Annotated in this window: 72 protein-coding genes and 2 tRNA genes (1 of these 74 running past the window's edge); 50 read left to right on the top strand and 24 right to left on the bottom strand. The window is 60.3% G+C overall.

Annotation, left to right across the window (positions count from 1 at the left end):
- On the bottom strand, positions 1 to 276 hold the start of the coding sequence (locus tag H567_RS0101650) for a phosphoribosylaminoimidazolesuccinocarboxamide synthase (RefSeq protein ID WP_028320061.1). It extends 636 nt beyond the left edge of the window; the window shows 276 of its 912 coding nt (coding positions 1-276); it begins with the start codon at positions 274 to 276; its stop codon lies off the left edge, out of view.
- Between the two features lie 408 nt (positions 277 to 684).
- Here H567_RS0101650 and H567_RS29760 point away from each other — a divergent pair, with 408 nt between their 5' ends.
- Complete coding sequence (locus H567_RS29760) at positions 685 to 807, top strand: hypothetical protein (protein WP_279614960.1); 123 nt, start codon at positions 685 to 687, stop codon at positions 805 to 807.
- Here the strand turns inward: H567_RS29760 and H567_RS26830 are convergent.
- Positions 800 to 2,173 carry a lytic transglycosylase domain-containing protein gene (locus H567_RS26830; protein WP_028320062.1) on the bottom strand — a complete coding sequence of 458 codons (1,374 nt, stop codon included), beginning with the start codon at positions 2,171 to 2,173 and terminating at the stop codon, positions 800 to 802. The two genes, H567_RS29760 and H567_RS26830, sit on opposite strands and share 8 nt — an antisense overlap.
- 645 nt (positions 2,174 to 2,818) lie before the next feature.
- On the opposite strand from H567_RS26830, the gene H567_RS22495 reads away from it, so the two are divergent.
- The gene (locus tag H567_RS22495; protein WP_051184383.1) at positions 2,819 to 4,288 is read left to right on the top strand and encodes an acetate--CoA ligase family protein; all 1,470 of its coding nucleotides are present in this window, start codon (positions 2,819 to 2,821) and stop codon (positions 4,286 to 4,288) included.
- A 15-nt stretch (positions 4,289 to 4,303) separates the two neighbouring features.
- On the opposite strand, the gene H567_RS0101675 is transcribed toward H567_RS22495, so the two are convergent.
- Entirely contained in the window at positions 4,304 to 7,300 is a 2,997-nt protein-coding gene (locus H567_RS0101675) for a hypothetical protein (RefSeq protein WP_028320063.1), read from the bottom strand.
- A 151-nt stretch (positions 7,301 to 7,451) separates the two neighbouring features.
- Positions 7,452 to 8,279 (bottom strand): enoyl-CoA hydratase/isomerase family protein, encoded by an 828-nt coding sequence (locus H567_RS22500; RefSeq protein ID WP_051184384.1) that lies wholly within the window; start codon positions 8,277 to 8,279, stop codon positions 7,452 to 7,454.
- 311 nt (positions 8,280 to 8,590) lie between these two features.
- On the opposite strand from H567_RS22500, the gene hrpA reads away from it, so the two are divergent.
- Positions 8,591 to 12,514, top strand: a complete 3,924-nt coding sequence (hrpA, locus tag H567_RS0101685) for an ATP-dependent RNA helicase HrpA (protein ID WP_028320064.1) — start codon at positions 8,591 to 8,593, stop codon at positions 12,512 to 12,514.
- A gap of 53 nt (positions 12,515 to 12,567) precedes the next feature.
- Here the strand turns inward: hrpA and H567_RS0101690 are convergent, their stop codons facing one another.
- Both H567_RS0101690 and H567_RS0101695 read right to left on the bottom strand, forming a co-directional pair.
- Complete coding sequence (locus H567_RS0101690; protein WP_028320065.1) at positions 12,568 to 14,685, bottom strand: ABC transporter ATP-binding protein; 2,118 nt, start codon at positions 14,683 to 14,685, stop codon at positions 12,568 to 12,570.
- Positions 14,682 to 16,505: an ABC transporter ATP-binding protein gene (locus tag H567_RS0101695; RefSeq protein WP_051184385.1), complete on the bottom strand. Its 1,824-nt coding sequence runs from the start codon at positions 16,503 to 16,505 to the stop codon at positions 14,682 to 14,684. The genes H567_RS0101690 and H567_RS0101695 overlap by 4 nt, the downstream gene beginning before the upstream one ends.
- A 326-nt stretch (positions 16,506 to 16,831) precedes the next feature.
- Here H567_RS0101695 and H567_RS0101700 point away from each other — a divergent pair, with 326 nt between their 5' ends.
- From H567_RS0101700 to H567_RS22520, 5 genes are read left to right on the top strand one after another with little or no spacing between them, the layout of a single operon-like run.
- Positions 16,832 to 18,907: a hydantoinase/oxoprolinase family protein gene (locus H567_RS0101700; protein WP_161626539.1), complete on the top strand. Its 2,076-nt coding sequence runs from the start codon at positions 16,832 to 16,834 to the stop codon at positions 18,905 to 18,907.
- Positions 18,888 to 19,214 carry an acetone carboxylase subunit gamma gene (locus H567_RS22505; RefSeq protein ID WP_035253008.1) on the top strand — a complete coding sequence of 109 codons (327 nt, stop codon included), beginning with the start codon at positions 18,888 to 18,890 and terminating at the stop codon, positions 19,212 to 19,214. The genes H567_RS0101700 and H567_RS22505 overlap by 20 nt, the downstream gene beginning before the upstream one ends.
- An 11-nt stretch (positions 19,215 to 19,225) precedes the next feature.
- Positions 19,226 to 21,436 carry a hydantoinase/oxoprolinase family protein gene (locus H567_RS22510; RefSeq protein ID WP_084516735.1) on the top strand — a complete coding sequence of 737 codons (2,211 nt, stop codon included), beginning with the start codon at positions 19,226 to 19,228 and terminating at the stop codon, positions 21,434 to 21,436.
- 9 nt (positions 21,437 to 21,445) lie between these two features.
- Positions 21,446 to 23,497: a hydantoinase B/oxoprolinase family protein gene (locus H567_RS22515; protein WP_051184386.1), complete on the top strand. Its 2,052-nt coding sequence runs from the start codon at positions 21,446 to 21,448 to the stop codon at positions 23,495 to 23,497.
- Positions 23,497 to 25,038: a sigma-54-dependent transcriptional regulator gene (locus H567_RS22520; RefSeq protein WP_051184387.1), complete on the top strand. Its 1,542-nt coding sequence runs from the start codon at positions 23,497 to 23,499 to the stop codon at positions 25,036 to 25,038. The genes H567_RS22515 and H567_RS22520 overlap by 1 nt, the downstream gene beginning before the upstream one ends.
- A gap of 59 nt (positions 25,039 to 25,097) precedes the next feature.
- Here H567_RS22520 and H567_RS28325 read toward each other — a convergent pair whose 3' ends face one another.
- Entirely contained in the window at positions 25,098 to 25,244 is a 147-nt protein-coding gene (locus H567_RS28325; RefSeq protein ID WP_153306007.1) for a hypothetical protein, read from the bottom strand.
- Between the two features lie 399 nt (positions 25,245 to 25,643).
- Here H567_RS28325 and H567_RS0101730 point away from each other — a divergent pair, with 399 nt between their 5' ends.
- From H567_RS0101730 to H567_RS0101765, 8 genes are all read left to right on the top strand, one after another.
- The gene (locus tag H567_RS0101730) at positions 25,644 to 27,635 is read left to right on the top strand and encodes a hydantoinase/oxoprolinase family protein (protein ID WP_028320069.1); all 1,992 of its coding nucleotides are present in this window, start codon (positions 25,644 to 25,646) and stop codon (positions 27,633 to 27,635) included.
- A gap of 5 nt (positions 27,636 to 27,640) precedes the next feature.
- Positions 27,641 to 28,015 carry an acetone carboxylase subunit gamma gene (locus H567_RS0101735; protein WP_028320070.1) on the top strand — a complete coding sequence of 125 codons (375 nt, stop codon included), beginning with the start codon at positions 27,641 to 27,643 and terminating at the stop codon, positions 28,013 to 28,015.
- Entirely contained in the window at positions 28,012 to 30,132 is a 2,121-nt protein-coding gene (locus H567_RS0101740) for a hydantoinase/oxoprolinase family protein (RefSeq protein WP_028320071.1), read from the top strand. The genes H567_RS0101735 and H567_RS0101740 overlap by 4 nt, the downstream gene beginning before the upstream one ends.
- A gap of 21 nt (positions 30,133 to 30,153) precedes the next feature.
- Complete coding sequence (locus H567_RS0101745; RefSeq protein WP_028320072.1) at positions 30,154 to 32,217, top strand: hydantoinase B/oxoprolinase family protein; 2,064 nt, start codon at positions 30,154 to 30,156, stop codon at positions 32,215 to 32,217.
- A gap of 189 nt (positions 32,218 to 32,406) precedes the next feature.
- Positions 32,407 to 33,345 carry a uroporphyrinogen decarboxylase/cobalamine-independent methonine synthase family protein gene (locus H567_RS0101750; protein WP_028320073.1) on the top strand — a complete coding sequence of 313 codons (939 nt, stop codon included), beginning with the start codon at positions 32,407 to 32,409 and terminating at the stop codon, positions 33,343 to 33,345.
- Positions 33,346 to 33,665: 320 nt separating this feature from the next.
- Entirely contained in the window at positions 33,666 to 34,988 is a 1,323-nt protein-coding gene (locus tag H567_RS22525; protein ID WP_051184388.1) for a phenylacetate--CoA ligase family protein, read from the top strand.
- Between the two features lie 348 nt (positions 34,989 to 35,336).
- Positions 35,337 to 36,215 carry a 2-phosphosulfolactate phosphatase gene (locus H567_RS22530; RefSeq protein WP_161626541.1) on the top strand — a complete coding sequence of 293 codons (879 nt, stop codon included), beginning with the start codon at positions 35,337 to 35,339 and terminating at the stop codon, positions 36,213 to 36,215.
- Between the two features lies 1 nt (position 36,216).
- Complete coding sequence (locus tag H567_RS0101765) at positions 36,217 to 37,359, top strand: CaiB/BaiF CoA transferase family protein (RefSeq protein ID WP_028320074.1); 1,143 nt, start codon at positions 36,217 to 36,219, stop codon at positions 37,357 to 37,359.
- A gap of 18 nt (positions 37,360 to 37,377) precedes the next feature.
- Here H567_RS0101765 and H567_RS0101770 read toward each other — a convergent pair whose 3' ends face one another.
- From H567_RS0101770 to fusA, 3 genes are all read right to left on the bottom strand, one after another.
- Entirely contained in the window at positions 37,378 to 39,003 is a 1,626-nt protein-coding gene (locus tag H567_RS0101770) for a BamA/TamA family outer membrane protein (RefSeq protein ID WP_028320075.1), read from the bottom strand.
- 196 nt (positions 39,004 to 39,199) lie between these two features.
- On the bottom strand, positions 39,200 to 39,700 hold the full coding sequence (locus H567_RS0101775; protein ID WP_028320076.1) for a MogA/MoaB family molybdenum cofactor biosynthesis protein: 501 nt from the start codon (positions 39,698 to 39,700) through the stop codon (positions 39,200 to 39,202).
- On the bottom strand, positions 39,701 to 41,779 hold the full coding sequence (fusA, locus tag H567_RS0101780) for an elongation factor G (protein WP_028320077.1): 2,079 nt from the start codon (positions 41,777 to 41,779) through the stop codon (positions 39,701 to 39,703). It lies immediately after the preceding gene.
- A 483-nt stretch (positions 41,780 to 42,262) separates the two neighbouring features.
- Here fusA and xerC point away from each other — a divergent pair, with 483 nt between their 5' ends.
- The 21 genes from xerC to H567_RS0101885 all read left to right on the top strand — a co-directional run bounded on the left by xerC (position 42,263) and on the right by H567_RS0101885 (position 60,519).
- A complete protein-coding gene (gene xerC / locus H567_RS0101785) occupies positions 42,263 to 43,195 on the top strand; it encodes a tyrosine recombinase XerC (protein WP_208598309.1) in 933 nt (310 codons plus the stop codon).
- 93 nt (positions 43,196 to 43,288) lie between these two features.
- On the top strand, positions 43,289 to 43,828 hold the full coding sequence (gene hslV / locus H567_RS0101790) for an ATP-dependent protease subunit HslV (RefSeq protein WP_028320079.1): 540 nt from the start codon (positions 43,289 to 43,291) through the stop codon (positions 43,826 to 43,828).
- A 131-nt stretch (positions 43,829 to 43,959) separates the two neighbouring features.
- A complete protein-coding gene (gene hslU / locus H567_RS0101795) occupies positions 43,960 to 45,330 on the top strand; it encodes an ATP-dependent protease ATPase subunit HslU (protein ID WP_028320080.1) in 1,371 nt (456 codons plus the stop codon).
- Complete coding sequence (argB, locus tag H567_RS0101800) at positions 45,327 to 46,208, top strand: acetylglutamate kinase (RefSeq protein WP_028320081.1); 882 nt, start codon at positions 45,327 to 45,329, stop codon at positions 46,206 to 46,208. The genes hslU and argB overlap by 4 nt, the downstream gene beginning before the upstream one ends.
- 52 nt (positions 46,209 to 46,260) lie before the next feature.
- Complete coding sequence (locus H567_RS0101805; RefSeq protein ID WP_035253180.1) at positions 46,261 to 47,484, top strand: aspartate aminotransferase family protein; 1,224 nt, start codon at positions 46,261 to 46,263, stop codon at positions 47,482 to 47,484.
- Between the two features lie 30 nt (positions 47,485 to 47,514).
- On the top strand, positions 47,515 to 48,417 hold the full coding sequence (gene argF / locus H567_RS0101810) for an ornithine carbamoyltransferase (RefSeq protein WP_035253011.1): 903 nt from the start codon (positions 47,515 to 47,517) through the stop codon (positions 48,415 to 48,417).
- Between the two features lie 205 nt (positions 48,418 to 48,622).
- Positions 48,623 to 49,828 carry an argininosuccinate synthase gene (locus H567_RS0101815; RefSeq protein ID WP_028320084.1) on the top strand — a complete coding sequence of 402 codons (1,206 nt, stop codon included), beginning with the start codon at positions 48,623 to 48,625 and terminating at the stop codon, positions 49,826 to 49,828.
- A gap of 72 nt (positions 49,829 to 49,900) precedes the next feature.
- The gene (gene argH / locus H567_RS0101820) at positions 49,901 to 51,280 is read left to right on the top strand and encodes an argininosuccinate lyase (protein ID WP_028320085.1); all 1,380 of its coding nucleotides are present in this window, start codon (positions 49,901 to 49,903) and stop codon (positions 51,278 to 51,280) included.
- The gene (locus tag H567_RS0101825; protein WP_028320086.1) at positions 51,277 to 51,732 is read left to right on the top strand and encodes a hypothetical protein; all 456 of its coding nucleotides are present in this window, start codon (positions 51,277 to 51,279) and stop codon (positions 51,730 to 51,732) included. Before argH ends, H567_RS0101825 begins: the two co-directional genes overlap by 4 nt.
- 194 nt (positions 51,733 to 51,926) lie before the next feature.
- Complete coding sequence (gene lysA, locus H567_RS0101830; RefSeq protein WP_028320087.1) at positions 51,927 to 53,183, top strand: diaminopimelate decarboxylase; 1,257 nt, start codon at positions 51,927 to 51,929, stop codon at positions 53,181 to 53,183.
- A 42-nt stretch (positions 53,184 to 53,225) separates the two neighbouring features.
- Positions 53,226 to 54,047 carry a diaminopimelate epimerase gene (dapF, locus tag H567_RS0101835; RefSeq protein WP_028320088.1) on the top strand — a complete coding sequence of 274 codons (822 nt, stop codon included), beginning with the start codon at positions 53,226 to 53,228 and terminating at the stop codon, positions 54,045 to 54,047.
- 128 nt (positions 54,048 to 54,175) lie between these two features.
- A complete protein-coding gene (dapA, locus tag H567_RS0101840) occupies positions 54,176 to 55,048 on the top strand; it encodes a 4-hydroxy-tetrahydrodipicolinate synthase (RefSeq protein ID WP_028320089.1) in 873 nt (290 codons plus the stop codon).
- Between the two features lie 151 nt (positions 55,049 to 55,199).
- The gene (gene dapB / locus H567_RS0101845; RefSeq protein WP_028320090.1) at positions 55,200 to 56,009 is read left to right on the top strand and encodes a 4-hydroxy-tetrahydrodipicolinate reductase; all 810 of its coding nucleotides are present in this window, start codon (positions 55,200 to 55,202) and stop codon (positions 56,007 to 56,009) included.
- A 28-nt stretch (positions 56,010 to 56,037) separates the two neighbouring features.
- Positions 56,038 to 57,207 carry an LL-diaminopimelate aminotransferase gene (locus tag H567_RS0101850; RefSeq protein WP_028320091.1) on the top strand — a complete coding sequence of 390 codons (1,170 nt, stop codon included), beginning with the start codon at positions 56,038 to 56,040 and terminating at the stop codon, positions 57,205 to 57,207.
- Between the two features lie 188 nt (positions 57,208 to 57,395).
- Positions 57,396 to 57,896 (top strand): 2-amino-4-hydroxy-6-hydroxymethyldihydropteridine diphosphokinase, encoded by a 501-nt coding sequence (gene folK, locus H567_RS22535; RefSeq protein WP_035253013.1) that lies wholly within the window; start codon positions 57,396 to 57,398, stop codon positions 57,894 to 57,896.
- Positions 57,897 to 57,900: 4 nt separating this feature from the next.
- On the top strand, positions 57,901 to 58,167 hold the full coding sequence (locus tag H567_RS22540; RefSeq protein ID WP_035253017.1) for a PP0621 family protein: 267 nt from the start codon (positions 57,901 to 57,903) through the stop codon (positions 58,165 to 58,167).
- 214 nt (positions 58,168 to 58,381) lie between these two features.
- Positions 58,382 to 59,023, top strand: a complete 642-nt coding sequence (gene fsa, locus H567_RS0101865; protein WP_028320092.1) for a fructose-6-phosphate aldolase — start codon at positions 58,382 to 58,384, stop codon at positions 59,021 to 59,023.
- A gap of 4 nt (positions 59,024 to 59,027) precedes the next feature.
- Positions 59,028 to 59,615: a lytic transglycosylase domain-containing protein gene (locus tag H567_RS0101870; protein ID WP_035253020.1), complete on the top strand. Its 588-nt coding sequence runs from the start codon at positions 59,028 to 59,030 to the stop codon at positions 59,613 to 59,615.
- Between the two features lie 57 nt (positions 59,616 to 59,672).
- A complete protein-coding gene (gene pgsA / locus H567_RS0101875) occupies positions 59,673 to 60,245 on the top strand; it encodes a CDP-diacylglycerol--glycerol-3-phosphate 3-phosphatidyltransferase (protein WP_028320094.1) in 573 nt (190 codons plus the stop codon).
- Positions 60,246 to 60,318: 73 nt separating this feature from the next.
- A tRNA-Gly gene (locus H567_RS0101880) sits at positions 60,319 to 60,394 on the top strand.
- Positions 60,395 to 60,443: 49 nt separating this feature from the next.
- Positions 60,444 to 60,519, top strand: a tRNA-Cys gene (locus tag H567_RS0101885).
- Positions 60,520 to 60,848: 329 nt separating this feature from the next.
- Here H567_RS0101885 and H567_RS0101890 read toward each other — a convergent pair.
- The 4 genes from H567_RS0101890 to H567_RS0101905 are packed head-to-tail and all read right to left on the bottom strand — an operon-like array spanning position 60,849 to position 64,989.
- Complete coding sequence (locus H567_RS0101890; RefSeq protein ID WP_028320095.1) at positions 60,849 to 63,275, bottom strand: glycosyltransferase; 2,427 nt, start codon at positions 63,273 to 63,275, stop codon at positions 60,849 to 60,851.
- A 1-nt stretch (position 63,276) separates the two neighbouring features.
- Entirely contained in the window at positions 63,277 to 63,564 is a 288-nt protein-coding gene (locus H567_RS28330; RefSeq protein WP_153306008.1) for a hypothetical protein, read from the bottom strand.
- 49 nt (positions 63,565 to 63,613) lie between these two features.
- On the bottom strand, positions 63,614 to 64,318 hold the full coding sequence (locus H567_RS0101900) for a phosphatidylserine decarboxylase (RefSeq protein WP_035253025.1): 705 nt from the start codon (positions 64,316 to 64,318) through the stop codon (positions 63,614 to 63,616).
- A complete protein-coding gene (locus H567_RS0101905) occupies positions 64,297 to 64,989 on the bottom strand; it encodes a class I SAM-dependent methyltransferase (RefSeq protein ID WP_208598310.1) in 693 nt (230 codons plus the stop codon). Before H567_RS0101905 ends, H567_RS0101900 begins: the two co-directional genes overlap by 22 nt.
- A gap of 278 nt (positions 64,990 to 65,267) precedes the next feature.
- On the opposite strand from H567_RS0101905, the gene H567_RS29245 reads away from it, so the two are divergent.
- The 7 genes from H567_RS29245 (at position 65,268) to H567_RS0101940 (ending at position 71,824) form a co-directional block, all read left to right on the top strand.
- Positions 65,268 to 65,435, top strand: a complete 168-nt coding sequence (locus H567_RS29245) for a hypothetical protein (protein WP_208598311.1) — start codon at positions 65,268 to 65,270, stop codon at positions 65,433 to 65,435.
- 210 nt (positions 65,436 to 65,645) lie between these two features.
- Positions 65,646 to 67,034, top strand: coding sequence for a phosphate ABC transporter permease subunit PstC (gene pstC / locus H567_RS0101915; RefSeq protein ID WP_028320098.1), 1,389 nt, complete (start codon positions 65,646 to 65,648; stop codon positions 67,032 to 67,034).
- Positions 67,031 to 68,302, top strand: coding sequence for a phosphate ABC transporter permease PstA (gene pstA, locus H567_RS0101920; RefSeq protein WP_028320099.1), 1,272 nt, complete (start codon positions 67,031 to 67,033; stop codon positions 68,300 to 68,302). Before pstC ends, pstA begins: the two co-directional genes overlap by 4 nt.
- Before the next feature lie 57 nt (positions 68,303 to 68,359).
- The gene (locus H567_RS0101925; RefSeq protein WP_028320100.1) at positions 68,360 to 69,412 is read left to right on the top strand and encodes a PstS family phosphate ABC transporter substrate-binding protein; all 1,053 of its coding nucleotides are present in this window, start codon (positions 68,360 to 68,362) and stop codon (positions 69,410 to 69,412) included.
- 174 nt (positions 69,413 to 69,586) lie between these two features.
- Positions 69,587 to 70,456, top strand: coding sequence for a phosphate ABC transporter ATP-binding protein PstB (gene pstB, locus H567_RS0101930; RefSeq protein ID WP_051184390.1), 870 nt, complete (start codon positions 69,587 to 69,589; stop codon positions 70,454 to 70,456).
- 186 nt (positions 70,457 to 70,642) lie between these two features.
- The gene (gene phoU / locus H567_RS22545; protein ID WP_035253028.1) at positions 70,643 to 71,317 is read left to right on the top strand and encodes a phosphate signaling complex protein PhoU; all 675 of its coding nucleotides are present in this window, start codon (positions 70,643 to 70,645) and stop codon (positions 71,315 to 71,317) included.
- Between the two features lie 219 nt (positions 71,318 to 71,536).
- A complete protein-coding gene (locus tag H567_RS0101940; RefSeq protein WP_028320102.1) occupies positions 71,537 to 71,824 on the top strand; it encodes a hypothetical protein in 288 nt (95 codons plus the stop codon).
- Positions 71,825 to 71,928: 104 nt separating this feature from the next.
- On the opposite strand, the gene H567_RS0101945 is transcribed toward H567_RS0101940, so the two are convergent.
- On the bottom strand, positions 71,929 to 74,580 hold the full coding sequence (locus H567_RS0101945) for a cation-translocating P-type ATPase (protein WP_161626542.1): 2,652 nt from the start codon (positions 74,578 to 74,580) through the stop codon (positions 71,929 to 71,931).
- A gap of 667 nt (positions 74,581 to 75,247) precedes the next feature.
- Here H567_RS0101945 and H567_RS30000 point away from each other — a divergent pair.
- Positions 75,248 to 75,547 (top strand): IS1/IS1595 family N-terminal zinc-binding domain-containing protein, encoded by a 300-nt coding sequence (locus H567_RS30000; protein WP_084516743.1) that lies wholly within the window; start codon positions 75,248 to 75,250, stop codon positions 75,545 to 75,547.
- 225 nt (positions 75,548 to 75,772) lie between these two features.
- Here H567_RS30000 and metK read toward each other — a convergent pair whose 3' ends face one another.
- From metK to H567_RS0101965, 4 genes are all read right to left on the bottom strand, one after another.
- Complete coding sequence (metK, locus tag H567_RS0101950) at positions 75,773 to 76,966, bottom strand: methionine adenosyltransferase (protein ID WP_028320104.1); 1,194 nt, start codon at positions 76,964 to 76,966, stop codon at positions 75,773 to 75,775.
- A complete protein-coding gene (locus H567_RS22550) occupies positions 76,963 to 80,022 on the bottom strand; it encodes a cation-translocating P-type ATPase (protein WP_084516745.1) in 3,060 nt (1,019 codons plus the stop codon). The genes metK and H567_RS22550 overlap by 4 nt, the downstream gene beginning before the upstream one ends.
- Before the next feature lie 122 nt (positions 80,023 to 80,144).
- Positions 80,145 to 80,651, bottom strand: coding sequence for an HMA2 domain-containing protein (locus H567_RS0101960; protein ID WP_153306010.1), 507 nt, complete (start codon positions 80,649 to 80,651; stop codon positions 80,145 to 80,147).
- Positions 80,652 to 80,662: 11 nt separating this feature from the next.
- Positions 80,663 to 80,950 carry a DUF5132 domain-containing protein gene (locus H567_RS0101965; protein ID WP_051184391.1) on the bottom strand — a complete coding sequence of 96 codons (288 nt, stop codon included), beginning with the start codon at positions 80,948 to 80,950 and terminating at the stop codon, positions 80,663 to 80,665.
- Between the two features lie 757 nt (positions 80,951 to 81,707).
- Here H567_RS0101965 and H567_RS0101970 point away from each other — a divergent pair.
- Positions 81,708 to 83,903, top strand: a complete 2,196-nt coding sequence (locus H567_RS0101970) for a heavy metal translocating P-type ATPase (RefSeq protein WP_028320107.1) — start codon at positions 81,708 to 81,710, stop codon at positions 83,901 to 83,903.
- Positions 83,904 to 84,399: 496 nt separating this feature from the next.
- Here the strand turns inward: H567_RS0101970 and H567_RS22555 are convergent, their stop codons facing one another.
- The 5 genes from H567_RS22555 to H567_RS0102000 all read right to left on the bottom strand — a co-directional run bounded on the left by H567_RS22555 (position 84,400) and on the right by H567_RS0102000 (position 90,981).
- Positions 84,400 to 86,247, bottom strand: coding sequence for a bifunctional lysophospholipid acyltransferase family protein/GNAT family N-acetyltransferase (locus H567_RS22555; protein ID WP_035253031.1), 1,848 nt, complete (start codon positions 86,245 to 86,247; stop codon positions 84,400 to 84,402).
- An 11-nt stretch (positions 86,248 to 86,258) separates the two neighbouring features.
- Positions 86,259 to 86,633: a TraR/DksA C4-type zinc finger protein gene (locus tag H567_RS22560; RefSeq protein WP_035253034.1), complete on the bottom strand. Its 375-nt coding sequence runs from the start codon at positions 86,631 to 86,633 to the stop codon at positions 86,259 to 86,261.
- Positions 86,634 to 87,008: 375 nt separating this feature from the next.
- Entirely contained in the window at positions 87,009 to 87,380 is a 372-nt protein-coding gene (locus H567_RS0101985) for an HMA2 domain-containing protein (protein ID WP_028320108.1), read from the bottom strand.
- 547 nt (positions 87,381 to 87,927) lie between these two features.
- A complete protein-coding gene (locus H567_RS22565) occupies positions 87,928 to 89,148 on the bottom strand; it encodes a YibE/F family protein (protein WP_084516749.1) in 1,221 nt (406 codons plus the stop codon).
- A 249-nt stretch (positions 89,149 to 89,397) separates the two neighbouring features.
- Positions 89,398 to 90,981 carry an alkaline phosphatase gene (locus H567_RS0102000; protein WP_028320110.1) on the bottom strand — a complete coding sequence of 528 codons (1,584 nt, stop codon included), beginning with the start codon at positions 90,979 to 90,981 and terminating at the stop codon, positions 89,398 to 89,400.
- A gap of 973 nt (positions 90,982 to 91,954) precedes the next feature.
- Here H567_RS0102000 and H567_RS0102010 point away from each other — a divergent pair.
- From H567_RS0102010 to H567_RS0102030, 4 genes are all read left to right on the top strand, one after another.
- Entirely contained in the window at positions 91,955 to 93,751 is a 1,797-nt protein-coding gene (locus H567_RS0102010; protein WP_051184392.1) for an adenine deaminase C-terminal domain-containing protein, read from the top strand.
- A gap of 642 nt (positions 93,752 to 94,393) precedes the next feature.
- Positions 94,394 to 96,400 carry an aldehyde ferredoxin oxidoreductase N-terminal domain-containing protein gene (locus H567_RS0102020; protein ID WP_028320112.1) on the top strand — a complete coding sequence of 669 codons (2,007 nt, stop codon included), beginning with the start codon at positions 94,394 to 94,396 and terminating at the stop codon, positions 96,398 to 96,400.
- Between the two features lie 17 nt (positions 96,401 to 96,417).
- Positions 96,418 to 96,966, top strand: coding sequence for a 4Fe-4S dicluster domain-containing protein (locus tag H567_RS0102025; RefSeq protein ID WP_028320113.1), 549 nt, complete (start codon positions 96,418 to 96,420; stop codon positions 96,964 to 96,966).
- A gap of 35 nt (positions 96,967 to 97,001) precedes the next feature.
- Positions 97,002 to 97,486, top strand: a 485-nt coding sequence (locus H567_RS0102030; RefSeq protein ID WP_028320114.1) for a 4Fe-4S dicluster domain-containing protein, incomplete at its 3' end; no start/stop codon positions are given.

Consider the following 97,486-nt stretch of genomic DNA (forward strand, 5'->3'; position numbering starts at 1 on the left):
GTAGGGCCGGCAGACCTCCGGGTAGAGGGAGGCGTCGGCGGTGATGAGGTGATGCTCGACCAGCGGTTCCAACTGCTTGAACCAAAAAAGGGAGAGGGCTGTGAGGATCTTCCCCTTGTCCGGGATAGGATCGGCCATAACGACGTCATAGGCCGAAATGCGGTCGCTGGCTACGATCAGCAGTTGGTCTTCGATTTCATAGACGTCCCGGACCTTGCCTCTCCGGAGAAGTTTGAGGTTGGGGAAGTCGCTTTCACGCACGATTTGGTCAGCCATCGGACAGGTCCCTCGTGTGGTTGGTTCGTTCGACAGGGCCGAAAAACCTTTCGGCCGTTTGTACCTTGGAAGCCGGCGTCCGGCATTTTTCGAAGCGCTACCTTTATGTTCAAATCGCTGCGGTGTCAAGCAACTTTTGAACAACAACCGGCCCCCCCCTGGCAGGAGAGACGCTTCTCCGGTTCGGAAGCCGTCCGGAAACCAGCTGTCGTCCATCCGCAAATAAAGCTTTGAAAACGAAACGGTGTCCATCCGGAAATGATTTCCCTGTAGAACCCGGTTTCCAATCCGGAAATGAGGATTTTTCTTCACACGTTACGCGTGCTCAGATCCACCGCTTCGCGGCGGGTCCCGGTTTCTTCACACCCTTCGGGTGCTCAGTCCCACCCCTGCGGGGCGGGTCCCGGTTTGGCCAATATCAAGGAAATCAAGCGTTTGTGCGGAGGCGACCTAGTGGTCGCCGCACAAGCAAACGTGCAGGTTGACGCCGAGATAGGCCAAAAGACCATTTCCGGGTTGGAAACTATCTGACGTTCCGAAACCTCTGGATATATTCGCGATAGAAAGACAGGACACGGTTCCGGAAGGTTACGGTTTCGGAGTACGGGGGTATCCCTGCATACTGCCGCACACGGTGCGGCCCTGCGTTGTACGCCGACAGCGCAAGGCTCATGTCGCCGTCGAAGTCCTTCAGGATCCCGCAGAAGTATTTCACGCCTTTGGCGATCGCCTTTTCGGGGTCCAGACGGTCATCCCTGCCGTGTTCGAGCAGTTCGTCCCGGTAACGCTCCAGCAGGACCGTGCGCTTTTTCTTCGCAGCCAGGGATTCCTGCATGAGAGCGCGGGCGCGGCGGGCGGCCGATAAATCGCCTTCGTCTTTGATTCGCTCCAGGATGTCCATGGCTTGACGACGCAAGCGTCTTTCTTCCGAAAGAAGGCGGGTAGCCTCATCGAAATAATCGGGCCTGAAAATGGTCTGCATCCCAAGACCCTCGCCGGTGGCGGGCATGATCTGTGTGAGGCCGGCTGCGCCGACATAGGAGACAGCGGATGGATTGAAGCTGGATTCACGCCGCATCAAGGCCATGAACAAGAGCGGATCGACGCATGGATCCTCCTTGGCAGTCAACTCGAAAAGCGGGCGCAGGCAGTTCGGGGCGGCATCCTGCACCCGCGCAAGAGTTGCCTGATGTGTGAGTGGATCCATGTCGCGGGAGGGGCGGTAAAGATCCAGATCCAGCTCTTTCTGCAAGGCATCCGGCGCCTTGGCGCGAAAGGCGTTGAAGACGGCGTTGACAAAGCGGACGTTCTCCGGTTTGAGGGGATCGCCGGCGTTCTTGAGGCCCCGGCAGCGGTTATAGACGTGGGCGAGGGAGTCCCGGAGGTTGCGGCCGTTCGTGTCCAGGGCTTGGCGGAGCAGATTCTCGAGCAGGTTCAGGACGAGGGGCTCTTTCAGACGGTCATCGTTTTCAAGAGTCAAGCGCGCCCGATAGGTCATCAAATGATTCCAGGCCGTGGATTTTTTCTGGTTGTAGGCTGCAGCTGCCCGGGCGGCCGCCCGGGCATGGCCATCCGGCTGGCCCTCCGTCTGATTCGTGAGGAGGCTCCGGCGTGCCTCCTGAAGGTCCTCCGCAGCCTCTTTCTGCAAGGCCACGGCGTTTTCGTAGAGGGGATGGACCAGGACCGTAAGCCCCAGGGAGCGGGCTGCCTCAGGAGTCAGGCAGAGCGGTCCTTCCTCGCCTTTGTAGGTGCCGTCGAGGAGGCTGGCCTGATGCTCTTTCAGGTTGAATGCGACGATATCCGTCTTCAGGATTTCGATGATTTCTGCAGCATTCGGCGCGCGGCCTGGTGAAAACAGAAAGAGGATGCATAGAAACAGCAAGATCCGGCAAATCATGGCACTCCCCCATCATCGGGGCAAGGGCCCCTCGATGAAAGCGTGATCGAGGCATCCAAAGGCGCCCGTTCTGATGGAAGCCTTCGGGCGCCCGATCACATGGTTCCAGTATCCATCCGGGTATGATTTCCAGGTAGAAACCGGTTTCCAATCCGGAAAAGAGGATTTTTCTTCACACCCTTCGGGTGCGCAGTCCCACCCCTGCGGGGCGGGTTCCGGTTTGGGCAATATCAAGGAAACTTAAGCCGTTGCGCAGAGGCTGCTTGCGCATCGCTGCACAAGCAGCCGTGCAGATTGACGCCGAAATTGGCCCAAAAGACCATTTCCGAATGGAAACCATTCTAGCAGAGCGTGCGGTTGGATCAAGGTTTTTCAGGCGTCCTATCGGACAGCCGGCGGCTTTTCCTCCCCGCCGGCGCCGGGGCGCTCTTGACGGTTGTTTCACGCTTCTCGATGTCAGATGATGCTTGCAGTAGATGGGCAGATAGGCAAAAATGAAAAATTACGGGAACGATTGTGTCCGTTCGCCTGTGACGGCCCGATCGTCCTGAGGTTGCGGTCCTCCGCAGGAGTGGCTTGCTGGTGCGTGGAGTTCCAGCCGCAAGATGGCCTGCGGTCTCATGAAATGGCATAAGGTTGTGAATCATGGTTGATATCGGTTCGGATCTGGCGCGTGTCTTTCACCCCCGTTCGGTCGCGGTGGTAGGCGCTTCTGCATCCTTCGGCAAGTGGGGTCAGATGATTTTCAGCAATATCGTAGCCGGGAAATTTCCTGGACGGATCTTTCCCGTGAATCCGAAGGAGACCTCCTTGTATGGTTTGAAGGTCTACCCGCGGATGCAGGATATTGCCGAGGAGATCGATCTGGCGATCGTCACCACGCCGGCTGCGACGGTACCGGGTGTGCTGGCCGCGTGCGGGGAAAAGGGCGTCAAGGGCGTTGTGTTGATCACTTCCGGGTTCGGGGAGACGGACCAGGCAGGTAAGCAGCTGGAAAGAGAGATCGTGGCGCTTTGCCGCGCGAAGCGGATCCGTTTGATCGGCCCCAACACCATGGGCATCCTGAGCCCTCATTCCAGCCTTTTTGCCACAGGGACGCATTCCCGCCCCCGTACAGGAGAGGTGGCCTTTGTCTCACAGTCCGGGAATCTCGGCAATCAGCTGATCCATTGGGCGGAGAACCAGAATATCGGGATATCGCTGTTCGCGGGTTCGGGGAACGAGGCGATGATCTCTTGTGTGGATTACCTGCGCTATCTGGAGGAGGATCCCCGTTCCCGTCTGATCACTCTCTATCTCGAGAACATTGCAGACGGGAGGGCCTTTCTCGAAACGGCGGTCCGGGTCAATCGGAGCAAACCCATCGTTGTGTTGAAAGGCGGGCGAACCGAGGCCGGTATGCGGGCCGCGGCCTCCCACACCGGGTCGATGGGCGGCCGGGACGCCATTTTCCGTGCCGCTTGCCGGCAGGCCGGGGTGGCGCTTGTCAATGAGCCTCTGGAACTGCTCGAGCTGTCCGCGGGGTTTTCTTCTCTCCCCTTGCCGAAAGGGAATCGCGTAGGGATCGTGACCCTCGGGGGCGGATGGGGTGTAGTCACCGCAGATGCCTGCAATGAAAGGGGCTTGCAGGTTCCCTCGTTGCCGGACGGGATGGTAGCCGAAATCGGACGTCTCCTGCCTGATTTCTGGAGCCGCGGCAATCCGGTCGATCTGGTTGGGACGCGCGACCTGGAGGTGCCGCTTGTTGCGGTCGAGTCCCTGCTGAAATGGGATGGCGTCGATTCCGTGATCAGCCTCGGCATCGTTGGGCGCGTCGAGATGGTCAGGCTACTGCTTCAGTCGACGCGCGAGGTGGATCCACAGGCGCAGCCCGCTGTGCTCGATGAACTCGAGGCGATGGCCGAGGCCTATGAGGTCAAATATGTCCAGCGGATCGTCGAACTGATGGAGCGCTACGAAAAGCCAGTTCTGGGGGTGTCCCTCGCGAGGAGCGACAAAGGGGTCGTTCGCAGCGTCCCCGGCGGGAAGTACAGCGGCGTCTTCTACCAAAGCCCGGAAAGCGCTGTGCAGACGTTGGCCTCTATGGCGGCTTACGCGCGGTTCCTCGAGAGGTAGTTTCCGCTCTGGAATTCAAAGAGATCGCTTGAGCGCTGCGAGGTACTCGGTGGAACGATCCAGGTAGAACGCGAGCGCCCGTGAGAAATTCTTCCCGACCAGGCCGTCGACGAAGAGCAGACTGATCTGCCGCTGATTCTGGAGAACGAACTGGGTATTGAGCAGGATCGCGCGTTCCTCCGGAGGCATATTTTCGAGGATCGCCTTGAACGCGGTTCGAGCTCTCGGTTGGTACATCCAGAAGTAGAGCAAATCCAGGGAATTGATGACGATGATCCTGTGAAGGTCGGCAACCTCGCCTTTGAGCTGTTCACCCGATTCTTCAGAGGCGCGCAGCAGGTCGAGCGCGTCCTTTTCCGGCAGCAGCAGTTCGAGTTGCGCATAAACATCGAACATCTGCGTGATCTTGGTCCGATAGTCGCGCCAGCGCATCTGAATGTTCTGGTAGCGGTCGACGGTGCCCTCGATCACGCCGGCTACCAGGTCCGAGGCCAGTTTGGAAATGATCGCGGCCCATTTCTGGAGGATGAGGTCGACCGCTGTGTAACCGAAGAGGGTAAGCAGCCTGCCTGCTGTGGCATTCACTGCGACGGCGATGGGGATGGAGAGCAGGGTCCGGAAAAAGTTGCCGAAGACGGCGCTCTTGGGCAGGCCGCGAAAGAGGTTGTGGCTGGTGAGATAAAGCCCGTTGGCCAATGCGATGCAGGCATAGAGGGCGATAGGGTTCGTGGTGGTGTTGATGCCGAATGCCCGGTCCAGAACAAGAGTCTTCACGATATAATCGAGGAGCGGAACCGAGAAACCCGTGTAGAGCAAAGAGTCGGTGATCCGCTCCCAGCTGAGATAATCGTTCCACCGGAGGAGGGGCGAGCGGCGGATGCCGCCGCCTCCGAGAACCGACTGGAGCACATTGCGCAGGCCCGTGATGCCGAACCAGATCACGGCGCCGAAATAAGCGAGCAGCCACCATTCCTTGGTCAGGTAGAACGTGAGAAACGCGGGGATGAAACCGATCAGCACCTTCAGGGCGTTCTTGACGCCCGTATTGAGGTAGCGCCAGGAGAGCCTCGGCCGGCCCTGCATCTTCTCCGGCGGGTTCAACGTGAGGCCGTTGTCCCCGGCCTTCTGGATGCCGCCGAGCGTTACGATATTGCCGGGGGATTCCATGTGGATGGACTGCTCCTGAATGACCCAGTCGTTCAGGCGTTTTTCGAATAGGAGGCTCAAGCCCGGCAAGGTGCGCATCAGCCTGAACATGATCCGTTCTCTTGTCGAGAGGTTCCCGCGCGGGATGAAGGTGCTGCGCCTGAAAACCTCGACCCGGATCGGAATCATCATCCGGGTTGCGGCCGATGGACGGGTGATTTCTCTTCGCGCCCGCAGGGGCAGCGTTTGTTCTATGGCCAGCCCCATGCCATGGACGCGGGGGGCGCGCCCCGTGGAGTCGCTTCCGATCCGGGCTTTGAGCGGCGTTCCTCGATAGGCGTCTTTGAGCGCCGAGATGTCGTGAAGGATCATGGTCAGTTTTTCGATTCGTTCCCGATTGCCGCTTCCGGCCTTCAAACGACCGATCATCGCGCGGATCATGCCCTTCAGGTGCATCACGTTGCCATCGTTGACGGCCTGCTGAAGCTCATGAATCTGAGGGATGTGGGCGGTTTTGCCCTCGGAGTAATCCTTCAGGTTGAAGATCTCCAGACGGGTGATTGCCCCTTCGCAGTCGTACAGCAGCTCCAAAACATCCTCCACCCTGAGGTTGCTGAGATTGAGGGTCACGCGGTAGGCGGAATGGAGCCTGGCGAGGCGGTTGATCAATTCATGGGCAGGCAGTTTGAGGAGGGGGGGGAGATCAGAGCTGTCCATGGGGATGGCTGGATCGGGGATTTCCGGGTTCTTGGACGGCTGCAGGTATTTTTCGATCAGGGCCTCTGAATCCAGGCGGTTCATTTCGTCGACCAGACCCTCCATTTCGAGGCGCCGCGTAGGGTCGGATGATGGGTAGCGCTCCCGCATCGAGGCGACGCAGTCCTTCAAGGTGTCGAGCATCTTTTTGTGGATGAATTCCCCCAGGTGAACGATGGAGGGCTGCCCGGCGCCCACAAAGGCGGCGAATTCATCCGGGTCGATCGGCTGAAGATCACAGCCGTAGGCCTTCCGCAGGGCGTGGCGGTGACGCTCGTTGAATACCTTGAGCACCTCCCAGACGTATCGCTGCTGGTAGCGCGAGACGGCTTTGCCCTCCGACATGAAGGCCGCCACCTGGTCGTCCGCCAGGAAGCAAAGAAAGGACTGGGTATCGGGAAACCCCCGAGGCACCCAGATCAGCTGCGCATAACGGTTATGGATCCGCGTGTAGAACTCGATCCCGATCCGGACGGTGATCCCCATGATCGAGGCCGCTTCGAGCAACTCCACCGCGAATTTGGCTTCGACATAATTGTAGTAGATGACTCTGAGACGCCGAATTCCTTTGATCCAGGCGTCCATGATGAGGTGACTGGAGGTCTTGCGGCCTTTCGTGTTAACGTCATGAACGTGGTCGTCGAAGGTCGCCTGGTTCCATCCTTCGGGCATCTCCAAGAGATGGTAACGGCGGAGCTGGCTGCGGATGATGCGGGGGTTTCCTGTGGCAGCGGTTCTGAAATCGTGGGCGAGTTCAAGTTGACGCCGCTCGTTCCCGTGGGCGCGGACCAGTTCCTTCATGATCGTCAGCAGGACCCTCGCCGTGTTGATCGGCAGGGAGCCCCCCGCGGCGCCCAGGATCTCTTCCCTCAGGGAGCGCAGTGCGCTCAGACGGTCATCCACGCCGCCGGCCTCGAGGGATTCGAGCAGGTGGATGACGGCGAAGGCGATCCGCAGGCCCTTCGATTCCGCCATCTCCTTGATGCCGTGGGGGTGGAGGTAGGGCAGGACCAGATTCCGCACCCCTTTGCGCGATTTGTCGCGGGTGAGGACATCGTTGACGATGTTCAGCAGGTAGTCGTCCCGTTTGTCGAAAAGCAGTCTGGCCATGAGGTCAACGGCGCGTCAGGGCGCGGAAAGGGATGATCGTCGCTCTTTTTGCCGAAGCGGCCTCATTCGGGGATCCGCCTTTTCCGGATGGCATGGGTAACGCCAGAGGCCGCTTCAGGCTGTCCTGCAATCTTCTGCCTGCTGTGGTCGTTCAATCCATTGTTTTTTTCGAGGAATCCACAGTGTCGAATACCTCGTCCACAAACCGGGGGGGCCGGTTTTCACGCAGGGCCTCGATCCCTTCGACGACGTTGGGCCCCTGAAAAAAGCGGCTCTGCCGATCGGATTCCATCCGAAGGACATCACGGAGTTCGATGTGCGGCGCTGCGTGGACGATCTCCTTGATCGTCCGAATCGGCGCCGCGGGTTGGGCGGCGATTGTGGCAGCCAGATCCATGACGGCATCGTTCAGGGATGTTCCGGCGGTCACCTGATTCAATAGGCCCAGGGTAAGCGCCTTTTCCGCCGAAAGAATCTCTCCTGTCATGAGAAGCTGCAGGGCTCTGCCGGGTCCGGCGGTGCGGGAAAGCCAGTACTCGGCCCCCATGCCGGGATTGAGCCCCAGTTTGATGAAGGTGAAACCGATGATCGCCTCCGCCGCTGCGACGCGAAGATCGCAGGCCATCGCCAGGCAGGCGCCGGCGCCGATCGCCGGGCCGTTGACGGCCGCGATGGTTGGAATGGCCAGTTCGGTCAGGGACAGAAATCGGCTGTAAAAGGCGCTCAACGTATCCTGCACTACAGCAGCGTCTTTCCGTGTCCACTCGGAGAGCATGGCGAGATCGGCTCCCGCACAGAAGGCGCTGCCGGCCCCTGTCAGAACCAGCACCTTGATCGCCGGGTTCGAGGCGACGGCTGTTACGGCTGCCTGGAAATCGTGGGACATCTGCACGGTCATGGCATTTCGTTCTTCAGGGCGATTGAGTGTCAGGATCCCGACCCGGTCTTCGATCTTCATGTGGATGGTCTGAAAGTTCAAAAGGACCTCCGTCAAAGCGCTGCATCAAGGGAGAAAAGGGGGTTTGGCAGGTTAAGATACCATGATCTCAATGTTTTTCGAAACATTAAATTCGTTTCCGTCCCAAAATGGACCTTTTGCCCAATCTCTGAGTGAATCTGTGCGCTTGCTTGCGCGGAGGCGACCTGCAGGTCGCCGCACAAGTAAACGTGCAGATTGACGCCGAGATTGGCTAAAAAGACCATTCCCGGATGAAAACCATCGATGATAAGGAAGCATGGCTGGCATAGGAAATGAACCGGACAAACATACAAAAATCCAGGGATGAACGGATGCGCCGCATCCGGCAGGACATGGCCGGCGCCATGCTGCTAGACCAGGCGGCACTGGCGAAAGGGCTCAAGTCGCTGCTGGCCTCGCTGAAGAAAGGCCATGTTCCGGAGGAAGAGGTCGATAGGCAGTTCGGGCGGCTGGAAAAAAGGCTTTCCGCCTCGGTGTTCGAATGCGAGCGGCGGCGGAGAGAGCTTCCCCGGCTCGATTTTCCGGAGAATCTTCCCATCACCTCAAGGAAGGACGACCTGATTCGGGCCATTCAGGGGCATCGGGTGGTGATCGTCGCGGGGGAGACCGGCTCCGGCAAGAGCACCCAACTCCCGAAGATGTGCCTCGCGGCGGGCCGCGGCATTGCGGGGCGGGTCGGCTGCACCCAGCCGCGGCGCATCGCCGCCGCCACGATCGCCAGGCGGGTCGCCGAGGAACTCGGGGAGGAACTGGGCCGATCGGTGGGTTACAAGGTGCGCTTCAAGGACCGCACGGACCCGCGGGCCTACATCAAGGTCGTGACCGACGGAATGCTCCTGGCCGAGACGCAGGGGGATCGCCATCTGTTTGAATACGACACCCTGATCATCGACGAGGCCCACGAGCGCAGCCTCAACATCGATTTTCTCCTCGGGATCCTGCGAAACCTGCTCGAGGTGCGGCCGGAGCTGAAGGTGATCGTCACCTCGGCCACGCTCGACACCGCCAAGTTCTCCGCCTTCTTCGGCGATGCGCCGGTGATCGAGGTGAGCGGCCGGATGTACCCGGTCGAGGTCGTCTATAGGCCGCTCGACCCCGAGAGGGAAAGCGAGGGGGATCTCACCTACGTGGACCTGGCCGTGGAGGCCGTCGACAGCCTGCGAAAGGCCCGCCTGCCGGGGGACGTCCTGATCTTCATGCCGACCGAGCAGGATATCCTCGAGACGTGCGAACGGCTGGAAGGGAGGCATTTCCCCGGCGTGACGGTTCTTCGCCTCTTCGCCCGTCTGCCGGCCTCCGAGCAGGGCCGGGTCTATGCGGTCAGCGGGCCCAAGATCGTGGTGGCGACGAATGTCGCCGAGACCTCCCTGACGATCCCGGGCATCCGGTATGTCATCGACACGGGCCTGGCGCGGATCTCCCGCTATGTCCCGCGGACGCGGACGACCAGCCTGCCGATCAGCCCCATCTCGATAAGCAGCGCCGACCAGCGCAAGGGGCGATGCGGCCGCGTGCAGAACGGTGTGTGCATCCGTCTGTATTCGGAGGAGGACTACGCATCGCGGGCTCCTTTCACGCCCCCGGAGGTGCTGCGCTCGAACCTGGCGGAGGTGATCCTCCGGATGATCGCGCTGGGGCTCGGGGACATCGCGGCCTTTCCCTTCGTGGACCGGCCCAACCCGCGGAGCGTCAAGGACGGCTTCGATCTCCTGGAGGAGCTGGGGGCGATCCGGCGCAGGGGCCGGAAGGTCCTCCTGACGGAAAAGGGCCGCCTCATGGCGCGCATGCCCCTGGACCCGAAGATCGCGCGGATGATGCTGGAGGCGGTCCATGAGGGCTGCGTCGATGAAACGGCGGTGATCGCCGCGGCGCTGAGCGTCCAGGACCCCCGCGAGCGGCCCCTGGACAAGGCCGCCCAGGCCGATCAGATGCACGCCCCGTTCAAGGATCCGGACTCGGATTTCGTGACCCTCCTGAACATCTGGAACCGCTACCACGGCCACTGGGCCGGGCTCAAGACCCAGAACCAGATGCGCCGCTTCTGCAGGACGCAGTTCCTGTCCTTTCCCCGCATGCGGGAGTGGATGTACATCCATGAGCAGATCGTCTCGATCCTGAACGAGCGGCGGCTGAAAGGACCGGCTGAACCGGCCGCAGCCGGTCTTGACCCGCTCTACGACCGGCTTCATCGGGCGGTCCTGAGCGGCTTCCTTTCCAACATCGCGCTCAGAAAAGAAAAGAACCTCTACCAGGCGGCGCGGGGTCGCGAGGTCATGGTCCATCCGGGATCGAGCCTTTTCAACAAAGGCCGACCCTGGATCGTCGCGGCTGAGATCGTCAAGACCTCGCGGCTGTTCGCCCGCACTGTGGCCCGCATCGATCCGGGCTGGCTCGAGGCCCTTGGCGGGGACCTGTGCCGGCGGAGCTATGCGGAGCCTCATTGGGAGAAATCGCGCGGTGAGGTGAGGGCCTATGAGCAGGTCACCCTTTACGGCCTCCCGATCGTGGCGAGGCGGCCGGTATCCTACGGGCCCATCCGCCCGGAGGAGGCCCACCGGATCTTTGTCCAGTCGGGCCTGGTCGAAGGGAGCATCAGGGAGCCCCTGGGGTTTTTGAAGCACAATCGGGCCTTGATGGAGGCCATCGGCGCCATGGAGGAGAAGATCCGCCGCCGCGGCCTGATGGTGAACGAGGAGGCCGTGGCTGAATTCTACTCGTCCAGGCTCGCCGGCATGTGCGATGTCAGAACCCTCAAAAGGGTGATCCGCGAAAGGGCCGGGGACGCCTTTCTGCGCATGCGGGAGGAAGACCTGGTGCAGGAGCTTCCGGATCGGGCGGAGCTGGAGCGGTACCCGGACCGGATGGTGCTCGGGAACAAGATTTTTAGCTGTTCCTACCGGTTTTCCCCCGGTGCGGAGGAGGACGGCGTGACGATCCGCATACCGGCGGGGGCCCTTTCGGAGGTGCCGGCCGAACGGCTCGAATGGGGGGTGCCGGGCCTTTACCGTGAGAAGATCGCGGCCTTGATCAAAGGCCTTCCCAAGCGTTACCGAAAGCAGTTGGTCCCGGCTTCCGCCACAGTGGATATCATTGTGGCGGAGATGGAACAGGGGAGTCGCCCGCTTATCAGCTCCCTGGCCCGGTTCGTCTACGAGCGGTTCGGAGTGGAGATCCCCGCGGCCGAATGGGCGGCGGTGGAGCTGCCCGAATACCTCAAGATGCGGGTGGCGGTCGTGGACGAGCAGGGGAAGGAACTGGAGGCGGGCCGCGATATCCACCTCCTCGAATACCCCGGGGGGACGGCGGCGCACGCGGTGAACACCCTGCCTCAGTGGAAGGACGCGCAGGCGCAGTGGGAAGAGGAAGACGTCAGAGACTGGACCGTGGGCGAACTCCCGGAGCGCATCCCTCTCGACGACTGCCTCGACGCGTACCCGGCCCTGGCGGCCGACGACGGCGGCCGCGTGAACCTGCGCCTGTTTCCGGACCGCGATCAGGCCGCCGCGGTGCACCGGGAGGGGATCAAGCGCCTGCTCGAGCTCCGTCTCGCAAAGGATCTGAAGTATCTCAAGCGCTCCGTGTCGCTTGCGAAAGAGGCCTCGCCCGGCGCCGTCTATTTCGGCGGAGCACGCAGGGTGGAAGAGCAGATCTACGAGGCCGTCCTCGAAGGCTCCCTCGCGTTGGACCTTCGGAGCCGGGAGGCATTCGACCGGCATGCGGCGGTCCTCCGGGAAGGCATATTCGAGGAGGCGGCCGTGCTGCGCGAGCAGGCCGAAAAGGTCTTGAAGTCTTTCGAAGAGACCCGCGGAGCGCTCTATGACCTCGAGCGGGCCAATGCGACGAACGAAGAGGTCCTGGCCCTTTGCGCCGGCCTTCGCCGCGAACTCGATGCCCTCCTGCCGCCGGATTTCATTCGGCGGTACGCCCCCGATCAGCTTTCCAACATGCCCCGCTACCTGAAGGCGATCCAGTTGAGGGTTGAACGCGGAGCCTACGACCCCGCCAAGGACCGGCGGAAGCAGGCCGATGTCGATCCCTTCGTCGAGGCCCTCCAGACGATGACCGGTGCCCTTTCCCCGCGCACCTCCCGGGAGAAGAGGGAGGCGCTCGAAGCCTTTCGCTGGATGGTGGAGGAGTTCAAGGTGTCGCTCTTCGCCCAGGAGCTGAAGACCCCCTACCCCGTTTCCCCCAAACGCCTGGAAGAAAAGCGGAAAGAGCTCGAGCGGATGATCTGAGCACGATGCCTGTATGACCGAAGGGCGCAAGATATCCACCCGCCCGAGCCGTATCAGGCACCGGAACGGAGGCGGCTCAGCTTGTAATAGATCCCCTTGCGGGCCATGAGGGCATCGTGGTCGCCCTGTTCGCAGATCCTGCCATGGTGCATCACGAGGATGCGGTTCGCATGCCGGATGGTCGAAAGCCGGTGGGCCACGATCAGGGTGGTCCGGCGCGAGGCCATGCGCGTGATGGCCTCCTGGATCAGTCTTTCGGTCTCCGGGTCGACGCTCGAGGTGGCCTCGTCGAGGATCAGGACGGGCGGGTCGGCGGCCAAGGCCCTCGCAAACGAAAGAAGCTGGCGCTCACCGGCCGAGAGCGTTGCGCCGCCTTCGCCGATCGTCTGGTTCAGCCCGCCCGGCAGCCGCTCGATGAACGAAAGGGCGTTGGCCTTCGAAGCGGCCTCGCGGACGGCCTCCCGCCCCAGATCCTCACGCCCCAAGGTGATATTCTCGGCCAGGGTGCCGGCAAAGATGAAGACGTCCTGCATGCAGAGGCTCATGCGCCGGTGCAGGGCGGATGGGGACCATTCCCGCAGATCTCTTCCGTCCAGAAATACAGCCCCTTGATCAGGATCGTAGAAGCGTTCGAGGAGATTGATGATCGTCGTTTTGCCGGACCCCGTGGCCCCGACGATCGCCAGGGTCTCACCCGGGTCGACCTCGAAGGAGATGTGTCTGAGGACCGGCTGACCCTCTTCGTAGGCGAAGGAGACGTCCCGGAAGGCCACCTCGCCGCGCAGGGTCTCCGGGGCATAAGGCGCGGGGTGTTCGGGGATGGTTTCATCCTGGTCCATGAACTCGAAGATCCGCTCCGTCGAGGCCATCGCCGACTGCATGATGTTGTATTTTTCGGAGATGTCCCGGATCGGCTTGAAGAACATCTGCATGTAGCCGATGAAGGCCACCAGGGCCCCCAGGGTCAACTCGTCCTGGACGACCTTTCCGCCTCCATACCAGATGAGGATGGCCACCGCCAGCGAGGAAAAGAGCTCCATGAGGGGCATGAACAGGGCGAAGACCTTGATCTGCCGCATGCCGGCCAGGTAATTGGCCTGGTTGATCTCCCGGAAGGTCTCCATCTGCCGCCCTTCCTGTACGAAGAGCTGGATGACGCGCATGCCGCTGATGCGCTCCTGCAGAAAGGCGTTGATCTTTGCCACGGTCGCGCGCAGGTCGCGGAAGGCCTCGCGGGCCAGGCGGCTGAAGAGCAGGGTGATCCCGAAGATGAACGGGAGAAAGATGAAGGCCACCAGGGCCAGGCGCCAGTTGAGGCTCAGCAGGATGATGAGGATCCCCGTCAGCAGAAAGAGGTCCTTGAAGACCGTGATGACCACGGATTTGAACATTTCGTTCAGATTGTCGACATCGTTGGTCATGCGGGTGACGAGGCGTCCGAGCGGGTGCCGGTCGAAAAAGCGCACGGCCTGGGCCGTCATGGTCTCGAAGAGCTCGACGCGGATGTCCTGCATGACATGCTGGCCCACGTATTCCAGGAGGACGTATTCGAGGTAGCTCAATCCGAACGAGAGGAGCAGCAGGATGAAGAAAAAGGCGGCGATCCGAAGGACTCCCGTGAGGTCTCTCGAACGGATCCGCTCGACCGTTTCAGGCGGGAGTCGCTCCAGGGATGAATAAGGGAGGATAGCGGCGCCGTCGGTGAGCGGCACGCCGTCCCTGGCCGGTGCCTGGGATGCGATCTCTTTCCAGACGGCCGCGTCGACCCGGTAAAAACGGCTGGTCTTCATCGCACCGCGCGACTCGAGCGCGTGGCGCAGAGCCGGATCCATTCCCTTTGCGGCTTCGTGGCTCAGCACCCACAGGGCCCCGTCGCGGCTTTCTTCCAGCACCCCGGCGAACCGGTCTTCCAGGGCCTTACGTTCAGCCGGCGCAAGGCTTTCGACGTCCAGGGTGTACCACGCGGCCAGGATGTAGCGGTCGATGGCGATCTTGGTCAGATAGGGGACTGTGAGGTCGATCAAGGTGATGAACAGCGTCAGGCAGAGGGCCAGGGCGGCGGTCTTCCTGTACGGCAGGGTGTAGCGGGCCAGGCGCCTCAGAAGCTTGAGATCGTAGGGCTTGCCGAGGTGCCCCTCCTCCATGTAGCCGTATTCCCCGAAAGCGGTCATGCGTCGGCCTCCGTTTCGAGGGATCGGGAGAGAAGCTCCTTCTCGTAAAGGGCGGCATAGAGCCCGCGGCGGCGCAAAAGGGACGTGTGATCGCCCTCCTCCACCAGCCGCCCCTCGTCGAGTACGAGGATGCGGTCGGCCCGCCGGATGGTGGAGACACGGTGCGACACGATCAGGTTGGTTCTGCCACGCCGCATGCTGAAGAGGCTGTTCAGGATGGCCTCCTCGGTGCGGGTGTCCACCATGGCGAGGGCGTCGTCGAGGATGAGGATCGGGGCGTCGAGGATGAGGGCCCGGGCGATGGTGAGCCGCTGGCGCTGTCCGCCGGAAAGCGTGATGCCGCGTTCGCCGAGGATGGTGTCGATGCCTCTGTCGAACTGGTCGACCTCCTCGAGGATGCCGGCGGCGGCGAGGGCGTCCAGGACCTGCTCCTCCGTGAGCCCCCGGCGGCCGAAGAGGACGTTGTTGCGGATGGTGTCGGAGAACACGAAGGGCTCCTGGGTCACGAAGGCGATCTGCCGCCTGAGCGTCGCGATCGGCAGGGCCTCGACGGCGTATCCATCCAGGAAGACCGTCCCCGGCGGCGGGGGCATCAGGCGGGGGATGATCTGAAGCAGGGTGCTTTTCCCCGATCCCACGCGGCCGACGAGGGCCACGGTTTCCCCGGGTTCGATCCGGAGGCGGATCTCCCGGAGGGCCGGCCGGTCCTGGGATGGGTAAGTGAAGGTCAGATTCTCCATGCGGATTTCGCCGCGGAAGGCTTCGACGGCGGCCGGTGCCTTCGGCTCTTCGATCTCCGGCTGTTCGTCCAGGACGCCGTTAATGCGCCGCATCGAGGCCGAACCGCGCTGGATGAGGTTCGTCACCCAGCCCATGGCCATCATCGGCCAGGTGAGGAGGTTCAGGTAGCTCGTGAAGGCGACGAAGTCGCCCGTGGTGATGTCGCCGAGGATGGCCAGCCGGCCGCCAAGCCCGATCACGACGGCGAGGCCGGCGTTGGTGAAAATGGCCATCAGCGGAAAGAAGAGGCCCAGGGTTTTCGCGAGGCGCAGGTTTACGCCGATATACTCCTCGCCCTCCCGCTGCACCCGCTCGTGCGCCCATCGTTCACGGTGATAGGCCTTGAGGACCCGGATGCCCGCAAAGCTTTCCCGCACTCTCTCCGTCACCTCCGAAAAAGAGTGCTGGACGGCATCGAAGCCGGCCGACATGCGCCGGGTGAGGATGCGGGTCAGGACCACGATCAGCGGGGCCGGTATCAAGGAGATGACGGCCAGCTTGACATCGATGGCCAGCATGAAGCCCACTGCGGCCAGGCCCAGCACGAAGCCGTCGGTGAAGGCCACCAGGCCCATCCCTGTAGCCATGCGCACGGCATTGAGATCGTTGATGGCCCGCGCCATGAGATCCCCTGTCCTTGTGCGGTGATAGAAGGCGGGGCTCAGCTGCTGCATCTTGGCGTAGAGGCGCATCCGGAGTTCCCGTTCGACCCTCCGCGAGTGCCCCATGATGAGGAGGCGCCAGACGTACCGGAACAGCCCGATGGCCAGGGCGAGGCCCAAGATCAGGGCCGCCTGCCGCAGGAGGATGATCCCGGTGGCGGTCCGGTGGGTCAGATCGTCGACGGCGCTCCGGATCACGAGCGGGATGAGGAGTTGCAGCGCGTCGACGATCAGCAGGCTCGTCAGCCCCATGGCGATCGCCCACCGGTTTTCGTAAAAGATCGGTTTGAGCGGCGCGAACGGCCGCAGGGCCCTTGAAAGGGTTTGAGGCATAGCGTGCATACCGACGAGATACCCGAGGCGAGCAGAGGCTGTCAACGCTTTCTTTGTGCGGGGGCGTCAGGCGGGACAGCTCCGTTTCGAGCAGTCCATGATCGAGGGCCGAGCGTTCAGCGGGACGGAAAGGATAGGCGGCTGCCGGATGCAAACCGGCTTGTGATTTTGACAGGAGCAGGTATCATGGTGCAGGATCCTACTCTTCAGGATTTTTTGCAGCTCGAGGCAAGTGGGGAAAACCCTTCGGATGTCAGGGAATAAAGAAACGGTGGCCGTTTTGCCGATGCGGCCCTGCGCACGGCCTTTTCAGAGCGACTATGGCGATCAGGACAGGCAGATATCCATTCGACCAGCCCGGCCCAGGCGGCTTGGCCGAGAGATACTCCGTCGACATGGACATCGGGGGGACTTTCACCGACGCGATCTTCTCGAGCAGACGCTCGATGACGTTGATCAAGGTGGATACGACGCGTCATGATTTGAGCGTCTGCTTCAGAAAGGCGCTCGAAAGGGCGCGGGAAACCTTGGGCTTCGAGTCTGTCCGCCAATGTCTTTCGTCTGTCCGGGTGATCCGTCTTTCGACGAGTCTGTCAACCAATCTGATCTTGGAGCGAAAGGGACTCTGTATAGGATTGATCCTGGCGGCGGGATGGAAAGAGGCCTTTCTTGGGAAAGGAATTTTTCCCGACGGTTCAGGGGTGCTTGTGGAGCCGGAGATGGTGATCGAGGTAGGGGCTGAATCCGAAGAATCGGAGGTCCGGGAAGCGGCTTACCGGCTGATTCTGAGGGGTGCCGACATACTGGTCATCAGTCTGGATGGAGGGAAGGAGGGCTTTCTGCAGGCCGAAGAGCGCGCCAGGGCCGTTATCCACCGGTACTACGCCAACCACTTCATCGGATCGATCCCCGTGGTCAGCGGCGGGCAACTGAGCCGGATCCGGGAGTATCTGCCGCGCACCAGCCGGATCGTTTTCAACACCTATGCCCACCATGCGGTCTCAGGACCCTTCCTGGCCATCGAAGACTATCTGCGGGAAAACGGGTATCCGCATCCGCTGCTGCTTGTGCACGCGGATGGAGGTACTTCGCGGGTATCGAAGTCCACGGCGGAGCGGACCATCAGCTCAGGGGCCGCTGCGGGGGTGTTCGGCGCGCTGAGATTCTCCCGGATCTATGGGGTAAAGAATGCCCTCACGGTGGACATCGGGGGGACAAGCACCGAGCTCGGCGTTATCCGGGGCGGCGAGATGGTGTGGTGCGGACGGGGGAGCGAAGCCGATTCTTCGCGAGGGTTGCCCATCGCTGTGACCATCGGGATCGGAGGCGGCTCGGTCGTCCGGTTGGACGACACGGGGCGGGTCCATCTGGGGCCGGGGAGTGTCGGGGCGTTTCCCGGACCTGCCTGCTATGGCCTGGGGGGTGCGGAGCCGACCCTGACGGATGCCTTTCTGATCCTGGGATACTTCGACGAAGGCTATTTCTTGGGTGGAGAAAGACGGTTGAAGCGGACTCTCGCCGAGAAGGTCTTTCAGGAGCGGGTCGCCGGCATATGGGGGGTTTCCTGTGAGGAGGCCGCCTTGCGCGTCAAGGAGGAGGCCGTCGGGCGGATTGCGGAAGAGATTCGGACGGTGATCGCGCGCTTCGGCCTCGATCCGGTGAACACGGCGCTTTTCGCTGTCGGCGGATGCGGCGGGTGCATGGGGTGCGCTTTGTGCGAGGCGGCGGGGCTCCGTGAACTCCGAATTTTCCGGCAGGGATCGGTCTTCGGCGCCTTCGGGACGAGCGGGATGGACGTGTTGCATCGCTATGAGGAAGAGGTGAACCTGGGCCTCGAGCCCTCTGCGGAGAGGGGTTTGGAGGTGTGCGACCGGATCAACGGTGTCGTTTTGGCCCTCCAGCGAAGAGCTTTTCAGGATATGGCGGCCGAGGGCTTCCAGCCGGAAGGAATCCAGTTCGAATCGGCCCTGGAGATCACGGTCGAAGCGATAGGGACCAGGTGGAGCTGTGATTGCCCCACGGCGTTTCTATGGCCGGGGGATTGGAATGCCGTCCGAAAGCGGATCGGGCGGCTTTTTGGCGGGGACGGGGCCGAGGTCGACGGGCGCGGCCTTCGACTCGTGGGGATCGCCCTGACGGCTGTGGCGCGTGTCCCTCATGCGGAGCCCGATGCCCTGGTGCCTTTCGACGAGGCCGGCAGTACCGGCCTCGAAAGGCGGATTTACGGCCAGGGGGGGCATTGGGTCGACGCCCGCGTTCATCGGTGGGATGCGTTGAAGGTCCCCCTGAAGGTCTCGGGTCCCTGCATCCTCGAAAGTCGGGAAACGACCGTGGTCGTTTCCCCGGGATATGAGATGGCGCTCGACAAACGTCGAAATGCGAGGATTTCCCGATCCGATGCGGTGGCGTGTTTCGAGGGAGGGCTGGATGAAGATTTCCATCACTGAATATCTGGACATCGATCTCGAGGCCGAGCAATGGTGCTGCAACCGCTGTGGGCGACTGCTGGGCCAGGCCCGGGACAACTACAAAAAGGGGTGCCTGATCTTCGATCGCGACCCCCGTTCGATTTACCCACCGGTGATCGAGGGGACTTACACGTTTGCGCCGGACCCGGAATGGATCCGGATCGTCGAATTCTACTGCCCGCGCTGCGGCACCATGATCGAAAACGAATTCCTTCCGCCAGGGCATCCCCTGACCTGGGACATCGAAATCGATATCGATGCGTTGAAGCGCCGACACCGCTTTTAGGTTTTTGAAGGATGTCCATCGACCACGAACAGAAACGGGAAGAGATGCGGCCGAATGGCTCGAGGGCTCCCAATACGATCGACGTCGACGTCGGGGGGACCTTCACCGACTGTTTTCTCCAGATGGGGGACCGGCGCGCCTACGGCAAGTCCCCGACGACCCAGTATGATCTTTCGGTGGGGTTTGTGCGGGCCCTTGCGGACGCTGCGAGGCTTCTCGGCCTGAGCCCTGCGGCTGTTTTGCCGAGGACGAACATGATCCGGTACTCCACGACCCTGGCGATGAACAAGCTCATCGAGCGGACAGGGCCGAAGATCGGTCTGATTGCGACGGAGGGGTTCGAGGACGGGATCTTGATCGGCAAAGGGGCCCAATGGGACGACGGCCTTTCGAAGTCCGAGACGCGAAACCTCGCGATGGTTCGAAAGCCGACGCCCATCGTACCGCGGGAACGTATTGCAGGGATCAAGGAGCGGATGGATCACAGGGGGGAAGTGATCCGTCCGCTCGACGAAAAGGATGTGAGACGGAAGGTCCATCATCTGGTGGACCAGGGAGTCCGGGGGATCGTGGTGTGCCTTCTCTGGGCCCATGTGAACGGCGCGCATGAGATCCGGGTCAGGGAGATCATCGAGGAGGAATATCCGGAGGTCACCCTGGGGCGCATACCCGTCATGCTTTCGCACGAGGTCCAACCCAAGAAGGGTGAGTATCAGCGGGCCATGACGGCCATCCTCGACGCCTACCTCCACCCGTCGGTCTCGAGCGATCTGGCCGCTTTCAGGCGGGAGCTGAGGCAGAACGGCTACCGCGGTCCGGTCCTGATGGTCCACAACTCGGGCGGCATGGGCGAGGTGCTGAAGACCACGGCAGTGGATACCTACAACGGCGGCCATATCGCCGGCATCGCCGGGAGCCTGGAGATCGCGAAGCTCTATGGCCTGACGGATGTCGTCACGACCGACATGGGGGGTACGAGTTTCGATGTGGGCGTCATCCACGACGGGCACTGGCACTACACCGAGGTGCGCCCGCTGATCGACCGTTGGATGGTGAACCTCAATATGGTGGACTGCAGGACCATCGGCGCCGGGGGCGGCTCCATCGCCTGGACCAACGAGGCCATGGGAGGGCGGCTGGAGGTGGGGCCGCAGAGCGCCGGCGCGATGCCCGGGCCGGCCTGCTACAACATGGGCGGCGCGGAACCGACGGTGACGGATGCGGACGTGCTCCTCGGCTATATCAACCCGGATTTTTTCCACGGGGGGCGGATCCGGCTGGACGGCGACCTCGCAAGGCAGGCGATTCAGGAGCGCGTCGCAAGGCCTCTCGGGATGGACGCGGTGGAGGGCGCTGCGGCGATGCGCCGGCTCGTGGACGGATTCATGGGAAACAGCCTGTTCAATGAGACCGTGCTGCGGGGGCATGATCCGCGGCGTTTCGTGCTGTTCAGCTTCGGGGGGGCGGGGCCGACCCACTGTTGCGGTTTTGCTGGCGCGAGTTATATCCGTCGGCTGATCGCGTTCCCCTTCTCGCCGGTTTTCTGCGCCTTTTCCGGGTCGCTCATGGACGTGCGGCACATCTACGAACTCTCGCGCCGGCTGCTGGTGGTGCCGCAGGGGGACGAGACCCCTGTCCTGGACACGGGCCGCTTCAACCGCATCGTGAACCAACTCGTAGAAAAGGCCGGGCAAGACGTTCGGGCCGAGGGGCTGAACCCCGAAAATCTCCGGTTCCGCCTCGAGCTCGACATGAAGTTCGTCAAGCAACTCCACGTCAGGCGGATCCTGAGCCCGACGCTGCGGCTCGCAGGGCCGCCGGATCTCTTGGCGCTCCTGGATGTTTTTCTGGATGAATACCGTCGGTTTTTCGGCCCGGCGGGCGTCTATTCCCAGGGCGGTGTGAGTATCGAAAGTTTTGTGCTCCATGCCGTTTACCCTTTGGAACGGGCCGCGTTCCCGCGCTTGAAGGACGATCGGTCGGTGCCCTCTCGCCAGGCACGCAAGGGGGCGCGTCTGGTGTACTGGGAAGCGGAAAAAGGGTTCGAGAAGACCCGTTTGTATGACGGTGAGGCGCTTCGCAGCGGCAATGTGATCGAGGGGCCGGCCGTCGTGGAGGCCCGGAATACGACAACGGTTCTCCCGAAAGGGGTGGAGCTTTTCGTGGACGGGTATATGAATCACCGGATCGAGTGGCTCGATGAACGAGCTTCTCCTGCTTAGGGGGGCGCCGTGATCCTGGACATGACCTTCACCGAGCGGTTGAAGCCCGAACCGCTGACTGAGGAAGAGCGGGCGTGCATGGAGGGCCTCGACCCGATCGATTACGGGGTGGCCCGGGAAAAACTCAACATGATCGTCGAGGAGGCGAAGGAGATCTTCGTTCGGAGCGGCGTCTCCAGCATGCTGCGATCCGGGGACGTGAGCGTCGGGTTGTACACCGCCAGGGGGGACATGGTAACGGCGGCTTGCGGTTCCTACCTTTACGCCGTGTGCGGCCAGCCCCAGATCAAGTACATCTGCCACCGCTGGAAGGACCATCCCGACGTCGGCGTGCGGCCGGGCGATATCTTCTATGCCAACGACGCCGTTTACGGGGGCGTCCACAATCCGGATCAGTTCGCTTTCGTTCCCATCTTCTGGAACGGGCACCTGGCCGCATGGGCGGCCGCCGCGTGCCATCAGCCGGAGACCGGGGCCTGCGAGCCGGGGGGAATGCCGGTCAGCGCAAGGACGCGCTACGACGAAGGTCTCAAGATGAGCCCCATGCGGATCGGCGAAAACTTCAGGCTGCGGGAAGATCTCCTGGAGATGATGGCCAATATGGTCTCGCGGACGCCCCACATGCAGATGATCGACACCCGTGCGCGGGTGATGGCTTGTGACCGGGTGCGGCTGAGAATCGAGGAGATGGCGGCCGAAAAGGGCGGCGGCTTTCTGATCGGGGTCTTTTCGCGGATCCTCAAAAGCACGGCCGAGGCCGTGCGCCGCCGCATCGCCGGTTGGGTGGACGGCACCTTTCGCAGCGTTGTCTTCACAGACCACATCGGGGTGGACGAGGGGCTCGTGAAGGGTGCCTGCACGATCCGAAAACGGGGCGACCGATTGAGCCTGGATTTTACGGACACCTCCCCGCAGACGCCCGGCCCCTACAATGCCTTCAAGCACACCATGATCGCGCACAACGCCATGTATTTCTACGGGTTCCCGTTTCACGATCTGCCGCTTTCGGCCGGGATCTGGGAGCCGATCGAGACCATTGTCCCCAAGGGCACCTGCTTCAACGCACACCCGGAGGCCGCGGTGGCGAATTCGGTCCTCATCTGCAGCCTTGCCATGTGTCTGGTGCATTTGACCATGTCGAAGATCCTGTTTGCATCCGGGGTAAGGGAGTTGGCCACAGGGCCTTTCGGCAACAATGGGGATGCCTATGTCATGGCCGGTATGAACCAGTGGGGGGTGCCCTTCAGCGACATGCTGGCCTATCCGCTGAACGCGGAGGGAGGAGGCGCCCGATGCGATGCCGACGGCGTGGATGCCTGGGGTTTTCCGTGGGGGCCGTGGGGTCGGGGGCCGGACGTCGAAGAGGAGGAGGACGAAAAACCGCATATCCACCTCTTTCAGAAGCTCCTGAGGGATTCCTGCGGGCACGGAAAATATCGGGGCGGAGCGGGCATCACGGTGGCCTGGGTGGTGCGGGGCGCGCCGCAGGCCGTTTATCAGTCCATCATCAAATCGTCGCGGGTTCAGGCGCTTCAGTCCTTTTTCGGGGGTTATCCCCCTCCGACGCATCCAGGGATTCAGGTCCGCGGCACCGATGTGCTTGAGAAGCTGGAGCGGGGAGATGCCGATCTGCCGACGGATGTCTACCAGTTGATCGAGGAGCGGCGGATAGCGGGGACATATGAAACGACGACGAACCTGCGCGCGGCGCAGACCTTCGAGGAAGGGGACATTTTTGTCGGCTGCTCCCATGGCGGGGTCGGATACGGAGACGTGCTGGAGCGGGACCCCGAACGGGTGGTCCAGGACGTGGAACGGGAGGTGATCTCCGATTGGGTGGCGCGTAATGTCTACCACGTGGTGTATGACCCTGTCACGAAATCGGTCGATGAGGGTGAGACTGCCAGGCGGCGGGAGGGCGTGCGGAAACAGCGCCTCGCCCAGGGGCTTCCCTGGCAGGCCTTCATGCAAAAGTGGTCCGTGAGGCGGCCAAAGGACGAGATCCTCAAATATTACGGTCCCTGGCCGCAAAGCCGATGGGGCGGAGGCGAGACACCGTGATGGAGAAGGCCGGGCTTCAAGGGGAGCGGAGCGTCCTTCTTGTCGAGGACGACGGGTACTGCGGTTATTTCCTGACCGAGGTCCTCCGGCTGCCGGGTCTGCGTGTGACCTCCGCGGCAAAAGGCTCGGACATCCTGGATGCGGCGGCGGACACGGCCCTGGATGCCGTCATCGTTCATTTTCAAGACCGTGTGGAGCAGACGCTCGTTTCGATGCGGCGCCTGGCCGAGCACAATGCCGTCACGCCGATCATCGCTGTTTCCGAGGAGGCGGATGTGGACGTGGCCCTGGCGGTGGTGCATGCCGGGGCCTTCGACTATCTCGTGCGCCCTTTCAACAACGCCGCGCGGGTGGAGCAGGCCCTTCGGGGGGCCTTTTCGAGGCGCGATGAACTCCGTAAACAGGCCGAGGCAGGCCTCGGCAGCGGCGCCGGATACGGCATGATAGGCAAGGGCCGTCTCCTCGTGGAGTTGCAGAGGACCATCCGGCAGATCGGGCCGATGCAGGTCAATGTCCTGATATGCGGAGAGAGCGGCACGGGCAAGGAGTTGATCGCGCGTGCCGTCCATCTCGAAAGCGAGCGAAGGGATGGGCCGTTCGTAGCCGTAAACTGTGGCGCGGTCCCCGAGGCGCTCTTCGAGAGCATCTTCTTCGGCCACGAGAAGGGCGCCTTTACCGGTGCGACCCGCAGGCATGCCGGGTTCCTGGAAGAGGCGCAGGGCGGGACGTTTTTCCTGGACGAGGTCGGTGAACTTACGGCGAAAGGCCAGGTGGCGCTTCTGAGATTCCTGGAGAATCAGGAATTTACCCGTGTGGGCGGTTCTGCGGCGCAGAAAGCGGATGTGCGGATCATCGCCGCAACCAATCGGAACCTCGATCAGGCGGTCGATGAGCGGCGATTCAGGGCGGACCTTTACTATCGTCTGAATGTGGTGTACCTGCGGGCTCCGTCGCTGAGGCGGCGGACGGAGGACATCCTGCCGCTGGCCGACTATTTCCTGACGCGCTTCTGTCTGAAAAACCGGCTGGATCCCATTCAGCTTTCGCCCGAAGCCGTGCGGCTTCTCGAAGCCTATGACTGGCCGGGGAACGTGCGCGAGCTCGAAAACCTGATGGAGGGCCTGGCGGCCACGCTGCCCGAAGGGCAGCACCTCATTACGCGCAAACAGATCTTCCAGTACTCCGGGAAAATCCTGGCGGCCCTGGGCCGAGAGGACTCTATGTCTGTTGTGCGCTCGGGCGATCCTGCCGACAGCAGGCGATCGGCTGATCCGTATCAGGCGGGCGGTGCCGACTACGCGTCCCGGCCTGGGGGGCCCGGCCCTTTTCCAATCGAAGACCCTTCATCGGGCGGCCCTGCAAAACCCGGCACCATCGAGCCGGCACCCATGATTCAATCCTACCGCGAGGCCTGCGAGGCTTTCGAGGCCCGCTATTTCAAGGCCCTTCTCGAAGCGAACGGCGGGAGCGTGGCCAAGGCCGCCCGCCAGGCCGGCATTCACCCCGTCACCCTTCATCGCAAGCTTCGTAAACTACGTTAGTCCCAGGCACGATCTTCATCCCTTCGGATGGAAGAACACCTCGATCCAGCCGGCCCGGTTCAGCGCGGGACAAGATCCCAGGTCCGCCCCCGCGCAGGCGGGTAATCGTACATCGAGGGGGCGATGGCCGGGGTGGCGGACGGTCCGCCCCCGCGCAGGCGGGTAATCGGTTCGTCGCAGATCGAAAGCCCGGGGGTTCTCCGCATTCCTTTCCCATTTGCCCCGCATAAGCATTATGAATCCGGCCCTACGGTTTCATTCCCTTTGATTCCTTGATGACCGGCCGAGATGCGCCCTTCTGAAGGGGTGGAACGGGAGCCCCGGCGTGACCCTAGCCGATTTGCAACAGTTTGAGCTTCGCATATAAACAGAAACGCAATTGCCGTTGCGTTTTGGCTATGATTTCCCCGCGACGCAGCCGCCGAAAGACGTTCCTTCCTCTCCCAGTAGTGGAGATTTTCGTACAACATCCTGCGATTCTTATAAATATACTGAGTCGGCCCACCCTGGCATGAACGTTGCTCATTGCAGTTCTTGGGTTCCGGGATCGGCCCGGGTGATTCGACCGGTTGCTTTGTGGATGTTCGCGGAAGAGGAGGGGAAAGATGGGCTTCACAGTCGACATTGACACGGGGGGCACCTTCACCGACGGCTTGTTTACCAACGGCAAAGAGATCAAGCGGGTCAAGGTGGACACCACCCCCCATGACATCACCATTGCGTGGCTCAACGCGATGCGGGAAGGCGCCTCCGCCTTCGGGTTTGCCGATCTCGAGGGCTTTCTGGAGCAGGTCGATATCGTCCGCTGGTCCAACACGACGGCGACCAATATCCTGGCCGAAAAAAAGGGCCCCAAGCTGGGGATCTTCGTCACGGAAGGCTACCGGGAATCCCTCTACTCGGAAGGGAGGCGAAGTCCGGTGTTCGGCCGTCTGCTGGAGGAAGAAAACGTCGAGACGGTCGCCTTCCCCCTGGACGCCAACACCCTGGTGGTGCAGCTGAAGCGGCTATTGGAAAAAGGGGTGCGCCGGATCTGCATCAGCCTGAAGGACGGGTTCAAGAACCTCCAGAGCGAGATGGAGATCAAGGGCCTCTTCGAAGAGCAATATCCCGACCACTACCTAGGGAATGTCCCTTTTCTGATGGCAGGCGATATCTGCAAGCACCCCGATGAGATGAACCGCACGCACATGGCGTTGATGAATTCCTATGTGCACGGCCCCATGGCCCGGGCCATGTTCAAGGCCGAGGATGAATTGCGGGAGCGCGGGTACCTGCGGCCTCTGCTGCTCGGGCATACCGACGGCGGGGTTGCCCGGGTCGCCAAGACGAAACCCGTCGACACGATCGAATCCGGTCCGATCTTCGGCATCCACGCCGGCGCCTTCTGGGCGGAGCAGTACCACCTGCCGCATGTCATCACCCTGGATGTGGGCGGGACGACCACCAAGATCGGCCTTGTGGAGAATTTCCGGCCGGCCATGGTCCGTGAGGGGGATATCCTCGGCATCCCGTTGAAACAGAACATGCTCGACCTCCGAAGCATTGCGCTCGGCGGAGGGACCGTCGCGCGGGCAACGGACGGCAGGTTGACCCTGGGCCCGGAGAGTATGGGGGCCTATCCCGGACCGGCTTGCTATGATCTCGGCGGAACGAATGCGACGCTGACCGACGCTTACCTGGTCAAGGGTTTTCTGGATCCGGATTATTTCGCCGGCGGCGGTAAGAAGCTCCAGAAGGAGCGCGCACGGGCCGTGATCGCAGAGCAGGTTGCCGGCCCCCTCAAAGTGGAATCCGAAATGGCCGCGTATCAGATTGCCAACCGGGCCACGCGCATGATCGCCGATGAGGTCAACGCACTGATCCGGCGGCAGGGAAAGCCCGCGGAGGAGTATGTCCTCTTCGCCTTCGGAGGCAACGGCGCCATGGTCGGGAGCGAGGTGGCCCGCAAGGTGGACATCCCCTCGGTCTACGTCTTCGATCTCGGTTCCGTCCTGAGCGCATTCGGCTCATCGGTGGCGGATGTCTCCCACACGTATGAATATTCCCCTTTTCTGCCCATCGGCGAGGCGGCTGCGCTGCCGCGCATCATCGGCCGCATGATGGCCGACGCCAGGCGGGATATGGCCGGGGAAGGATTCCCCATGGATACCGTGGAGACCGAACTGTATGTCGAGCTGCATGACAGGGAACGATCCTACCCGGTGAGTTGCGCGTGGACGATCCGATCCCTCGATGCGGCCGACCTTCTGAGTCTGTTCAGGGAGCGGTTGGTGGAGCGGCTGCCCAAGAGCAGCGACGGGGAGAGGGTGGTCGAGATTCTCAGGCTTCGCGCCAGGGCGAAGGCCGCCAAGATGCAGCCGCTCGCTCTCCCTCTGGGGAGGGAGGATGCCTCCGACGCCGCGAAGGGCGAGCGCGAGGTCTACCGGGGGACGGAAAAGGTCCTGAGCAGGCTCTATGATTGGGAGAGGCTGGAGCCAGGCAACCGGATCGAGGGGCACGCGATCCTCGAGAGCCGGGACAGCACCTACATCGTTCCCCGAAACTGGACCCTTTCCTTGGATGCATATCGGAACGGCGTTTTGACCAGGAGGTAAAGGCCATGGGAGATAGAATCAGAATGACGGAGTACCTGGACCTGGATCTGGGAGAAGAGCAATGGTACTGCAGCGCGTGCGGCAAGGCCCTGATCGGCGCCGCGGAGAATTACAAGCGGGGGTGTCTGGTGTATGCCCGGGATCCGAAAGAGGTGCACAATGCCGTATTCGAGGGTGAATATACCTTCGCCCCGGACCCGAACTGGGTGCGGATCCTCGAATTCTACTGCCCCGGCTGCGGCGTTCAGATCGAGACCGAATATCTGCCGCTCGGCCATCCCATCACCCATGACATCGCCATCGACCTTGCCGGTCTGAAGAGCCGGATCGAAAGCGGCGAACTGCGTGTCGTGAACAAGCGCCTGGAGGTGAAAGCATGAATACCATCGACATTGACGTGGGAGGCACCTTTACGGACCTCGTCCTGACCTTCGAAGGGAGAACGATCATCAAGAAGGCGCAGACCACGCCCTACGACCTTTCGGTGTGTTTCCTCGGCGTGATCGAGGAGAGCGCACGCGAACTCGACATGGCGCTGGACGAACTCCTCCCGAAGATCGACCTCCTGCGTTACTCGACCACGGTGGCCATGAACCGCCTGATCGAGCGCAAGGGCCCGCGCCTCGGGCTTATCACGACGGAGGGACACGAAGACGGCATCCTCATCGGGCGGGGCGCCCAGTGGGTCGACGGCACCCGGATCACCGAGCGGCGGAACCTGGCGGTGCAGAACAAGCCCGCGGCTATTATCCCACGGGAGTTCATCGTGGGCGTGAAGGAGCGGATCGACTCGTTCGGCCAGGTGGTGCGTCCCCTGGACGAGGAGGATGTCCGGGAGAAGATCAATTTCCTGGTGGACAAGGGGGTGAGGGGGTTCGTCGTCTCGCTCCTCTGGTCGCCTGCCAACCCGGAGCACGAGCGGCGCATCAAGGCCATCATCCGGGAGGAATACAAGGACTACTATCTCGGCTGTCTGCCGGTGGTGCTGGCAAGCGATGTGGTTGGCAGGTCCGGGGAGTATCAGCGGACCATGACGGCGGTGCTGGACGCCTATCTGTTCCGGGCGATGCAAATGGAGCTTTCCGCCATGTGGGACAAGCTGCGTGAGTACGACTACCGCGGCCCTTTCATGATGGTCCACAACTCGGGCGGCATGGCCGAGGTCTTCAAGACGGACGCGGTCAGGACCTACAGCGCAGGTCCCGTGGCGGGCCTTATCGGGTCCTACCGTCTGGCGCAGGAACTCGGATACCAGAACGTCATCGCGAGCGACGTCGGCGGCACCAGCTTCGACATCGGCCTCGTGGTGAAGCAGAGCGTCCGCAACTACGATTTTCGCCCCATCCTCGACCGGTGGATGGTGGGCATCACCATGCTCCAGACCATGTCGATCGGGGCGGGCGGGGGCTCGATCGCCTGGGTGAACGAACTGCTCGGGAACAAGCTCGAGGTGGGACCGCAGAGCGCCGGCTCTTATCCCGGCCCGATCTGCTACGATCAGGGGGGCGAGGCCCCGACGGTGACCGATGCGGACCTGGTGCTGGGATACCTCGATCCGGACTATTACTTCGGCGGCCGGATGCTCTTGAACAAAGAGAAGTCCGAGGAGGCCATCCGGACTCAACTGGCCGAGCCCTTGGGGCTGAGCGTACCGGAAACCGCCATGCTCGTCCGGAAGATCGTGGACCAGCACATGGCCGCAGCCATTCGCAAGGAGATCCATCTGCGCGGGTATGACCCGCGGGAGTTTGTCCTATTCGCCATCGGCGGCGGGGGGCCGACGCATGTGGCGGGGTATATGGGCGAGATCCCGGCAGCCATGGTCTTCCCCTTCTCCCCGGTCTTCTCGGCGCTGGGATCGTCGGTCATGGACATCATGCACATCTACGAGACTTCGCACCGCTATATGGTCATGGAGCCCGTGACCAGGAAATTCAACAAACACTACGACGACTTCAATGCCACGGTGGAAGCGCTGATCGAACGGGCGAAAAAGGAGCTTCGGGGCGAAGGCCTCGACCCGGCCCGGGCGGTTTTCAAACTGGAGCTCGACATGCTGTACGGAGGGCAGGTGCACCGAAAGCGGTCAAGTTCTCCACTCCTCTATGTGCGCTCGGAAGGGGATCTGACGGCGGTCTACAAGGAGTTCGAAAAGGAATTCAGCGAGACCTTCAGCCCCCTGGTGGTGCATCCGGCGGGTGGATGCTACGTGGAGAGCTTCGTTGTGACGGCGGTCATCCCGACGGAAAAGCCGGCGGTTCCCACCTTCGAGATGGGAGGCACGGACCCGGCCGCGGCGCAGAAAGGGGTGCGCCAGTGCTATTGGGGCAACGGCGGCTTCGAGGAGACGCCCGTCTATGAATACCTGGATCTGAAGCCCGGGAACGTCGTCAAGGGGCCTTCCATCCTCGAGACGGAGTACACGACCCTGGTCATTCCGCCGGCCTTGACCTGCTCCATCGACCAGCACCTGTTCGCCCGCATCTCGCGGGGTTAACCCTAGAAGGAGGTGAGTAGCATGGCGATTCCAACCGCTGAAGAAAAACTCTCCATGATCAAGGTGGAGCCCGCGGACGCGGACGAAATGCGGTGCGTGGATACGCTGAACCCCGGCGATTATGAAGTGGGTTTCGAGCGCATCAACAACATCCTCGACGAGGCGATGGAGGTGTTCATCCGCTCCTCGCGAAGCTCCATGGGGGTCGCGGGGGACTCCATGGTGGCGGTTTTCACCGCCAAAGGCGACATGGGCAATGCCAGCAGCGGCACCTACCTGCACGCCATCATCCAGCCGGCCATCATCAAGTTCATCATGAAAAGCTACAGCGAAAACCCCGGCATACGGGACGGGGACATCTGGTTTACCAACGATGCGCTCTACGGGGGGATCCACAATCCCGACTGCGTCATCGTCATGCCCGTGTTCTTCAAGGGGGAGCTCATCGCCTGGACGGGCGCGGCTTCCCACACGACGGAGACGGGTGCCAGCGAGCCCGGCGGGATGCCCATCAATGCCAACTCACGGTTCCTGGAAGGCGGCAACTTCCCGCCGATCAAGATCGGTGAGGATTTCCGAATCCGTGAGGATTTTCTCGAGCTGATGGCCGCTTTCGGCATGCGGGCGCCCCAGATGGTGGTCATCGACCTCAAGGCCAGGGCCACGGCGGCTGACCGGGCCCGCAAACGGCTGGTGGAGCTGGCGCAGGAAAAAAGCCCCGACTACGTCAAGGGGCTCATGCGCAAGATGCTCATCGTCGCGGAGGAAGGGGCGCGGAAGAAAATCGCCTCCTGGCCGGACGGCACCTTCACGTCGGTCAACTTCGCCGACGGCGTCGGGATGGAGGTAGGCCTCATCCGCTCCTGCTTCATGACGGCGACGAAAAAAGGCAGCCGGCTCACCATGGACTTCACCGGGACCTCACCGGAGAACCCTTATTCCTACAACGCCCACGTGCAGGCGGTGGTGGGGCACATCTCCAACTTCATCTATGAATACATCTTCCATGACCTCCCGGTGAGCAGCGCCACGTTCGAACCCTTCGATTTCATCTTTCCCGAGGGGTCCTGCCTCAATCCGGATGCGCGGGCGGCCACCAGCTGTGCAGTCATGATCTCGACCGGCGTCATGAGCGCACTGCACGGCGTTTTCGGTAAAATGATGTTCAGCACGAAGGATATGTGGCAGCAGACCTCCGCCTCGCAGGGCAATGCCGGGAATGCCATGGTGCTGGCCGGACTTTCCCAGTGGAATCTGCCGTTCGCGGATATGCTGGCCTATTCCATCAACAGCGAGGGCCAGGGCGGACGCCCCACCATGGACGGCGTCAACGCCTTCGGCTTCCCGTGGTGCGTGTTCGGCCGCACGCCGGATGTCGAGGAGATGGAACTCGACCTGCCCCTGCTCGTTCCCCTTTCAGATCACTGGAAGGATTCCTGCGGCCACGGCAAGTACCGCGGCGGGGTGGGGACCGTGCAGATATGGGTGGCTCACCACGCTCCCCAGGTCTTCTTCATGGCGATCGCGGACAACAGCAAGGTCCAGACCCCTCAGGGCCTTTTCGGCGGCTACGCCCCCTGCACCGTCCCGGGGCTCAGCATCCGCGGCGCCGACCTCATGGAGCGGATGCAGAAGGGGGATAAGGATCTCAACCTGGAGCTGTTCGATATCCTGAGCCGGAAAACCGTCGGTGGAAAATGGCAGAACGAGTTTTTCGGTCGGCCTACCACCATGTTCCAGAAGAACGACGTGATCACGTTCGGGTTCGCGACAGGGGGCGCAGGCTACGGCGATCCCCTCGACCGGGAGCCGGACCAGGTGATCCAGGATATCAAGGACCAGATCATCTCGGACTGGTCGGCGCAGCAGGTCTACAAGGTCCTCTATGACCCGCAGAGCCTCAAGCTGGACCGGGAGGGGACCGAAGCGGCGCGGAAGGAAGAGCGCCTGGCAAGGCTTGCGCGGGGAAAGCCGTTTGATGAGTTCACCGCCGAATGGACCGGCCTGAAGGTGGACGATGCGATCCTGAAGTTTTACGGAACCTGGCCGGACGCCCAGTGCATCCAGCCCATCTTCCGACCGTAGGGCTGACCGAGCAGGCGCATTCACCTAAAATGCATTCGATAGAGAGGGTGGGCGCGTGAGGACATGCCGGGAACCTGGCGACCGGGTGGATCCTCGGGGTGCGGGTTCCCCCGGCATGGTCGATAGGGGATCAAACGATGTGACAACGGAGGCGAGGACTCGGATGGGGAAACTCAAAGGAGGATGGGTATGTCCCGGGTAAAGAAAGAAGGCCTCAAAAAGGGGCGCATCTTTGTGCCGTGGATCTTTTCCTTCGGGGCGCTGCTGGAGGACCTGCCGCTGAACACCTTTCTCCATGACCCGACCAAGGTCTCGAACGCGCTCCGCTCGATCCAGAGGCATTTCGGCCTGGAGGCCATCTTCGCTTATGGCGACGCGAAGCTTCTGCCCGACGCTCTGGTTTCTCTATGCGGAGCAGTGGCCGATGAATCTCTGAGCCTGGAAGAGTGCTACGGACTCGAAAACCGGATGGATGAGCTCCTGCGGAACGAAAGGGTCATGGTCGCGCTCGATGTGACCAAAAGGCTGCAGATGCTTCTGCCGGAAACGCTGCTGACCGGATGGTTGAACGGGCCCGTGACGCTTGCCGTTCGGTTGACGGGGCTTTCGGCCGGAGAGGTCATGGCTCAACCGAGGCTCCTTTCCGTTTGCACGAAGGCGGTCCTGACGTTTGCCAGGGCCTTGGGCGAGACGGGCATCGACATCATGTTCGTCGCCGAGGACGCATTGCCGCTCCTGGATGCGAATCTCGCGAGGGTCTTGACCCGAGTCTACTCGCCTATCTGGAACACGGCGAAGTATTACGGGTTTCCAGCGCTTCTGATGCAGAAGGAATTTGGAAAGGAGAACATTGCGGTTCTGCGGCGGACCGTCGAGGCGTTGGTCTTTCCGGCCGATGCCGAACCGGAACTCTGGGGACCGGCGAAAAAGATCTCTTTCTCCATACCGGTGTCTGTGATGGAGAAGCCCCCCGGGGAGATCGTCGCGTATCTGGAGCGGTGCGGGGTCGGCCGGGCGTTAAAGGCCTCGAGCCTATTCATACTGACGACGGAGGATGAGATTTCCGCCGATGTCGACAAGGAGGCCATGATCCGCGGCATCCAGGCTATCCGCGAGTATCTCCGATAGCGGTTGACCGGTGGACACGAGGTTAGGGGACACGATTTATCTTTCGGCATTTCTTTGTCAAGCAAGGGCGGCTTTCCGTTTTTGAGGCTTTTCAAGGAGGGCTGGCAGGTGGATGCCGCCGGCGTTTAGATCTGGGGAATGGCTTTCCGATCAAGCTGCCGGGGGCTGCAGAGGCGGCTTCGAACGGTGATACCAACTATTTGAAATACCCGGGATCAAGGGCGTATCCTGGCTGCCGACGGGCTGTTTCGCGCGCTGCGGAACTCGGGCTTCGAGGCCGTCCAGCCGCCATCGATTCCCGGTCATGGAGGGGTGCAAGGATGGGTGATTATTGGAACCAACGGTTCGAGGCCATGCCGTGGGCGGATGTCCACAAGTACTGGCTCCAAAAGTTCAACCTCCTGCTCGACTATGTAAAGTCCAACTCGCCGTTTTACCGGAAGCACCTGGCGGAAACGACGGCTGTTGCGTCCTTCGACGACCTGACAGCGGTTCCGGTGATGACCAAAAGCGAGATCCGTGAGGCCCAGTTGGCAGGTGACGCCGAAAACCCGCTGGGGACGATCCAGGTCGCCAGGACGGAGGACATCGTTCAGGTCATTTCGTCATCGGGAACGACGGGGCGTCCCGTATATTACGGGATTACCCGGAAAGACCTGGAGTCTTGGCGCGAGTCGCTGGCCGCCTTCACCTATACGGCGAACATACGAAAAAGCGACGTGGCGGCGCACGTGGTGGGCACGCCCATATTCGCCGGAGGGGAGCCCTACTTCGAGGGGATGCGCCACATCGGGGCGACGGTCGTCTGGGCGGGCGGACTCGCCACGGAAAGGCTCTTCGAAACGCTGCGCAACCTGCACTGCACGGCGATCCTCGGGACGACCAGCTTCGACCTGTACCTGGCCGAGAACTGCCGCAAATATCTCGGCGTCGATGCGAGGGACCTGGGGATCCGCAAGATCCTCGGGGGCGGGGAGCCGGGCCTCGGCGAAGCACCCATCCGCGATCGGATCAAGGAGCTGTGGGGCGCCGAAAGCGTACGCGAGATCATGGGGCTGGCCGACATCATGCCGGGGATGTGGGCGGAGTGCGAGGAGGAAAAAGGCATGCATTTTACGGCGCAGCCCCATGTCATGGTGGAATTGACCGAGCCCGGAACGGGGAAGCACCTGCCCTGGGAGCCCGGCGTCTGTGGCGAGCCCGTCTACACGACGATCACCCGGGAGGCGACCCCTATCATCCGTTACGCCTCGCATGACTTCATCCGGGTCGAGGCGGTCGATTGCTCCTGCGGGCGGACATCGCCCAGGATGCGCTGCATCGGCCGGGTCGATGACATGCTGATCTACAAGGCCATGAACGTGTTTCCTTCGGCGATCCGCGATGTGGTGGTGACCTCCTTCAAGGACGCCCTCACAGGCTACCTCCAGGTGGTCAAGGATTCCGCCGCACAGGTCCGGTTCGACAAGCCCATCCCGGTGGACATCGAGGTGCTGCCTTCGGTGGAGGACAAGGTGAGACTCAAGAAAGACATCGAAAACAAGGTCAGGGAGATCCTTGTCGTGAAGATCGAGGCCAACCTGGTTCCTCCGGAGACCATCCCGAGAACGGTCTACAAGACGCCGCTCGTGCGCGTCCGATGAAAGGTGCGTAGGTCCACGTCTGTTCCGTTTCCATCCGGAAATGGTCTTTTTGGCCCATCTCGGCGTCATTCTGCACGTTTACTTGCGGGGCGACCTGCAGATCGCTTCTGGGCAAACTGTTGGTTTTACAGATATTAACCAAGGATCCTCATTTCCGGATGGATACGATTTAAGCCGTGGAATTTGCTGCCTTGATATGGTAGCGTTTCACCGGAAGACCACCGGGCAGGCGTGATGAAAATCCGGCGCCCCGAGCCTTCGTCAGGCGTTGGGCCCGGCGGAGGACTCCGGTTCTCACCGGGTTCGGATCAGGTGCCGGAAGCCATTGAATATGGCAGGCTGCAAGGCATGGGCTGGCGGCCTGTGCCCGGGTGGACGGCTCCGTGGTCATGCCACACGATGTGCGCCGCTCCGCCCGGGGGCGGAGTGGCCGAAAAGGACCGGTGGCCGGTTTTGCGTATGAAGGTGATTCGAAAACGTATGGCGGAGGGGGCGCGGGGGGCGCGGGGCACGGTGGTCGTCATCGATGTGTTCCGAGCCTTTTCCTGCACGCCGCTCTTTTTCTATTTCGGGGCTGCGAAGGTCATCCTGGAGGCGGATCCCCTGAAGGCCGTGGAGTTGAAACGCCTGCACCCCGATGCGGTGCTGGTGGGGGAGGTCGACGAGGTCCCCATCGAAGGCGGGGACATAGGGAATTCCCCTTCCCGGATCATCGCCGAGGGCGCCCGGCTCTTCGAGGGCAGGACCGTCATCCACCGGACCACCGCCGGGGTGGCTGGGGTGAGCCTGGCGGCGGCCAGCGCCGACGAGGTCATCCTGGGCAGCTTCGTAACGGCCTCGGCCATCGCGGAATACCTGAAGGCCTTGCAACTCGGGGAAGTCACCCTCGTCGCGATGGGCGACCGGGCACTCAGGCCCGCCCCGGAGGACGAGGCCTGCGCCGATTATCTGGAGCACCTCCTCAACGGCACCCTCTACGACCCGGTAAAGGTGTTCCGGGAGGTCGTTTTTCAACCGACGGCACAGAAATTTCTGACGCGATCGAGGCCCTATCTGCCGCCTGAGGATCCGCTCTTCTGCCTGCAGCGGGATCTGTTCGACGCCGTGCCGATTGTGGCGCGGGATGGGGACAGGCTGGTGATCCGGCCTCCTGCGCGCGGATCGACGGGAAGTCTGAATCGGCTTCCACCGGCCTTGGCTTTGAAAGGATACAGACGGGGAGAATGAGATGCGTCCTTTGACGGGTTACAACGTGATCGAGATGGCGGGGCTTGCGCCCTCGCCTTACTGCGGGATGCTGCTGGCGGATTTCGGGGCCGATGTCGTAGTGGTGGACCGTCCGACCCGCGGGGCGCCCGAGATCCCGCACATCATGGACCGCAACCCTCTCGATCGGGGGAAGCGCTCGATCCGGGTGAATCTCCGGGACGAGGCCGGGAGGCAGATCGTCCGGAGGATGATCGCGCAGGGCGATGTCCTGCTCGAACCCTATCGCCCCGGGGTGATGGAGGCGCTGGGTCTGGGGCCCGCTGAGGTCTTCGTGTGGAACCCCGGCATGGTGTATGCGCGCCTTACGGGATGGGGGCAGACGGGGCCCTATGCGAACATGGCGGGCCACGACATCGACTACATCGCTGTTTCGGGGGCTCTGTCCTTGTTCCGGCGCAAGGGCGAAAAACCGCTCCCGCCGTGCAACCTTCTGGGCGATTTTGCCGGCGGCGGCCTTCTGGCCGCCTTCGGGATCCTGCTGGCGCTGATCGAGCGCAGCCGATCCGGAAAAGGGCAGGTGGTGGACGCGGCCATGGTGGACGGCGCCTCCAGCCTCTGCACGTTCCTTTACGGCCTCATGGGCCATGGACTCATGCGCACGGAGCACGGGGTGAACGACCTCGACGGGGGAGCGCCCTACTACCAGGCCTATGAAACAGCCGACGGCAAATTCATGGCCGTCGGGGCGCTGGAGGAGCGGTTTTACCGGGTGCTGCTGCAGAGGCTCGGCCTGGATTCGGAGGCGCTTCCGCGCCAGGACGACCGATCCGGCTGGCCTCTGCTGCAGGAGCGGTTCACGGCGGTTTTCAAGACGCGGACGCGCGACGAATGGACGGCCGTTTTCGAGGGCACCGATGCGTGCGTCGCCCCTGTCCTCGAACCCTACGAAGTGGGGGGGCACCCGCACGGCGGGGCACGGGGGCTGCTGATCGAGCGCAAGGGTCTGGTGCAGCCCGCCCCGGCTCCGAGGCTTTCGAGGACGCCCGGTGCAGCGGGCGAACACCCCGGGCCGCGCGGGTCCGACACCGTGGAAATCATGCAGGGCTTCGGTTATACCCGTTCGGAGATCGATGCGCTGACCCGGGAAGGAGTCATCGAATGACCTCGGCACCCCTGTCGGTCAAAACCGGACCTCATTGCCGATCAGCACCTGGAAGCCGTCCGCCTCCTCTTCCTTGACAAGGGGATAGGCCACCGTGAGGAGGATGACACGGCCGAAGGCGCTCTTCAAGTTCCCGAGGCGCAGCCCTCCCCCTACGTCGGCATAAATTTTGCTCCAACCGCCCCCGTCCGGGCTGCGAATGGCGCCCGCTTCGGCAAACGCGACGAAACCGATTTGGACGATTCCCCACAGGTCCCACGGGAGGATGACCCGGTCTTCCAGCGCGAACACCCAGCGTGCATCCCCCGCTCTGAAGTGGGAGGGGTAGCCTTTGAGGCCCTCCTCGGCACCGATGTAGATCATGTTTTCGGGGTCCATTTCATATCCGCCGGTCAGATCCAGATTCGCTGCCAGGGTTTGAAAAGGCCAGGACTGAAGGTAGCCGGTGAATTGAAGGCTCCCCAGCGCGTCACGTAATCCTTGGCTCTCCGTGCGGGTGTGCCCTGTCGCTTGCACCAGGAAAAGGGATTCCGGGGTGGGGCGCTGCCCCTTTGCCGCCGATGCCTCGAAATAGCCTGCGTCGGTTTCGCTTCCCAGAGCGGTCGAGAAGTAGCCGCCGGCGAGCGCCAGGTCCCAGCCGAGATTGTAGTTTTCGGTGACACTGACGGCCTTGAGGTTGCGAAAGGATCCGTAGCGGTCCTGGTTGAGGGAGAAGTGGAGGAGCGGTCCGCTGTAAGTGCGGTCACTGAGCTCCGGGGCGGAGAACGTGGGCGTGGAGAGCTGGTTCAGCTCCCCATACTGTTTATCGATGTGCCGGTATTCGACCCCTGCCCGGATCGCCGTGCGATGCCGGAAGCGGAGCAGCTTCCAGGCGCCGACCGAGATCTGCTGCGGGTTGAAGCGGAAATTGTAGATTTCCCGGTCCCGATCGTAAAGGGTGTGGATCCTGCTCTCGTCCTGGAAGGCGAAGCTGGCCGCCCAGGGGGTCGTGTATTCGAAAAAGCCTCTTTCCAGACGGAACAGCTTGAGATCTCCGTCCGACAAGTTTTCGTAGGCGGTGTCGAGGGTCCATCGCGTATTGAAAAGGAGCGGGTCGGTGTAGAAGATCTGTTGCGTGGTCCGTTCACTGTCTTTCCCATGGCTCACGAAAAGCTGCTTGCCATAGCCGAGAAGGTTGACGTCCCCGAGCCTGATGCGCCAATCCTGGTCCCCGCCGATATCGCTGAATTTTCCTCCCACCCGTATGGTCCAGGCATCGTGCACCTTCACCCTGGCGGTCACCGTGCCGTCCGGGTCGGTTTCAGGCACGATCTCGGCGTCGATCAGATAGGGCAGGTTTCTCAGGAGCCTCTCGGTTTCAGCGATGATCCGGGCGTTGACGGGTTCCCCTTCCTTGAAGAGCAGGTTCTTGCGGATGATCCTCTGGCGGGTGTCGATGTGGAGGAAATTGGCGGTCCGCCCCAGCCAGTGGTTTTCCTTCGGGTCGTCCAGATCGAAGACATCGTCCACTTCGATCTGGATCCGGTCCACGACGGCGCCTTTTTCCTCGAACGAGATCCAAGGGTTTTCCCCCGCTCGAACCAAGCCGTGCGCCGACAGCATGCCGATCAGGCAGATAAGAAGGACCCGCAGGGTGCAGGGCATCAAAAGCCTCCTTGAGTTTCTTCATTATCCATTTTACCTGGAATCGTACAGGAGGGAAAGATCTGTTGGAGCATGAAGGGTGTGTTTCAGATAAACAACGGTTTATCCCCTTGCTCCCTGTCTGGGAGTCGGGATCGAAGCCCCCGATCGGATCGATTGCATACGGAGGATGGATCTCTTGACAACTTGTCAATGTTTAAGCCGTGGCGCACTCGGAGGGGTCGCCCTGCAGCTTGGCCAGGGCGTGGGGCAGGGCGGGGAGGAGGACCTCCAGGTTTTCCCGGGCCCCCCTGGGGCTGCCGGGGAGGTTGACGATCAGGCAGGATCGGCGGACGCCCGCTTTGGCGCGCGAGATCATCGCGTGCGGGGTCTTGAGGAGGCTGGCGGCCCGCATGGCCTCGGCCATGCCCGGGACCTCGTAATCGAGGACCGCGTCCATGGCTTGAGGGGTTACGTCCGTGGGGCTCAGGCCGGTGCCGCCCGAGGTGAGGACCAGGTCGAGGTTTTCTTTGTCCGCCCACTCGGTGAGGGTGCCGCGGATCTGTTCGACATCGTCAGAGACGATGCCCCGTTTGGCGACATGAAAACCGGCCTGCTCGAGGATGCCCGCGACGACTGCGCCGCTTTCATCGGCTCTCTCGCCGCGGGAACCCTTGTCGCTGATGGTCAGGACACCGGCCTGGAAGGTTCGCTGCATCTACTCCTCTGTCTTGAAGGCCGCCACGATCTTGTCGGCCAGCTGGGCGGGCACTTCTTCGTAATGGGACTGCTCCAACCGGAACGTGCCGCGGCCGCCCGTCAGTGAGTTGAGGTCGAGGGCGTAGGTCAGCACCTCCGCCATGGGGACCTGGGCCTTGATGACCTGATAGCGCCCCTCGCTGTCCATCCCGAGCACACGGCCGCGCCGGCTGTTGAGATCCCCCATGACGTCGCCCATGTACTCCTCGGGAACCACGATCTCGAGCTTCATGATCGGTTCGAGCAGGGTTGGGCTGGCATCCTGGACGGCCTTTCTGAGGCACATGATGGCGGCGATCTTGAAGGCCATTTCAGATGAATCGACTTCATGCGATTTTCCGTCGAAGAAACGCACCTTCAGGTCCACGACGGGCGCTCCGGCGAGTGCGCCCTTCTGGATGGCCTCCTGGAGCCCCTTCTCGACCGCCGGGACGAAGTTGCGGGGCACGTTCATGCCGACGAGCGCCTCTTCGAACTCGAAGCCGGAGCCTCTTTCAAGGGGCATGACGTCGAAATGCACCTCGGCGAACTGCCCGCGGCCGCCGGTCTGCTTCTTGTGCCGGTAGATGACCTTGTTGACGGGTTTTTTGATCGTTTCCCGATAGGGGATCTTGACCGGCTTCAGATTGACCTCGACGCCGAACTTGCGCTGCAGTTTGTCGCAGGTGGTCTCGAGGTGGATCTGCCCCGCGCCGGAAAGGATGATCTCCGCGGTGGTCTGATCCCGTTCGAGCCGAAGGGTGGGGTCTTCTTCCAGGAGGCGCGCAAGTGAGCTGAAAAGCTTGTCTTCGCTCCCTTGCACCTTCGCCTCGACGGCGTAGGAGATGACGGCCGGCAACGGCTGCACCGGCTGGTAGACGATCGGGTCGCCCTCCGTGCAGAGGGTGTCGCCCGTGGTGGTCTCTTTGAGTTTGGGGATGGCGACGATGTCCCCCGGTCCGACCATCTCGAGGGGCTGCTGTTTCTTGCCTTCCATCAGCAGCAGCTGTCCGAATTTTTCTTTGACGTCCTTGATGGGGTTGTAGACTGTGCTGTCGGCTTCGAGCGTCCCTGAAAAGACCCGGATCAGGCTGAGTTTCCCTGCGAAGGGGTCGGCGATGGTTTTGAAGACCAGGGCGGAAAAGGGGGCCTCCGCCGAGGGGGCCCGCTCCACGGTGTCACCGGTTTTCGGGGCGGTGCCTTTCCTGGGTGCCCTCTGAATCGGGGAGGGCAGCCCCTGGACGATCAGGTTCATCAGGTGCGGGACGCCCATGTTGAGGGTGGCCGATCCGCACAGGACGGCAACCACCTGCCCGGAGTTGACGCCCTTGATGAAGGTGTCTTCGATTTCCTGGGCGCTCAAGGTTTCCCCTTCCAGGTATTTTTCCATCAGCTCGTCGTTGACCTCGACGACGTTCTCGACCATCTTTTCGCGGTACTCTTCCGCCTCATCGGCCATGTCGGCCGGGATGTCGACGGTTTCGAACCCGCCGCTCGCATCTTTGCTGTAGAGATAGGCCTTCATCTTGATGAGATCGATGATGCCGCTGAACTGGTCCTCCGCGCCGATCGGGAGAAAAACGGGGGTCATTTTGGCCTGCAGGATGTCTTCCGCCTCTCCGAGGACCTTGTAGAAGTCGGCCCGCTCCCGGTCGAGCTTGTTGATGAAAACCACTTTCGGGAGCGCCTGCTCTTCGGCGAACGCCCAGACCTTCTCGGTCCCGATCTTGACGCCGGCAGTGGCATCGATCACCAGGATGGCCGAATCCGCGGCCTGAAGGCACAATTTCGTATCGGAGAGGAAGTTGTCGTCACCCGGGGTGTCAATGAGGTTGATGATATTCTTTCTCCAGGCGCAGTGGTGGAAGGCGGTGCTGATGGTAATCCCCTTCTTGATCTCCTCCGGCTCGAAATCGAGGTTGGAGGAGCCTTCATCCACTCTGCCCAGCCGGGTGGTCGCCTTGCCGTTGAACAGGATGGCTTCGGCCAGAGACGTTTTCCCCGAACCCCCATGTGCGATCAGGGCGACGTTGCGAAGCTGTTCCGATTTTCTCTCCATACTTTAACCCTTTCCTGATGAATCTGATAAAAATGGATTAGTTTTCACCCTAAACAGGCTGCTTTTCCATTCCTTGCAGGCGTAAGCCCACCCAGCGGCACAGGGGCCTTCGGTGCACCGGAAGGGCGTGCACCAGGCCTTTCGCATGGCAACCGGCCCGGATTCCACCCCGGAGAAGGGACGACGCAGATCGAGGGGAGCCGGTGAAGACGGGACGCAAAGATGAGCCATATCCGGAATCGAGCCTCTTTTCTCAGGCGCTTAGAGACCGCCCTCCAGGGCCGGAATGTTCAACCTGAGGTGAAAGGCTAGGAAATTAAAGCGTTTGGTCAGAGAAACTACATCAATGCCCGATTCAAAGTCAAGCCCAGAATGAGCGCTCCTATTTTTTAATTGCCAATTCTGCGAAAGATGTTAATATACACATTTTTTTAGAAAAAATGAAATCGTCCTGGACGGGCGCAGGATTTCGGGGGGCGAGGCGTGTCGATCGGGGAGCTGAAAGCGCGTTTTTTGGATTATTTGCGGGATCAGAAAGGCTACTCTCCCCATACCCTGCGAAATTACACGATCGACCTGGATCAATTCATCCAATTCCTGGCGAAGGAGCACAGCGGAGGGGCGAGCGGCCCGGTGGGCCGGCCACCCGAAGCCCCTCCGGTCGAACCCGATCTGCTGCGCCGCTACGTGGCTGAAATGCACGGCCGTTTGAAACGGTCCAGTATGGCGAGAAAGCTTTCGAGCATCCGGTCCTTCTACCGGTTCCTCGAGCGGAACGGATATTTGTCGGAGAATCCGGCCGCCGATCTTTCGTCGCCCCGGATGGAAAAGCGCATACCCCATTACCTGCCGGTCGATGCCATGTTCCGGCTCCTCGAGAACGCCGCTGCACAGACTCCTCTGGGTCTGCGGGACCTGGCCGTTCTGGAGGTCCTTTACTCTTGCGGGCTCCGGGTCAGCGAACTGGCGGGGCTGAACATCGGGAGCCTGGATGCCGACGAGCGCCTGGTGAAGGTCCTCGGCAAGGGTGGCAAGGAGCGGATCGTCCCCATCGGCCGTCAGGCCCTGGGGGCCGTGGATCAATATCTTGCGGCCACACGGCCTCTCAGGCAAGGGCGATGGGGGGATGACCGCAGGGCGCCGCTTTTCATCAATTCCCGGGGCGGGCGGCTTACGGCGCGGAGCGTCGGGCGGATCGTCAAACGCTATGCCCTCGAGGCCGGCCTGCCTTCGGAGATCAGCCCGCATTCGATGCGGCACAGCTACGCCACGCATCTGCTGGACGGCGGGGCGGATCTGCGGTCGGTTCAGGAACTGCTGGGCCATGCAAGTCTTTCCACCACCCAGCGCTACACGCATGTCAGCCTGGACAAGCTGATGGAGACCTATGACAAGGCGCATCCCCGGAGCCGCTGACGATCCGATGCCGACCGAAGATCGGGGGTTTTCCCGAGGGCTGGACAGCCTCTGGACGTCGAGGCAGATCCAGGGGATGCGAATGGAGTCCAGATGAAAGACATACGAGCGACAACGATCCTGGCTGTCCGAAAGGACGGCCGCGCGGTGATGGCCGGGGACGGGCAGGTGACCCTCGGGGACACCATCATGAAGCACAAGGCCAACAAGGTGCGGCCCATGTACGATGACCAGGTGCTGGTCGGCTTTGCCGGCGCCGCGGCCGACGCCTTCAACCTGTTCGAACGCCTCGAGGGCAAGCTCGAGGAATACCGCGGGAATCTCACCCGAGCGGCGGTCGAGCTGGCGAAGGACTGGCGGACGGACAGGATCCTGCGCCGCCTGGAGGCGCTGCTGCTGGCCATGGACGAGGAGCACACCCTGATCATCTCGGGAACGGGCGACGTGATCGAACCGGACGAGGCGGTGGCCGCCATCGGCTCCGGCGGGCCCTATGCCCTGGCAGCCGCCCAGGCCCTGGTGCAGCATTCGCCCCTCGACGCGAAGACCATTGCGATGGAGTCGATGAAGATCGCTGCATCCATCTGCCTCTATACGAACGAACAGATCATCGTGCATGAACTCCAGCCCTGAGGCAGCCGGGGCGGAGCAGGCATGGAAGGACCCCCGCCGGGTTGCGGAGCGCTTCGCGAGGCGGTGCCTGGGGTTGCGGGCGGTCTGTGGGGGAACCGGGCGACAGGATGAGAGGTCGAAAAGATTCGAGGATGAAAGTGCTCACGCCGAGAGAGATCGTTTCCGAGCTGGACAAGTACATCATCGGCCAGGACCAGGCCAAGCGCTCGGTGGCCATCGCGCTCAGGAACCGCTGGCGCCGCCAACAGGTGCCGCGGGACCTGCGTGACGAGATCGCTCCCAAGAACATCATCATGATCGGCCCGACGGGGGTCGGAAAGACCGAGATCGCCCGGCGGCTGGCCCGGCTGGCTGAATCCCCCTTTCTCAAGGTGGAGGCGACGAAGTTCACCGAGGTGGGCTACGTGGGCCGTGATGTGGAGTCGATCGTGCGCGACCTCGCCGAACTCGCCGTCAACATGGCCAAGAAGCAGGAGCAGGAAAAGGTCAAGAGCAAGGCCCGGGAGCTCGCCGAGGAAAGGCTTCTCGACATGCTGCTCCCCAAGCGCAAGGAAGAGGTGCGCGAGGAGGAGGGCGAAAAGGAGAAGATCCTCGAGGTGGTCCGCGTGGACAGCGCCGAGAAGTCCTCCACGAGGGAAAAACTGCGCCGGATGCTGCGCGACGGCAAGCTCGACAAGCGCTACGTGGAGCTCGAGGTCCAGGACACCCAGCTTCCGATGGTGGAGATCTTCTCGAGCGGCGGCATGGAGGAGATGGAGTTCAACATCAAGGAGGTCTTCGGCAACCTCTTCCCGGCCAAGAAGAAGAAACGGCGCGTCAAGGTCCCGGAGGCCCTGGAGATCCTTTTCCAGGAGGAATCGCAGCGCCTGATCGACATGGACAAGGTCATCGAGCAGGCCGTGCGGATGACGGAGCAGAACGGGATCATCTTCCTGGACGAGCTCGACAAGGTGGCGGGGTCGGAGTCGGGCTACGGGCCGGACGTGTCCCGCGAAGGCGTGCAGCGGGATCTGCTGCCCATCGTGGAGGGCTCGACCGTCATCACCAAGTACGGGATGATCAAGACCGACCACATCCTGTTCATCGCCGCCGGGGCCTTCAATGTCAGCAAGCCCTCGGACCTCCTCCCGGAACTGCAGGGCCGGTTCCCCATCCGCGTGGAGCTGGATTCCCTCTCGGAGGAAGACTTCTACCGCATCCTGACCGAGCCCCGGAACGCCCTCATTACGCAGTACAGGGCACTTCTCGAGACCGAGGGCATCGAACTGCACTTCGAGGACGACGCAATCCGGGAGATCGCCTACATGGCGAACCGCGTCAACGAGCAGATGGAGAACATCGGCGCGCGTCGCCTGGCGACGATCATGGAAAAGCTCCTGGACGAGATCTCGTTCGAGGCGCCGGACATGGAGGAAGATTTGGTCACCATCACCAGGGAAACGGTGAGCGAGAAGCTCGCGGACATCCTCGAAGACGAAAACCTGAGCAGGTACATCCTATGATTACCCAGTCCGATCGCGCCAAGGTCCTGATCGAGGCCTTGCCTTACATCCAGCGCTTCAACGGCGCCACGATCGTCGTCAAGTACGGCGGGCACGCCATGGTGGACGAAAAGCTGAAGCGCGACTTCGCGCTCGATATCATCCTGCTGAAGTACGTGGGGCTGAACCCGGTCGTGGTCCACGGCGGCGGCCCCCAGATCGGCGAACTCCTGAAGCGTCTGTCGATCGAGCCGGTCTTTGTCGATGGGATGCGGGTCACCGACCCTCAGACGATGGACGTGGTGGAGATGGTCCTGGTCGGGAAGGTCAACAAGGAGATCGTGACCCTCATCAACACCAACGGGGGTCGCGCTGTCGGGCTTTCCGGCAAGGATGGGCAGCTGGTGACGGCCCAGCGCATGAAATACCTCAAAAGCCGGGGGGAGGATCAGCCCCCCGAACTGATCGATATGGGGCTCGTCGGGGAGATCACGGCGGTGGACCCCACGATCCTCCTCAAGCTGATGGAAGATGCCTTCATTCCGGTCATCGCGCCGGTCGGCGGCGGTGCGGAGGGGGAGACCTTCAACATCAACGCCGACCTCGTGGCCGGTGCGGTGGCCTCGGCCCTCAGGGCCCGGAAGCTGATCCTCCTGACCGATACCCCCGGGGTCCTGGACCAGTCGGGCGGCCTTCTTTCGACCCTGAAAGAGGGCGAGGCGCGTGAGCTGATGGGCCGGGGAGTGATCAAGGGAGGGATGATCCCGAAGGTCAACTGCTGCCTCGACGCCCTCAAGGGCGGGGTCCGCAAGACGCACATCATCGACGGGCGCCAGGAGCATGCGATCCTGCTCGAGATCTTCACCAAGGAAGGGGTGGGGACGGAGATCGTCCCCTGAACCGCAACGCAAACCAACCAAACGGAACGAACTGAAAGATCGGAAGATGACCATGTCAGGCACGGAAGAGAACAAAACGGAACAGCCGACGATCGCTTTGGCTGATCGATTTATGTTTCCGACCTACGCCCGGTTTCCTATCTGCCTCGTGCGGGGTGAAGGCTGCCGGGTCTGGGACGAGGCCGGGAAGAGCTATCTGGATTTCGTGGGCGGCATCGCCGTCTGCGCCCTTGGACACAGCTCGCCGCTGGTGACGCGGATCCTCGAGGAGCAGTCCCGAAAGCTGGTGCATGTATCCAACCTCTACTACACGCAGCCGCAGGCGGAACTGGCGCGGCTGCTGGTGGAGCACAGCTTCGCGGACCGGTGCTTTTTCTGCAACAGCGGGGCCGAGGCGAACGAGGCCGCCATCAAGCTTGCCCGGCGCTGGGCCCATGAAAAATACGGCCCGGAGCGCTATCACATCGTTTCTATGGCGAATTCCTTTCACGGGAGGACCATGGCGACCCTCTCGGCGACCGGCCAGGCCAAGATCCAGAAGGGGTACGACCCGCTCCTGCAGGGATTCAAATTCGTTCCCTTCAACGATCTGGAGGCCCTTTCGCAGGCGGTGGACGGGACCGTCTGCGCCGTCATCCTGGAGCCCATCCAGGGCGAGGGCGGGGTGGTGGTGCCGTCGCCGGGCTATCTCGAGGGGGTCAGGCGCCTGTGCGACGAACGGGGCACGCTCCTGATCTACGACGAGGTCCAGGTCGGGATGGGGCGGACCGGCCGGCTTTTCGCACACGAGCATTTCGGGGTGGCGCCGGATATCATGTCGCTTGCCAAGGCGCTCGCCAACGGCCTGCCCATGGGGGCCATGCTGGCCCGCGAGGCCTTGACACCCGCCTTCGGCCCGGGCAGTCATGCCACGACCTTCGGCGGCACACCGCTGGTGTCCGCGGTCGCCAGGGCCGTTCTCACGAGCATCCTCGAGGATGGTTGGCTCGATCATTGCCGTGAGGCGGGGGGATATTTCAGGTCACGGCTCGAGGCCCTGCGAGACAGGTATGGATTCGTCAAGGAGGTGCGGGGGATCGGGTTGATCGTCGGGATGGAGCTCGATGTTCCGGGCGGCCCGATCGTCAAGGCCTGTATGGATGAGGGTTTTCTGATCAACTGTACCCAGGACAGGATCCTCCGGTTCGTCCCGCCGCTGATCGTGAAGAAAGAGGAGATCGATCAACTGGTCGAGGCCCTCGACCGGATCCTCGGAAGCGTGGCGTCACCCGGCTAGCAGATCCGGGTCATTCAGGGTGGAAAACAAATGAAAAAAAAGGACTTTTTGACCATCAGAGACTGGGCCCCGGACGAGATCATGGATGTCATCCAGCAGGCCCTGACGCTGAAGCAAGGCGGCCGGGATGCGCGCCGCCGGCCGCTGGAAGGCTACACCCTCGGCCTCATGTTCGACAAGGCCTCCACGCGGACCCGCGTTTCGTTCGAAGTGGCCATGCTCCGAGCGGGAGGGGGGACGATCTTCCTGAGCCGTCACGATACCCAGCTTTCCCGGAACGAGGCCTTGAAGGACACGGCGCAGGTCCTTTCCAGGTACCTGGACGTCCTGGCGATCCGGACCTATTCCCAGGAGTGGGTGCAAGAGGTGGCACGCTGGGCCGATATCCCCGTGATCAACGCCCTGACGGACCTCTATCACCCGTGTCAGATCTTGAGCGATCTCATGACCGTCAAGGAAAAGAAGGGCTCGGTCAGGAACCTCAAGATCGCCTGGGTGGGAGACGGCAACAACGTCGCCCATTCCTGGATCCATGCGGCCCGCAAACTGGGCTTCGAACTGGTCCTGGCCTGCCCGCCGGGGTATGCGCCGAAGCCTGAGATCCTGGGCGACGGTGCACCCAATATCCGGCTCACAGCCGATCCGGCCGAAGCGGTGCAGGGGGCGGACGTGCTGAACACGGATGTCTGGACCAGCATGGGGCAGGACGCCGAACGGGAAAAAAGACTGCAGGATTTCAGCGGTTTTCAGATCAATGAAACGCTCGTGGCGCGTGCCCGCCCGGATGTCATCGTGATGCACTGCCTCCCGGCCCACCGTGGGGAGGAGATCGCCTCCGAGGTGCTCGACGGTCCCCGTTCGGTGGTTCTGGACCAGGCCGAAAACAAGATGTACCTGCATCAGGCCCTGCTCGAGACCCTCCTGCTGGCGTGAGGCCAGATTCGGATCCGCCGCTCCGGCGGGGCTCGAAAAGGCCTTGACAACGGAGCATGACGAACGGTCTCCTGGATCTCTTTCCAGAGGGGTTTCATCCGTGTTGAGCGGCCGGGCGACCGCAGGGGGATGCGTCCCCCCGGTCGGGTTGGAGGGGTGATGATAACCGCCGCTGTCAGCGGCTGACATACAAGGGAGAACGACGTTGGCTGAAGATATCAAGAAGATCGTGCTGGCCTATTCCGGGGGGCTCGACACCTCCGTGATCCTGGCCTGGCTCAAAGAAACGTACGGGTGCCCGGTGGTGGCCTATGCTGCGGATCTGGGACAGGGAGAGGAACTCGGCGGGATTCGGGAAAAGGCCCTCGAGACCGGTGCCGACGAGGTGATCATTGAAGACCTGCGGGAGGATTTCGTCAGCGGATACGTCTGGCCCGCCCTCAGGGCCAACGCGATCTACGAGTCCTCCTACCTCCTCGGGACCTCCCTTGCGCGGCCCCTCATCGCCCGCGGGCAGATCGAGGCGGCGCGCCGGACGGGCGCCAACGCCGTCTCCCACGGGGCCACGGGCAAAGGCAATGACCAGGTCCGGTTCGAACTCGCCTACATGGCGCTCGAACCCGGCATGCGGATCATCGCCCCGTGGCGCGAATGGACGTTCAGGGGGCGGGAGGATCTGATCGATTTCGCCCGCAGCAAGGGGATCCCCGTCCCTGTGACGAAGGAAAAGCCTTACTCGAGCGACCGGAACCTGCTTCACATAAGCTTCGAGGGCGGGATCCTGGAGGATGTCTGGAGCGAGCCGCCCGAGGACATGTTCGTGCTGTCGGTGTCGCCGGAAAGGGCCCCTGACCGGCCCACCTACGTGGAGATCACCTATCGGGAGGGGGATGCGGTGGCGGTCGACGGCAAGGCCATGACACCGGCCGGCCTCCTGGCGCACCTGAACGAAATCGGCGGCGCGAACGGCATCGGCCGGGTGGACCTGGTGGAAAACCGCTACGTCGGGATGAAATCGCGGGGCGTCTACGAGACCCCCGGCGGGACGATCCTGCGGGCGGCGCACCTGGCGATGGAGTCCATCACGCTCGATCGGGAGGTGATGCACATCCGCGACGGGCTCGTTCCACGCTACGCGGAGATGATCTACTACGGGTACTGGTTCGCTCCGGAGCGGGAGATGCTCCAGCAGATGATCGATCTGTCCCAGAAGCGGGTGAGCGGGGTCGTCAGGCTGAAGCTCTACAAAGGCAACTGCACGGTCGCAGGAAGAAAGTCCGAGGCGAGCCTGTACCATCCGGATTTCGCGACTTTCGAAGGGGACGAGGTCTACAACCAGAAGGATGCGGAGGGTTTTATCCGCCTGAGCGGGCTGCGGTTGAAGATCGCGCGCCTGCTGGAGAAACGCTGATCGAACGGCCTCCGGCGGCGGCATGGCGCCGGCCGGGGGCGCGGGAGACGATTCGAGAGAGGAACAGCCGTCATGGTCCGCAAGACATGGGGAGGGCGGTTCAAGGAGGAGACCGACACCCTCGTGAACCGTTTCAATGCCTCCATCGGTTTCGATCGCCGCCTCTACGCCCAGGATATCCTCGGGAGCGTCGCGCATGCGCGGATGCTCGCCCGGCAGGGGATCATCCAGGAGGAGGAGGCCGCACGCATGATCGAGGCCCTGGGGGAGATCAAGCGCGGCATCGAGCGCGGGGAGATCCCTTTCAGCGAGGATTTCGAGGATATTCATACCCTGGTGGAGAAGAACCTGATCGAGCGGATCGGCGCCCTCGGGGAGAAGCTTCATACCGGCCGGAGCCGGAACGACCAGGTGGCTTTGGATATCCGCCTTTACGTACGGGACGTCATCCACGAGACCATCGCCCTGATCGGCCGGGTCCAGGAAAGCCTGATCGAACTCGGCGAGAAGAACGTCGACCTCATCATGCCGGGCTACACGCACCTGCAGCGGGCGCAGCCGGTTCTGGTGGCGCACCACCTGCTGGCCTATGTCGAAATGCTGGGGCGGGACCGGGCGCGCCTGACCGAAGGCCTTCGGCGGGTGAATGTGCTGCCTCTCGGGAGCGCGGCCCTGGCCGGCTCCACCTTTCCTCTGGACCGGGAGGGCGTGGCGCGGGAGCTCGGTTTCGAAGGCGTCAGCCGCAACAGCATGGACGCGGTGAGCGACCGGGACTTCATCCTGGAGTTCCTGTTTGCGGCGGCGGCCGTCATGATGCACCTGAGCCGCATGAGCGAGGAGTTGATCATCTGGTCGAGCCAGGAATTCGGGTTCATCACCATCTCGGACGGGTTCTGCACCGGGAGCAGCATCATGCCGCAGAAGAAGAACCCGGATGTGCCGGAGCTGATCCGCGGCAAGACCGGCAGGGTCTACGGCCACCTCATGGGGCTCCTGACCACCATGAAGGGGCTGCCGCTCGCCTACAACAAAGACATGCAGGAAGACAAGGAAGGCCTCTTCGATGCCGCCGACACCCTGACCCTCTGCCTGGAGATCATGGCGAGGCTGCTGAGGGAGGTGACCTTCAACGCCGAGCGCCTGAAGGCGGCGGCTGCGGAGGGTTATCTGGTGGCGACCGACCTCGCCGACTATCTGGTCGGCAAGGGGGTCACGTTCCGGGAGGCCCACGGCGTGGTGGGGAGGATGGTCCTGCACGCCATGGAGCGCGGCCTCGAACTCCACGATCTGCCGCTCGATGAGATGAAAGGCTTCAGCCGGGTGATCGACGAGCAGGTCTACGGGTGGCTCAGCGCCGAGGCGTGTGTGGCGCGGCGGAAGCTGACCGGCGGCACGGGTCCCGAGCGCGTGCGGGAGGCCTTGGCCGCCGCACGGAAGGAGTGGGTGTCGTGAAAGGGGTTTTGAAGCCGTTATGGTGGCTGGCCTTTTTGACGGTAATCCTGTCCGGCGCGGCCTGCGGCAAGAAGGGGCCGCCGTTTCTGCCCAAGGCCCCTTTCACCCTGGTGGTGACCCAGCCCGAGGCCGTCTGGCATCAGGGCGTGCTCACCCTGACCGGGGAGGTCCTGACGCAGGAGAGGCAGCCTCATCCCGGGCAGGTGGCCGGGTGCCGTGTGTACTATGCCCATTTCGCCCTGGATGCCGCGCCCTGCGAAGGGTGTCCGGTCTCCTACCACGGGTACCGGGAGATCCGGGGCACCGTTGTCAAGGGAGAGATCTTCGAGAGCCGGGTGAACATCCATCCCAGTCCAGGGGTCCACTATCTCGAGATCCGGCTGATCGCCCCCGACGGCCGTTTGGGTCCGGCATCGGAGCGGTTGAGGATGGTGCTGCGGGAGGCCGAATGAAACCCCTGCGGTTCCGGTCTCCTGTCCTTTTCTGCGCAGCGGTCTGCGGGGAAGTTTCTTGCGTCATGCCCGGATATTGAGGGCGTAGACCCGGGCCCTCTCCCTGTGGGGTCGGGCGGCGGGGAGGCCGGTGATGAACCGGGGTGCGCCGGGAAGCCTGTTTCGGGGCGCCTCGAGAAAGATGTTGAGAGCGAATGCATCATTTCAATTATGTCCAGGATGAACTGTTTTGCGAGGAGGTGCCTGTCGCCCACATCGCCGAGGCGGTGGGGACGCCGTTCTACCTCTATTCCCACGCTACGCTGAAGCGGCACTTCAGGGCGTTTGACGGGGCCTTCGCCGGCCTGAAGCACCTGACCTGCTTCTCCATGAAGTCGAACTCCAACGGGGCGATCCTGAACCTCTTCGCCCGGGAGGGCGGCGGGGTGGATATCGTCTCCGGGGGGGAACTCTACCGTGCACAGAGGGCGGGGATCGAGCCCGGACGGATCGTCTATTCCGGGGTGGGCAAGAGCGAGGAAGATCTGGCCTATGCGCTGGAGGCCGGGATCCTCATGTTCAACGTGGAATCGTCTCAGGAGATCGACCGCCTGAATGAGGTGGCCCGGCGGGCGGGCAAGAGGGCCCCCATTTCCCTCCGGGTTAATCCGGACGTGGACCCCAAGACCCACCCGTACATCTCGACGGGCCTCAAGGAGAACAAATTCGGCATCGACATCGACGATGCGCCCGCGGAGTATGCCCGCGCGGCTTCCCTGGCCCATCTCGAGGTGATGGGGATTTCCTGTCATATCGGCTCCCAGCTGACCCAGGTCCTGCCCTTTGTGGACGCCCTCCGGAAGGTCCTCGGGCTGATGGATGCCCTCCGGTCCTCCGGGATCCGGATCCGGTGCCTCGACATCGGCGGGGGGCTGGGGATCACCTACGATCGGGAGACGCCGCCGCCCCCGGAGGAATACGCCGCGGCGCTGAAGCAAACCCTCGCGGGCTCCGATGTGACCCTGATTTTAGAGCCGGGCCGTGTGATCGTCGGGAATGCCGGGATCCTGGTGACACGGGTGCTCTACACGAAAACGACCGGGCAGAAGCATTTTTTCGTGGTGGATGCCGGGATGAACGACCTGATGCGGCCGAGCCTCTATCAATCATACCATGCCATTCAGCCCGTTGCCCGCCGGGAGCGGCCGAGGCTGACGGCCGATGTGGTGGGCCCCATCTGCGAGTCGGGGGATTTCCTGGCCAAGGCCCGGGAACTGGAGGCCTTCGAGCCCGGGGATCTGCTGGCGGTCATGAGCGCCGGCGCGTATGGGTTCAGCATGTCATCCAATTACAACTCGCGGCCGCGGCCTTGCGAGGTGATGGTTCAGGGCGGGATCTTTCACGTCATCCGCCGGCGCGAGACCTTCGAAGACCTGGTTCGGGGCGAGAGCCTCCCGGGGGAGCCGGCCTGATCCGGAGGGAACGGAGCGCGGCATGCGGTGCGTCCGAGAGCGATGAACACGATCGAATTCTGGAAAATGAGCGGCAGCGGCAATGACTTCATCCTCATCGACAATCGCGAAGGGGTGGTCGCTGAAACCGAGATGGGCCGCCTGGTGGAGCGGGTCTGCCGCCGGCGGGAGTCCGTCGGGGCGGATGGGGTGATCTTCGTGGTGCCTTCGAACCGGTGCGATTTCGCCTGGCGCTTTTTCAACGCCGACGGCGGGGAGGTGGAAATGTGCGGCAACGGCGGACGGTGCGTCTCCCGTTTCGCGCATTTAAAGGGGATCGCCGGCCCCCGGATGACCTTCGAGACGCTCGCCGGTCCGGTTTCGGCCGAGGTGAGCGGCCGTACGGTCAAGGTCCTGATGCCCCGGCCGAAAGGGCTGACCCTCGATGTCGGGATCGACCTGCAGCCGGGCTGGGAGCGGGTGGACTTCGTCAACACCGGGGTGCCCCACGTGGTGGTGCACGTGGAAGACCTCGAACGGCACCCCGTGGTCGAGCACGGGAGGGCGGTCCGCTATCACGCGCACTTTGCGCCGGCCGGTACGAACGCGAATTTCATGCAGGTCCTCGGGCGCCACAGCGTGAGGCTCAGGACCTACGAGCGCGGGGTGGAGGACGAGACACTCGCCTGCGGGACCGGGGCGATCGCCTCGGCCCTCACGGCGGCGGTGCGGGGGGAGGTCGCATCCCCCGTCGAGGTGGCGACCCGCGGGGGTGAGATCCTGATCATCCACTTCGAGCGGCAGGGGGATGTTTTCGAAAGGGTCTGGCTCGAGGGGAACACGGCCGTCATCTACCGCGCCACCCTGGATGCGGAGGCCCTCTGACCCCCGGTGTCGGGCGCCCGCAGCCGGCGTGCGCATCACCAAAAGGCTCGGACAAAGGGGCGACAGGACAGGCCGCGTGTCCGTCCATCGATCATTTTCAGGTACTGCAGATTTCTAGGAGGAGAGCCATGTTTCAGGGATCCATCGTAGCGATCGTGACACCCTTCAAAGACGGCAAGGTGGATGAAGACGCCTTTCGGCGGTTGATAGAATTTCAGATCGAAAACGGGACGAGCGCGATTGTCCCTTGCGGCACGACCGGGGAATCGGCCACACTGAATGTGGAAGAGCACAACCGCGTCATCGATATCACCATCGAGGCGGTCAACAAGCGCGTTCCGGTCATCGCCGGCACCGGGGGCAACAGCACCATGGAGGCCGTCGAACTGACCGCGCACGCGAAGCGTGCGGGGGCCGACGCCTCCCTGCAGGTGACCCCATACTACAACAAGCCGACGCAGGAGGGCCTTTACCGCCACTACAAAACCATCGCCGAGGCCGTGTCCCTGCCCATGATTCTTTATAACGTGCCGGGCCGGACGAGCGTCAATCTGCTGCCTGAGACCGTGGCGCGGCTGGCGGAGTTCCCGGAGGTGGTGGCCATCAAGGAGGCCTCGGGCAACCTGGCCCAGATGGCCGAGATCGTCGAACTGGTCGGAGACCGGATCACCCTTCTGTCCGGGGATGACAACGTGACCCTGCCGCTTCTCGCCCTGGGGGGGAAAGGGGTCATCTCGGTGGCCGCCAACATCGCGCCGAAGGACACCGCCGGCCTGATCAAGGCCTGGGAGACGGGGGACATCCCCGGGGCGCAGGCGCTTTTCTACAAACTGCTGCCTCTGTGCAAGGCCATGTTCTACGAGACCAACCCGATTCCGGTCAAGACCGCCCTGGCGATGATGGGGATGATCGAGGAGGAGTTCAGGCTGCCGTTGTGCCCGATGGCCCCGGCCAACCGTGAAAAGCTCAAAAAGGCCCTCGAGTCCTATGGATTGATCTGACGGATCGATCCGGGAGCGTCCGGCCGGCGTAGTGCCCGCGGTGAAGCCGGTCCTCCCTTCCAGGCCGGACAGCTGCCGGCGTTCCCTATCGAGGGGGCGCCCGGGCCGAGGCGAATCAGACCCTGCCAGGGTCCAGAAGGAGTCCAGGAAGATGATCCAGGTAATCGTTGCCGGCGCAGCCGGCAAAATGGGAAAGCGCATCATCCACATGATTCATGAAGACCCCGAGGCGGCGCTGGCCGGGGCCTTCGAGCGGCCCGGCCACCCCGATGTGGGCGCCGATGCCGGAGCCGTAGCCGGGCTGGGAGAAACCGGGGTGCCGATCGTTGGATCCCTCGAAGCGGCCGCTGCGCGCGGCGAGGTCCTGATCGATTTCACGGCTCCGGAGGGGACGTTGGCCAATCTGCGCTTTGCCGTTTCCAAGAACCTGGCCGTGGTGATCGGAACGACGGGGATTCAAGGCGCCCAGCTGGCCGAGGTGCAGGACCTTGGGCGGCGGACGCGCACGGTCATGGCCCCGAACATGAGTGTGGGCGTCAATGTGATGTTCCGGATCGCGGAGGAGATGGCCCGGATCCTCGGGGCGGGGTTCGACTGTGAGATCCTCGAGGTCCACCACCGGCTGAAAAAGGACGCGCCGAGCGGCACGGCGATGCGCCTGGCGCAGGTGCTGGCCGATGCGAAGGGAAAAGACCTCGACAAAGTGGGGGTCTACGAACGGAAAGGCATCATCGGGCCGCGCACGGATGACGAGATCGGGATCCAGACCTGGCGGGCCGGAGACATCACCGGCGAGCACACGGTCATGTTCGGCGGGATCGGTGAGAGGCTCGAGTTGACGCACCGGGCGCACAATCGCGACAACTTCGCCAAAGGGGCTGTCAGGGCCGCTCACTGGGTGGTGCGCCAGACCCCGGGGCTTTACGACATGCAGGATGTGCTGGGGTTGAGGCATCTGTAAATCTGCAGGGATTGGAGTTTTTTCGCTTATGGAACGATTTGAAAGGGCGGAGCGCCTCAAGCGCCTCCCGCCTTACCTCTTCAAGGAAATAGACCGCAAGAAGGCCGAGGTGAAGGCCCGCGGCGTGGATATCATCGATCTGGGCGTGGGGGATCCCGATCTGCCGACCCCTCCGCACATTATCGAGGTTCTCAAGAAGGCGGTTGAAGATCCCGGAAATCACCGCTACCCGTCCTATTCGGGGATGGGCGGCTTCAAAGAGGCGGTCGCCGAGTGGTACGGGAGGCGGTTTGGCGTTCAGTTGGACCCAAAAACCGAGGTGGTTTCCCTGATCGGAAGCAAGGAAGGCATCGCGCATTTCCCCTTGGCCTTCATCGATCCGGGGGATGTGGCGCTCGTTCCCACGCCGGCCTACCCCGTCTATCACATCGCGACGATGTTTGCCGGCGGGGAGTCGTATTTCATGCCGTTGCTGAAGAAGAACGATTTTCTTCCCGATCTGGATGCGATCCCCGGCGAAGTGGCGGGGCGCGCCCGGATGATGTTCATCAACTACCCGAACAATCCCACGGCCGCCGTGGCCGACAGGGCATTTTTCGAGAGGGTGGTGGCCTTTGCGAAGGACAAGAACCTCATTGTCTGCCACGATGCCGCCTACACCGAGATGGGCTACGACGGGTACCAGCCGCCGAGCTTTCTGGAGGTCCCCGGGGCCAAGGACGTTGGGCTGGAGTTTCATTCCCTTTCGAAGACCTACAACATGACCGGTTGGCGGATCGGGTTTGCGGTGGGGAATCGGGAGGCGGTGGACGGCCTCGGCGCGATCAAGAGCAACATCGACTCGGGGGTCTTTCAGGCCGTCCAGATGGCCGGGATCGAGGCTATCGCGGGGGATCAAGCCTGTGTGGACGAAATGCGGACCGTTTACACCCGCCGCCGCGATCTGATGGTAAAAGGCCTCGAGAAGGCCGGTTTCAGGCTGCGGGTCCCGAGGGCGACGTTCTATCTCTGGGTCGAGGTGCCTGCAGGCTACACATCGGCCCAAGTGGCGACCCGGTTGCTGGAGGAAGCGGGCCTGGTGGTGACGCCCGGAAACGGTTTCGGTGAGCCTGGCGAAGGCTATTTCCGCATCGCATTGACCCAGAACCGTGAACGGTTGGCCGAGGCCATCGAGCGTCTTCAGAAACTGAATCTTTGAGGCCGGAGCATCCTGCCGCGGTTGTGACCGGCCTGGGGCGGATGCCCCTCGGAGGCGGGCCGACCGTTGGCTGATACAGGTATCGGGGGAGCGGAAGGGGCCTGGACGGCGATTCCGCGCGGGGTAGGCACGCGCGGCTTGCGGATGACAGGGCGGACCGACGGCCCCCCCAGGCGGAGGGCTGAGATATGCCGGGTTCCAGCACAGTTTTCGTCGGTATCGGCTCGAATATGGGTGACAAGACCGCGCAGTGCCGCCTGGCTGTCGAGCGGATGAACCAGATCCCCGGGTGCCGGGTCGCGGCGGTCTCGCCTTTTTTCGGGTCTGAGCCGGTCGGCGTGGTTGGTCAGGATTGGTATGTCAATGCCGTCGCAGAACTCGAGGTCGAGATCCCGGCGCGCAGGCTGCTGGAGGCGTTGCTGGCGATCGAAGCGGGCATGGGGCGTGTCCGCTTGAAGAAATGGGATTCCCGGCCGATCGATCTCGATATCCTCATTTTCGGGAAGGAGGTCATCGACGAAGCGGATCTTTCGGTCCCCCACCCGCTGATGCACACGCGACGGTTTGTGCTTGCCCCGCTTGCGGCACTTGCGGCGGAGTGGGTGCATCCGGTGCTGAACATGACCGTGCAGGCTCTCCTGGATCGGCTGCCTAGCGGTGAACAGGCCGTTTCTGCGCTGGAGGAATGATCCGATGCGCATCTTGCTCCTTGCATTACTGATCTATATCTTATACCGTTTTTTCCGGAAGATGATCCAGCCGCCGGCGGAAAGGACGCAGACCTATGATACCCCAGGCGGCCAGGTCGACGAGATGGTGCAGGATCCTTTTTGCGGGACCTATGTTCCGGTGCGCCAGGCCGTGAAGCGCAACATCGGTGGAAAAGACCACTTTTTTTGCAGCGAGGCCTGCGCGGATCGCTTTGAGAAGGAGAAGAGCCGGACTGAAAAGTCTCTGTAGTTCGGCAGGATGCGGTTTCGATGGGTTTTGTTGGCGCAGATCTTGCTTATATAACATCATTCGGGAATGGTCTGTTTGGCCAATCTCGGTGCCAATCCGCACGTTTGCCACGGGATCTGCGCGCAAGATTTTGATTTTCTTGATAAAGTGTATCTCATGATGAAAACGGCCGTTTCCGGATGGACATACCTTTAGGGAGAGAGGGGAACACTAGATGAAGTTTTTTATCGATACGGCGAATATTGACGAGATCAAACAGGCCCATGCCCTTGGAATGGTGGACGGGGTAACGACGAACCCGTCTCTGGTGGCCAAGGAGAAACGGGAATTCAAGGGGTTGATCAAAGAGATCTGCTCCATTGTGGATGGGCCCGTGAGTGCCGAGGTCATCAGCGTAGAAAAGGACGGCATGCTCAAGGAGGCTCGGGATTTGGCCAAGATCGCCGACAACATCGTGGTCAAGATCCCGATGATCGAGGAGGGGCTGAAGGCCGTCAAGATCCTGTCGGCCGAAGGAATCCATGTCAACGTCACCCTCTGCTTTTCACCGGTGCAGGCTCTGATGGCCGCCAAGGCCGGAGCGGCCTTCATCAGCCCCTTCGTGGGGCGTCTCGACGACATCAGCCATGTCGGAATGGACCTGGTGGAGCAGATCGTCACCATTTATGACAATTACGGGTTCGAGACCGAGATCATCGTCGCGAGCGTGCGCAATCCGACCCACGTCGTGGATGCGGCGATGATGGGCGCTGACATCGCCACGATCCCGTTCAACGTGATCAGACAGCTCATCAAACACCCCTTGACGGATATTGGTTTGGAGAAGTTCCTCGCGGACTGGCGCAAGATGGGGTAGGCCCATGGGGAGAACGTCCTGCAGGATCGGTGGGCTCGCGGTAGGGATCATCCTGTTTCTGGCATGGACTGGTGCCGCGATGGCGGACATCTACCGCTATGTCGACAAGAACGGTGTGGTTCACTTTACCAACATCAAAAAAAGCGAGCGTCACAAACCGTATATCCGGAGCGGAAAACGGGTAGCCGCCAAACGTCCTCAGGATTACGATGCCATCATCCATCGGGCGGCCAGGCGCTTCAACCTGCAGCCAGAGCTGATCAAGGCGGTCATCAAGGCCGAAAGCAATTTCAATTCCCGGGCGGTCTCGAACAAGGGTGCGCAGGGGCTGATGCAGCTGATGCCGCCGACCGCTGTGGATCTGGACGTGATGAATCCGTTCGACCCCGAGCAGAACATCCTCGGCGGGGTGCGCTACCTGAGCGAATTGCACAAGCGTTTCAACAACGATACGGTTCTCGCGCTGGCGGCCTACAACGCCGGACCTGAAAGGGTGATGGCATGCCAGGGCGTGCCGCCCTTCAAGGAAACCCACGATTTTATCGCGCGTGTGAAGAAATTCTACCTGCAATACTGCAGGGTCGGGGACTGAAAACTGCTTTGAGGGCAATCTCCTGCAAGAGATTGTCAAGATTCCAGAGGGACGAAGGTGCCAGCCGAAGCCGAAAAACGGATCGCCAATCTGCCGAATGCCCTGACCGGGTTCCGGCTCGCCTGTATCCCGTTGGTGGTTCTCTGTCTCCAGTTCGAAGGCAGGATGGCGGCGTTTCTGGCCGCCCTCTTTTTCGGCCTGGCTTCGGTCACGGATTTTCTGGACGGTTTCCTGGCCCGAAAATACGGGAATGTGACGGTTTTTGGGAAGTTTCTGGACCCGTTGGCGGACAAGATCCTGATCTCTCTGACCATGATCGCGCTGATTCCGCTGGACAGAATCCCCCTTTGGATCGTGATGCTCATCATTGCAAGGGAGATGGCGATCACAGGCCTGCGGGCGATCGCGGTCAGCGAGGGCATCGTCATCCAGGCAAGCGCGCTCGGCAAGTACAAGACGATCTTTCAATCCGTGTCCCTGGCGGGCCTGTGCCTCCACTACGCCTACCTGGGCATTGATTTTCATTTTCTCGGCCTGATGTTGCTCTATGTGGCGCTGATTCTGACGCTCTGGTCCGGATGGGACTACTTCAGCCATTTTCGGAAACTGTTTGTGCGCTCGGAGGTCTGATTTTCGGAGCCGGGCGGGTCGCAGATTTTTTGTTGACAAACGTCCCCTGTGATGTAGAATGAAGGCTCACCAAGCGGGAATAGCTCAGTTGGTAGAGCCTCACGTTGCCAACGTGATTGTCGCGGGTTCAAGTCCCGTTTCCCGCTCCAGCGCAAGCGACGGGGCTGATCTAACCATCAGCCCTTCTGTCACTTAGAGGGCGGCATAGCCAAGAGGCTAAGGCAGCGGTCTGCAAAACCGTTATTCACCGGTTCGAATCCGGTTGCCGCCTCCAGTAGAATCAAGGACTTAGGGAGATCCCCTGAGTCCTTTTTTTATGGGCGGGTTCTGCTCTCGGGTGCACAGACTTGGTTGGACTCGGGGGTAGGGCCGCCCCATTTTGTCGCCTTCACCTGACGTCCAACCCCCAAGCGCACGGCGTGTTCGCCCTGCAGCAATGAGTAGGCTGCTGAAAGACGTCCGTCTGCTGCTTCACGTTCATGCCGTGTCCCTGCGGTGCACTTGTATGTGCATCTCATTCCACGGGATTTCGCAATCGTTGGATACAATTTTCTTTCAGCAACTTGCGCAAAACGGTTTCTGCAACACGCCGTTAGACCGCAGTCAATGGCGGTAACTGTTCCACTGCTGAAGGTAGGCCGATTCAAATGACCGGTTTTCCATATATGCGCGGGCCTTTGCCTTCATGGCCGTAAGTTTTGCGCGGTCGTTTATGATCTCGAGGACCGCACGCACGAAGGGCGTGCAGTCTGCTCCGGCCGGTACGACGGTGCCGGTTTCTCCTGGGATCACGTTTTCCTGCGGGCCTCCGGAGTCCGTAACGATGACGGGTAGCCCGGATGCCTGCGCTTCGAGGACCACGTTGCCGAAGGTGTCCGTCGTCGATGGGAAAAGGAAGACATCGCTCGAAGCATAGGCCTGCTCTAGGTCTTCCCCCTCCAGATAGCCCATGAAGGAGGCGTTGAAGCCGGCAAGCGCACGGCGCATCTCCGTCAGATAAGGACCGTCTCCGACCACCACGAGATGAGCGTCTTCCATTTGGGCGGCCACACGTCTGAAGACCTCGACGAGGAACGGCAGATTCTTTTCCCGAGAAACCCGCCCGACGTACAGCAATTTGATGGCGTCGGCCGTCAACCCCAGCCGCTTCTTGAAAAAGCCGTTGCGTTTCGAAGGATGAAAACGCTCGATATCGATGCCACGGTCGTAAAAACGCAGCTTTTCGCGTGGAATGCCGTGGGAGGCGAGTTCTTCACCGGTCGCTTTGGATGGGACATAGATGGCCTCCATCTGGTTGTAATACCAGATCATGTACCGCCACATCAGGTCCTCCATCGCGCTGTCCTCTGTCAGGTGCATCACATATTGGGGCAGGGCGGTATGGTAGGTGCCGTGCAAAGGAAGGCGCAGAATGCGTGCGATCACCAGTGCCGCCAGGCCCACAGGGCCGGGAGTGGCCGAGTGGATATGGGTGAATTCCTGCTCGAAGCAGGCGTTGAGCATCTTCAGCAGGGGGGGGTAATACAATTTAAGCTCAGGGTATTCCGGCATTTCATAGACGCCGATCGGCGCGAAGTTGACGACGCCGGATACGTCGGGCCTGACGTCGCAGGTGATGATAGTTTGTTGTTTGTGATTCTTGAGGGCCATCTGAAGCTGCATCTGCAGGGTCAGAGCCACACCATTCACCTCGTAAAACGTATCTGTGAAGTGGGCGATTTTTAATCGCTTTCGATCTTTCTTCCGGTTTTCGAAAAGATCGCTCTGGCATCGGCGCGCGAACTCTCTGTCTTTGGTAAAGAGGGAATAGGACACGAAATAGGGCGCCAAGAGGGTGTATAGGGATCCGGCAGAACCGATCATCTGAAAAATATCGATGACGTTTGCGCCTGAAAGATTGTCGAAAATCGAATCGGCCAGTTTCTTGATCACCTTTTCTGAGATCTGGTTAACAAAGCTGAACCACACCTCGTCCATCTGCTCGAGATGAATGACTTCTCGTTCCAGGACCTGTTTCAGTACACGGTCTCGGAAGATCACCTCCCTGGCTTCTTTCAGGAGCATGTCCTGGAGCCTTGATGTCCCGGGAATCGTCCGTGCGCCCGGCCGGCGAAGATTCCAAGCGACCTGCCTCAGGCGCCGCAGGAGTCCGTCCTCCGATCGGTCCCGTCTGGGTGTGAGCACGTGGTCCGTAAAGCGTAGAAAGGGTTCGTGATTTACGGCCTTGTGCAGATCGAACCGGCTGCCGTAATACTGATAGCCTATACTGTATAGGTTGTGCCCCATGGTCTTGGGGGTCGAGGCGCACTCCGCAACGGTCACGTGTCCCATGCGGATCGACTCGAGAAAGATCTCTTTGGAGCATGTCCCTTTCACTTCCGAATAGGTGCGCGCGACCGTTAGGGAGGAGTGGTCATCAGACCCGCCTATCAGGATCTTTTTCCAGGGCTCTCTTCCAACGGGTTTGATCCCGGTTTTATCCGCAAGGCGCTCGATGTCTACCTTCGCGATTTTCTGAACGATTGCCTTGACACGGGCATTCTGGTGCCGATCCCGTGATCCGTTGACTTCGAAATGCGTGAAGAGCAGCAGCATTTTCTCGATCGTTTCCAGGTTCAGCCGGTCGTTCACGGCATAGAGCGGGTGGGCGAGGGCATGCAGAATACCCGCTTTGTTCAGATAGTCGACCAGATCATAGACATTTTCCCTGAGGCGGGAAATATCCGCATGCTGTGCTTCAGTCACGTCATAGGCGAGTACGTGCAATTTGCAGCGATCTTCGGGAAAATAGGTGGTAATCTCCTCGCTGACAAAGGTCCCCTGCAAATGGGCGATCTCCAGGCTCCCAGACAGCGTGTTGTGGTCGGTGATCGTGACGAAATGCATGCCTCTTTCACGGGCTGTTTGGTACAGTCTTTGCGGATCGGTGTAGCTCTCAGAGCAGCCGATCTTACGTAGGATCCATTCGGAAGGCCGTTTCGAATATTTCGAGTGAACGTGCAGATCAGCCTTCAGTGGCATCGGTTCCATTTCAATCCTCCATGGTTTCTATCCGGAAAAGGTCTTTTCGGCCGATCCCCGCATCGATCTGAAGCGTTGCTTGCAAGGCGGCTTGGGGATGGCCTTTCGGCAAATGGCTGATTTCCTGGGCGTGGCAAAACCGGGACTCGGCGCGAAGCGGTGGGGCTGGCTGCATTGAAGCCGCTAAAGAACCATCCTCATTTCCGGTTTGGGAAACGGCTCTTAATGGATGAAGCCTTCCGGCGGGATGCTCTTGGAGATCCCTGCCAGACGAAAATGATGCAAGCGCCATCTTCATGCGCCGAGTCGCCTCGATATCTGCATCAGAAATCCTTCCTGAGCGGCATTCAAGCGATGAAGATGGTCTCACCGGCGCGGACTCTATCCCCGGGGTTGACCAGTATCTTCATGCTGTCATTCCAAGTCACGACCAGATCGACTTGCGATCCGATGCGAATCATTCCAAAGATCTCCCCTTTTTCCAGATCTTGACCTTCGTGGAAAAATTGGTCGATTCCTGAGACCGAACCTCCGGCGATTTGAACGACATAGCACGCGATAGGCGTCTCTTTGAAAGAGCCTCGGATCATCGTGACCGTCCTTTCATTTTCAACGATATGAAGACTGTTTGCATAGAGTGGCAAACGTTTGAAGAGGGTTCGCAAATGCATACGTCCCATGTGGAGATTTTTGCGTTTGGCGGGATGATGCCTGATTAAATCGATCTTCCCGGAAATGGGAGCGCGGTTATAGTGCACATCGAAGGGGCTCATGAAAACGCCGATAATGACCTTCGTATGTTCAAGATCCTCTTTTACGATTTCATTCACGCTTACACTGTGGCCTTGTTTTATACAAATAACGGGCCTTGATGGAGAAATCTTTTCCACATACACAACCGTTCCGTCAGCGGGACTGACCACGTTCGGTCCAGTCGGCGTTCGCCGAGGGGGATTGCGAAAAAACCAGGCATAACGCCAATAAGCGAAGACGCCCAGGCATGTTCCCAAAATAAAAAGACCAGCCACGGTTATTCGGGCAAATATTTCCATGCCTCGACCTTCAGTACCCGTGTAATCGCCACCCCGGAGGAATAGGGAAAATCGACCACTTCGATATATTTATTAGCCTTCACGTATTTCAGCCATCTTTTGACTCCCGTATTCCTTATGGCTTCCCGCATATAAATATTGGTGTCGTGCAGAAGAATATAACTGTTCTTTTTGGACCTTTTTAGAACGTTTATAAAATCGAAGCGGACATTTTCGAATGAGTGGTTCCCATCGATGAATGCAAGATTTATTGAAGGCAGATTATAATTCTCATAGTGATTGAAAAAATGTTCCGATGTCATTTTGTAATGATTTACAATATGAGCAATGTCGAACTGATTTAGAAGTGCATTTACATCTTCTGGGTTATTCCAATTGCCTCGCCCACCCATCGTTTTGATAGGTCCGTCTTTTAATAAATTATATGATGGATCGATAAAACTCATTTTGCCAACAGCATTGTCTATCATTGCAATAGCCATGCAGACAACACTGAATCCATAGCCGGATCCTATGATAACGACATGTTTCGGTCGCAGCGACCTCACGAGTCCGTAATATAGAAAACCGAATCCAAGATTCAGGTTGCTTTTGTCGGTGTGATGGCCGAGAGGTTTAGCTTGGTTAAGAATTTTCAATATAAGATCTTTATCTATGCTGAAGCTTTGCAATTCAATCTCCTATTAATTGTATGATTCAGCACATTTAACCCGTCGATTGTTTTGTTGGTATAAGGAATTTAAAAGATTTGTGTTCAAGTCACTCGACTTGGAAGTTTCCGCATTAGATCCCATCCGGAAACAATTTCCCGGTAGAACCCGGTTTCCAATCCGGAAATGAGGATTTTTCTTCACACGCTGTGCGTGCTCAGTCCCACCCCTGCGGGGCGGGTCCTGGTTTCTTCACACTCTTCGGGTGCTCAGTCCACCGCTTCGCGTCGGGTCCCGGTTTGGCCAATATCAAGGAAAGCAAGCGTTTGCGCGGAGGCGACCTGCAGGTCGCCGCACAAGCAAATGTGCAGATTGACGGCGAGATTGGCCAAAAAGACCATTTTCGGATGGAAACGCATTGCATTTCTGGGGTGCTCCCTGCCGGACCGAATCGGGGGAGGCCGTAAAATTATATGTTCAATGCCAATACGCGCATAAAGAAGCCGGTTTTTTTTGAATCAATTTCTCACGGGAACATCATCCGATGCTAACCGAGCAGACGTACCTTCACCCCATATAGGCGCGGTGCACGCATCGAGGGCCCGGATATGTCCTTGCTGTTCAGTTGCCGCTGCTCCACGCCGGAATCGGAGACGAGAGAGGGTTCTGCGCATATCATGTCAACAAAGGGGCTTTTCATCATCCTGCTTGCGCTTTCAGCCGCCGCCTACTGGCTTGGACTGCGGCGGTCCCAAACGGTCGCCCGGCGCGCTGGCGCGGCGGGGGGGCTTCATTCCAGGCCCGCCTACTACGGTCTGCTGACAGCGCTTTGGTGTGGGATTCCGGCCCTTATCGTCTCCGGGGTCTGGTTGACTGTACAGAGCGGGATCATCACCCATCTTGTCGTTGCGCATTTGCCGGAGGAAATCCGATCGTTGCCTGCGGATCGCTTGAGCCTCGTTGTCAACGATATCCGTAATCTGGTGTCCGGTAACATCCTATCGGGGCAGGCCGACCCGGTTATCGAGGCCGCGGCCGCTCATTACCGGGATTTGAAGGCGACCAGCCGCGCTGCCTTGAGTGTCCTCGCCCTGCTATTGGCGATGGGGAGTGCACTCATCGTCCTGCGTGCGATTTCTCCTCGCCTGCGCGCTCGAAACCAGGTCGAGAATGTGATTAAAACCATCCTGATTCTCTGCTCGACCATCGCCGTTTTCACCACCATCGGGATTGTTCTTTCGGTCCTTTACGAGGCGATCCGGTTTTTCAAGGCGATTCCCGTTACGGAGTTTCTCTTCGGACTGGAGTGGAGCCCGCAGATGGCCATCCGGGCCGACCAGGTCGGGTCCTCCGGAACCTTCGGCGCCGTCCCTGTGTTCCTCGGCACGGCGCTTATATCGGCCATCGCTATGGTGGTGGCGGTGCCGATTGGACTCATGTCGGCCATATACCTTTCGGAATACGCCGGCAAACGGTTTCGCGCGGCCGCAAAGCCTCTCATGGAAATTCTGGCGGGCATTCCGACCGTAGTCTACGGGTTTTTCGCGGCCCTGATGGTCGCGCCGCTGATCCGCGAAAGCGGCGCCTTCCTGGGGCTGGCCATCTCGTCTGAAAGCGCCCTTGCGGCGGGCGTCGTCATGGGCATCATGATCATCCCGTTCGTATCGTCGCTTTCAGACGACGTCATCAACGCTGTGCCCCAGTCGCTGCGGGACGGAGCTTATGCGATCGGCGCCACCCGATCGGAAACCATCCGCCAGGTGATCCTTCCAGCCGCCCTGCCGGGGATTGTTGGCGGGATCCTGTTGGCGGTCTCGCGGGCCATCGGTGAGACGATGATCGTTGTGATGGCCGCCGGGCTCTCCGCCAACCTGACGCTGAACCCCTTCAAGACCGTTACGACGGTTACGGTCCAGATCGTGACGCTTCTCGTAGGCGACCAGGAGTTCGACAGCCCAAAGACGATGGCCGCCTTTGCCCTGGGGCTGATCCTCTTTCTAGCCACCCTTTGCCTCAACGTTATTGCCCTGCACGTGGTGCGCAGATACAGGGAGCAATACGAATGAACCTGAATGGAGCGCGGACCATCGATATCGTCAATCAGGGTCTTCGACGGCGTTACCGAGCGGAGCGGCGTTTCCGTTTTTATGGCATCGCGGCGATTGTTTTCAGCCTGGCCTTCCTCTTTTTCCTATTTCTCTCCATCATCAGCAAGGGCTACACCGCTTTCAGGCAGACGGTCATCCAACTCGACGTTTTCTTCGATCCCAATCTGGTGGATACCGGCAATCCGGCCACGGACAATTACCCGGCCCTCGTGCGCGGCGCCCTGCAAAGACAATTTCCCGAGGTGCAGAGCCGCAGCGAACGGCGCCAGCTGGCGGCCCTTTTGAGCTCGGGGGCAGGCTTTCTCCTGCGCGATCTGGTCCGGGAAGATCCGGACCTGATGGGGCAGACCCTTCCTGTGTGGCTGCCGGCGGATGACGATGTCGACATGTTCTTCAAGAATCCATCCAACCGGGACGCTCCCCAAAGCGGTCGACGTCTGGGTGACCGTCAGATCGAATGGCTCGATCGCCTAGCGGAGGATGGACGCATCCGGTCCCAGTTCAACAAGACCTTCTTCACGTCCGGTGATTCGCGCGAACCTGAACTTGCGGGGATCTGGGGAGCCGTCTGCGGTTCTTTTTTCACCCTCCTGGTGACCCTGATGCTGTCTTTCCCCATCGGGGTGGCCGCAGCGATCTATCTTGAGGAATTTGCCCCCAAAAATCGGTGGACCGATCTCATCGAGGTCAACATCAACAACCTGGCGGCTGTGCCATCCATCGTGTTTGGACTGCTCGGGCTCGCCGTTTTTCTCAATTTTTTCGGATTGCCCCGCTCTGCGCCCATCGTCGGGGGGCTTGTCCTCACCCTTATGACCCTCCCCACGATCATCATCGCCGGGCGCGCTGCACTCAAGTCCGTGCCGCCATCCATCCGGGAGGCCGCTCTCGGCATCGGGGCATCCAAGATGCAGATGGTTTTTCACCATGTACTGCCGCTTGCCATGCCAGGCATGCTGACCGGCGCCATCATCGGGATGGCCCAGGCCCTTGGGGAGACCGCACCCCTGCTGATGATCGGCATGGTAGCCTTTATCGTGGACATCCCGCAGGGGCTGAGCGATCCGTCAACGGTTCTGCCGGTGCAGATCTACCTCTGGGCCGACAGCCCCGAACGCGGTTTTGTCGAGAAGACATCGGCGGCCATCATGGTTCTCCTCGCATTCCTGATATCCATGAATGCGCTGGCCGTTGTGTTGAGGAAGAAGTTCGAGCGGCGCTGGTAAATCGCCCGCGCCATGAAAAACCCAAAACATTTAGACAGAAAAAAAGGAGACAGAGGTATGTTCAGGAAAATCGCTACACTCGGTACGGCATTGGCATTGGTTGGAAGCATGGCGGTTGCGCAGGTGCATGCGGCGCGAGATTACATCAGCATCGTCGGTTCATCGACAGTCTACCCCTTCAGCACGGTGGTGGCGGAACAGTTCGGCAAGGCCACATCGTTCAAGACTCCGAAGATCGAATCCACCGGGTCGGGGGGCGGCTTCAAGCTGTTCTGCGAAGGTGTGGGGGTCGAGCATCCGGATATCACCAACGCGTCCAGGGCGATCAAGAAGAGCGAGTGTGAAACCTGCATGAAAAACGGTGTCACCGAGATCGTCGAGGTGAAGATCGGCTACGACGGCATCGTCATCGCGAATTCGAAGCAGGCGTCGGCGCTGAAGCTCACGACGAAAGACCTTTTCCTGGCCTTGGCCAAGGAAATTCCCGATCCGCAGGGAAGCGGCAAGCTCGTCCCGAATCCGTTCAAGACCTGGAAGGAAGTCAATTCCGCATTGCCCGACAGCCGGATCGAGGTCATGGGTCCCCCTCCCACCTCCGGGACGCGGGATGCCTTTGTAGAGCTGGTCATGGAGAAAGGGGGCCTGGAGATGCCCATGCTGGCGGAGCTCAAGAAGGCTGATAAAAAGAAGTTCAAGGCCGCCTGTCATACCCTCCGTGAGGACGGGGCCTACATCGAGGCGGGTGAAAACGACAATCTGATCGTTCAGAAGCTGGTGGCCAACCCGAAGGCCCTCGGCATCTTCGGCTTCAGCTTCCTGGATCAGAACATGGACAAGATCCAGGGCGCCTTCGTAAACGGTGTCGCTCCCTCCTTCGAGGGCATCGCCTCGGGCGAGTATCCTGTATCGAGGCCTCTCTTCTTTTATGTAAAGAAGGCGCACGTGGATGTCATCCCGGGCATGAAGGAATTCCTGGCTGAGTTCACGAGCGAAAAGGCCTGGGGACCCGAAGGCTATCTGGCTGAAAAGGGGTTGATCCCCATGCCGGATGCCGAGCGGCAGAAATACACCGGAGCGGTCAAGGCCCTACAGACCTTCTCCTGTGAATAGCGGCGCGCCACCCCCGTTGCCGCAGCGGCCGGGACCCGGGAAACCGGGACCCGGCCGCTTTCGAAAAAGAAAGGATCGGGCTGCAATCAAGCACCTGCTGCACCTGCTGCTTGACTTTTTCTTATCGGATCGGACCTTGAAGAAAACCGTCAACCCTCCAGCACCGAGGCTTGCATGAAGAACCAGGCCGCCCTGCCGTTCCGGGGAAAAAGCGACCAAGGGCCTGCAACGGCAAACGAGACCCCGGACCCAAAGGCGTTCCGCACCATTGGGGACATTCACGTGCCGAACCCGCGCATGACCTGTCGGGATGTGGATGTGTATTACGGGTCAAAACAGGCCATCTTCAACGTCTCCCTCGACATTGGCCGCAACGAAGTGATCGCGATGATCGGGCCGTCCGGCTGCGGCAAATCCACGTTTCTGCGCTGCCTGAATCGGATGAACGACACGATCGAAGGCTGCCGTGTCACGGGGGACATCCGGCTCGACGAAACGGATATCTACGATCCCGCTTTGGACGTGGTTCCTTTGCGTGCACAGGTCGGGATGGTCTTTCAAAAACCGAACCCTTTCCCCAAATCCATCTACGACAACGTGGCCTATGGGCCCAAGATCCACGGCCTGGCGGAAAAGCGGGTGGAACTCGACGAGATCGTCGAGACGGCGCTCCAAAAGGCGGGTCTCTGGGAGGAGGTGAAAGACCGCCTCGACCAGCCTGGAACCGGGCTTTCTGGCGGGCAGCAGCAGCGGCTGTGCATAGCCAGAACGATCGCGGTGAGCCCGGAGGTCATCCTGATGGATGAACCCTGCTCCGCCCTGGATCCCATCGCGACCGCCCGCATCGAAGATCTGATCGATGAGTTGCGCAGCCATTACACCATCGCCATAGTGACCCATTCCATGCAGCAGGCATCCCGCATCTCGCAGCGCACCGCCTACTTTCACCTCGGATATCTGGTCGAGATCGGTACCACCCCTGAGATGTTCACCAAGCCCAAACACCGGCTCACCGAAGACTACATCACGGGCCGCTTCGGCTGATGGACGATCGTGATCCCCGGTGAGACGCGCGCAGGACTTTGGGAGGACACTTCATGTCTACCCTTTGTTCGGTGCAGACCGTCCTCCCGGTGCCGACGCGGGTCCGGTCCAGTGACCCGCCTAACGTGAAGGCCCCTGCAGGATGACCTTTTCGATGGCCACTGCTGTGCCATAGTGAGACAACCCATGGAAAAACGACATATCGTCAAGGCATACGACAGAGAACTCGAACTGCTGAAATCGAAGGTCCTTGAAATGGGCCAGGCCTGCGGGCGACAGCTCGCAGGCGCGATCGAGGCCTTCAAACACCGCGATACGGATCTGGCCGGCAGGATCTTTCGAGCGGACGCGGGCATCAACGCCCTGGAAAGCGAGATCGACGCGTTCACCGTGCACTTGTTGGCCAAACGGCAGCCCATGGCCGTCGATCTGCGGCAGATCATCGGTGCGCTGAAAATCGCGGGAGATCTCGAACGGGTCGCTGACTACGCCGCCAATATCGCCCGGCACCTTTTCGAATTCAATGGCCTGAACGTCCAGGCGCCGCTTCAAACGATCTTAGAAATGGCAGAGACGGGCTTGACCATGCTGCATGATGTGCTTCGCGCCTACGCTGAGCTGGATGTCTTTCAAGCCATCGAGGTATGGCACCGGGACCAGCGCATAGACCAGGCCTACTCCGGCCTCCTCACGGAGCTTCGTGGAGTGATGTCGGAGGATCCGGAGAGTATCAAGGCCTGCACGACCCTCCTTTTTATCGCTAAATGCTGCGAGCGGATCGGCGACCACCTCATGAATGTCGCCGAAAACGTGCACTTTATATCGGTCGGAACCCCGTACCACGGCGAGGGTCAGGGATGAGCGAGCCGCCCTGCAGGGGGGCCGGAGTCCGTGCGGTGAGAGCGGCAGGATTGATATCTAACAGAATTCTAACAGTGTCGCTTTTCGATCTGTGGTATGAATAAGTTCAGGAGGCATGTCCATCGGTGTGTTTAAGGACCAGCTGAAAACAGGCGGTCTAAGGGGCTGGTCGATTTGCCGGCCTTTTGCACCGTATTTTGCGTGACAGGGAGAAACGACATGATTTCAGAGTCTTCTGACTTGGAAAGGTTCATCGATGCCATCAAGGGAATGGACTTTGAAAGCATGATTCTTGCGGCAGATAAAGAGGCCCTTGAGGCTTGGCGGGAGGCAAGAAAGTGCCTGGGTCGTGATCGGGCTGATCGACATACCGCCCTCACGGAATATGAGGCGAACCTCAAAAGATTGGTAGCCTTTCTGCGTTACAGCGTACGCCGTGCTCCTGGACAGAGGGACGGCCGGCTGTTCCGGAGACTTTGCACGGAATTGAACATAAAGAAGATATAGGGTATGTCCGCAACCATCCTTCGATGAGTCGTTACCGCCCGATCCCTGTTTCCGTCTAGGCGGCGCTCCATCGCCTTTTCCAGGACAGCAGCCGGTATCAGGTATCAAGGCATTCGAGAGGGTCGAGGCCACGTGGCCGGCAAAAGAAGACTGCAGGTTGTGACAATGGATGCGTCAAGGAGGCGGTTTGCTGCTCGACCAAAAGATGGCGTCCAACCTGGCGTCAGCACGGATGCGATCTGCATTCCCAACCCTCCCAACAGGCTCATGAACAAGAGGGGGTTCTTTTCTTTCCGATAGGAGCCTTCATGACGATCGCTGCGGCAGATCAATGCGTAAAGCGTCTGGTTGATAAGCGCGCTCTTCAGAAAAAGCCTTCCTGCCATTGCTCCCCATCCGTATCGCACCACGCCGTATGCGCCGGCCGGCAGAGCAGCGGCGCATAAAGCAGCGGCATGCCAAAGGCTCATCGAAACCTCCTGATCCGTGAGCAAATGTCCGCCGTACTCCCGGGCTGGTTGCATGGACGTAATCGGCCCGGGAGTGTCGTAGGCGAGTCCGAGGGCCAGAAGGTTGGTCGGGATGCTGGTCCAGGCCCCAACGCCTGAACGGAGTAGACCCGCTCCTGCCAGCATTTCGAGCGCGAGGTCGACCTGGCTCACCGTCATCGTGAATCGGAGGGCGTTGCGTGTGTTGTTGTAAAAGGCCCTGCCATCCAACACCGCCGTCATCACGCCTTCGAGATTGTCATCCTCCAAAACGAGATCCGCTGTTTCCTGCGCAAGCATAGAGCCTTGGCGACCCATGGCGATCCCCACATCAGCGATCTTGAGCGCCAGCACGTCGTTGACGCCGTCGCCGACCATGGCTACATGAAGGCCGGCTCTCTGGTAAGCTTGAACAATTTGGAGTTTTTGAGTGGGATTGAGCCTTGCGAAGATGTGGGTACGTTTGACGAGGGTTTCCAGGGTCCCGGGGGGATGGCCTTCCAGATCGGCCGAATCGAGAATCCGTAAGGGCTCGTCCCCGCTCAATTGCAGTTGCTCCGCGATGTGCTGCGCTGTCAGGCTCTGGTCACCTGTAATCAAAACCGTGCGGATACCGGCTCGGTGAAGATTTTGAACCAGCCTGTGCGCCCCCTCTCTCAGCGGGTCCGAGAGCTCCGCAAAACCGGTCCAGATGAACCCTGCCCCTTCCCCGCCGGTTTCACCAGGGTCGCCACCTGTTTCAAATTGGTATGCGAAGGCCAACACACGAAGCCCGGCGGCGGCTGCGGAGGCGTTCTCGATCTCGATGCGCCGTCGCTTTTCCTCCGTCATGGGGAGGATGTGGTTGCCTTTGCGAAGATGCCCGCATCGAGCCAAAACCTCCAGCGGACTGCCTTTGACGACGGTCAGAACGACTCCGCCATCCGCAAGATGGCTCGTTACCATCAGCGGCAGGTCCGACACGCGCCCCGTACTGCGCAAGAGGGGATATCTCGTCCGCGCTCCCTCTATATCGACTCCGCCTTTTTCAACCATCTCGAGCAAGGCCTTTTCGGTCGACGAGCCTTCGATCGATTGCATTCCTTCGGGTGGTTCCAGCGTTGCCTCGTTGCAGAGCGCAGCAAGGATCATGAGCCATTCCATCTCATCACCGAGGTTGGACAATCTCTTGCCGGCTACGTCGGTGATGCCATCACGGCTGACCTTTGCAGAACCCGAAGGTGTGCGGACTTCCACAACCTTCATCCGATTGAATGTCAGAGTTCCGGTTTTGTCAAAGCAGATGACCTGGACTGCGGCCAGATTTCCCAAGGCTCGGAGCCGCCTTACCCTGATCCGGTGCTGACGCATATCTCGATGCCCGAACGAAAACGCCCCGGTTGCGATGGTCGCAAGGCTTGCGGGGAACAGCCCAGCCAGAAGCGAGAGCCCGTTGCTGACGGAAGCGAAAAACCCGTGCCCCCGTAAGAGAAGAAAGAAACAGATTACAAGGGAAGCCGAAACACTCATGGAAAGGATCCTATACCCCAGCCGTTTCAGTTCCCGCGCCACAATGGCCTCGGGGGGAAGAACCCCTCCCAGATACCCCTGCAATTTCCCGAGCTCCGTTGCGCGGCCCGTGGCGGATATGACCGCGCGTCCCCATCCTGCTACGACCAAAGTCCCCCGGTACACCATGTTGCTGCGCTCTGAGATCCGCAGCTCCTGACCGGAAAGGGCAGTTGTCTGCTTGGCCACGGGAATGCTTTCACCTGTCAAGGAGGCTTCATCCAGATAAAGATTATGCGCCTCGATCACCCTGCCATCCGCGGGAATTCGACTTCCCGGGGTCAAATCTACGACATCCCCTGGTACCACGTTCTCAAAGGGAGTCTGCAATAGGCCCCCGCTGCGCAACACGCAGGCGTTAAGCCTTATGTTCATCCGGGTTGCTTCGAGATCCCGGTCGGCCTTACGCTCGGCATAGAAACCGACCGCTGCATTGATCAACACCACAGCCAGGGCCACGAACCCTTCGATGATCCGGCCGGTGAAAATAGCGAGTGTTGCGGCCATTCCCGCCAAAGACATCGGCACCGGGGAAAATTGATCCTTCATAACACGGTACGCTGACCGCGTCGCCGCACCCGGCAGGAAATTCCCCCCGTAGATTTCGAGCTTCTTGCGGGCTGCTGCAGACGACAAGCCTTTGGAGGGGGAGGATCGGAAATGGGTCAGCGTTTCGGCAGGTGTCCGGCGATGCCATGGCTCTTCAGCCTCTCTTCGCAACAGCGGCTTTCCGCGCTGTCTTGCCTTTTCAAACTGTTTTTCGTTCCTGTGCCATACCCTCGCGGCTTCAACCGAAAAACCGCAGACCTCTTCGAACTCGCCGCAAAAAGCGGCAATACGCTCCCGGACTTCGTCGACAGACCAGCGCTCGTCGAATTGGACAAGGATATTTCCAGTCCATGCACTTGCGGAAACGTTTTTTACCGGACCACAATCCAGAAGCCTGCCTTCAAGGTAAAATCCGAGTTTCTTGCATTTTTTCAGCCCAATGACCGCTATTCGCACCCTCCCAGGCAGATGATGCAGCACTCTTCCTGCAGGTTTCTTATTCGCATTCGATTCACGATGTCGAGTCAAGGCGACCTCAGATCTTTTCTACGTTCAAGGTATCGGTGCCAATGCCACCCTTACTATTTTCCGTGGTACTCGATGAAGAATCAAGGCTTATCCTCCTTCCGATCCATAACGCTTCTCATAGGAAAGTAGGCGGGACTTATTGGGTCCGGACGAGGGATACCCCGACCCGCCGAAGGTTCCAGGCCGGTTGCAATTCTCTGATGGACACAAGTGGGCGGAGAAAATTCTCGGATCGATCTGACGGCTATTCCGGCCCGAAAATGAATTCAAGGCTAATCAAAATCTAATATTCAGGGTGCACGCTTCCTGCATGGGAAAACAGGAAAGATCGTGCCAGGCGGATATCCACTGTCCCCGATGCGGGTCAAGTGCCTTGAACCGCTACGGAAGGTCTCCTCAGGGAAAAGAGAGGTATATCTGCCTTGTCTGCAACCGGCAGTTCGTCCTCTCAACGAACCGGGGGGTGACGAATGACCGTCCGCAATGCCCGCTATGCGGAAGTCCGATGCATGTCTACATGCGGGAGCCGGGATTTGTCAGGTTCCGCTGTTCGCATTATCCTGTCTGCAGAGGTTACTATAAACGTGAGGAGGGCATTCGGGAAAAATGACTTTTTGGGCGTACTGCCGCTCGCACATTGCGAGTCAAGGATCCGACCATCAAAAATCGAAAGGGACCGGTGCACAGGGGATTTTTCAACACGCGGCCAAGGGTGATGTTCGGCAGGCCCTTTTTCGGTCGGGTGGTAGAGAAGGCTCCAGGGCTAAAGGTCTTTCCTTTCGGACGGCATGGATCTGAACCTGCAGGAGCGTTGAGGTTTTTCCACGGACCGGCTTTATAGGTCCCCTTTTAAAATCTCCGCCTTGTCCGTCTTTTCCCATGGTAAATCGATATCGGTTCGGCCGAAATGGCCGTAGGCAGCAATCCGTTGATAAAATCCTTCCGGATAGGCAGTGGGCAAATGCCTCAAATTGAAGTGCCGCAAGATGCCGGCGAGCCGAAAATCGAAATTTCTCCGGACGATTTCCCCGAGGTCTTCATTTGAATATTTGCCCGTGCCAAAGGTCTCTACCTGAAGGCTTACCGGTTGAGTAATGCCGATCGAATAACTGAGTGCAACCTCACAATCCGTCGCCAGCCCGGCTGCGACAACATTCTTGGCGGCGTACCGTGCTGCATAGGCCCCGATCCGATCGATGCGCATGGGCCCCTTTCCGCTCAGGGCATTGCCGCTGTGGCGTGAAAAATTACCGTAGGTGTCAACCGCGTTCTTCCGTCCGGTCAGGCCAGAGTGATGCGAAGGGCCCCCGGTAAACACACCGTCAGGGTTGATGAACAGCTTAGTCCTACTCGAAGGTTTGATCTCTTCATCTTCAAAGCTCGGCCCGATCACACGCTCGACGATATCATCGCGCAGCCTTTTCTGGGGTGGGGATTCGACATCTCTCTGGCTGGCGGTCACAGCGATGCTGTGAATGCCGGAGGGCCGGCCGTTTTTGAATTCGACACCGATCTGGACCTTTCCATCCGGCATCAGGTAAGGCAGGTCCCGATTCGTCCTTGCACCGGTCAGGCTGTAAGCAAGCTTGTGAGCCAACACGATGGGGAGCGGCATCAGGACGGATGTTTGATCACAGGCAAAACCAAACACCGTACCCTGTTCTCCCGAGGTAATGCGATCGATTTCCGCCTCGGTAAGGGCATGCTCGTCAAAGAGGGCTTTTTTTTCGGGCGGTCGGCCTTGAGGCGCTGTCAGGATGCTGCAGGTCTTGGAATTGAAATCGGGTTGGTCATAGCCGATTCGTTTGATAACCTTGCGTGCCACGTGCGGAAGATCCACCTTGGCGCTGGTGGCGAAATGCGCCCCGATGAAAAGAATGGCGCTCGATACGGCGCACTCCGCCCTGACAAGGGCACAAGGATCCTGCATGAGGAAGTGGTCGACGATGGCGTCGCTGATCTGGTCGCAAAGTTTGTCGGGATGCCCCTCGGTCACAGATTCCGAAATGAATGTATAGTCTTTTCTCATGGCTCTTCCGCCTTCTTCCGGCCTTTGGCCGTTTCATTGACAATCAACGGGATCACCGCACTGCCCCCGACAACGGCGAGATCGGCGAGTCCCAGGGTCGCCACTCCGAGGAAATTCCTCAGAGGCGGCACGAAAAGTGTCATGGCCTGCAGGAGAAGGGACCCCCCGAGTGCAATTGCAAGATAGGGGTTTGCCGGCATCTTATCTTGTCCCGGCAGGTGACTCGATTCGGAACGGCAGCTGAGGGCGTGCAGCAGTTGGCCGATGGTCAGGCTTTGAAAAGCGAGCGAGGCGGCCCGAATACCCATGCCATATCGAAGAATTCCAAAGCCATAAGCTCCCAATGACGCTGCGCTGATCACAGCGGATTCCCGGACCATCTGTTTGAAATCGTTTCTGTCGAACAGCGGCGCCTGCGGGTCCCTGGGGGCCTGTTGCATGACATCCTGCTCGGGCGGTTCCATCGACAAGGCCAGCCCGGGAAAAATATCCGATATGACGTTGATCCAGAGCAGTTGCATCACGCTCAGGGGAAACCCGATTCCAGCGGCTACGGCCAGGAACATCACCATGATCTCGGTCAAATTCGTAGAAAGAAAAAAATGCACGGATTTTCGTATGTTACGATAGGTTGAACGGCCATCGGCAATGGCGATGACAAGCATCCTCAAATCATCACCCTCCAATACGACATCAGCCACCTCCCGTGCAACGTCCGTCCCGCTCTCACCCATGGCGATGCCAAGATCGGCGGCCTTCAACGCAGGCCCGTCATTGATGCCATCCCCGGTCATGGCCACCACGCGTCCGGCGCCCTGCAAGGCCTGGACGATCCGGAGCTTGTGGGCCGGGCTGACCCGGGAGTAGACATGCACCTTCCTTGACAGGGCCTGCATGAGCTTTGGATCGATCTTGACCAGTTCGATCGAGTCGAGAATACCCAATGGACCTTCCTCATTGAGGTTCAGCTGCTCCGCGACCGCGTAGGCCGTTGCGCTTTGATCCCCGGTAATCATGATAGTCCCGATACCGGCTCGATGAAACACTCTCATCAATTGTGCCACCCCGTCCCGGATAGGATCGGCCATCCCCACGAGACCGAGCCACACCAGACTGCCGTTTTCGGCCGGCTCCGGCGGAATACCGTCGTCATGGAGGGCATAGGCAACCCCCAGCACGCGCAACGCCTGACCGGCCATCCGTTCGTTTTCCATCTCGATCCGGCTGCGGGCGACCTCGTCCAATGGGACTATCTCTCCCCTCATGAACTGCCGGCCGCAAAGATTCAGGACCTCGGCCGGGCTTCCCTTGACCGCCAGGAGATGCCCCGCAGCCGGCTTCTTGTGGAGGGTGGTCATGTACAAGCGTTCATCCGACCGGTAGGTGATCTCGAGCAGGGCATGGTCTTGACGGAACTGGACGGGGTCAACGCCGGCAATCCAGGCTAGACGGATAAGCGCTTGCTCGGTGGGCGACCCGTTGAGTTCGAAACCGCCGGTCGACGGATCGACGGCGATCCGGGTCTCGTTGCAGAGCGTACAGATTTCGATCAGCTTCCTGAGGGCGCTCCCTTCCTGAAAATTCACTGTGCCGGTTTCCGCAGCGGGCCCTTGTTTGCGGATATGAACTTTTTCGAAGGCTGCGTAGGTTTCGGTGACGGCGATGCGGTTGAGCGTAATAGTACCCGTTTTGTCCAGACAAAGGGTCTGGATAGCCCCTAGGGTTTCCACCGCCTGCAGATGGCGGATCAGAACGCCGTGTTTCCGCATCTTGTTGATGCCCATCGCAAAATTAATGGTTGCGGCGGCAGGCAGTCCTTCCGGCACAGCGGCTGCGGCCAGCGAGACGCCCGTCCGGAGCATCTGCAGAAATCCGTAGCCTCGCAGGAAACCGATCAAAAAGACCGCGCCGCAGATCAGCCCGCAAAGAATCACCAGTTGATCGCCCATGACGCGCAGCTGTCTCTCGATCGGTGTTTCGGGCCGCTCGGTTTCATCGAGAAGGATCTGAAGACGGCCGATCTCGGTGTGGGCACCCGTAGCGACCACCACGGCAAGCCCCTCACCGCCTGTCACCAGCGTTCCCCTATAGGCCATGTTGAAACGCTCGGCCAAGGGGACACCCTCGAGGATAACGGCATCGGGCCGCTTCTGGACAGGCATGCTCTCACCGGTCAAGGCCGACTCGTCGATGCTCAGATGGGTGGCTCGGACAATGCGGCTGTCTGCCGGTACGTATGTTCCGGGTTTCAGAACCACGGCATCCCCGATCACGACCTCTTCGATGGGCACTTCGGCGGGCTTGCCTTCTCTCAAGACCGAAACGACCGGGTGTACGATCCGTTTGAGCGACGCGATGGTCTTCTCGGCCTTGCACTCGGTTACATATCCGATGATGGCATTGGCAACCGTTACGCCGGCGATCACCAGAGCGTCCAGCAGGCCTCCAGTCACCAGGGCGATGCCAGCGGCACCGCCGAGCAAGGCCACCGGGAGAGAAAGAAACTGTCCGGACAGGATATCCCACCTCGAACGCGGCTGCGATTCCGGGAGGGTGTTGGGGCCGTATAATTTCAGTCGCTGCGCGGCTTGTTCGCGGGAGATCCCCTTTTCTCCGCTTTCGAGGATCGTCCATACAGCCGCTGCATCCAGTGTGTGCCAGGGTCTTGAAGGCTGCGCCTCTTCGGAGGGGAGGAATTCGCGGATTTTATCCTTCACGGAGCGAACGATCCCGGATGCGAGGCCTGCCGTTCGGGAGCGCTCTGTTTCCCTGCATTCCCCCGCGCTGCAATCCAGTGTTCTAGATGTAACCGAAACGTTCTTGCCGCGGGCGTGGCCGACGAACGCTGCCAGCAAATCGGCTGCATCCCGAAAGTCGAGATCGGCGCTGAATTGGAGCAGGATGTTGCCGGTTACCGAGTTGGCCGATGCCGAGAGCAGCTTTGGATGGGCGTTCAGATGGGATTCCAGGAACCGCTTCAGGGCTTCGGAACCTCTCAGTCCGTCCACCTTGAAGCGCGCCCTCCCAGGCACCTTCGTATGCAAGGGATGGATCATGGAATCGTCCGCAGATTGGTTTGCGCCCGATGCGTCAGACAACAAACCCTTGCAATCGCCTGACGACTGCAAGGGTTGCAGACCGTGATCCGGCCGCCGGACACGCGCTTTAGACCGCTTGATTATTCATCGCCGTGCATCTTGTCGACGATGGACTTCGAGAAGATGCCCATGGCGTACCAGAAAGCGGTGTACCAGGGGGGCGCACGCAGGTTGCCACGCAGGATCTGCACAATGCCCACGACAAGGAGGGCCATGAAAGCCAGTCCCGGAAGATCCACCTCGCCGCGCGTGAAACGCCTGACCGACCGGCTGAGGTCTCCCACGGGTTCCACCAGCCGCCGGGAGATGGGAACGCGCCATTCAGTCGTCGAGAGGAGCTGAAAAAGCCCTGCCTCAGAAGCGATACCGCCGATCCTGTCGGCCTCCACAGTTTCACCTTTGAAAAGCAGGCTGCCAGTCAGCGGATTGACCTCCAGCGTGAGGTCTTCCGTCTTGGCGGCAAACACCTCTTTTACCCGGGCAAAATACGAATGATCCCCAGTTCTGGAGGAGACCTTGATCCGCATTCGACCGGGTGTCTTATGCGTGAGGCAGGCCTCGGGGATGGCAGACAGAAGGTCCGGCACCGGCGGCCCCGTTATGTCGTTGTGACGGCCTTTTTGGCCTTGGCAACCGGGGCGGCCTGTTCCCCGGCCAGCTCGGATTTGGCCTCGGCGGTCAGATCCTCGAGGGTCTCCTTGGTTTCTTCAACCATCAATTTGCCTTTTTCGTAAAGAATGATGCCGCCCTTGATGCCGGCCTTGGCCAAAGACTTCAGAACGCCACCCGCCACCGGCAGGATGATGGGCGCCAGCAGCACCGCCGCAGCACCCACAGCCAGGCCGGTCCCCCATTTCATCCCGTTTGTCAGATTACCGAGACCCATATCGAACCTCCTTCTAGACGAAAACTGGTTCGCAGTGAATCACAACCCCATGCCACATGTTTTTCCTATCCAAACGCGATTAGCCGCATATAGCCCTATTCTTTAGCTTCACCCAAACGGAGTTCTATGGGCGATGTTTTCTCCGCTTGCTTCCTCCTGTCGAACCTATTTGACTCGTCGGCCGGCGGGTAGAGGGGTGTTCCATCTCAAGCTTGGGCATTCAGATCGATCCCGCCTCACATCCCGCAATACCTTTCAGAAAACTTTTTCATGGGTGGACACTAACATAACCATCGTTGCGTCGGTCAACGGGGAGGTCAAAAGTATACCGGATAAAAATAGCAACCCATTCGAGAGCTCGAAGGGCTTTCAGCGCGAGGATTGTTTGCGACCGATTGAATTCTAGTGAAAATCATATTGGAAAATTTCTAGATTGACAAGAATATAAACCATTCCATTCCCTAAAAAAATCGTCTTTAAAACCGTTCGAATTGGCGTTATGCTTCGGAGGCGGCCATCCGAAACGGATAACGCGGCAAGATACCGTTTCAACCTTGAAAAGGAGATGGTTTGATCATTGCGAGAAAATCATTTGGTTGAGTTAAGGGGCCTCTTGTTTACGTTCTGACCAACCGTATGGATTGGCGTCGGAACCGGGAAAATTGATCATCGGGGGGTGCTCGCGCGCGAAATGTCTCTCGAACGGCTCTGATCCAAAAAAGGATCGCTATTCGCAGCGGAACGGGAGGGTGTAACGATGAAGAAATCTGTCCGCATCGAGGTCCGCCACGCTGTCCCGGGGCGGTTGCGGCTGAAAGTGCCTTTCGTATGCAATGCCATCGGCGCCCGCGACAGGATCGAAGGGCATCTCGAGCAAGTCCCGGGTGTCCAGCGCGTACTGATCCGCTACGGGACCGGAAGTCTCATCGTCTTCTACGACAGGGCCGTCTGTACAACGTCTCGGATGTTGGATCGCATCGAGCGACACCTGTCCTCCTCTGCAGTGGCGCAGTGCCTGTCCGCAACGCGCCGGGATCCTACGCAAAAATCCTTCCACCCGTCCGCGTATGGTAAGGTCATCGGCTGGGGCCTTTTCAATGCCCTGGCGTTGACCGCCTTTATGGGATTTTCCCTTTTACGCCGTTTCTTTACCGGCGCAGTGCCCGGCCGGGGGCCTTTCACTGTGACCGGCTTCGTCGCCGTGGGGTCCGCCTTACCGCTTTTTATCAGGAGTGTCAAAGAGGTTGTATCAACCCGCAGGATGGGCCTTTTTCCATTCCTCAGCGGCGCCTTGATCCTGGCGGTCTTTGCAGGTCAGGCCTGGACCGCTCTCGAGATCATCTGGATTCTCAGCATCGGGCTGCTTCTCGAAGAAAGCGCTGCCGAGCGCACGCGCAGGCTGATACGGGACCTTCTTCCCATCCCTCCTGAGCGGGTTCTTGTCGTCGAAGAGGGGAGGCCGGTTGTAAAATTCCTGTCGTCGGTCCGCCAGGGAGATATCCTTAAAATAGCCTCAGACGGCGAAATCCCCGTGGACGGCATCGTTCTGGCGGGGGAGGCCATGGTGGACGAAGCTCGCATGACCGGACGCGCGCAGGCCGCATGGCGAAGAACCGGCGACTGGGTTTATGCCGGGACAGCCGTGGTGCAGGGGACCCTCTCCATCCGGGCGAAACGCCTGGCGGAGGAAACCTATCTGGCGCGCATCGGCCGACTGATCGAGGCTGCGTTGTCGGAGCCTTCTGAGACTGAGAAAAAGGCTGATGTGCTGGCTCGACGTCTGACGCGGCTGAGTTTCTGGGCGGTCGGGGCGACCCTTATCCTGACGCGCAGCCTCTCTCGCGCCTTTTCGGTCCTTCTTGTCCTGGCCTGCCCTTGCGCCACTGTTCTGGCCGCCTCGACCGCCGTCTCGGCAGCCATTGCCAATGCCGCACGGCGAGGCATCCTCGTCAAAGGCGGCGGATACCTTGAACGGGTCGCTGCGGTGACCTGCGTCTGCTTCGACAAGACCGGCACCTTGACCATGGGTACACCGGAGGTCGTCGAGATCTTGCCACGCTGGCCGCGCCAAAAACCTGAAACGGTCCTGTTGTTGGCAGCTGGAGCGGAGCAGGGCGATACGCACCCTTTGGCCAAGGCGCTTCTCGGAAAAGCACGGGAAGAGGTGCTGACCCTGCCGGGGGTGACCTCCGTTGAAACGTCTATCGGGCGCGGAGTCCGCGCTGTAATAAAAAAGGACGTCATCCTGGTCGGTCATGCCGCATTTCTGGAGACTCAAAGTGTAGACACCGGGTTTTTCAAGAAAGAAGCCGCCTCTCGCAAGGCAGAGGGCGAAAGCGTCCTATTCGTCTCGCGCAACGGTAAGCTGCAGGGGATGATCGTGATCGACAACCGTGTAAGGGGTGAAACAGCGATGGTCCTGAGCGCACTTCGCGCGCAGGGGATTGAAAGGCTGATTCTTTTGAGCGGTGACGGAAAGGCGGTTGTCGAAAGACTGGCCGCGGCCTGTGGTTTCGACACGTTCGAAGGGGACCTCCTGCCTGAAAACAAGGCCGGTTATGTCGATACGCTTCGCGAAACCGGCGCATGCGTGATGATGGTGGGCGACGGCACGAATGACGCCCTGGCCCTTTCAAGGGCGGATGTAGGCGTGGCCGTAGGTGCGGGAGGATCGGCGCTCGCATTGGAAGCCGCGGATGTCATCCTGTTGGATGACCGGCTTGAAGGGCTGAACGACCTGAGGTCCCTGGCGAAAGACATGCTGCGGATTGCCGATCAGAATTTCTGGCTTGCCACAGCGACGAATATCCTGGGTATCCTGCTCGGCGCGGCGGGATGGCTCCCGCCTGCCGCCGCCGGTCTCCTGCACATCGGCCATTCCGCGGGGATTCTTGTCAATTCCGGCAGACTCCTTGCCGATCGATCGTCGTCCGTGCGCGAAGAAGAGGCCTGACAGCCCCTCACTTTTCTCTGATTGATTTTATCGGAGGCCTTGAGTTATCCACCCGTTTCTGCCGGATCGATGGGATGATGCTATCGGGTGGTTCAAAGCCGTCTGTCTACTTCGTTACGCTCATCCCGTGTGACGGCCGCCCAATGGGTCCCCTCCGGACATGGTCTCTTTGGCCAATCTCGTCGTCAATGTGCACGTTTGCTTATGCGGCGACCAACAGGTCGTGTCCGCGCAGCCGCTTGATTTCATTGATATTGACCAGACCGGGAACCCGCCCCGCAGGCGAGGGACTGAGCACCCGACGGGTGCGAAGAAGAAACCTCATTTCGGGATTGGGAACCGGGGTCTACGGCGAAATCATCTCCGGGTGAAAACCCATTGTATTTGCGCCTCATTCCAAGGTATTTCGCAAGCCTTGCATTCGGCCGTTTTTCAAGAGCCTGCGCAAAACGGATTTTTCGATCGATGCATAAGGGGGTGGACGCAAGGTTGGGGTTCAGGGGAGATCCAAGAGCCTCACAGCATGATAGTTTCTGAAGTTGGAATAGCCTTCACTACCCATGTACCGCTTCAGCAGTTCCGGCTTTGTCCGGAAGAGGTTAACGAGAATCAACCCGTCGAGCGTATTCCCGAAACAGCGGTCAAGATTGAAGCACAGGAGATTTCCTCCGAGTTTGAGATACTGGCGCAGGAGGACCGGCAGTCCCTTGCCGTCTGGTTCGATCTCGGCGATCCAACTCGACAGATCTTCGATATCGACCGGCCAGGTTTTGCGCCGACGATCCCCCTCGCCGTGGAGCAGCCGGGCCTTGTACTTGAAGGGGGTGCGGGGCTGGACCAATTCCGAGAGTTTGTTGGAGACGTGGCGGGTATGCAGGTAGGCTGCGATCAGGCGGCGTGAGTCGTTGCGGTAATCGCTGGTAATCGAGACCGGACCGAAGAGGGTCGTGTAATGGGGGTTGCGCACGACAAAACGCGCGATACCTTTCCAAAGCATCAACAGGGGTGCATAGGATCGCTGATATTTTTTCTTTACGAAGGAGCGTCCCATTTCCAGGGCCGGGCCGATCCTTTCGAAGAAATGTTCCCGGAAATGAAAAAGGGTGTTGGTATATAGGCCTTCCCGGCCGAGGCGAGGCAGAATGACATCGGTGGGTCCGATCCGGTAAGCCCCTGCCACCTCGGAGTGCTCCCGGTTCCACAGGAAGAGGTGGATGTACCAATCGTCGAATGGGTCAAGATCCAGAGCATGGCCGGTGCCTTCGCCCGCCGCTCGGAAAGTGATTTCTCGCAGACGGCCGATTTCTCTGAGTAGTTGGGGAATCTGGGCGGCCCGGGCGAAGAAGACTTCAAATTCGCCGCTGACGAGCAAAGATTGCCCCTGCGGCAAGGCTTGGACCTCAGCCGCGATGCTCGAGCCGTTTCCGGCGTTGATGATTTTGGCCGGGGGAGTGGCGTGGCGCCGCGGTGTCTTGAATCGGAAGGGGAGCATCCTTGTCGCGGGTCCCATGGATTTGCCGAGGCGGCAGGTACGGTGCCTCAGGTAGGCGGAAACATCTGCCGGTCTGCTGAATGCCGCAATCTTGTGGGGATCGATGAGGCTGCCGATTTTAACCTGAATTTCGGACGAACTTTTGTTCAGGACCTCTCGCGGCAGAAGAGCCGTACGGAGCATGGGGTGGAGAAGACCGGCCATCTGAAAGAGGTTGCTGTTTCTCCCCCTGAAGTAAACAGGAAGGACTGGAGCGGAACTGCGCTGGATAAGCCTTGAGAGCGTCTCATTCCAGGGGGGTTCCGCAACGTGACCGTGACGAAAGGAGAAATGGGCGACCTCACCGGCGGGGAAGACAGCCAGCATGCCGCCGTTCCGCAGGAGTTCCAGGGCCTGCTTGACCGGCGCCAAGTTTTTCGGTGAGGCCCGCTTTTTCTGAAAGGGGTCGGCGAGGAGAAGCAGGGGCCGCAATTCTTCGATCGCGCCGAGGATGAAGTTGGCCAGGATTTTGAAGTCGCTGCGCACCGTAGAGAGTAAGGCGGCCAGTATGATTCCGTCGACACCGCCGAAGGGGTGGTTGGCTACAACGATCACCGGGCCGCTGGAAGGAATAGCGCTGGCTGCTTTGCCGACGAGGGAATATCGCACCCCGAGCACCTGCAGGACATGGTCCAGAAACTCTTTGACATTTTCACTGCGCGGAATGGCAGCGTAGGAGGCTTTTATGCGGTCAATGCTCAGGGCGTGCTCGAGGGAATTGCCGGCCAGGACGGCGAGTTTACTGCGGATAAGGGGCTTTTGCGGATCACTTATATGCGACGGTGAAACATTCGGTGTTTCTCGGGTTAACATGGTCACTCCCTCTATTGCGAGGTCAAGCGTCTTTGTTCCATTTCGTGCTGGCATGCAACACAGAGGACGGTTTCTGGTACGGCACAGAGACGCTCTACAGGGATCATTTCACCACAGCGCTCGCATAAGAAAAAATCATTGTCTGTCGTTGGTTTGTTGAGAACAAGATTAAGCCCACGAACGTAAGCACTTTTTTTCTCAATCAATTTATAAATTGTATTAAGAGAAATAGCATACTGTGCTTTATCACATATTTCGGAGAGACTCCCCTCTGAGTTTTCGGCATGATACTGTTTTCTCATGCTCAGAAGCTGCCTGAGATGGTCTTCAGCCTCTGATTTGAGTGCGAGAACCTGGTCGATGAATGGCCGCCTGTCGATCTGCATTTTCCTCTACCTCGCCAAGATCTGATTTCCGCGGCATCCCGCGATAGCCCACAAGGCCTCCCGTCGGTGAATTCGGATAGCGGCCAGAGAAAGCATCCGTTATCTTGATTCCTTCCGGAAATGATTTCCCATAGAAGCCAGTTCCCATCCGGCGGTATGCATGAATAAAAAAGAAGGTGCAGCATGTAGAGATTCTTACAGGGTGAATGTTTGAAAAATCGCAGAGTCATGCAAGATTTTGATGAATGAGGATCGGTCGCGAGGAACGGGAGATGGGAAAAGCGGGCCAGTGGCGCACTTTGCTTCAAGCGCCATCCTTTGCATCTTCGCCCGGTTCACTTTGAGCATCAAGGCGGATATTCCACATGCTGCGGGTCAGATCAAGGCGGCGAGAAAGGAAAGACCTGCCGGTTCCAAAGCCTTTCCCACGGCCCAGCCGAACAGGGCCTTGCCTACGGCGACACCGACCTGCCCCGAGATCTGGGTTTCGGGATTGGCATGGGTGCCGATGGACCGGCTGTCAAGGAGCCTGGATCTTTCGAGACAGGCCAGGATTTCGTCGACGTGGAGTATATTTGTGCGGTATCTGATCTTCACGCTCCCCGTAACGGGGTTGATGGCGACGTGGTCGATGCCGATCAGGCATTCGAGTTCATTAGTCAGGCGCTCGGATAAGCCGGGCTGAGCTTTGAGCATGGGGATCTTGACACGGAGTCTGCCGGGAATGCTGTGGATATAAACCGACATCGTCTTTTTATTCCCTCCTTTCGCTTGCAAAAACTCCTGCATGCCGGTGGTCGGAGCATCCAGACCTCGGAAGGCCGGTTTCCCGCACGCATATCTGGATCTCTTTCCAACGGTGCGCCAGATGCGATTATTTTTGGATGGTTTTTCCGCTTCATCGTGAAGTTGATCTGATGTTGCGTGCCAAATAGATGCATTTCCCTCTGCTCGTTGGTGTCTTTCAGCGCCGGTGGAATGCCGGTAAATGGGTCAGCGCAAAGGCATCTTCACTATGCCTGATAGATTGTGAGGGATCACATCGTATATCCTGGAATGGACGGATTAGGTTTTCATTAGGCGTTTATTAGAAGTTTCCATCCGGAAATGGTCTTTTTGCCAATCTCGGCTTCAATCTGCACGTTTGCTTGTGCGGCGACCATCAGGTCGCCTCCGAAAAGGGTTGTTTTCCCGAAGTGCACATGTGTATCCGATTTCCGATGATCAACCCGCTCCGAGTCGTCTGTCGAGACGATAGTGGCGTTTTGACCGGCCCGGATCACCTGGCTATCGATCAGGGTTGGGAAGAGGTTCCGGACGTCGCTGCAGATGCTGCGCTGCCTTGTAATACGTTCGCCGCGGATGCAGTGGTGTCCTTCATCGCAAGCTCGACGCTTTTCCGCCCTGTCTGACGATAGAGTAAGGCGGCGCAAAAGGCGGTGAGAGGGGCGACTGTCACCAGTCCAAAGCTCCCCACCAAGATGTTCAGCACCTCGGCGGCAACGAATGGGGCGTTCAGGATGTTGACCGCCGGGAGGCCTTTGGCCATGAACAACAGGAACATCGCGATGTGGCTGCTGGAGTAGGCGAGGAGAAGCGTCGTCGTCATGGTCCCGACGACCGCTCGGCCAATGCGCAGACCCGAGCGCAAGTGGTCGAAGGGGGCGATGTCCGGATGCCGGCGCTTGATTTCGTCCATGCTCGCGGCGATGTCCATGGCGAGGTCCATGACGGCGCCGGAGGAGGCGATAAAGACGCTGGCGATGAAAATGCCCGTCAGGTCAAGCCTGAAATGGCCGGAGTAGAGGAGGGTTTCTGCGAAGGGCCTTACGGCGCCGTGAAGCGCGAACGCCTTGGTAAAGCTGGTCGCCAGCGCACAGGTGAGCCCGACGCCGAGCATGGAACCGAGGAAGACGGCAAGGCCGCGGCGGTTGACCCCGCCGACCGAGAAGGTGATCACCGCAGTGAGAAGGGCCGCGATGGCGAGGCCCGTCGAAAGAGGAGGGAAGCCGCGCAGCAGCAGCGGGAAGAAGAGTTTCCATAACACCATCGCCGCGAATAGGAAGGACAATACGGCCTTCAGCCCGGTAACTCCGGCGACAGCGAGAAGGAGGATGCCGAAGAGCGCGATGAGAAGGATCTGCATCTTAAGGCGGTCATAGCCGCGTGCGACCCCGTGCGCGGGTTTCCCGTCGATCGTATCGTACTCGACAAGAACGATCTTCCCGGCCTCATAGAATTCGTCGAATTCCATCTTTCCGGTCAGCATATTGACGATCTCGATGGACTGTCCTTCATGGGGGCCGTTGAGCAGGCGCACGGTCAGGAACTGCTCCTCGGTCTTGACGATGAGGTTTTGGCGTACGCGGCTGTTGTCCACAGCTTCCACCACTCCCCGCGCGTGGATCCCCTTCGGAGCGCTGGGGATGCGGGTGAGATCCAGGAATGAGAGTGCGATGCAGATGCTCGCGATGATCAGGGAAAAAATCCATTCATGCCGCCGGTGGGTTGACATCGAGCACCTCTCCTGTGAAAAAAGCGGCGCCGCCCATGCGGCGGCGCCTTCCATGTTTTTGATTCGACTCCAGCCGTCAACGCCCGTTTTCTATCAGGGCTGTCTTTTCGAATTTCGCTTCTGGCCCGGACAACGGGCCCTTCTCGGGGCTGTGTGTTCTATGCCTGCCGGATGGGAAGTGCCTTCGCACTTTTTCAGGCAGGCGATGAGGTTCAACCGGCAGAAACCGGATGGAGCCGAGTCCGAGACCTATTTTTCAGTGGGCAGGCTCGGCAGGTTCATGGCCTCGGCGAGCTGCTTGGCGATATCGGTGTTGTCGTAGAAGCCGGCAAACCGTTCAGCTTCCCGGCCTTGGGCGAAGATCGGAACCGGCACGCCGGTGTGGGAGTACGAGGTCCACCCGATGCTGGCGCGCTCGTTCAGGATATGGGTGATGGTGACGATGATCGGTTCGTAGCCGCCATAGAGATAGCGGTTTTCGTCGGCGCTGTTGTCGTTGGTCCCGCAAAGCGATTGATCATAGGCATCTTCCAGCTTTTCCTTCTGGTAGGCATTGAGGTCAGCCCAATCCAGACCGAAGAAGTCCTTCATCAAATCAAGCATGGCTGAATTGGAAGACAGGGTGTCAGGGTTGGAGGCACAATCAGGGCAGCAAGCAGAATAGGTGCCTTTGTGATCCGTCCACGGCTCGTCCTTGAAGTATTGGAAGCTGCTGGTCTGGTTGAGCAGCCGATCGTAATAGGCCTTGTAAGCCGTAGTGGCGTGGCCGACGGTCATCCCGCCCGTTTCATGGTCGCCGGTGACGACGATCAGGGTCTGAGCCGGGTGTTTCCTGTAGAAGTCGAGAGCTACGCCGACGGCATCGTCGAAATCGAGCATATCGCCGATGGTCGCCATGGCGTCGTTGGCGTGGCAGGCCCAGTCGATCTTGCCGCCTTCGACCATGATGAAGAATCCTTTGCCTTCAACCTTTTTTCCCCGGCCCTTGCGCGAATTGGGGCGGGCGGGATGATCGGACGCACCGCCGTATAGGTTGGCGATGGCGACTTCCGTCATTTCCGCGAGCGACAGGTTGGTTTCGGGTCTATCGATGGCATAGGGCATGGCTGAAGCATCCTGCAGCCACGGGTTGATGCAGACGACCCGGTCTCTAGGGGCGTCCTTGAGCGCAAGGATGGATTCACGGGTATTGCGGACTTCATAACCGTTGTTCGTGAGCAGGCCCCAGACATCGTTGGGAGCATCGGGTTTGACCAATCCTCCGCCGCCGAAAAACTCATATCCGGTCGCTGCCAACTGGGTGCCGATGTTATTCATGTCGCCGCGGCTCGGGACGCTGGCATAATAGGCGGCGGGCGTGGCATGGTCCAAAGAAACACTCGAGATGATGCCGACCTTCATGCCGCTTTCGTGGGCCAGTTGGGCGATGCTCTTATAGGAATGAGTCTTGGTGTCATCCATGCCGATGACCCCGCTCCGTGTCTTGATTCCGCAGGCGAAGGCCGTGGCCGAAGACGCCGAGTCGGTCATCAAGGCAAAGGAATCATAAGTGGTTTGCATCCCCGCCACCGGCATCTTGCTCATGTTCAGGCGGTTTTCATCGGCAAGTAGATAGTCGGCGTCTAATTCGCCGGAGTTCGGACCTAGAGGCTGCCCTCTATCAACGGCATATTTGGTAGCCAGATAGGCTTCGGTTGCCTGGATCTGCGAAGCGGACATGCCGTCCCCGAGGAAGAAAAAGACATATTTCGGTTGAGCGGCACAGGCCAACGTGGCCGCGAAGAGAATCAACATTGCCAGGAGTGTTGCTCCAGCACGTTTTCCGATGTTCATGGTTTGCCTCCTTAATTTAATGATAGCGGGTAGTCGGATGGTTATCGATAGCTGCTTGAGTCAGTGGTTTGATCATGTTCTCTTCTGCTTTCCATCACCCCCTTTCAAAGACTCGACCGAAGAATGGCGACGGAGAGTCCTTCCCACAGTTTCTGTAAAGCAGTTCTTAGCGGGCCGGATTTCATCTCCGGGTCTTTTGTTCGACGGCCCCGAGCCGAGCGAAATGCTCTGTCTCCACTGGAGCGCTGTTTTCACGGAGCGAGAAAACGGACATGAGCACCCGGGTGATCCCTGGAAGACTCCCCATTCAGGTTTGCAGATTGAATGTCGGAAGCGCGCGCTCTCGCCCGAATGGTTTGTCCAAGATCTTGTACTCTTGGACCTACAGCCGCGGCTCGATATCGGGGCCCCACCGCGGAGTTCTGAAATGGGAGATTAGGAAAGGATTGTTCGAAGGATCTTAGGGTTTGTTTTTGTTTCGGATAGAAATGCGTGCAGGAAAGGATAGAGCGTTGGATAGTCCTGAGGCAGGCCTGCCCGCACCTTCGCTCCGGCATTCTTAATTAGTTTATGATTTCATATATTTATGCTGTCAAAGCAAGCAGGCGAGTGGGGCACGTTTTTCGGGGATTTCGCTGCGCGCTGGGAAAAATTTAGATTTTATGCGCTTTTTAAGTATAATCCCCTCCGGTCTATTCCTTCTTGGCACCCGATGCTGCTCGGCAGGGGAGCTTCGTGGCATGCAGACGGCTTTGAAATGTCCCGGAAGACCTGAAAATCGGGCTGCAGCGGGTGTGAAAGGATGTGCTGAGGATGGTTTGGAAAGGATTGTCCAGAGCAACCTGGTTTACAATTCGGAAATGTGGATTCGGTTCGCCGGCCAGGCTGCCCAGTTCGATTGCTCCGCGGCGGCTCATGGGGATATCGGAGCCGGGAAGTTCGGGGAGAATATAACGAAAGGGGTTTGATACAGATGGCGGTCGAGATGAGGGTGTTTTCTAAACGGGAGGGGGCGGAAGCCGGTCGCGATATGCAGCTTCTCATGGACACGGCCCTGGGAAGAAGGCCGGCGGATCTGGTGGTCAGGAATGGGACCCTGATGGATGTGTACACGGGGAGGATGCTTCCGGGGCGCTCCGTGGCGGTTGCCGGGGAGTGGATTGCCCATGTCGGGTCTGACCTCGGCTACGCCGTGGGTCCGGAGACCCGCGTGATCGAGGCGGACGGGCGGGTGATCTGTCCGGGATTCATCGACGCGCATACGCACCTGATCAACTACTTCAATATCCCCGAGTTCCTCTCCTATGCGGTCCCTTCGGGCGTCACCTGCCTGATCGCGGAGTTGGAATGCTACGGCTTCATCCTGGGTGCCGAGGGGGTGAGGATCTTTCTGGAGCAGACAGAGGCCAGCCCGGTCAAGATCTACACGTTGGTCCCGCCCATGGTGTCCCTGAGTCCGGCCGCGGAGGCCCTGATGATCACCCCGGAGCAGCTGGCCGGACTGTTCGAAGACCCCCGGGTCATCGGGCTGGGGGAATCGTTCTGGCAGGCTCCCGTCCTGCAGTCGGACCGGCGGATCCTGGCGTTGATCCGTGAAACGCATAAGGCCGGGAGATCCGTCCAGGGCCACGCGGCCGGGGCGTTCGACCGGAAGCTGGCTGCCTATGCGGCCATCGGCGTGGAGTCTTGCCACGAGGCCATTTCCACCGAAGATGTGCTCAACCGCCTCGAGATGGGTTTCTACGCCATGATCCGGGAAGGGGACATCCGCCGGGACCTGGAGATCATCCTTCCCCTGAAGGACGAGATCGATTTGCGCCGCGTGATTCTGGTGACCGATGGGACCAACCCCAGTCTTCTGATTGAAAAGGGGTATCTGAAGGATGTGGTGCAGAAGGCGGTGGATCTGGGAATCGATCCCATGGAGGCGGTCCGCATGGTGACGCTCAATCCGGCGGAGCATCTGGGGCTCGACAAGCTGATCGGCGGAATCGCTCCAGGCCGCCATGCCGACCTCCTGATCCTGCCTGATCCCCGGACGATCAGGCCGCAATGGGTGATCTCCAAGGGCCGCGTGGTGGCAGAGGAGGGGCGGATGACCGTGCCTTTCCCCGAGGCTCATTACCCTGACAGACTCATGAATACGGTCAGGGCACCGGTTGTGTCGCCCTCCGCCATGGCGGTTCCCGAGTCCTGCGCAGATCGGGAGGGGATGGTGCGGACCCTGGACATCCAGCCTGGAGGCCTGGTGGCGCGGGAAGGGAGGGCGCGTCCCAGACCGGTCTCAGGGTATCTGGCGTCGGATCCGGCTGACGATCTGCTCAAGGTCTTCTTCATGGAGCGGATCAGCGGCCGGGGTGAGGCGTTTGTCGGATTCGTCCGGGGTTGGGGCCAGAAACGCGGAGCCGTTGCCACCACGCTCTGCTGGGACACGGGGGGCATCATCGGGATCGGCGAAAACGACGAGGATCTGGCTGCTGCCGTCAACCGTTTGATAGCGATCCAGGGGGGAACCGTCATCGTCGTTGACGGGGAGCCGAAGCTGGAGATCCCCCTGCGCGCCGGGGGGTATGTCTCGGAACTGAGGATGCCGGAACTGGCCGAGCGACTGGTACGCTTCCAAGAGATCATGACCTTCCTGGGGACAGGCCTGGATTTCGCTCACCTGACCCTGAGCGTTCTTACCACGCCCGCCATCCCGTTTATCCGTATGACGGAAAAGGGCTACTATCGGTTCAGGGAGGGCGATATTGTCCGGCTCGGATCTTGACGCCCTGCATCCGAAAGCGGTCGCGGGGAGGGGTGAGCCATGAGCGGAAGGCTGGCAGGCTTAAAACCGATTCGTCTCCTGCCCTTGAGGTTGTTTCCGAGTGGCCGCCGTCCCGTTTTTTTCTTGACACGTAGTTATGTTGTGGCTAGATTGTAACCACACCCTTGAGGACTTACATTCAGAAGACGTTTCAAAATTGTTTGTCAGATCGACCTGTTGCTTTTCCTCGTGCGCCTTGGTGCTTTTGCAGCCGCAAGAAAGGCGAAAACAAAAAAATGCCCGTCATGAACGCCATATACCGGACGCTGGAATGGATCGATGTGATCCGTCCGGCTGGAGTCGTTTTCGGCGGACAGGCCGGTCTGGAAAGAAGGGCTTTATTTTCAGCCAGATAAAGTCGGGTTTGCCCTCCAGGGATCGGCGGGCGGTTTTTCTGGCGGGATGATGGGGGGTGTGCGGCGGGACGGTAGATCGGCGCCGGCCATCCCCGGCGGTCTATCAGGATGGAGTGTTGACCAGTCCGGTTGCCGGCTCACCATCGTAAGGGGGGTATCCCGGCCGGCCGGGATTGCCCAGAGCGAAGCAGCGGTTTAGAAACGGCCCGGACGACCATATCGCAAGTTTAGGACAAGAGGTAGAAAAATGAGGTACGCGGAGACAGGGTTCAACCTGGAAATCGATTTGTCGCGCGGAAACATCGAAAGGGTGGAAAGCGACCCGAGAGACACGGAACTCTATCTGGGGGGGCTGGGCACGAACGCCAAGATTTTGTGGGACAGGGTTCCCCCTGAAGTCGAGCCCTTTTCTCCCGATAATCTGCTCATATTCAGCGCCGGTCTTTTGTGCGGCACTCCGGCCACCGGCTGCAACCGGACGATCGTCTCGACGATTTCCCCCCAGACCCGGTTGATGCAGTTTTCGATGATGGGGGGATTCTGGGCGCCGGAACTGAAATATGCCGGATATGACAAGATCATCCTGCGCGGCAAGTCCCCCGATCTGGTCTATCTGTACATCAACAACGACAAGGTGGAGATCCGGGATGCCTCGCACCTGCGCGGGAAGGGCGCGGTCGAGACGGCCGAGATTATCCGGCAGGAACTGAAGGAGCCGAGGGTTCAGGTGGCGGCCATTGGCCTGGCCGGTGAGAACAGGGTCTACTTCGCCTCCATCGAGCAGGGCCGGTCGAGTGCAAGCCGCGGTGGGATCGGCGCCGTCATGGGGGACAAAGGCGTCAAGGCCATCGCGGTTCGGGGGACCAAGGACATCAACGTGGCGCGGCCTGCCGAGTTTATCGAACTCTGCAACGAGGTGCTGGCCTATATCAAATGGCGGGAAGAGCATCCCATCGAAGGGGTGATGACCATTTTAAAGGGCCTCGGGTCGCCGCAGGAGATGGCGGTTCATGACGAGAAGTGGCATACGGAGAATTTCGCCTGGGGCAATGCCCGCCTCCGCAGAAAAGACTTCTGGAACGAGGAGGTCGCGGAAAAGTGGACCGAAACGCTCGAAAGCATGCGGACGCGCCTCATCAGCTGCTACAACTGCCCGATGAAGTGCGGGGCGACCGTTTCCGTGCCGGGGCTTTCCACCTACATGATGAAATGCTTTTCGAAGCTGACGTACACCATGGCGGCCATGTCCGACTTGAATTTCGGCCTGACGATCGCGCAGCAGGCCACGGAGTATGGGGTGGACGGGTTTTCGACCCCGCAGGTGATGGCCTTCGCCATGGAGCTTTACGAGGCTGGGATCCTGACGGATCAGGATATGGAGGGGATGCCCTCCGACAACGACGGGAGGTTCTACTGGCTGCTCGACAGGATCGTTCGCCGGGAAGGGATAGGCGACGTCCTGGCCAACGGGACCTACTGGGCGGCCCAGCAGATCGGCAAGGGAGCGGAAGCCTATGCCCACAACAATATCAAGAAGCATGAGCAATTGCCGCTCAAGCTCGGTATGTTGAACCCAATCTACTTCCTCATGTATTCCACCGGAGAGAAGATCAACATCACCCAGATCGAAGGGCAATTCCCGCAGGCGCCTTTCCCGACAAGGGAGGAAAGGGAGGCCTTCGTCAAGGACTGGATCCAGGTCCCGGACGAGAAGTTCAAGCAGTATTTCCTGGACTGGGAACTGCGAGGAGAGAACTCGATGCCTTTCTATCCGACCGTGGAGATGTGCTGTGACATCGTGGATTGGCAGGAGAGGATGCATTACATCGACGACGCCCTCGGCATGTGCGCCGGCCTGTCTTCTTTTCCGCTGAAGCCTCCCTACCACATCCACAATTACCCGAAATTCATCTCCGCCGGGGCCGGGATCGAGATGGACGAGGCCAAACTGACGGAGGCCACCAAGCGGTACCGGACCCTCGTAAGGGCGAATAACATCCGGAGGGGAATGCGGAGGAAGGACGAGAAACCTCCCCAGGATCACTGGAAGAAAAGGTTCCCCGAACTGGAAGAGAAACTCCTGGATACCTACTACGCTTACAAGGGTTGGAACAAAGAGGGCATCCCCACCAAAGAGACGCTGCATGCCCTGGGATTGGATTATGTCGCCAAAGATTTCCTGGAAAGGGGCATCTTGACGGATGATGAAGGCACTCCTTCTAAAGAGACTTCGGCGGAGAAAGAGCCGAAATAGGCTGGAGGGAACGAATCGTGGCTGGTGAGAAGAAGAAGAAAATCGTCAAGACCATCAAGGTTGACGCGGATAAATGCAACGGCTGCCGGGCATGCGAGGTGGTCTGCTCGGCCTTTCACGCCGCGCCGAAATACAGCAGCAACAACCCCGCGAGGTCCCGCATCCGGGTGATTCGCGAGCCGATCCGGGACATCTACCTGCCTGTGTATGCCGGGGAGTATGCACCGGCGGAGTGCATGGGCAGGGACAAGTATATCATCGACGGGAAGGAATACGACGAGTGCGCCTTCTGCCGGGCTGCCTGCCCATCCCGGGACATCTTCAAGGAGCCCGACTCCGGCCTCCCCCTCAAATGCGATATGTGCGAAGGGGAGGAGGAACCCTTGTGCGTCAAGTGGTGTCTGGTGGATGCCTTGACCTACGAAGAACGGGAAGAGGAAGTCGAAGAAGAGGCCGAGGCGCAGGAGGATCTCGAGATCGGGTTGGAGGCGCTGGCTGACAAATACGGACTGGATACCATCATGGAAACCGTTGCCAAGATGTCCATGTCGAAAAAAGGCTCATGAAACGTTACGGCAATGGAAGAGGATAGAAAAAGACAGTGGAAGCGGTAGCCGATTACAAGGAAATTATCGATGTCATCAAGGCGAACGGCGGGGACGCATTCAAGCGATGCTTCCAGTGCGGGCTGTGCGACACGGTGTGTCCGTGGAACCGGGTGCGGAGCTTCAGCATCCGCAAGATCGTGCGGCAGGCCGCGTTCGGGATGACCGAGATCGAGAGCGACGAGATCTGGCGCTGCACGACGTGCGGGAGATGCCCGCAGCAGTGCCCGAGGGACGTCAAGCAGATCGAGTCCGGGATCGCGCTGCGGCGGGTGGCGACGGAATACGGGGTGTTCCCGACCTCTGTGAAGGCGGTCCGGACGGTGAGCGCGAGCCTGGTGGGGGAAGGCAACCCGCTGAGCGAGGAGCGGAAGAAGCGGGCGGACTGGGCGAAAGGCCACTCGGTGGAGGAGTTTACCGAGGAGAAGGAGGTGCTGTATTTTCCGTGCTGCTACCCGAGCTACGATCCGCGGTTGAAGAA

Source organism: Desulfatiglans anilini DSM 4660, from assembly GCF_000422285.1.
GTDB lineage: Bacteria > Desulfobacterota > DSM-4660 > Desulfatiglandales > Desulfatiglandaceae > Desulfatiglans > Desulfatiglans anilini.

Bases quoted from the DNA above. Each gene is read 5' to 3' on its own strand.
- H567_RS26830 (WP_028320062.1), bottom strand. From the start codon at position 2,173: ATGATTTGCCGGATCTTGCTGTTTCTATGCATCCTCTTTCTGTTTTCA.
- H567_RS22495 (WP_051184383.1), top strand. From the start codon at position 2,819: ATGGTTGATATCGGTTCGGATCTGGCGCGTGTCTTTCACCCCCGTTCG.
- H567_RS0101675 (WP_028320063.1), bottom strand. From the start codon at position 7,300: ATGGCCAGACTGCTTTTCGACAAACGGGACGACTACCTGCTGAACATC.
- hrpA (WP_028320064.1), top strand. From the start codon at position 8,591: ATGCGCCGCATCCGGCAGGACATGGCCGGCGCCATGCTGCTAGACCAG.
- H567_RS0101690 (WP_028320065.1), bottom strand. From the start codon at position 14,685: ATGACCGCTTTCGGGGAATACGGCTACATGGAGGAGGGGCACCTCGGC.
- H567_RS22505 (WP_035253008.1), top strand. From the start codon at position 18,888: ATGAAGATTTCCATCACTGAATATCTGGACATCGATCTCGAGGCCGAG.
- H567_RS22510 (WP_084516735.1), top strand. From the start codon at position 19,226: ATGTCCATCGACCACGAACAGAAACGGGAAGAGATGCGGCCGAATGGC.
- H567_RS22520 (WP_051184387.1), top strand. From the start codon at position 23,497: ATGGAGAAGGCCGGGCTTCAAGGGGAGCGGAGCGTCCTTCTTGTCGAG.
- H567_RS28325 (WP_153306007.1), bottom strand. From the start codon at position 25,244: ATGCGGAGAACCCCCGGGCTTTCGATCTGCGACGAACCGATTACCCGC.
- H567_RS0101730 (WP_028320069.1), top strand. From the start codon at position 25,644: ATGGGCTTCACAGTCGACATTGACACGGGGGGCACCTTCACCGACGGC.
- H567_RS0101735 (WP_028320070.1), top strand. From the start codon at position 27,641: ATGGGAGATAGAATCAGAATGACGGAGTACCTGGACCTGGATCTGGGA.
- H567_RS0101740 (WP_028320071.1), top strand. From the start codon at position 28,012: ATGAATACCATCGACATTGACGTGGGAGGCACCTTTACGGACCTCGTC.
- H567_RS0101745 (WP_028320072.1), top strand. From the start codon at position 30,154: ATGGCGATTCCAACCGCTGAAGAAAAACTCTCCATGATCAAGGTGGAG.
- H567_RS0101750 (WP_028320073.1), top strand. From the start codon at position 32,407: ATGTCCCGGGTAAAGAAAGAAGGCCTCAAAAAGGGGCGCATCTTTGTG.
- H567_RS22525 (WP_051184388.1), top strand. From the start codon at position 33,666: ATGGGTGATTATTGGAACCAACGGTTCGAGGCCATGCCGTGGGCGGAT.
- H567_RS22530 (WP_161626541.1), top strand. From the start codon at position 35,337: ATGGGCTGGCGGCCTGTGCCCGGGTGGACGGCTCCGTGGTCATGCCAC.
- H567_RS0101765 (WP_028320074.1), top strand. From the start codon at position 36,217: ATGCGTCCTTTGACGGGTTACAACGTGATCGAGATGGCGGGGCTTGCG.
- H567_RS0101770 (WP_028320075.1), bottom strand. From the start codon at position 39,003: ATGCCCTGCACCCTGCGGGTCCTTCTTATCTGCCTGATCGGCATGCTG.
- H567_RS0101775 (WP_028320076.1), bottom strand. From the start codon at position 39,700: ATGCAGCGAACCTTCCAGGCCGGTGTCCTGACCATCAGCGACAAGGGT.
- fusA (WP_028320077.1), bottom strand. From the start codon at position 41,779: ATGGAGAGAAAATCGGAACAGCTTCGCAACGTCGCCCTGATCGCACAT.
- hslV (WP_028320079.1), top strand. From the start codon at position 43,289: ATGAAAGACATACGAGCGACAACGATCCTGGCTGTCCGAAAGGACGGC.
- hslU (WP_028320080.1), top strand. From the start codon at position 43,960: ATGAAAGTGCTCACGCCGAGAGAGATCGTTTCCGAGCTGGACAAGTAC.
- argB (WP_028320081.1), top strand. From the start codon at position 45,327: ATGATTACCCAGTCCGATCGCGCCAAGGTCCTGATCGAGGCCTTGCCT.
- H567_RS0101805 (WP_035253180.1), top strand. From the start codon at position 46,261: ATGTCAGGCACGGAAGAGAACAAAACGGAACAGCCGACGATCGCTTTG.
- argF (WP_035253011.1), top strand. From the start codon at position 47,515: ATGAAAAAAAAGGACTTTTTGACCATCAGAGACTGGGCCCCGGACGAG.
- argH (WP_028320085.1), top strand. From the start codon at position 49,901: ATGGTCCGCAAGACATGGGGAGGGCGGTTCAAGGAGGAGACCGACACC.
- lysA (WP_028320087.1), top strand. From the start codon at position 51,927: ATGCATCATTTCAATTATGTCCAGGATGAACTGTTTTGCGAGGAGGTG.
- dapF (WP_028320088.1), top strand. From the start codon at position 53,226: ATGAACACGATCGAATTCTGGAAAATGAGCGGCAGCGGCAATGACTTC.
- dapA (WP_028320089.1), top strand. From the start codon at position 54,176: ATGTTTCAGGGATCCATCGTAGCGATCGTGACACCCTTCAAAGACGGC.
- dapB (WP_028320090.1), top strand. From the start codon at position 55,200: ATGATCCAGGTAATCGTTGCCGGCGCAGCCGGCAAAATGGGAAAGCGC.
- H567_RS0101850 (WP_028320091.1), top strand. From the start codon at position 56,038: ATGGAACGATTTGAAAGGGCGGAGCGCCTCAAGCGCCTCCCGCCTTAC.
- folK (WP_035253013.1), top strand. From the start codon at position 57,396: ATGCCGGGTTCCAGCACAGTTTTCGTCGGTATCGGCTCGAATATGGGT.
- H567_RS22540 (WP_035253017.1), top strand. From the start codon at position 57,901: ATGCGCATCTTGCTCCTTGCATTACTGATCTATATCTTATACCGTTTT.
- fsa (WP_028320092.1), top strand. From the start codon at position 58,382: ATGAAGTTTTTTATCGATACGGCGAATATTGACGAGATCAAACAGGCC.
- H567_RS0101870 (WP_035253020.1), top strand. From the start codon at position 59,028: ATGGGGAGAACGTCCTGCAGGATCGGTGGGCTCGCGGTAGGGATCATC.
- H567_RS0101890 (WP_028320095.1), bottom strand. From the start codon at position 63,275: ATGGAACCGATGCCACTGAAGGCTGATCTGCACGTTCACTCGAAATAT.
- H567_RS28330 (WP_153306008.1), bottom strand. From the start codon at position 63,564: ATGAAGATGGCGCTTGCATCATTTTCGTCTGGCAGGGATCTCCAAGAG.
- H567_RS0101900 (WP_035253025.1), bottom strand. From the start codon at position 64,318: ATGGAAATATTTGCCCGAATAACCGTGGCTGGTCTTTTTATTTTGGGA.
- pstC (WP_028320098.1), top strand. From the start codon at position 65,646: ATGTCAACAAAGGGGCTTTTCATCATCCTGCTTGCGCTTTCAGCCGCC.
- pstA (WP_028320099.1), top strand. From the start codon at position 67,031: ATGAACCTGAATGGAGCGCGGACCATCGATATCGTCAATCAGGGTCTT.
- H567_RS0101925 (WP_028320100.1), top strand. From the start codon at position 68,360: ATGTTCAGGAAAATCGCTACACTCGGTACGGCATTGGCATTGGTTGGA.
- pstB (WP_051184390.1), top strand. From the start codon at position 69,587: ATGAAGAACCAGGCCGCCCTGCCGTTCCGGGGAAAAAGCGACCAAGGG.
- phoU (WP_035253028.1), top strand. From the start codon at position 70,643: ATGGAAAAACGACATATCGTCAAGGCATACGACAGAGAACTCGAACTG.
- H567_RS0101940 (WP_028320102.1), top strand. From the start codon at position 71,537: ATGATTTCAGAGTCTTCTGACTTGGAAAGGTTCATCGATGCCATCAAG.
- H567_RS30000 (WP_084516743.1), top strand. From the start codon at position 75,248: ATGGGAAAACAGGAAAGATCGTGCCAGGCGGATATCCACTGTCCCCGA.
- metK (WP_028320104.1), bottom strand. From the start codon at position 76,966: ATGAGAAAAGACTATACATTCATTTCGGAATCTGTGACCGAGGGGCAT.
- H567_RS22550 (WP_084516745.1), bottom strand. From the start codon at position 80,022: ATGATCCATCCCTTGCATACGAAGGTGCCTGGGAGGGCGCGCTTCAAG.
- H567_RS0101965 (WP_051184391.1), bottom strand. From the start codon at position 80,950: ATGGGTCTCGGTAATCTGACAAACGGGATGAAATGGGGGACCGGCCTG.
- H567_RS0101970 (WP_028320107.1), top strand. From the start codon at position 81,708: ATGAAGAAATCTGTCCGCATCGAGGTCCGCCACGCTGTCCCGGGGCGG.
- H567_RS22555 (WP_035253031.1), bottom strand. From the start codon at position 86,247: ATGTTAACCCGAGAAACACCGAATGTTTCACCGTCGCATATAAGTGAT.
- H567_RS22560 (WP_035253034.1), bottom strand. From the start codon at position 86,633: ATGCAGATCGACAGGCGGCCATTCATCGACCAGGTTCTCGCACTCAAA.
- H567_RS0101985 (WP_028320108.1), bottom strand. From the start codon at position 87,380: ATGTCGGTTTATATCCACAGCATTCCCGGCAGACTCCGTGTCAAGATC.
- H567_RS22565 (WP_084516749.1), bottom strand. From the start codon at position 89,148: ATGTCAACCCACCGGCGGCATGAATGGATTTTTTCCCTGATCATCGCG.
- H567_RS0102000 (WP_028320110.1), bottom strand. From the start codon at position 90,981: ATGAACATCGGAAAACGTGCTGGAGCAACACTCCTGGCAATGTTGATT.
- H567_RS0102010 (WP_051184392.1), top strand. From the start codon at position 91,955: ATGGCGGTCGAGATGAGGGTGTTTTCTAAACGGGAGGGGGCGGAAGCC.
- H567_RS0102020 (WP_028320112.1), top strand. From the start codon at position 94,394: ATGAGGTACGCGGAGACAGGGTTCAACCTGGAAATCGATTTGTCGCGC.